Source organism: Bacillus sp. 196mf (assembly GCF_003217275.1).
Classification (GTDB): domain Bacteria; phylum Bacillota; class Bacilli; order Bacillales; family Bacillaceae_G; genus Bacillus_A; species Bacillus_A thuringiensis_S.
This window is the reverse complement of sequence record NZ_QJTG01000010.1, coordinates 1-115,343: the sequence shown is the minus strand read 5'-3', so window position 1 is coordinate 115,343 and position 115,343 is coordinate 1. Positions and strand designations below refer to the sequence as shown.

Genomic DNA, 115,343 nt, shown 5'->3' with positions numbered 1-115,343 from the left:
TTATCGTACGGTGTATTTGCAACAATTGTGACAGAAGCGACAAATCGCGTTATTCGTGCGCAAAAGAAAAGCGATTTAATTGTTGAAAACTTAACAATTTATTTCGTAAAGCCGGTTCAAATTGATAATGTTGTATCCGTTCATCCGAAAGTATTAGAAATTGGGCGTAAATTTGGTAAGGTTGATGTAGAGGTGCATCATGAAGGTAATGTCGTTGGAAAAGCATTACTTATGGTTCAGTTAATTGATAAATAAAAAGATGGAACAAATCGTTTTGATTTGTTCCATTTTTTTTGTTGTTTTAAATTTGAAAGGCATGATTTTAGATGAGAGTTTTAGTGAAATATGTATGGGGTGGAGTGGAAAAGTAACGCAAGAAAAGACAGAATAGTAATTCAATTTGGTTGTATATTGTGTTATGATTATATTGTAAGAAAATGGATTTATGAAAGGTGGTATACATTATGTCGTCAGCCGTACTCTTTTTTGGTAGTATCGCACTATTTTACTTTCTTGTAATGATACCGATCCAATATTTATATTTACAAGGTTTACATGAAAAAAAGGAAAAGACAGGATTATCTCAGCGAGAGCTATATGAAAAAATGTCTTTTGGAGAAGAACAATTACATTTTCACGTACAAGGTAACCCATTTAATATACCATCTGCGTTTGTCGCATATATGATTTTAAAAGTTAGAGGACGTAAAAAAGCATCACAATTTTGATGCTTTTTTACGTTGTTTCATAGACTTCTGCTTCTTTAACTGCTAATGGTAAGAAATGTGTGTATTGGCGAAATCCATTAAATACACTTGCACTACCAAATAGAACGAATAAGATACCAACGATAATACGAGCGGTTGAAAGTTCTAAAAAGAATTGGTTTATCCCGAAGAATAAGACGAATGAACCGAGTGCCATTGCGGATTTTCCAGAGAGCCAACCTTTCTCCATTGGGCGGTTTGTACGAAAGTATTTTGTTTTGTAGAAGAGATACAACATAAATGAGATGATAATACAGAAGACTAATACTGGCATAATGAACACTCCCATCGTTTTATGAAAAAAATAGTGGAGAAAAAAGAAATATCTAAACTTTCTAACTTTTATTATAAAGCAATTGTTCGCATGTATGAAATACTTTCCGTTATAATGAGAGATAAAGTGAAGAAGTTGATTAAAAAGGAGATTATACATATGCATGAGCAAATTTTAGGAGCAATTAAAGAGTTTGATACAATTATTATTCATCGCCACGTGCGTCCGGATCCAGATGCATTAGGTTCACAGGGTGGCCTTGGTACAATTCTAAAAGAATCGTTTCCAGAGAAAAATATTTATACGGTTGGGTACAATGAACCGTCGTTAGCATACTTACGAGTAATGAATGATATTGAAGATAGTGTATACGAAAATGCGCTTGTTATTGTTTGTGATACTGCGAATCAAGAACGTGTTGACGATCAACGCTATACAAAAGGGAAGATGTTAATTAAAATTGATCATCATCCAAATGAAGATCCATATGGAGATATTACGTGGGTAGATACGACAGCGAGTTCGACAAGTGAAATGATTTATGAGTTTTATAACTATGGAAAAGATAAAGGATTAAAAATAACAAAAGAAGCAGCCCGCCTTATTTTAGCAGGAATTGTTGGAGATACAGGTCGTTTCTTATTCCCAAATACGACAGCAAAAACACTTCGTTACGTAAGTGAGCTTGTTGACATGGGTGTGAAATTCACAGATTTATACAATGAAATGTATAAGACAAAAGAAAAAATTGCTCGTTTAAACGGTTATATTTTACAAAACTTTACGATGGTAGAAGAAGGAGCAGCTTACATTAAATTAACGAAAGAAGTATTAGAAGAATTTGATGTACTTCCTTCTGAAGCATCTGGTGTTGTTGGAGCGCTTGGCAATATTGATGGATTAAAGGCGTGGGTTCTATTTTTAGAGGAAGACGACGTAATTCGTGTTCGTCTTCGTTCAAAAGGACCAGTTATAAACAAATTGGCAATGCAATATAACGGCGGAGGACATCCGATGGCTTCTGGTGCCAAGGCATCTTCTTGGGAAGAAGCGGATCGTCTTTTTGCTGATTTACGTGAGATTTGTAAATAAGGGACTATATGTTAGAACGAAAAGAAGGAGCGGCGCTAAAGCCCTCCTTCTTTATTTTTCCTTTTCTATAGTAATGCTAATTTCAAGCACTGTATCAAAAGATATTGTATCGACTTTAAAACGGTATAGTCGATCGTAATGTTTGTACGTTTTGTTTTCGATTACCTTTTTGAGTAGGTCTTTATTTTTTGCGATACTTTGAATGTTTTTCGTTAAAAGATGCTGGAGATCATTATGGATAGATGTAGTCATATTTTCGAGTGTAAGATTGTCTAAATCGTATTTTTCTCGATTGATAAGTTTTATTTTAATCTCTTGAATGGTTAAGAGCCGTTTGTTTTCAGTGTTCAATTTTTCTTGATCTTCGAGAAGGACGTGGAGCTTTGCTTCTTGTTTTTCTATAATTTCTCTTTGTTCTGCTATTTTACTAGCTTGTTCTTCTTGAAAAACACCGTATATGTACAAAAAAATAAACCAGCTCAACACGCCTCCGACAGCAGCACCAGCTAATACTAAGTACCATCTTTTTGCTGTATTGGCACTTGGTACTCTCATACATGTTCCTGCGTTAGCCATTTAATAATAATGAGACCTGTTTGCATACCACCAGTTGCGAAAAAAATAAGGAGAATTTGTTTTACGATATCTTTCATATCTCCGCCAAAGAAACTTCTTTCAAAGCTATAAAAGGTATCGAATGTTCCACCAATTGCTGCAACGAGTGCCCAAATTCTTAAATTTTGGGCGAATTGATTAATGTAAGTTAGAGCTGGTTTTCCGATAAGAAACGCACCAAATCCACCAATTAATGAACCGCCAAGTATAACCCCAAAGGCAATAAAATAACTAATAATAAGCAGAGAGAAAAAAGTATGTTCTCTTACATCCATCGTCATTCCCCTTTCTTCTTCATATATATGGACAAAGTATAAGAAGTATGTTTTGATTTCCGCTTTCCTCATCACCTATAATAAAAGTAGTCAAATAGGTAAAGAGAGGGTACAACAGTGAAGTTTGTGCATTTACAATGTCAAACCGTTTTTAGTTTATTAAAAAGTGCTTGTAAAATTGATGAGCTTGTAGTCAGGGCGAAAGAACTTGGTTTTTCATCGCTGGCTATTACGGATGAAAATGTTATGTATGGCGTTATTCCGTTTTATAAAGCATGTAAGAAACATGGTATACAGCCTGTTATTGGATTAACCGCTTCTATTTTTAGTGAAGAAGAAGAAAGGTCTTATCCACTTGTATTACTTGCTAAGAATGAAATAGGCTACCAAAATTTATTAAAGATTTCTAGCAGTATTATGACAAAATCCAAAGAAGGTATTCCTAAGAAGTGGCTTGCGCATTATGCGAAAGGATTAATTGCTATTTCACCAGGTAAAGATGGCGAAATTGAGCAATTATTACTAGAAGACAATGAGAGTCAGGCTGAAGAAGTAGCTCGCACATATCAAAATATGTTCGGCCATTTTTATATGAGTTTGCAGCATCATGCGATTCAAGATGAGTTGCTTTTACAAGAGAAACTACCTGAATTTATTAGTAGGGTTAATATTCCAGTCGTTGCAACAAACGATGTGCGCTATATCAATCAAAGTGACGCACTTGTTCACGAATGTTTACTATCTGTTGAAAGTGGAACGAAAATGACTGATCCAGATAGGCCGAGGCTGAAAACAGATCAATATTATTTAAAGTCATCGGATGAAATGGAAGCACTATTTTCCCATGCGCCGGAAGCAATCCAAAATACAATGAAAATTGCAGAGCGTTGCCAAGTAGAAATACCGTTCCATGTAAATCAACTTCCGAAGTTTCCTGTTTCGTCTAATGAAACGAGTGATATATACTTGCGTCGTGTTTGTGAAGAAGGTTTACGGAAACGATATGGTGCGCCGAAAGAAGTGCATATAAAGCGTTTAAATCATGAATTAAATGTTATTTCTCGTATGGGATTTAGTGATTATTTCCTCATCGTATGGGATTTTATGAAGTATGCACATGAAAATCATATTTTAACAGGACCAGGTCGTGGATCGGCAGCTGGTTCACTCGTCTCATACGTATTAGAAATTACAGATATTGATCCGATTGAATACGATCTATTATTTGAAAGGTTTTTAAATCCTGAACGTGTGACGCTTCCCGATATTGATATTGATTTTCCAGACGTAAGACGTGATGAGATGATTCGCTATGTGAAAGATAAATACGGTCAGCTCCGTGTTGCGCAAATTGTAACGTTTGGTACGCTTGCAGCAAAAGCGGCAATTAGAGACATTGCCCGCGTAATGGGGCTTCCGCCGCGAGATATTGATATATTTTCAAAACTTATCCCATCAAAGCTTGGTATAACGTTAAAAGATGCATATGAAGAATCACAATCACTTCGTGAGTTTATACAAGGAAATCTTCTGCATGAGCGTGTGTTTGAAATCGCAAAACGTGTAGAAGGTTTACCACGTCATACGTCTATTCATGCGGCTGGCGTTATTATAAGTCAAGAACCGCTAACAGGCAGTGTAGCAATTCAAGAAGGACATAACGATGTTTATGTTACGCAATATCCAGCCGATGCGCTAGAAGAACTTGGGTTGCTTAAGATGGACTTTTTAGGATTACGTAATTTAACGTTACTTGAAAATATTATAAAATTTATCGCGAACAAAACAGGGAAAGAAATCGATATAAGAAACTTACCTCTTCAAGATGAAAAGACGTTCCAATTATTAGGAAGAGGGGATACAACAGGTGTATTCCAGCTTGAGTCAGGTGGTATGCGAAATGTACTTCGCGGTTTAAAACCGAATGAGTTTGAAGATATCGTAGCTGTTAACTCATTATACAGACCGGGACCGATGGAACAGATACCGACCTTTATTGAATCGAAACATGGAAAAAGAAAAATTGAATATTTACATCCGGATTTAAAGCCAATTTTAGAAAGAACATACGGCGTCATTGTATACCAAGAACAAATTATGCAAATTGCATCGAAGTTAGCAGGGTTTTCGCTTGGTGAAGCAGATTTACTGCGCCGTGCAGTGAGTAAAAAGAATCGTGATATTTTAGATCAGGAACGTAAGCATTTTGTCCAAGGTTGTTTGCAAAATGGTTACGATGAGACGTCTGCTGAGAAAATTTATGATTTAATTGTAAGATTTGCGAATTACGGTTTTAACCGAAGTCACGCTGTAGCTTACAGTATGATCGGATATCAGCTTGCCTACTTAAAAGCGAACTATACGTTGGAATTTATGACGGCACTATTATCAAGTGCAATTGGAAATGAAGATAAAATTGTACAGTATATACGAGAAACGAAGCGAAAGGGTTTTCATGTTTTGCCGCCGTCTCTTCAAAAAAGTGGTTACAACTTCCAAATAGAGGGGAATGCGATACGTTACAGTTTACTTTCGATTCGAAATATTGGAATGGCTACAGTGACGGCATTATTAGAAGAACGAGAGAAAAAAATGTTCGAAGATTTATTTGAATTTTGTCTCCGTATGCCGTCAAAGTTTGTAACAGAGCGCAATTTAGAAGCTTTCGTCTGGTCGGGATGTTTTGATGATTTTGGTGTTTCGAGAACGAATTTATGGAAAAGTCTTAAAGGGGCGTTGGAGTACGCAAATCTCGCGCGTGATTTAGGGGATGCTGTTCCAAAATCAAAATACGTACAAGGAGAAGAGCTATCTTTTATTGAACAACTAAATAAAGAGAAAGAAGCACTTGGCTTTTATTTATCAAGTTATCCGACTGCGCAGTATGTAAAGTTAGCAAAAGAATTAGAAATTCCATCTCTCGCTCAGGCGATGCGACACAAGAAAAAAGTACAAAGAGCTATTGTGTATATAACAAGTGTGAGAGTGATTCGTACGAAAAAGTTTCAAAAGATGGCATTTATTACATTCTGTGATCAAAATGATGAAATGGAAGCGGTCCTCTTCCCGGAAACGTATATACATTTCTCGGATAAGTTACAAGAAGGAGCAATTGTTTTAGTTGACGGCATGATTGAGCTAAGAAATCATAAGCTGCAATGGATTGTAAATGGACTATATCCGCTAGAGGAAATGGATGTTTATGAAGAAAAGAAAGATGCATCTGTTTACGTGAAATTGCCGTCTCAGTATGAGAAAAAGCTTTTAAATCAGGTTACGAAAATATTGTTCGACTATTCAGGTTTTGCGAAAGTACTAATTTATTATGAAAAGGAACATAAAATGGTACAATTATCTCGAAGTTTATCGATTCATCCAAGTGAAGAATGTTTAGGAGCACTTCGTAAAATTGTCGGGGAAGAAAATGTAGTTGTGAAAATATAATGGACAATTTCCCTACACTTCGATTATTATAGTAGTAGTGTTCGTGGTCAGACCACTTGGAGAAATTGATATCAGCAAGAATAATTTGAGGAGAGTGGATAGTTTGTCAACACTTCGTGAAGAAGCACTTCACATGCATAAAGTGCATCAAGGAAAATTAGAAACTGTATCAAAAGTAAAAGTAGAAAATGCAAAAGATTTAAGTCTTGCATATTCTCCAGGGGTTGCAGAACCTTGTAAAGAAATTTATGACGATAAAAGTAAGGTATATGAATATACGATGAAGGGAAATATGGTAGCAGTTGTGACAGATGGAACAGCTGTACTTGGTCTTGGTAACATTGGACCTGAAGCATCTCTTCCAGTAATGGAAGGTAAAGCTGTATTATTCAAGAGCTTTGCTGGTGTAGATGCATTCCCGATTGCCTTAAATACAAACGATGTAGATAAAATTGTTGAAACTGTAAAATTAATGGAGCCAACTTTTGGCGGCGTTAACTTAGAAGATATCGCAGCACCAAACTGCTTCATTATTGAAGAGCGTTTGAAAAAAGAAACAAATATTCCTATCTTCCATGATGATCAACACGGAACAGCTATCGTAACAGTAGCAGGTCTTGTAAATGCACTGAAATTAGTTGGAAAGAAAATGTCTGACATTAAAGTTGTCGCAAATGGCGCAGGTGCAGCAGGTATTGCAATTATTAAACTTTTATATCGCTATGGTGTACGCGACATTATTATGTGTGACCGTAAAGGGGCAATCTATGATGGTCGTCCTACAGGTATGAATCCGGTGAAGGATGAAGTTGCAAAATATACAAATAAGAATCGTATAGAAGGTTCTTTAGCTGATGTTGTACAAGGTGCGGACGTATTCATTGGTGTATCTGCAGAAGGTGCATTAACAGAAGAGATGGTTCGTACAATGAATGACAATGCGATTATTTTTGCAATGGCAAATCCAGTTCCAGAAATTATGCCAGAATTGGCAAAAGCAGCGGGCGCAGCTGTTGTTGGAACAGGTCGTTCTGACTTCCCGAACCAAGTAAATAATGTACTGGCGTTCCCTGGTATTTTCCGCGGTGCACTTGACGTACATGCGACACAAATTAACGAAGAAATGAAGATGGCAGCTGTACAGGCTATTGCTGAGCTTGTAGCAGAAGACGAGTTAAATGCAGACTATATTATTCCGGCACCATTTGACGCGCGTGTAGCGCCTCAAGTAGCGGCTTACGTTGCAAAAGCAGCAATGGAGACAGGAGTAGCTCGTCGTCAAGTAGATCCAAATGAGATCGCTGAAAAAACAAAACAATTAGCGCTGATTGGTAAAGAATAAGCGAGGAATTTCCATTGACATCATCAAATACAAAAGTATATCTCGAAATTGTAAAAAAAATTCGTTCCATTATGGAAGAGGATGGATTGGTAGCGGGGGATCGTTTGCCGTCTGAGCGCGAGTTAAGTTCACGTTTAAACGTAGGACGTTCCTCTGTAAGAGAAGCATTGCGTGCTTTAGAACTGGTAGGATTGATTGAAACGAGACGTGGTGAAGGGACGTTTATTCGAAACTTTTATGATAACGGTCTTGTACAATTAATTGCTCCGTTCTTACTGCAAGATGAGAAAACAATTCGTGATTTATTACAAACAAAACGATTGCTTGAGAAAGATATGATTCGAATTGTATGTAATTTACCGAAAGAAACGTTTTCTAAAGTACTAAGTAGATTACACCAAGTACTTGAAGAAAATGAAAGCTCAATCCCAACGCTTCATCAAACGTTCTTTAAAACACTTATTGAACAAGTCGATAATTATTTACTATATCGCATTTGGATGATCGTAAATGATTACGTAGCAACTCTTTCTTGTAAAGTTTCAAGAGATTCTATCGATATGTATAGAAAGCTTTATGCTACTTTGGAAGAAAAACAAGAAAATGATGCACTAAAAATTTACGATGAATTAGTAGAGAATATACAGTTTCACTCGTAATGTATAAAATTTGTCGAAATGACCATGACACGTTATGACAAACATTCTACCGCGTAGCGGTTAAAGTTAAACGTAAAGAGTGAGGTTATTAGACAGATTGAGAAGATAAGGCTAACATCAAACTTTGGTGTTAGCCCCATTTTCTTCTTACGCTAACCTTAGCTCTCAACGAAGGGGGTCAAATTGTGCTAAGAGATTTATTCGTGAAAAAGAAAAAGTACGCTGCAATACCTTCAGAACAAGTACGAAAAGATGTGCCAGATGGCGTTATGACAAAATGTCCGGAATGTAAAAAAATCATGTATACGAAAGAACTTCTAAAAAATTTAAAAGTATGTGTGAATTGTGGATATCATCATCCTATGAATGCATGGGAACGTCTTGATAGTATATTGGACGAAGGGTCATTCCGTGAGTATGACAAAGAAATGGTTTCATTAAATCCACTCGAGTTTCCAGGTTATGAAGAGAAACTAGAGAGCGATCGTAAGAAGACTGAATTGAACGAAGCGGTTGTAACTGGTGAAGGAACAATTGATGACATGCTTGTTGTTGTTGCAGTAATGGATTCTCGTTTTCGAATGGGGAGCATGGGCTCTGTAGTAGGAGAAAAAATCGCCCGTGCGGTTGAAAAGGCGTACGACTTACAAGTTCCATTTATTATCTTTACTGCTTCGGGTGGTGCCCGTATGCAAGAAGGGATATTAAGTTTAATGCAAATGGCAAAAACAAGCGTAGCTTTGAAAAAGCATAGTAATGCAGGAGGGTTATTTATTTCTGTTATGACTCACCCAACGACGGGCGGGGTTTCAGCGAGTTTCGCTTCACTTGGTGATTATAATCTTGCAGAACCAGGTGCACTTATCGGATTTGCTGGTAGACGTGTAATTGAACAAACGGTGCGTGAGAAACTACCGGAAGATTTCCAAACGGCAGAATTCTTACTAGATCATGGTCAATTAGATGCGGTGGTGCATCGTGATGATATGAGAGAATCGCTTCGCAAGATTTTAGAAGTTCATCAAGGAGGGGAAATGGCTGTATGGCAGAGCTAGAATTTGAAAAACCAGTTGTTGAGCTAAGAAATAAGATTCGTGAACTGAAAGACTATACGAAAAACAGCCAGATGGACTTCAGTGAGGAGATTCGTATTTTGGAAGAAAAGCTAGAAAATTTAGAGGAAGATATATACGGCAATCTAAAAGTATGGGACCGTGTTCAAATTGCTCGTCATGCAGAACGACCGACAACGCTCGATTATATTGAGCACTTATTTACTGATTTTTTCGAATGTCATGGAGATCGTCTATTTGGCGATGATGCAGCGATTGTCGGTGGCATTGCGAAATATAAAGGGATGCCTGTAACTGTAATTGGGCATCAGCGCGGAAAAGATACGAAAGAAAATATTCGCCGTAACTTTGGAATGCCTCATCCAGAAGGATATCGAAAAGCACTGCGTCTCATGAAACAAGCGGAAAAGTTTAATCGTCCTATTATTTGTTTCATCGATACGAAGGGAGCTTATCCTGGTAAAGCAGCTGAAGAACGTGGACAAAGTGAAGCTATTGCCCGCAACCTATTTGAGATGGCAGGTTTAACGGTACCAGTTATTTGTATCGTTATCGGTGAAGGCGGTAGTGGTGGTGCGCTAGGTCTTGGAGTAGGAGATTACATTCATATGCTAGAAAATTCCACTTATTCTGTTATTACACCAGAGGGTGCAGCGGCAATTCTTTGGAAAGATGCAGGAAAAGCAAAGGAAGCTGCAGAAGCAATGAAAATTACAGCAGCAGATTTGAAAGAATTAGGTGTAATTGATGAAATTATTCCAGAGGCAAAAGGTGGAGCTCACCGTAATCTTTTAAAACAGTCAGAAAATATAGACTTAATGATTAGAAAAACTTTTGAACAATTAAACGGAATTTCGAAAGATGAATTAATCGAAAAACGTTATGAAAAATATATGAAAATTGGGCAAGTTTCGTTTTCAAACGCTTCCATTGGGATAAAATAAGAAAAGCGTGCGTTCCTCTTCGCGAATGCACGTTTTTATTATGAAAAGACACATCTTCTCCATTGTGTTTTTATATTTTTTCGTGTTATTTTATTATAAGGCAAATAATCTTTATGAGGTGAGTACAAATGAAACGTATTGGTGTATTAACAAGTGGTGGAGATTCACCTGGTATGAATGCTGCCATTCGTGCAGTTGTTCGTAAAGCGATTTTCCATGATATTGAAGTATATGGTATTTACCATGGATACGCTGGATTAATTTCTGGTCACATTGAAAAATTAGAACTTGGTTCTGTTGGCGATATTATCCACCGCGGTGGTACGAAATTATATACAGCAAGATGTCCTGAGTTTAAAGACCCAGAAGTACGACTAAAAGGTATCGAGCAATTAAAGAAACATGGTATCGAAGGACTTGTTGTTATTGGTGGAGATGGTTCTTACCAAGGCGCTAAAAAATTAACTGAACAAGGATTCCCATGTGTTGGTGTACCAGGTACAATCGACAATGATATCCCTGGAACAGACTTCACAATTGGTTTCGATACAGCTTTAAACACTGTTATTGATGCAATTGATAAAATCCGTGACACAGCTACATCTCATGAACGTACATATGTTATCGAAGTAATGGGACGTCACGCTGGTGATATTGCATTATGGGCTGGTTTAGCTGATGGTGCAGAAACAATCTTAATTCCAGAAGAAGAGTATGACATGGATGATGTTATCGCTCGTCTGAAGCGCGGTAGTGAACGTGGTAAAAAACACAGTATTATCGTTGTAGCTGAAGGTGTTGGAAGTGCAATTGACATCGGTAAGCACATTGAAGAAGCAACAAACTTTGATACTCGTGTAACTGTATTAGGTCACGTACAACGTGGCGGATCACCAAGTGCACAAGACCGTGTATTAGCAAGTCGTCTTGGCGCAAGAGCAGTTGAATTATTAATTGCTGGTAGAGGTGGACGTTGTGTAGGTATTCAAGATAACAAACTTGTTGATCATGATATTATCGAAGCGTTAGCTCAAAAGCATACAATCGATAAAGATATGTATCAATTATCTAAAGAATTATCCATCTAATCGGCGTAATGTCAGATATTTGGGAACGGTTTCATAATTTTCGGAGGTGCAATATGCGTAAAACTAAAATTGTATGTACTATAGGTCCTGCTAGTGAAAGTATTGAAAAATTAGAGCAATTAATCGAAGCAGGTATGAACGTTGCTCGTTTAAACTTCTCTCATGGTAGCCATGAAGAGCACGGAGCTCGTATTAAAAACATTCGTGAAGCTTCAAAGAAAACTGGTAAAACAGTTGGTATCTTACTTGATACAAAAGGTCCAGAAATCCGTACTCACGACTTCGTAGACGGACAAGCTGAGCTTGTAACAGGTGCAGAAGTAGTTCTTTCTACTGAGCAAGTATTAGGTACTGCAGAGAAGTTCTCTGTATCTTATGCTGGTCTTTATGACGATGTAGACCCAGGTTCTCGCATTCTAATCGATGACGGTCTTATCGAACTAGAAGTAATCGAAAAAGCTGATGGAAACATCCGTACAAAAGTTCTTAACAGCGGAACTGTAAAAAATAAAAAAGGTGTTAACGTACCAAACGTAAGCATTAAGCTTCCTGGTATCACTGAAAAAGACGTAAAAGATATCATCTTCGGTATCGAGCAAAAAGTTGATTTCATCGCAGCTTCATTCGTACGTAAAGCGTCTGACGTATTAGAAATCCGTGAATTATTAGAAGAGCATGGCGCTCAATACATCCAAATCGTACCGAAAATCGAAAACCAAGAAGGTATCGACAACATCGATTCAATCTTAGAAGTTTCTGACGGTTTAATGGTAGCTCGTGGTGATATGGGTGTAGAAATTCCACCAGAAGAAGTACCATTAGTACAAAAACGTCTAATCAAAAAATGTAACGTGTTAGGTAAACCAGTTATTACTGCGACACAAATGTTAGACTCTATGCAACGTAACCCACGTCCAACTCGTGCTGAAGCAAGTGACGTAGCTAACGCAATCTTCGATGGTACAGATGCAATCATGCTTTCAGGTGAAACAGCTGCTGGTCAATATCCGGTAGAAGCAGTAACAATGATGGCTAACATTGCAGTACGTGTTGAAAAATCATTACAATACGAAGATATGTTCAAAAAACGTATTAAAGAGTTCACTCCAACAATTACAGATGCAATTAGCCAATCTGTTGCGCATACAGCACTTGCTCTTGATGTAGCTGCAATCGTAGCTCCAACAGAAAGTGGACATACTGCGAAAATGATCTCTAAATACCGTCCAAAATCTCCAATCGTAGCTGTAACATCTGACGAGCAAGTAGGACGTCGTCTTGCACTTGTTTGGGGTGTACAAGCATTTATGGCTGAGAAGCGCGCAGCTTCAACTGACGAAATGTTAGATACAGCAATTCAAACAGGTATGGATGCAGGTCTAATCGGCCTTGGAGATACTGTAGTAATTACTGCTGGTGTTCCAGTTGCTGAAACTGGTACAACAAACTTAATGAAAATCCACGTTGTTGGTGAAGAAGTTGCTAAAGGACAAGGAATCGGTCGTAAAGCTGCAAAAGGTAAAGTAGTTGTAGCAAAAACAGCTGCTGAAGCTGTAGCGAACGTAAACGAAGGTGATATCCTTGTTACAACAAGCACTGATAAAGATATGATTCCTGCAATCGAAAAAGCTGCTGCTTTAGTTGTAGAAGAAGGTGGCTTAACAAGCCATGCTGCTGTTGTAGGCGTATCAATCGGTATTCCTGTTATCGTTGGTGTAAACGGCGTAACAGCAACTTTAAAAAATGGCCAAGAAGTAACAGTTGATGCAGCACGCGGAATTGTTTATAATGGACATGCGGAAGTGCTATAAGTAATACGGAGAGAAGGATCGGAGTCCTTCTCTTTTTTTTACACAAAAACGAGATAGAGTTAGCTTAAAACGCCTAGAATTGCTTTTAAAAGCTGTTTGTTATGGGTTTTAATATGAAAGGGTATTATATTTCATATGATGTATATAGGCGTTGTGAGGGCGTTAAAAGTGAGTTGTGAGAGAGGTGTAGAACTATGAAGTGGTTACTATTCTTGTTTATTTTAATACCGGCGATTGAGATTACGGTCTTAATCGGATCAAGTCATGTAATAGGTTTATGGTCTACGTTCGCTATGATTGTATTTACAGGTGTAGTAGGTGTGTATTTGGCGAAAAGACAAGGATTTAAAGTGCTTGGAGAGATTCAATCTAAGTTGAATAGAGGGGAAATGCCAGGTGAGGCAGTACTAGATGGTATTTTTGTATTTGTAGGAGGTATTCTCTTAGTGCTTCCTGGTTATGTGACAGATGTGCTAGGGTTTATCTGCGTGATCCCTATTACGAGAGCTTTATTGAAGCCGCTTGTTATGAAGTGGATGGAATGGAAGTTTAGAAAGAACTCTACTATTATCATTCAGAAGTAGCGCTTAGATTATAACGATCTAAGTGCTATTTTTTTGTCTTGTAAGAGGAGGGGAGCTTTCTGATTGAGGCTTTGCTTTACCGCACTATTTGTGGGGGGATGATGAGTGGGGATGAACAAAATGTCCGCTTATTATATTTGCTATATAATTTTCGTTTGAACTCTTGTTGTGCTTCGATTAAACGTGTGATTTTTTAGTGCTATTAATTTGGATGAATAAGATGGTGCGAAATGCAGCCAAATTAAAGTTTTGCTTTTGTATATAAAGGAGCGATTGGTGTAAAGAATTCATATAAAAGGTGGTGATTGTTAGTTGAAGCCTTATTTTATGCCATTTTGTATATTTATTCATTTACATAAAAAGTAATAAATGTAAGTAATAATTATAGATAAAATAGAATGAAAATGTATTTTTAGCTAGAATATGTGTTTTTTTTTATGCAAAAAAACAAGAGGATTATCCTGTTTCTGGGTAATGCTCTTGTTGCGTGTGAGTAGTGTGAAAAATAGGTAAAAGGAATAATCAGTGGGAATTTCCCACTGATTATAGCGTGATTTTTTGTATGAATTAGAAACTGTTATTTTGAAGGTGAACCTTTAATATATTTCCACAAGTCATGGAAGACATTAGCTTTGTGTAATGTATTAAGTAGTACTAAGGTGACTGGACCGATGATTAATCCTAAAAAGCCAAAAAGTTTAAAGCCGACAAATAGAGCGACGAGTGTTGCTAATGGATCGAGACCGATGTTAGATGAAAGTACTTTCGGTTCCATAATTTGTCTTTGGACAATCACGACGATGTATAAAATGAGAAGACCAATGGCGAATGCGGTATCGCCAGTGAAAAATACGTATATAACCCATGGAACGAAGACTGCGCCTGTTCCTAAATATGGTAGTAAATCTACAACTCCTGTAATAATCGCAATAGTAATGGCGTATGGTACGCGTAATATTAAAAGTCCGATCAGTACAATAACGGTTGTCATAGATACGAGTGTAAGTTGTGCTTTCACAAAACCGAATAAAGCTTTTTTTAAGTCGACAAAAATAGTTTTTCCGTAGCCATGTACACGATTTGGTAGTAATTTTCTTGCTTTTTGAGCAAGACGGTGCCAATCGTAACTAATGAAGAAAGTGGCTAATAAAATGAATACAAGGACAGTTAAAGTTGTTGGCAGTGCACTAATGAAATTCGTTAACCCGCTTATAATGGCGGTTAAAAGTTCTTTCATTTGTGTTGTTGCCTCTGTTCCTAAGTTTTGAATGTTTTGTGTAATTGTATAGCGCTGTGGTTCTCCAAGATGATTAAATTTAGAGATTAAATCATCGTAGAGAGGCATAATATGATTAAGTGCAAATTGCTGGGCGAATGTAACGATATCTGGAAACTTTACTGTAACAATTTGTAGTAAGTATGTTGTGGCAGATATTGCTTCAGTCACAAGATATGTAACAAGTCCAACGATAGCTCCAAATACGAGAATTAAGCTAACGAGTACTGCTAGTGCGCGAGGAAATTGTAGTTTTTGATTAAGGAAATTGACGACAGGATTAATCAAATAAGCAAATGCAAAAGCGATAATAAAAGGATAGATAAGCCCTGACATGTATAGTAATACATAGAACCCAGCTACCGTTGCTACAATGACAAATATGAGTCGCAATATCATATATAGTAAGTTTCGGTTCAAAGATGTATACCTCCCATTCCAATTTGGATTATCCTAATTCGTTCAACTTATAACGAGTGTGCCCCACTGATTAAAGTTTCACTTTACCCCGCATTAACGGGCAGTAAATCTCCTACCCGAAGTGCGGCTGGATCAAAGGAGTTAGATGGAGATAAACTGCCCGTAAAAGCCCGATTGGTTCAACTAATAATCAGTGGAAAATGCCCCACTGATTAAAGTTTCACTTTATGTTATAGTGGAATGATGGATTTTTCTTGCTTTTTCAGTATGTGAGTGACTGTGAAAGCTTGGTGTTGATGCTTCTACTATATGGTAAAAACTTCATTTTCTCTTCTTTTTATTTTACCTGTTTCTAATTAGAAAAGAAAGAAGAGACGCCTGTTTTTTAAAATGTATACATGCTTAAATTTTTATGGTGAAAGTCTCAATTTATCATTTTAAAATACATAAAAAATGAAGTGATTCATGTTGAATAGGCATCGATATATCATGTATAACGATAGGTTTAAAGGTATTTTTGTTTGGAAATGAGTTCATTATTTTCAGAAAGGAAGTGCAAACATGATTAGTCAGTCAACGTTATTTTTATTCATACTACTTATTATAGGACTTATTGCGAAAAACCAATCGCTTACTGTGGCTATTGGTGTATTATTTTTATTGAAGTTTACGTTTTTAGGAGATAAGGTCTTTCCTTATCTACAAACGAAAGGAATTAACCTAGGTGTAACGGTCATTACAATAGCGGTGCTCGTACCGATTGCGACGGGGGAAATAGGTTTTAAACAACTTGGAGAAGCGGCAAAATCTTATTATGCGTGGATTGCTTTAGCTTCAGGTGTAGCGGTCGCTTTGTTAGCGAAAGGCGGCGTACAATTGTTGACAACGGATCCTCACATTACAACTGCGCTTGTTTTTGGGACAATTATAGCGGTTGCGCTATTTAATGGGGTTGCTGTTGGTCCGTTAATTGGGGCTGGAATTGCCTATGCGGTTATGAGTATTATACAAATGTTTAAATAAGGAATTTTATAGTAATATAAAATTTTTGAATTCTTTCTGTTCACAAAAGTCAGATAATTGTTTATAATAGGATTAGAAACTTTGAAAAGTTACATAACAGCAGAGACTTTACACCAGATAAAATAAAAACAACATAAAACAATTTTATAATGATATTGTTTTATGTTGTTTTTATCATAAAACTCTTCGGAATGTATTTTCCTCACTAACTTGTTGTTTTGAGCGTGAGGATTCGGGGAGACATTCACGCTCATGCTTTCCATGTAAACAATGGACAATAAGAGGGGAACATCGCAACAAATTTGCATGATCGTGCATTTTGCTTGCCTAAAGAGTGAACGGGCGTTCATAATTCATAAGGGGAGCAAATAGATATAAGGAGCAAGGTTGGGAGAATTTTCAGGAAAAGGAGAGAATGTCATGACTGTTATTCGAGGTTTAGAAGGGGTAGTAGCAACAACATCATCTGTGAGCTCTATTATTGATGATACATTAACTTATGTTGGGTATAATATTGATGATTTAGCTGAGAATGCTACGTTTGAAGAAGTAGTGTACTTATTATGGCACCGCAAGCTTCCTAATGAAAAAGAACTAGCGGAATTTAATGAAATTGTATCTGAATACTATAAAGTTCCAGGTGAGATTTTAACATATTTGAAACAAGTAGATTTAAAAATTGCACATCCGATGTCTGTTTTACGAACTGCAATTTCCATGCTATCATTATACGATGAGAGCGCTGAAATTATGGATGAAAAGTCCAATTATTTGAAAGCGGTTAAATTACAGGCTCAAGTGGGAACTTTAGTTGCTGCTTACGCGAGAATCCGTAAAGGTTTAGATATTGTTGAGCCAAGAAAAGATTTATCATTAGCTGCAAACTTCTTGTACATGTTAAATGATCGCGAGCCAAATGAAGTTGAAATTGAAGCTTTTGATAAGGCACTTGTACTTCATGCAGATCATGAGTTAAACGCTTCTACATTTACTGCACGTGTTTGCGTAGCTACACTGTCAGATGTATATTCTGGTATTACAGCAGCAATCGGTGCATTAAAAGGTCCTCTTCACGGTGGGGCAAATGAAAATGTAATGAAGATGTTAACTGAAATTGGCGAAGAAGAAAATGTAGAGTCATATATTCATAATGCTCTTCAAAATAAAGTGAAAATCATGGGCTTTGGCCACCGTGTGTATGAGCAAGGTGATCCACGTGCAAAACACTTACGTGAAATGTCTAAGAGATTATGCGTGCTTTTAGGAGAAGAGAAATGGTATAATATGTCTATCAGAATTGAAGACATTGTAACAAAAGAAAAAGGTCTTCCACCAAATGTTGATTTCTATTCAGCTTCTGTATACCATTGTTTAGGAATTGACCATGACTTATTTACACCTATTTTTGCAATTAGCCGTATGTCAGGCTGGTTAGCTCATATTCTAGAACAATATGAAAACAACCGTTTAATTCGTCCGCGTGCTGATTATAATGGACCAACGCATCAAGTGTATGTTCCAATTGCACAACGATAAGCGAATAACACTATTTTGATAGTGAAAATACGCTTTCAAAAGTCTGATTTTTTCGGAAAGATGTAATGATTAGAATATTTTAATTTGACTAACGGTTTGAACTGAGGGGTTATTCCCTCGGTTTCATACATATGAAATTTCAAACATGGGGGTTATCACATTGACGACAGGTGAAAAAATTACTGTAACTAATGGTGTTATGAATGTACCAAACAATCCGATTATTCCATTTATCGAGGGAGATGGAATTGGTCCTGATATTTGGGCAGCTGCATCTCGCGTACTAGAAGCAGCAGTTGAAAAAGCTTATGATGGTGAGAAGAAAATCGTTTGGAAAGAAGTGCTTGCAGGGGAAAAAGCATTCAACCAAACAGGCGAGTGGTTACCAGAAGAAACTTTAAACTTAATTCGTGAATATTTAATCGCGATTAAAGGTCCACTTACAACTCCAGTTGGCGGTGGTATTCGTTCTCTAAACGTAGCACTTCGTCAAGAATTAGATTTATATGTATGTCTACGTCCAGTTCGTTATTTTGAAGGTGTTCCTTCACCTGTAAAACGTCCGGAAGATACTGATATGGTTATTTTCCGTGAAAATACAGAAGACATTTATGCTGGAATTGAATATGCACAAGGATCTCCAGAAGCAGAAAAAGTTCTTGCTTTCTTAAAAGAAGCAATGGGTGTTAATAAAATCCGCTTCCCAGAAACATCTGGTATTGGTATTAAGCCGATTTCAGAAGAAGGGACAAAGCGTCTTGTTCGTGCTGCAATTCAATATGCAATTAACGAAAAACGCTCTTCTGTTACATTAGTTCATAAAGGAAACATTATGAAATTTACAGAAGGTGCTTTCAAAAACTGGGGTTACGAAGTAGCGGAACAAGAATTCGGCGACAAAGTATTTACTTGGGCTGAATACGATCGTATCGTTGAAAAAGATGGTAAAGATGCAGCGAATAAAGCGATGGCAGACGCTGAAGTGGCTGGAAAAATCATCGTAAAAGATTCTATTGCAGACATCTTCTTACAACAAATTTTAACTCGTCCACGTGAGTTCGATGTTGTTGCAACAATGAACTTAAATGGTGACTATATTTCTGATGCACTTGCTGCACAAGTAGGTGGAATTGGTATTGCACCTGGTGCAAACATTAACTATGTGACTGGACATGCTATCTTTGAAGCTACACACGGTACAGCTCCAAAATATGCAGGTTTAGATAAAGTAAACCCATCTTCAGTTCTTCTTTCAGGTGTATTATTATTAGAACACTTAGGATGGAATGAAGCAGCGAAATTAGTAACAGATTCAGTTGAGAAAACAATTGCATCAAAAGTAGTAACATATGACTTCGCTCGCCTAATGGAAGGCGCAACAGAAGTGAAGTGTTCTGAGTTTGCTAATGAGCTTATTAAAAACATGGATGTAGCGATAATCAAAAACGCATAATTAAAGCGGGGGGTAAATTATGACAATCAAACGCAAGAAAGTTTCAGTCATCGGTGCAGGATTTACAGGAGCAACAACGGCATTCTTATTAGCACAAAAAGAACTTGCAGATGTTGTATTAGTGGACATTCCACAACTGGAAAATCCAACAAAAGGGAAAGCGTTAGATATGTTAGAAGCGAGCCCAGTACAAGGTTTTGATGCTAACATTATTGGAACATCTGATTACGCAGATACTGCTGATTCTGACGTTGTCGTTATTACAGCAGGTATTGCACGTAAGCCTGGTATGAGCCGTGATGACTTAGTAGCAACGAACTCTAAAATTATGAAAAGTATTACGCGCGACATTGCAAAACATTCACCAAATGCAATTATTGTTGTGTTAACAAATCCAGTTGATGCAATGACATATTCTGTATTTAAAGAAGCAGGATTCCCGAAAGAGCGTGTAATTGGCCAATCGGGCGTATTAGATACAGCTCGTTTCCGTACATTCATCGCACAAGAATTAAATCTTTCTGTGAAAGACATTACAGGATTTGTTCTTGGTGGACACGGTGACGACATGGTACCTCTTGTGCGTTATTCTTATGCAGGCGGTATTCCGTTAGAAACGTTAATTCCGAAAGAGCGTTTAGAAGCAATCGTAGAACGTACACGTAAAGGTGGCGGTGAGATTGTAGGCTTATTAGGAAACGGTAGTGCATATTACGCACCAGCAGCTTCTTTAGTTGAAATGACAGAAGCAATCTTAAAAGATCAACGCCGTGTATTACCAGCTATTGCGTACCTTGAAGGTGAGTATGGTTATAGTGACCTTTACTTAGGGGTACCAGTAATTCTAGGTGGTAACGGAATTGAAAAAATTATTGAATTAGAACTTCTTGCAGATGAAAAAGAAGCGTTAGATCGCTCTGTAGAATCTGTACGTAACGTAATGAAAGTTCTTGTTTAATAATTGAATAGTAGTGAAAAAGATTCGGGATTCCGAATCTTTTTCTACTATTTACCGAATTGTTTTTTTGAAATAATATGAAAACGCTATCATTTGTAGTATCCTATAATGAAACTATAGATTTATACTATACATTGCCCTCATCATAGTAAATTTCGGATAAGGTATCGCTTTTAGTAGGATAATAAGGTGAAAAAATCGGAGGGGGTTGTAACATGTTAAAGAAAAAAGTTCAAATTGGTCGTAAAATGGATGAAATTACAGTAGGAGAGAAATTATCTATCACTGAAAAAATTGAGGATAAAGATTTGTTATTGTACTTAGGGTTAACGAATGATGCCAATCCATTATATATTCAGCATGATTACGCATCCCAAACTCCGTATGAAAAGCCGATTGTACCAAGCATTATGCTAACGGGAATGATTACAACGGCGGTTACGAAATATTTACCGGGTCCAGGAAGTCATATTACGAGAAAGGACCTTACGTTCGTGAAGCATGTTCACCATTATGAAACGTTACAAATCCACTTTGAAGTTGTGGCTGTTTCTGAGGAGGAACATACAATTGATATGCTTGTATCTGCTCATGATGAAAAAGGAGAAACTGTTGTAAAAGGTTCATTAACAGTCACGCCGCCTTTTAAATCTGTTTCCATTATGGAAAAAGCATTAGATAATTTTTAAAAGATGAAAATATGAATAGCGCTAGCATACCTTGAATAAGGATGCTAGCGCTATTTTTAGTTGAAAAATCCTTCTTTGAACCCTTCAGCAAATTCTGAGCACCCCGTTTTAATCGTATCCCAGCTCGGTACGTTAAAAGTAAGGAAACATGTTACTACTAAAGTTAAAATAGGTAGTAATAGTCGCATAATAGACCCCTTTTTATATTCAGATTATTGGATTAACAATATTTACTATATTATAATTTAATAATTTAAGTCAATGGAAGGAGTGATTCTTTAAGATGAGGTGGAAAGGAGAAAACGTTATCTTTGAAACGGTAAGAGAAGCTGAAGTGTGGGCAGACGGGGTTGCGAATGAAATGTACGGGAGAGTATTTGATGGATATGAAACACCGGATTATAAAATAGCGTATGCTCTTTCGTTTTTCCTAGCACAAAATCAAGATTTTATAGTTCATACGGAAGTGAGCTTTAAAGAAGAGAGAGTAATCTATAAAGTTTGGCAAAATCCTGTATAGTTGCAGGTGAATCGTAATTACTTCTATTTTCTCAATTCTACACAAACGATCTCCATGAATAGACAATTATATTGAGAGGGACCTTGTTTTCTAGTATGATGAGAATAACGGGGAAAATACTAGGATGAAGAAGGTTTCAAGTCTATAACTTGGAGGAAAAGAATGAACAATCGTATTTTAGTAGTTGATGATGAGGAATTTATCTTAACTTTAATCGAATTTAATTTACAACAAGCTGGGTTTGAAGTTATAACAGCGATGGATGGAGAAATGGCGCTTCAAAAAGCGACAACAGAACGCCCAGATTTAATTATATTAGATTTAATGCTTCCGAAAATGGATGGTATGGAAGTGTGTAAAGAATTACGATTGCAGCGCGTTATGACGCCGATTTTAATGTTAACGGCAAAAGATGATGAGTTTGATAAGGTGCTAGGCCTTGAACTTGGGGCAGATGATTATATGACGAAGCCATTTAGTCCAAGGGAAGTTGTTGCTCGTGTGAAGGCGATTTTGCGCCGCACGAAATTACAACAAGAAGAACAAGTTGCAGAAGCGCCAGATGAAGATAGCATCACAATTGCAGAACTTAAAATTTTACCGGAGTTTTATGAGGCTTATTTCCAAGGAAGAAAGCTTGAATTAACACCAAAAGAATTTGAACTACTTGTGTATCTTGCGAAAAATAAAAGTCGCGTGTTGACGCGTGATCAATTATTAAGTGCTGTATGGAATTACGATTTTGCTGGTGATACACGAATTGTTGATGTTCATATTAGCCATTTGCGCGATAAAATTGAACAAAATACGAAAAAACCGACGTACATTAAAACGATACGTGGTTTAGGATATAAATTAGAGGAGCCAAAAGGGAATGAATAAATTTCGTTCCAGGCTTCTTTTTACATTTGTTTCTCTTATTGTATTTATTTTAGTTGGACTAGGTTTATTGCTAGAAACTGTGTTTGAAAACTACTATATAGATCATGCTAAAGAGAGAATGGTAAAAGAGACGGAGTATGTTGCGGCGTTAGCAGAAGAGCAAGGTTTTGATAATGTCTTAAAAAATCCATACGTATTTGAAAAGTTAGAAGAAAAAATACCAGCTTCTATCGTATTTGTGGATGAAAAAAAGAAAGTTCAATATAGAAAAGGACAAGAATTGGCATTTAGTCCAGAGACGATTAAAGAACTTACTTCGGAATTGGCAAAACAACGAAGTAAAGTGATTACGAAAGAGACAGATCGAAAGAATGAATTTTATCATGCGGTGTTCGTTCAAGATGTAGAAGGAAAACAAGGATACGTTTTGGTGAAAAGTACAATCGATCCTTTAAAAGACGTACATCAAAAAACGTGGGGATTATTAATTATCGGATTTGTTATTGCTTGTCTCGTAGTTGTATTTTTAGGTATGAAAATTACAGGGCAATATATTAGGCCGATTGAATCGGTTACAAAAGTTGCAATTGAATTGGCAAAGGGTAATTATAAAGCACGTGCATACGAAAGTCATTCGGATGAAACAGGAATGCTGAGTAAAGCGATTAATATTTTAGCTCGTAACTTACAAGAGATGACACTTGAACAAGAAATGCAGCAAGATCGTCTGCATACGTTAATTGAAAATATGGGAAGCGGAATGATTTTAATTGATAGCCGCGGGTATATAAACCTTGTAAACCGCTCTTATAAGGAAACTTTCCACGTAACAGATGAAGAATATTTAGATCGCTTATATTATGAATCGTTTCATCATACAGAAATTATTGAGCTTGTAGAAGAAATCTTTATGACAGAAGTGAAAGTGCGTAAACAAATGTTATTGCCACTTGGAATTGAGCGGAAGCATTTCGAAGTATATGGAGCGCCGATTATCGGGACAAACCATGAATGGAAAGGGATTGTTCTCGTATTCCATGACATAACAGAGTTAAAGAAATTAGAACAAATGAGAAAAGACTTTTTAGCGAATGTTTCTCATGAATTAAAGACACCGATTACTTCTATTAAAGGTTTTTCAGAAACACTCTTAGACGGAGCGATGGATAATAAAAAATTCTGCGAACATTTCTTGCACATTATTTTAAAAGAAAGTGAGCGCATGCAAGGATTAATTGAAGATTTATTAGATTTGTCAAAGATCGAACAACAAGGATTTAAATTAAATATGGGAACCGTTGACATGAAGGGGCTGCTTGAAGATATTCATATGGTGCTTGATAATAAAGCAGGAGAAAAAGAAATCTCTTTACAAGTGAATGTATTAAAACGTGCTTCTGTTATTGGAGATCCAAGTCGTTTGAAACAAATCTTTATTAATTTAATAAATAACGCGATCGTATATACACCGGCTGGAGGCGTTGTTTCAGTAGAGTTAGCGGAAGATAAGTATAATGCTTATATAAAAGTATCGGATACTGGAATTGGTATTAGTAAAGAGGAAATTCCGCGTATTTTTGAACGCTTTTACCGAGTGGATAAAGCGAGAAGTAGAAATACTGGTGGTACAGGCCTCGGATTATCAATTGTAAAGCATTTAGTAGAGGCGCATCACGGTACAATTACAGTGGATAGTGAAGTTGGGGAAGGGACAACATTTACAGTTGTTTTACCAAAATCAGCAACTGAAAAATAGGATGAAGGATGTTTACAATATATTAACAATGGCTTAATTAAATATTAATAAAGCTCTGTTAATATAATACATGAAAACCCCTTCATCCAAGGAGTAATTTTGGACGAGAATAGTTAAGCTGTTCTCGTCACTTCCCTTTATGCCAATATAAGTCTGTTTTATATATGAAAGAAAATAACCGTTATTTTTCTTCTCTCTATTAGTCATGTTAATATAGAGAGAGGAAAGGAACGGTTTTTTTCTGTGAAAAAAATCATTTCAAATTTGTATGGGGAGGTTTCAATTTTGGAAAAAAAGGTCGTATTAGTAGATGGTAATAATATCGCGTATCGTGCTTTCTTTGCACTACCGCTTTTAAATAACGACAAAGGTATACATACGAACGCAATTTACGGTTTTACAATGATGTTAATGAGGATATTAGAGGAAGAAAAGCCAACTCATATGTTAGTGGCGTTTGATGCAGGCAAAACAACCTTCCGTCATAAAACGTATAGTGAGTATAAAGGAGGACGTCAAAAGACTCCACCTGAATTATCAGAGCAGTTCCCGTTTATTCGTGAGATGCTGGATGCATTCAACGTACCGCGTTATGAATTAGAAAATTATGAAGCGGATGATATTATGGGAACGCTAGCAAAAGAAGCGAGTGAACAAGGAGCAAGTGTAAAAGTTATTTCAGGAGATAAAGATTTACTTCAACTTGTTTCTGATAACACGCTTGTATGTATTCCGCGAAAAGGGATTACGGAAGTAGATGAATATACGAAAGAAGCTTTATTTGAAAAATATAGCTTATCACCAAAGCAAATTATCGATATGAAAGGTTTAATGGGAGACCAATCAGATAATATTCCGGGTGTACCAGGAGTTGGTGAAAAAACGGCGATTAAATTGTTAACACAGTTTGGAACGGTTGAAGAAGTGTATGAAAATCTAGATCAAGTAAGCGGGAAGAAATTAAAAGAAAAACTAGAAGAAAATAAAGAACAAGCTCTTATGAGTAAAGATCTTGCGACTATTATTACAGATGCGCCGATTACAGTTCATGTGGATGATATGGCGTATAAAGGATATGAAGCAAGTGATGTGATTCCAATGTTCGAGAGTTTAGGATTTACATCTCTTTTAAATAAATTAGGCGTTACGCCAGAAGAAACAGCTCCAGCTGAATTAGATGATATTACATTTGATATTGTGGAAGAAGTTACAGAAGAAATGCTTCAGCAAGATAGTGCGCTTATCGTAGAAGTGCAAGAAGATAATTATCATAAGGCGGACATTCAAGGCTTTGGTATTCAAAATGAAAATGGTTGCTACTTTATTCAGAAGGATATTGCTCTTGCATCGGATGCATTTAAAGCATGGCTTGCAAATGGAGAAATGAGAAAGCATACATTTGATGCGAAGCGAGCAATCGTTGCACTGAAATGGAATGGGATAGATATGCAAGGGATTGACTTTGATCTATTAATCGCTGCTTATTTACTTGACCCGGCTGATACAGATAAAGATTTCCGTACTGTAGCGAAAATGAAAGAAACGCATGCTGTGAAATCAGATGAAGAAGTTTACGGAAAAGGTGCGAAGCGTGCTGTTCCAGAGTTAGAAGTAGTAGCGGAGCATGTGGCTCGTAAAGTGCATGTATTATATGATGTAAAGCAAACATTCGTTGAAGAGTTAAAGAAGAATGAGCAATATGAACTGTTTACAGAGTTAGAACTGCCACTTGCGCGTGTATTAGCTGATATGGAAGTAAAAGGTGTAAAAGTTGATACGGAGCGTCTTCGTAATATGGGAGAAGAACTCGCAGGTAGATTAAAGGAAATGGAACAGGAAATTTATAAGCTTGCGGGAACAGAATTTAATATTAATTCACCGAAGCAGCTTGGTGTAATTCTGTTTGAGAACTTAAACTTACCGGTTATTAAAAAGACGAAAACAGGTTATTCTACGTCAGCTGATGTATTAGACAAGCTTATGGATCGCCATGAAATTATTCCAAACATTTTACATTATCGTCAATTAGGGAAGCTAAATTCAACTTATATTGAAGGTTTACTGAAAGTTGTACATGAAGATTCATCTAAAATTCATACTCGCTTTAATCAAGTGTTAACGCAAACAGGTCGATTAAGTTCAACGGATCCGAACTTGCAAAATATCCCGATTCGATTAGAAGAAGGAAGAAAGATTCGTCAGGCATTTGTTCCATCAGAAGAAGGTTGGATTATGTATGCGGCTGACTATTCACAAATCGAACTGCGTGTATTAGCTCATATTGCAAATGATAAAGGGCTAGTTGAAGCATTCCAGCATGACATGGATATTCATACGAAAACAGCTATGGATGTATTTGGCGTTGAAAAAGATGAAGTCACTTCAAATATGAGACGACAAGCGAAAGCTGTTAACTTCGGAATTGTGTATGGTATTAGTGATTATGGTCTTTCACAAAACTTAGGAATTACAAGAAAAGCAGCAGCGGAATTTATTGAAAAGTATTTAGAAAGTTTCCCTGGTGTACAAGAATATATGGAGGACATCGTAAAAGATGCGAAACAAAAAGGATATGTGGCTACATTATTAAATCGTCGCCGTTATATTCCAGAAATTACGAGTCGTAATTTCAATTTACGTAGCTTCGCTGAGCGTACAGCGATGAATACACCAATTCAAGGTACTGCAGCAGATATAATTAAAAAAGCGATGATTATTATGGCAGATCGTTTAGAAGAAGAAGGATTACAAGCGCGTCTTCTTCTGCAAGTACACGATGAATTAATATTTGAAGCACCAAAAGAAGAAATTGAAAAATTAGAGCAGCTTGTACCTGAAGTAATGGAGCATGCAATTGAACTCGCAGTTCCGCTGAAAGTTGATTATTCTTACGGTCCAACTTGGTACGACGCAAAATAAGGAAGTGATGAAATGCCTGAATTACCAGAGGTTGAAAACGTCAGACGGACACTTGAAAATCTTGTAACAGGAAAAACGATTGAAGATGTTATTGTTACTTATCCAAAAATAGTGAAACGACCGGATGATGCAGAAATCTTTAAAGAAATGCTAAAAGGCGAGAAGATTGAAAATATAAAGCGAAGAGGAAAGTTTTTGCTTCTATATGTAACAAATTATGTTATTGTTTCACATTTGCGTATGGAAGGTAAGTTTTTACTACATCAAGAGGACGAGCCGATTGATAAACATACGCACGTCCGTTTCTTATTTACAGATGGAACTGAATTACATTATAAAGATGTGAGAAAGTTTGGTACGATGCATCTCTTTAAGAAAGGTGAAGAGATGAACCAAATGCCTCTTGCTGACTTAGGTCCGGAGCCGTTTGATGCTGAAATGACACCACAGTATTTACAAGAAAGATTGCAAAAGACAAATCGTAAAATAAAAGTTGTGCTATTGGACCAGCGTCTTTTAGTAGGGCTTGGAAATATATATGTAGATGAAGTTTTATTCCGTTCTCAAATTCATCCGGAACGAGAAGCTTCGTCTTTGACAATAGAAGAAATTGAGCGAATTTATGAGGCTACCGTTACAACGCTAGGCGAAGCAGTGAAGCGTGGCGGAAGTACAATTCGAACGTATATCAACTCACAAGGGCAAATTGGTTCGTTCCAAGAACTCCTAAATGTATACGGAAAAAAAGGAGAACCGTGTGTAACTTGCGGTACGATATTAGAAAAAACAGTTGTTGGCGGAAGAGGAACGCATTACTGCCCAATTTGTCAGCCAAGAATATAGAAAAGAGATAACATCGGATAGGCATTTGTCATATACATACAGCAGAGCTATGTATAAGGGAGGAGCTTACCGATGTACCTTTATTTATCTCTTATTTTATTAGCTTTTACATTAAGCTTAGATAGCTGTAGTGTAGGGCTAACATATGGTTTAAGAAGCGTAAGAATTCCACTAAGATCAATTATAATTATCGGAATGTGTTCAGCGGCTGTTATGCTTGTTTCAATGGGAATTGGACATATGATCGCGAAAGTATTTTCACCTGTTATCGCAACGCGTATCGGTGGGCTTGTTCTTATTGGAATAGGGATTTGGGTATTGTATCAATTTTTTCGAAGTGAAAAAAAAGAAGAACCGAAGCAAGAGGAGAAGGTCTGGAAATTAGAGATTGCCTCGCTAGGGCTAGTGATTCAAATTTTACGGAAACCGACTGTAGCAGATTTTGATAAATCAGGCACCATTTCTGCAGGAGAGGCATTGCTTCTTGGTATCGCTCTTTCTGTAGACTCATTTGGTGCCGGAATTGGTGCATCTTTATTAGGGTATGCACCCGCTATGATGGCGATATTAGTTGCGATTATGAGTTCTTTGTTTTTATTTATTGGAATGAAACTTGGAACGGTTTTATCGAATATGAAGTGGTTACAAAAATTTACATTCCTGCCTGGGGTATTACTCATTATAATTGGAATTTGGAAAATGTAAGTATGGGCGTGGAACATTAGTTTCGCGCCTTTTATTATGAGGAGGCTTATTATGACAGTAGTAATTGGATTAACAGGAGGCATTGCAAGTGGAAAAAGTACAGTATCTCAAATGTTTCGTGAACTAAGCATACCGGTTATTGATGCAGATATTATTGCACGAGAAGTTGTAGAGCAAGGAAAACCAGCATATAACAAAATAGTAGAAGTATTTGGAACGGAAGTGTTACAAGAAGATGGAGAACTAGATCGTCCAAAACTGGGAAGTGTCGTTTTCTATAATGAAGAAAAACGATTGCAGTTAAATAAAATTGTTCATCCTGCAGTGCGTGAGGAAATGAATAGGCAAAAGGAGATGTACATAAAAGAAGATATGCAAGCGGTTGTGTTAGATATTCCTCTCTTATTTGAAAGCAAATTAACAAGTCTTGTTGACCGCGTTTTAGTTGTAGCAGTTAAGCCGCATACGCAATTAGAGCGTTTAATGAAACGAAATAACTTTTCAGAAGAAGAAGCAACAGCTCGTATTCAATCTCAAATGCCGTTAGAAGAAAAAGTGAAAAATGCAGATGAAGTGATAAATAATGATGGCACAATTATGGGAACGAAAACACAATTGCAGGTAATTTTAAAGAAGTGGAACATTATTGACTAAAAAATTGTGAAATTAATGAAAATGCTTAGTGACATATCTTCTTTTTGTGTTATACTATTATTGGGATTGGAGATAAATAGTATAACGCATTCAAGGGGGATAACATATTATGACTCGTGTGGCAATTAATGGATTTGGACGTATTGGGAGAATGGTATTTCGTCAAGCAATAAAAGAAAGCGCATTCGAAATTGTAGCAATCAATGCAAGCTATCCATCTGAAACGTTAGCACACTTAATTAAATATGATACAGTTCATGGCAAGTTTGACGGAACAGTAGAAGCATTTGAAGATCACTTATTAGTTGATGGAAAAATGATTCGCCTTTTAAACAACCGCGATCCAAAGGAATTGCCTTGGACAGATTTAGGTGTTGAAGTTGTAATTGAAGCAACTGGTAAATTTAATTCGAAAGAAAAAGCAATTCTTCACGTTGAAGCTGGAGCGAAAAAAGTTATTTTAACAGCGCCTGGTAAAAATGAAGATGTAACAATTGTAGTTGGTGTGAATGAAGACCAATTAGATATTACAAAACATACTGTTATTTCAAATGCATCTTGTACAACAAACTGTTTAGCGCCTGTTGTGAAGGTGTTAGATGAGCAGTTTGGAATTGAAAACGGTTTAATGACGACAGTTCACGCTTATACAAATGACCAAAAAAATATTGATAACCCACATAAAGATTTAAGAAGAGCACGTGCTTGCGGACAATCAATCATTCCGACAACGACAGGTGCTGCGAAAGCGCTAGCAAAAGTTCTTCCGCACTTAAACGGAAAACTTCATGGTATGGCACTTCGTGTACCAACACCAAACGTGTCTCTTGTTGACTTAGTAGTAGATGTAAAACGCGATGTGACAGTTGAAGCTATTAATGATGCATTCAAAACTGTTGCAAACGGTGCGTTAAAAGGTATTGTAGAATTCAGCGAAGAGCCTTTAGTATCTATCGACTTTAATACAAATACACATTCAGCTATTATCGATGGTTTATCTACAATGGTAATGGGTGATCGTAAAGTGAAAGTACTTGCTTGGTATGATAACGAGTGGGGCTACTCTCGTCGTGTTGTAGATCTTGTAACGTTAGTTGTTGAAGAGTTAGCGAAACAAGAAAATGTGCAACACATTTAAGTGAATAAGGGAGGAGAGGGCAAGGCAATATTTGCCCTCTTTTTTTATTTTTTTCTGAAAAGGAAAAAAATTATATAAGTATATTTTAAAAAGTGGACATACCACGAAACGTTGTGATTACTGCATTTGTGAATCGTTTATTTTTTTTAGGGAAAAGTAAAGAGGAAAATATGACAGAAAATCGAAAAAACTGTTGTTGCAAAATGAAAATAAACAAAGTATACTAACACTCGTAAACTTAAGAGCTGAGGTACGTAGTCACTACTTAAAGGGTTAGGACCTCTCTGGACTAACTTTCCCCCGTGGTAGTGGAGCAAGCCAAATTGCAAATTAGTTTTCAATTCGAACAGTTAGAATAAATTTACAAGGGGGAACTGTAGAATGGATACTATGGATACGATGGGTCGTCACGTGATCGCTGAACTTTGGGATTGCGATTTCGACAAGCTTAATGACATGCCGTATATTGAACAATTATTTGTGGATGCAGCACTAAGAGCTGGTGCTGAAGTGCGTGAGGTTGCTTTCCATAAATTTGCACCACAAGGTGTAAGTGGAGTAGTAATTATCTCAGAATCACATTTAACAATTCATAGCTTTCCGGAGCACGGTTACGCAAGTATTGATGTTTATACTTGTGGGGATCGTATTGATCCAAATGTTGCTGCAGAATATATTGCAGAAGGTTTAAACGCGAAAACGCGTGAGAGCATCGAGCTTCCTCGAGGCACTGGTAGCTTCGAAATTAAGCAGAGAGAAACAAAAGCTCTTTAAAAAAGAACATAATTGATTTAAAATGTAAAGAGGTGTATAATGCACCTCTTTTTTAGTTTATAAAAAAGGAAAAATATAACGTACTCGTTAGTTGAATACATTGGACTCTTGCAAATGAGGTAGTGCCCTATATACCATCTTATTTTTAAGTATGAGATGATAAAGTGATGCGCTGAAACTTAAAGTGGTAAGAGAGTTAGAATGAGTTATATAATATTGTATATATATTTTAGGTGAATTGAGTAGAGAAAAATAAAGAGTATAGTGTAAAGGAGTGAATGAATTGCGTTGTCCATCCTGTTCTCATAATGGTACAAGAGTGTTAGATTCGCGTCCGGTAGACGAGGGGCGCTCTATTCGAAGAAGAAGAGAGTGTGAAAGTTGTTTAAGTCGCTTTACGACCTTTGAAAGGGTAGAAGAGTCACCTCTTATCGTTGTTAAAAAAGAAGGCACACGAGAAGAGTTTAATAAAGAAAAGATTTTACGCGGTTTAATTAAAGCGTGTGAAAAAAGACCAGTATCTTTAAGACAATTAGAAGAAGTAACACAAAGCGTGGAACGTGAACTGCGTAATTTAGGTATATCAGAAGTGAAAAGTGATATGATTGGTGAAATTGTTATGGAAGAACTTCGCGATATTGATGATGTTGCTTATGTACGTTTTGCTTCTGTATATCGTCAATTTAAAGATTTAAATGTATTTATTGAAGAATTAAAAGATATACTGCAAAAAGAAAGAGAGTAGAAGTTGTATTTTATTCTCTTTACATACCGTAAGTAATAGGATAAGAGAGCTAGAAGCGAAAGCTAATAGCTCTTTTTCACTAAGAATTTATATAATGAAGATAGAAGGAATGAAGTAGAGGATAGATTGGATGAGAGAAAGGAAAAGCAAGAATGGAAAAACAGTCATGGATGGAGCTATTGCCGATTGATCGTTATAAAGTAAGTGCGAAAGGGCTACTGCATAATTACGACCGAAAAGTATTGACGATGTTGTATCAGCCGTTAATAGGTAGTAGAGCTTTTAGCTTATACATGACACTATGGGGGGAGCTAGAGCAAGATCGTGTATTTGGAAAAGAGAATACACATCATTCCCTTATGGTGACTATGCAAATGCAACTTCCTGAAATATATGAGGAACGAGTAAAGTTAGAGGCAATTGGGCTTTTGAAGGTATATATTAAGAAAGAAAAAGATATTCGAATGTTCATATATGAGTTGCAACCACCTTTATCTCCGAAGCAGTTTTTTGATGATATTGTTTTAAGTATCTTTTTATACAATCGATTGAGTCGGACAAAATATAATCAAGTAAAGCAATATTTCTTAGAAGAAGAATTTGATTTTGCTTCTTATGAAAATGTTACGCGCTCTTTCAATGATGTGTTTGGTTCGTTTAATCCAGGACAGCTTGAGCATGCGCAAGAAGACCTTCGTATTCCAAAAACGACAACTATGCCAAGTAACGAGAAGGGAGACGCTCCGAAAGTTTGGAATGATTTCTTTGATTTCTCTTTATTTGTAGATGGATTGTCCGCTCTTGTTCCTAAAAAGGCGATTACAGATCAAGTAAGAGACTGCGTTATAACACTTGCTTACGTGTATGGTGTAGATGTGTTATCGATGCAAAATATCGTTCTTGGTGCGGTGACGGAGATGCAAACAATTGATATGGAAAGGCTTAGAAAAGGAGCGCGCGATTGGTATCAATTTGAAAATGGTCAAGCATTACCGGTACTAAGTGAAAGAGTACAGCCTCATGCTGCACGTACGATGAAAGAGAAAGAGCCTTCATCACAAGAGGAGATGTTAATAAAGCAGCTAGAGGAAATCTCGCCAAAACAACTATTGAAAGAGATTTCTGGTGGTGCAGAGGCAACGAAAGCGGACTTGCAAATCGTTGAAGATGTCATGATTAATCAAAAATTGACACCAGGAGTTGTGAATGTACTTATTTATTACGTTATGCTACGCTCAGATATGAAACTTGCGAAAACGTATGTCGAGAAGATTGCTGGGCATTGGGCACGTAAAAAGGTCGGTACAGTAGCGGACGCGATGGCGTTAGCGAAAGAAGAGAACCGTCAATATCAAGAGTGGGCTGAGACGAAGAAAAAAGGCCGTACGGCGAAGAAAACGGTACGAAAAGAAATGGTGCCAGATTGGCTTAAGGAAGAAGAGCTGAAAGAACAAGAGAAAGAAACGGCGAAGAAAGATGTAAGTGTAGAAAAAGATGCAAGTACGCTAGAAGATGAACGAAAACGATTAGAAGAAGTGTTAAAAAAATATAAGCGTGATTAATAGAAGAGAATGAACGCTCTTTGAGGTGAGAAAATGGAGCATATTCAAAATTCATTTACAAAATTAATGGAAAATGAAAACTTTAAAAATAGATATGAAGTATTAAAGGCAGAAGTAATGGCGCACCCGCGTGTGAAAGAATTTATAGACGAACATAAAGGTGAAGTAACGACTTCTATGATTGAGCGCAGTCTTGTGAAGTTATATGAATATATTGGACAAAGTGTAGGTTGCGTGGATTGTCCGGATTTAGGTGCATGTAAAAATATGCTGCAAGGATACGAGCCAAAGCTTGTTATTCAAGGGAAGATGATTGATATTCAATACGATCGTTGCGTTAGAAAAGTAGCATATGACGAGAGAAAGAAATATGAAAAACTCGTTCAAAGTGTATATATGCCAACGGATATTTTACAGGCAACTATGGAAAACTTAGACCCTTCTGACTTAAATGCACGTATCGATGCAATTGGCGCAGCGAATGAATTTTTAAGTACATATGAACCAGGTAAAAAAGCACAAGGTTTATATTTGTACGGTAAATTTGGTGTAGGAAAAACGTACCTTTTAGGAGCAATTGCGAACGAGCTTGCTCGAAAGAAAATAAGTTCGATGCTCGTATACTTCCCGGAATTTTTACGTGAAATTAAAAGTTCGATTCAAGATAATTCGATTGGCGAAAAGATTGATGCGGTTAAACGCGTGCAAGTTTTAATGTTAGATGATATCGGGGCAGAAGCGATGTCGAGCTTTGTGCGTGATGATGTGCTTGGTGCAATCTTGCAATTCCGTATGTTAGAAAACTTACCGACGTTCTTTACGTCTAATTTTGATTTTAAACAATTGGAACATCATTTAACGTATACACAACGTGGTGAGGCTGAAGAAATGAAGGCAGCACGTATTATGGAACGAATTAAATATTTAGCGAAACCAATTCCAATTGGTGGGAAAAACCGTCGTCATAAGTAAAAGAGCAAGCTGAGAAGCTTGCTCTTTTGTATTATAGTGATATTTTCTTTTCAAATATGAGATCGAAATATTCAGGTTGTCCAGAACTGCCAATCGTAGGGGCAACAATCTGTACGAACCTCCAGTCATCTCTAGCATGTTCTTGAATAATTTCTTGGTAGTCTTCAGCTAGTTTTGAGCGAGTGAGCCCCCAATGAAATTCGACTTTTACGAATTTATATTCAAACATTCAGATACCTCCCTTTAGTAATAAGTAAAGTATACAATAAAAAAATTCATAGTAGCTTGTATCATTTTTTTCTCCCTCCCTTAATATATATAAAATTAGCAAGCCATATTGAGTGGATTTTCTAACGATAGGAAATGTAATTCTACTAAGAGTGAACTTCACGCGGGACGGACTCTTATAGGATTTGTAACGTATAGATACAGTCCTTTAGAGCAGGGATAAAAGGGGGGACAAAAGTGATTGAAATTTGCTTCGAAGAAAAAAATGATGCTATGCACGTATATAGACAATTGCTGAAAAGAGCGGAAGTATTATATAAGGAAACGAGTGTGTATTTACAGGAACAAAAAGTGGTGATTCACATACCAGTACGTGAATCAAATTATATTGAAAAGATCTTATTGCCGGTAATGGTGTATTTTATTGTGAATGTGAAACAAAATGAGTGGATTTATACGATCTTAAAAGAAAAGTTTTTTTATGAAGAACAAGAAGAGTGTCATCAAATATTGCACATGGCACATGAGATTTTAAAGGGAAGAAGAAAAGGGGTAGCTCAGGATTTAACGCGTAACGCATTTGAGTCATATATTAAGTCTTCTTTAAATAATTGGCTTTGTGATCCGCTCTCATTCTCGTTTTCATCATATATCCGTTTTCGTCTTCGTACATATAGGGAAATGGTGGCTAAACTTGCGGAAGTGGCAATTGATGAATATAAGATGGAGCAAGAATACCAAATGTTCATTGAGACGCTTCGGCAACAAGTAAGTAGCCGTAAATCACGCTTGTCCTGCGTGCATCTTATTTTTGATGAAAGCTTTATCTTTTATGATGATAAAGGTAGACGTTTAAAACAGGAGAAGTTGGTCCAATATATAGATGAGGAATTGTTAAAGCAAAATGATGTATATATTGATACGAAAGTAATTGCGCCGCTTCTTTCTATTTCGCCCAAAAAGATTTATTTATATACGAAAGAACAAGACCATAATATGATTATTACTTTGCGAAATGTGTTTCAAGAACGGGTCCAATTACATGGATTACATGATTTTGAGCGCAATGTGAAAAATTTAAAAAATAAAGGTAACGCCCTTGATTTTCTAAGTTTTTGAGCATATAATTACCTACATAAATGAAATATATCGAAATGTTATGATGAGGACATGAGTAGTTTTCTACGATTTTCAGAGAGGGAAGCCTTAGGGTGTGAGCTTCCTAGTACGGGATTATTACTTACCACCTCTAAACTTTAGCAGTGAACGGTTTTTCTAGTAATTGCTAACGGACAACACCGTTATGTTGAACTTGAGCAATTAACAATTATGTTAATTGGAACAAGGGTGGAACCACGAATTCAACACTCGTCCCTTTTTACGGGATGAGTGTTTTTTATTTTGAGAAAAAGAGGAGTGACCAGTGATGGCAGATGTAGTTAAAATTACTTTCCCTGATGGAGCTGTGAAGGAGTTTCCAAAAGGCGTAACAACTGAAGAAATCGCAGCTTCTATTAGCCCAGGCTTAAAGAAAAAAGCTGTAGCTGGAAAATTAAACGATGAGATGATCGATCTTGTTACACCAATCGAAGAAGATGGTGCAGTTTCTATTATTACATTAGATTCTGAAGATGGCTTATATATTTTACGCCATTCAACAGCCCACCTTTTAGCACAAGCGTTAAAACGTTTATATAAAGATGTTAAGCTTGAGCTTGGCATTGGTCCAGTAATTGAAAATGGCTTCTATTACGATATCGATATGGAAGAAGCAATTACAGTTGAAGACTTCAAGAAAATCGAAAAAGAAATGCAAAAAATCGTGAACGAAAACTTAGAAATCGTTCGTCATGAAGTACCACGTGCAGAAGCACTTCGTCGCTTTGAAGAAATTGGTGATGAGTTAAAATTAGATTTAATTAACGATCTTCCAGAGGATGCAGTTATTTCAATCTATGAGCAAGGCGAATTCTTCGACCTTTGCCGTGGTGTTCACCTTCCATCTACAGGGAAAATTAAAGTGTTTAAATTATTAAGCGTTGCAGGTGCTTACTGGCGCGGCGATAGCAATAATAAAATGTTACAACGTATTTACGGTACTGCATTCGTTAAGAAAGCAGAATTAGATGAGTATTTACGTATGCTTGAAGAAGCGAAAGAGCGCGATCACCGTAAATTAGGTAAAGAATTAAAACTATTTACTAATAGCCAAAAAGTAGGACAAGGTTTACCACTTTGGTTACCAAAGGGTGCAACAATTCGTCGTATTATCGAGCGTTACATCGTTGATAAAGAAGCAAGCTTAGGCTATGATCACGTATACACTCCAGTATTAGGAAGTAGAGAGTTATATGAAACTTCTGGTCACTGGAATCACTACCGTGATGGCATGTTCCCATCAATGGAAATGGATAATGAAGAATTAGTTCTTCGTCCAATGAACTGTCCTCACCATATGATGGTTTATAAAAATGATATTCACAGCTACCGTGAATTACCAATCCGTATTGCGGAACTTGGAACAATGCACCGTTATGAAATGTCAGGTGCGTTATCTGGGTTACAACGTGTACGCGGAATGACTTTAAACGATGCGCACATTTTCGTTCGTCCAGATCAAATTAAAGAAGAGTTAAAACGTGTTGTAAACTTAACTCTAGAAGTGTACAAAGATTTCGGTTTAGAGAACTACTCATTCCGTCTATCTTATCGTGATCCAGCAGATACTAAAAAGTATTATGCGGATGATGAGATGTGGGAAAAAGCACAAGGTATGTTAAAAGAAGCTATGGATGAAATGGGTCTTGATTACTATGAAGCTGAAGGTGAAGCAGCATTCTACGGTCCAAAACTTGATGTTCAAGTTCGTACTGCTCTTGGAAAAGACGAAACACTTTCAACTGTACAATTAGACTTCTTACTTCCAGAACGCTTTGAATTAACTTATGTTGGCGAAGACGGTAAGCAACATCGTCCAGTTGTAATTCACCGTGGTGTTGTATCAACTATGGAACGCTTCGTAGCCTTCTTAATTGAAGAATACAAAGGTGCATTCCCAACTTGGTTAGCTCCAGTTCAAGTACAAGTAATTCCAGTTTCTCCGCAAGTACATTTAGACTATGCGAAGAAAGTACAAGACGAATTGCGTCGTGCTGGTATCCGTGTTGAATTAGACACTCGTGAAGAGAAGATCGGTTACAAAATCCGTGAAGCACAAATGCAAAAAATTCCGTACATGCTTGTAGTAGGTGATAATGAAGTAACTGAAAACGGCGTAAACGTACGTAAATATGGTGAACAAAAATCAGAAACAATCGCATTAGATGCTTTTGTTGATATGATTAAAGTAGAAGGAAAACGATAAGAAAAAGCCGCGGTATACCGCGGCTTTTCTTTGTAATATAAAAGAGAAAAACTAGAAAAAATAACCATGTAACACTTATCATAAAAAAGTATTGCAAGTATGTTAGTTGTTTGTTACAATATTTCTTGTTGTTAGTAAAACACATCGCGTCTTCTTGACAGACGTCATGTCCTATGATAAACTCATCAAGGATAATAGAATATTGTTTTGTGGAACAAGTAGAAGCACCCGCTTCTCACCTGATGGACGCATTCGCAGTTAGCAGGTAAATGTATTTCTTACTTAAGATTTTACAAGTGTGGGTGTCGTATGCCCGCACTTTTTTTGTCGGGTTCTATGACTACAAAATATGTTCTGAGAAAACCTTGGAGGTGGCTTACTATTAGCAAGGATATGATGATTAACGAGCAAATTCGTGCACGTGAAGTACGTTTAGTTGGCGCAAATGGCGATCAACTTGGAATCAAGTCTCGTAATGACGCTTTAGACTTAGCTGCAAATCTTAATCTTGATTTAGTATTAGTTGCTCCAAATGCGAAACCGCCAGTATGCCGCATTATGGACTACGGTAAATTCCGCTTTGAGCAACAGAAGAAAGAAAAAGAGCAGCGCAAAAATCAAAAAGTAATTAGCATGAAAGAAGTTCGTTTAAGTCCAACAATTGATGAACACGACTTTAACACAAAACTTCGTAATGCTATCAAGTTTTTAGAGAAAGGCGACAAGGTTAAAGCGTCAATTCGCTTTAAAGGACGTGCCATTACTCATAAAGAAATCGGTCAACGTGTTTTAGATCGCTTCTCAGAAGCTTGTGCTGAAGTTAGTACAGTTGAATCTAAGCCTAAAATGGAAGGACGCAGTATGTTCTTAGTTTTAGCACCGAAAAACGATAAGTAATAGATAGAGGAGGAAATACCTATGCCTAAACAAAAAACTCATCGCGGCGCTGCAAAGCGTTTCAAAAAGACTGGATCAGGTAAACTGAAACGTTCTCACGCTTACACAAGCCATTTATTCGCTAACAAATCTACAAAAGCTAAACGTAAACTACGTAAAGCTGGTGTAGTAAGCGCTGGTGACTTCAAACGCATTCGTCAAATGCTTGACAACTTAAAATAAGTTCGGCTGATATATAGAACAATTAGGAGGTAATATTATGCCAAGAGTAAAAGGTGGTACAGTTACTCGTCAACGTCGTAAAAAAGTAATTAAATTAGCAAAAGGTTACTACGGTTCAAAAAATACATTATTCAAGGTTGCTAACCAACAGGTTATGAAATCTCTAATGTATGCATTCCGTGACCGCCGTCAAAAGAAACGTGACTTCCGTAAATTATGGATTACACGTATCAACGCAGCAGCTCGTATGAATGGTCTTTCTTACAGCCGCTTAATGCACGGTCTTAAAAATGCTGGCATCGAAGTTAACCGCAAGATGCTTGCTGACTTAGCTGTTCATGACGAAAAAGCTTTCGCTGAATTAGCAACAGTTGCAAAAAACAACATTAACTAATTAATTAGTTGAAACCTTAGAAGAATTTTCTTCTAAGGTTTTTTGTTTGTGTTCAGAGAGAAGTTTGAAGTTCTAAAGATTAACGGATGTGTTGTTATCGATATGACAAAATCAACATAAAAACTATAGTGATATAGAAGAATATACATATGAAGTCAGGAGAATCCTCCTGGCTTTTTTTAATTATGCACGTTTGGAAAGAAGAGTATCTTTCCTAGCCGAAACGACACTGCTATAATGGAAAGATGATATGGAACTTTCATCAGATGAACAATTTAAGAGTGATGACTGAAACGTATTTGCAAATTAAGGACAAGCTATTTTATAAAGAGGTAGATAGCTGACTTATTCATAAGAACTGAAACATAATAATGAACTTTGAGATGAAACAACATTGTTGCGTAAAATGCGATGTTGGAGGAGGACAATAGAATGGACTTACTACAACTATTTAAATTACAAAAAGAATTAGATGACCGTATTGCAAAAGAACATGACTTACAACCGAAAAAATTGTTAAAAGAAAAAATGTTAGCTCTTCTTGTAGAAATTGGTGAACTTGCAAATGAAACACGTTGTTTTAAATATTGGAGCAACAAACCAGCTTCGGAACGTGAAGTAATATTAGAAGAATACGTAGATGGTTTGCATTTTATTTTATCAATCGGAATTGATTTAGGTATTGATAAAAACTTCTTATTCTATAAATGTGCACAAACGAATAAAACACAAGTGGAAATTTTCTTAGACACATATGCGAAAGTAATTCGTTTTACAGATCAACCATCTATTACAAACTATATTGAATTATTTACGAGCTATCTTCGACTTGGACAAGCACTTGAATTTGAGCAAGAAGAGATTGAAAAAGCATATTTAGATAAAAATGAGGTAAATCATCAGCGTCAAACACAAGGATACTAATTTAATTTTTGAATATTTCAATTTAATTATTGTATAATGAATTGACTGAAGAAAAAGGAGGGTGTTGGCAATGACAAAATTAGACGCGACATTGACAATGCTAAAAGAATTAACGGATGCACGTGGTATTGCTGGTAACGAACGTGAACCACGTGAAGTAATGAAGAAATATATCGAGCCGTTTGCGGACGAACTTTCTACTGATAATTTAGGGAGTTTAGTTGCGAAAAAAGTAGGGGAAGAAAACGGTCCGAAAATTATGGTTGCAGGTCATTTAGATGAAGTTGGATTTATGATTACACAAATCGATGACAAAGGTTTCCTTCGCTTCCAAACGGTTGGTGGCTGGTGGTCACAAGTTATGCTTGCACAGCGCGTGACGATTGTAACGCGTAAAGGAGATGTAACAGGTGTAATTGGTTCAAAACCACCGCACATTTTACCTCCAGAAGCTCGTAAAAAGCCAGTTGAAATTAAAGATATGTTCATCGATATCGGTGCTTCTAGCCAAGAAGAAGCGATGGAGTGGGGCGTACGACCAGGAGATCAAGTTGTACCGTACTTTGAATTCCAAGTGATGAAGAATGAAAAAATGTTACTTGCAAAAGCGTGGGATAACCGAATCGGTTGTGCAATTGCAATTGACGTATTAAAACAACTAAAAGATGAAAAGCATCCAAACGTTGTATACGGCGTTGGAACTGTACAAGAAGAAGTTGGTCTTCGTGGCGCAAAAACATCTGCGAATTATATTAAACCAGATATCGCGTTCGCAGTAGATGTTGGTATCGCTGGAGATACACCGGGTGTAACGTCAAAAGAAGCACAAAGTAAAATGGGCGATGGACCACAAATCATTTTATATGATGCTTCTGTTATTGGACATACAGGTTTACGTGATTTCGTAGTTGATGTTGCTGATGAATTACAAATCCCTTATCAATATGATTCAGTAGCGGGCGGAGGAACGGATGCGGGTGCGATTCACATTGCTGTAAATGGTATTCCTTCTATGGCAATTACAATTGCGACGCGCTATATCCATTCTCATGCGGCAATGTTACACCGTGATGATTATGAAAATGCAGTGAAGTTAATTGTAGAAGTTATTAAACGTCTTGATAAAGAGGCTGTACATAACATTACATTTAATTAATAGAAAAAGCGAAGGAGATTCTCCTTCGCTTTTTTATGTTTTAAAAAGGCCGTTCTAATCCTGCTGCAGTATGAGCGCCTAAAATAATTAAACGAGTTAATTGCATCGCCATAAAATGCGGAGTATATATCATTCCTCTTTTTAACCATGACATAATCATTCCGATGTGAGCCCCTGTCACATAACTAATCAAAATATCACGAGGAACCATAAGATCTTCATCATCTGGTTGTGAAATAGACAAGCTTAATGTTAAATGCACTTGTATTGTTTTCATCATTTTATAAGAGTAGTTTCCGGCAGCTTTATCCCCAAGCATAACGTTATAAAAGTTTACATTTTCTGCGATATGTTCGAATAAAGCCAAAAAAGTAGGGTGAGGTGAATCAAATGTAAGTTGAAAATCTTCTTTATTTCTATTTTTCGGTTTAATTACTTCTGCTAGCTTCTCTAACATTTCTTCAATACTTTTGTCTAATAGGTCATATTTATCATGGTAATGGCTATAAAATGTAGCGCGATTTACAGGAGCGCGTTCTGCGATATGTTGCACAGTTACATTTTCAAAGCCTTTTTCGCCTACTAAAGCGACAAAAGCATCCTGAATGAGTTGTCTCGTTCGCTTTACACGTGGATCATTTGTATTTTTAATAGACATTTTTCTTCTCCTCGTTTAATTTTCTATACTTAAACAACATATTGGTATTATATTGTTGTTTAAGCGACATTTCATACGTAAATTGTCGGTTGTAGATTCAAAATAATTATTTATAATTATAAACGATAGTCCTTCAGAAATCAGCACCGCTCGCAGGTAGATAAATTTCGATTTACGCTGCAGATGGTGTGATTTTTTTGTTAAAAGGTTAATATAATTAACAATTAAACAATCTAAACAATAAGGACATAAATAGTTTAGAAAAAATTATATGCGATATAAGGAGAGGAATGCAATGAATCAGTTTCGAAGAATGGTAATTATCAACATTATCACATTAATTGTACTAGTTGGCGGCGGTATTGGCGGTTATTACTATTACAACCAAACGGAAAATTACTTAAAAACAGACAATGCAAAGATTGATGGAAAGGTAATTCCGGTTGCTTCACCAGTAGCAGGTAAACTAACTGACTGGAAAGCTGAAGTAGGAAAAAATTATAATGAGAACGATAAACTAGGTACTGTTACTGTAGCGGCAGCTAATGGAGAACAAACAGTAGATGTAACAATTCCACAAAATGCAACGGTTGTACAATCAAACGCAACAACAAATGCTTTCGTTGGAGCTGGTAGCCCGATTGCTTACGCATTCGATATGAACAATTTATGGGTAACAGCAAACATTGAAGAAACAGATGTTGATGATGTTCAAAAAGGTCAAGATGTAGATGTGTATGTAGATGCATACCCAGATACAACGTTAACAGGAAAAGTAGAACAAGTTGGCTTAACAACAGCGAATACATTCTCTATGTTGCCATCAAGCAACGCAACAGCGAACTATACGAAAGTAACACAAGTAGTACCAGTTAAAATTTCTTTAGATCATAGCAAATCAGTAAATATTGTTCCTGGCATGAATGTGACAGTTCGTATTCATAAGTAAGGGGGAGATGAGATGTCCTCAATTGTAATTGCAGGATATGCACTATTTTGTATAATCGTCTTCTTCCTTGTAAATCGTCTTTTACGAAAGAAAAAAACGAAAATGGGAGAAGAACAAGTCCCAGCCGTAAGTAAAATAGAAGTAAGTAAAGTTGAAACAGAAGAGAAAGAAATTGAACGAAAGCAAGAATCGGAAATTTCTAATGTAGTTGAGTTAGAAACAGGAAAGCAAGAAGAAGTAAAACAAGAAAAAGAAGTGCCGAAAAAACAAATGTCTATGCCTGTAGAGAATGTGAACGTAAAAGCAGTTGTAGCTGTATTAATTCTCGGTATGTTCGTTTCTATTTTAAACCAAACAATCATTAACGTTGCATTACCTCCGTTAATGAATGAATTTAATGTATCAACTTCAACAGCACAATGGTTAATTACAGGCTTCATGCTTGTAAATGGTATTTTAGTACCGATTAGTGCCTTTTTAGTTTCACGATTTACGTATCGTAAATTATTCGTAGCAGCAATGTTATTCTTCACGGTAGGATCTATCATTTGTGCTACTTCAGGAAACTTTACAATGATGATGACAGGTCGCGTAATTCAAGCAGTTGGTGCGGGTATTTTAATGCCGGTTGGTATGAATATCTTTATGACGTTATTCCCGCCTCATAAACGCGGAGCGGCGATGGGATTACTAGGTGTAGCGATGATTTTAGCGCCAGCTATCGGACCAACTGTAACAGGTTGGGTGATTGAAAACTATAGCTGGAACTTAATGTTCTATGCGATGTTTATTATTGGTTTAATTATTACGTTCCTATCTTTAAAATTCTTTACACTAGCTCAGCCAGTGTCTAAAACGAAATTAGATATATTCGGTGTGGTTAGTTCAAGTATTGGACTAGGAAGCTTATTGTACGGATTTAGTGAAGCTGGAAATAATAGTTGGACTAGTGCAGAAGTCATTATTTCACTTGTTATCGGTGTAATTGGTTTAGCGTTATTTATTTGGAGAGAGTTAACAACGGACAATAAAATGCTTGATTTACAAGTATTTAAATATCCAGTATTTACTTTTACTTTAGTAATTAACGCAATCGTTACGATGGCATTATTCGGAGGTATGTTATTGCTTCCAGTATATCTGCAAAACATTCGTGGCTTTACGCCAATTGAATCTGGTTTACTACTTCTTCCAGGATCATTAATTATGGGGATCATGGGACCAGTAGCGGGTAAATTATTCGATAAATATGGCATTCGTCCATTAGCGATAATTGGATTGGCAATTACGACGTATGCGACATATGAATTTACAACATTATCGATGGATACACCGTATAGCGTTATTATGACGGATTATATTATACGTTCAATTGGTATGTCATTCATTATGATGCCAATTATGACAGCTGGTATGAACGCGCTACCGATGAAATTAATTTCTCACGGTACAGCAACGCAAAATACGTCAAGACAAGTAGCTGGTTCAATCGGAACAGCGATTTTAATCACACTTATGACGCAACAAACGACTGCTCACGTAGCAGATTACGGCAACATGTTAACAACATCAAACCCAATTTTAGTTGATAAAGTACACGGCATGGGTCAAAGCTTAGCGGCCTTAGCTGGATCAGCTCAAGCAGGAGACGCGATGAGCACACAACTATTATATGGACAAATTTCAAAGCTATCTGCAATTAACGGTATTAACGATGCCTTCTTAATTGCAACGATACTTGCAGGGATTGCTTGGGTGTTATCGTTCTTCTTACCATCAGGCAATAAACCAAATAGAAAAGCAGGGAATTAATTTCCCTGCTTTTTTGCCTTTTTAAAGAGTGAGATATAAAAAATGATAACCAGTTACGGAGCACAGCCCTGTTATAAACAAAATTGTCCCCATAGAACAAATACTCGATATTTGCCTGCCGCTTATAATAGCTAATAGTCCAGCTAAAGAGAAGAAGCACCAATATAAAGTTCCCGAAATTGGAACCATCCCCTCTAAATCTATTCCAGAACCTATACAAACAATAGGAACAACGATGAGTAATATGCTAGTGAAACCAGCTATAATGGTAAGTAATTTACGATGTTTCATGCCAGCAATAATTAAAAAAATACCAACGATAAATACGCATAACATTAAAGTAAGAGCTAAAATCATCCAAGTTAATATTCCAAACACTTCTGTATTACCTCCGATTTGTAGGTTGCTAAAAAATATTATATATAGAATGAATCACCTACAGACATGAGCTCCCAGAAGATAACACCTAATATTCCAATGGTAAAAATAATGAATCCCATATTACGTATACTTTTAATTTTGGCTTGTACTCCACTTACCCCTGCTAATAATCCAGTTAAAGAAAATAGGGTCCAGTAAAGAGCAGTTGGAATCGGGAAAATTGTATCGATATGAATCCCTACACTTAAAAGAACAAAAGGTAGTGTGACAAAGGATAGGCTAAGTAGCCCCATTAAACCAACGAGTAATTTCCGATATTTAATCCCTGTTACTATTAAAAAAATACCACCAGCAATCCCGCATAGTAAGAGAAGTGGCGTGAAAAGCATCCAAATAATACTGAACATATGTAAACTCCTTTATGTGAATTAAGTTATATTTTACTACATGAGGTTTATTTTGGATATTATTAATGAGTATATATAAATTGAAGGAAATGGGTAATAACGATACGGATTATCAAAAACGCTAACCGCAGAAGAGTTTGAAGTTATGATAAAAGAGTAAAGAGAGGTATCGCGATGATACCTCTTTTTAACTCAAGAATGCCAACATGTTATTCATAATATGAAATAACATAGCTGGAATAATGGACTTTGTTTTTTTACATAAAATGGCCATTAATAATCCCATAAAGAAAGTAATTACCATTACCCCAAGTGAGTATGTATGAGCGATACCGAAGAAGAAACTTGTTACGATGGCTGCAATCCAAAATGGAAAGCGTTCTGAGAAGAAGCGAAGTATAAAACCACGGAAAATAAGTTCTTCAAAAATGGGTGTGAGTATTGCAAAGCTGAGAAGTAATAATATTTGATATTGCTTAAAGACGTCTAAGCTTAGTGCGGAAGATTGCTGCTTTGTTGCGTCTTGGAACACATAATTTAACAAGATGTAATTGAGTATGATGTTGATAACGAAGAAAAGAAGTAAGTATACGTATGTGCGCCATTCTTTCAGTGTTTTAAAGTTAAAAGATTTTAGTAGTAATTTTTTTGCGGGTTCGAATTTAAAAATGAAGAATAACAATACAGCTAGTTGTAATACGGTACTTGCAGTATTTGCAATAGATTCATACAGGGCAACTTGTTTTTTATCTGTAAGACCTGCTGTATAAATTGTTAATGGCATTGCGAGGAACACAGTAATAAGTCCAGTTCCAAAAAAGGCGAATAAAACAGAGCTAATAAATTGTCCCCATGACATCGAGTGTTTTTGTTCATTAGAAAGCTGTGTAGCGGGTTGCATTTGTAAAATCACCTCTTTTATATTTGTATATTTAATTATAAAGTAAAATGTTTTTGAATGTAACATTTAAATATTACATATAAAGTGAAACTTTAATCATTGGGGAGGTTCATCCCCCACTGATTATCAGCCCTCACCAATCGGGCTTTTACGGGCAGTTGATTCTCCACCTAACTTCCTCGTCTTTGCTGAATTTCGAGGTGGGGGTCTTACTGCCCGTTAATGCGGGATAAAGGTTTATTTTCCATAAAATAATAAAAGAGGTATCACCCTGTAGTGATGCCTCTTTCTCATTGATAACTATGTTTTGTCTTGTTATTCAATTTTGCTTGCTCTATTTGCAATTCACGCTCTACCAATCGATCTAATTGCTGAATAGCTTTAAGTGCTTTTTCATAAGAAATCGTTCTATAATGATGAGCTCCGCCTGGTTCTTCATCTGCTTCGTCTGCCCATTTAATAATGTTTTGAAGAGATGTTCTTTCAATTTCTTGTTCTACTAAGAAAGAATCTGTATGAAGAAGAATTGCGATAGAAATTTCTTTTGCTAGTTTTGGATGTTCTCCTAATCTAATAAGCAATTTATGTGCTCTTTCAGCACCTTTAATTGCATGGATATCATTCTTTTTATATAAGTCATAGTCCCATTCGCCGCCTGTATACCACGTATGATGTCCGATATCATGAAGGAAACCGGCTTTTGTCGCAGCATCGACTGAGGCGTGATGCTTTTTGGCTAGGTGAAACGCATGGTAAGCGACAGCGATCGCGTGGACCATTCCAGAACGGTTTACGTATTTTTGTGTAATGTGATGTTTAAAAACTTGTTCAAGCGTAATACGGTGCATAAAACATTCACTCCTTTTATCTAATGATGTATACGAAGAAAAATCGATCGGTTTAAATGTATTTTGAACATTGTACTCCATCATAGTTCGTTAGTAAAGTAGAAATGTTTAGGAGAAGAAAAATTTTTTTCGTAAAAAAATCACCTTAGCTTATGCGAAGGTGATTTTCAAATTGCTTATTTTTTTAATCCTTGCTCTAGTGTTTCTAACATTTCGTGCTTTTCATTTTCATCAGCGTTTTTCCAAATGACTTCAAATAAAACGCCAAGACCTGGAAGCATTTTTTCTTCACCGCTTTGAATTGCATCGACAATTGTTTCTTGTAATTGATCTTGTGAATTACCAGATACATTCGCTAATACGGCACCGCGTAAATTAAAACTCATTGCTTTCACCTCTTCTTCAGAATTGAAACTGACGTTAGTTTTTGTTCTTTTTTATGTAAATATGTATGAAAAATAGGCTATAATGATAAGACAAGAAGAGAGGGAAATACATATTATGAAAAACATTGATTCAGTACAAAATCCGCGTGTAAAGCAGTGGAAAAAACTGCAAACGAAAAAAGAACGCGATAAAAAAGGTTTATTTTTTGTAGAAGGATTTCACTTAGTCGAGGAAGCTCTGAAGGCAGGAATTGTAACAGAACTTATCGTTTCAGATCAGACAGACCTTCCGAAAGATTGGACAGTTAATGATGTGGAAATGTATATCGTGCCTGAGGCGATTGTAAAAATACTTCGTGAAACAGAAACGACGCAAGGTGTATTTGCTGTTTGTGAGAAGCATGAGAAAGAAGTAGCTCTTACTGATGGGAAATTCCTTTTATTAGATGGCCTGCAAGACCCAGGTAATTTAGGAACAATTATTCGTACAGCTGATGCAGCTGGTATTCACGCCGTTGTGCTTGGAGAAGGTTGTGTTGATGTTTACAATAGTAAAGTACTCCGCTCTACACAAGGTTCTATTTTCCACTTGCCAATTGTAAAAGGGAACTTAGAAGAATGGGTAGACAAGTTAAAAGAAAATAACGTTCCTGTATATGGAACAGCTCTTGAAAATGGAGTTCCGTATGGTGAAGTAACTCCAGCCGGAAGTTTTGCATTAATTGTTGGAAATGAAGGGAATGGCGTACGCCAAGAAATTCTTGCAAAAACGGATCAAAACTTGTATATTCCGATTTACGGTAGGGCAGAATCATTAAATGTTGCGGTTGCAGCAGGGATTTTAACGTATTATTTGCAAAGCCCGGTTGCGAACAAATAAAAAACTTCTTATAATAAGTTGAAGTACATTATATTAAAAGTTAAATAACGAAAAACGTTGATAGAGAAGAGTAGCTTACAAAATCGCCATATAGGGAGAGAATGCCGTAGACTGAAAGCATTCTTATGGTAGACGGAAGTGAATTCACCTCTGGAGTTGACGCCAGGACCATGTATATGTAAAGGCGTTCCGGTCAGAATTGATCGTTATAACTAATGAGTGGGCAGACTTGTTCTGTCAATTTAGGGTGGTACCGCGAATTTACCTCGTCCCTTTTTGGGAGCGAGGTTTTTTTATTTTTAAAATTAGGAGGGTTCCAAAATGGAAGCACGTTTAAAAGAGCTAAAGCAAAAAGCGTTAGAGCTTATTGAAGAAGCGAAAGAGCTAAAGGGCTTAAACGACGTACGCGTAGCGTATTTAGGAAAAAAAGGTCCAATTACAGAAGTATTACGCGGCATGGGAAAATTATCAGCAGAAGAGCGTCCACGTATGGGAGCATTAGTAAATGAAGTACGTGAAGCGATTCAAACGCGTCTAGAAGACAAAATTGGTAACTTAGAAAAAGCAGTAATTGAAGCGAAATTGGCTACGGAAACAATTGATGTTACATTACCAGGTCGTCCTGTTGAAACAGGTTGTCACCATCCGTTAACAGCTGTTGTTGAACAAATTGAAGATGTATTCATCGGTATGGGTTATGAAGTAGCTGAAGGAACAGAAGTAGAAAAAGACTACTACAACTTCGAAGCACTAAACTTACCGAAAGATCACCCAGCACGTGACATGCAAGATACATTCTACATTACAGAAGAAACGTTACTACGTACACATACATCTTCTGTGCAAGCACGTACGATGGAAAATAATAAAGAAAAAGGCCCAATCAAAATTATCTGTCCTGGTAAAGTGTATCGCCGCGATGATGATGATGCGACGCATTCACATCAGTTCATGCAAATTGAAGGTCTTGTAATTGATAAAAACATTCGTATGAGTGACTTAAAAGGTACACTGCAAGTATTCGTGAAAAAGATGTTCGGTGAAGATCGTGAAATCCGTCTTCGTCCAAGTTTCTTCCCATTCACAGAGCCATCTGTAGAGATGGATATTTCTTGTATGATGTGTCATGGCAAAGGTTGCGGCACTTGTAAAGGAACTGGCTGGATTGAAATTTTAGGCGCAGGTATGGTTCACCCGAACGTACTTGAAATGGCTGGTTATGATTCAAAAGAATATCAAGGTTTCGCATTCGGTATGGGCGCAGAGCGTATCGCAATGTTGAAATACGGCGTAGATGACATTCGTCATTTCTATACAAATGATGTACGTTTCTTACAACAATTCAAACGAGCGTAAGGGAAGGAGAGGATAAATATGTTCGTATCATATCGTTGGTTACAAGAGTATGTAGATATTAAAGATGTAACAGCACAAGAACTAGCAGACAAAATCACGAAAAGTGGTATTGAAGTAGAAGGCGTTGAAGTATTAAATAAAGGTGTAAAAGGTGTTGTAGTTGGTCACGTATTAGAATGTGAAAAACACCCAGAAGCTGATAAATTAAGCAAATGCTTAATCGATATCGGTGAAGAAGAGCCAGTTCAAATTATTTGTGGAGCTGCTAATATTGCAAAAGGTTTAAAAGTACCAGTTGCAAAAGTTGGTGCTGTACTTCCTGGTAACTTCAAAATTAAAAAAGCAAAACTACGTGGTGAAGCTTCTCACGGTATGGTTTGTGCTCTTCAAGAGCTTGGCATTGATGGAAAGTTAGTTTCAAAAGAATATGCAGATGGTATCTTCATCTTCCCAAGTGACGCTGAAGTTGGTGCAGATGCACTTGAAATTTTAAACTTACACGATGAAGTACTTGAGCTTGGTTTAACACCAAACCGTGCAGATTGCTTAAACATGTTAGGTGTTGCATATGAAGTGGCTGCTATTTACGGGCGAGAAGTAAAACTTCCAGCTATCGAATTACAAGAAACAGCAGAAAAAACTTCTAATTATATTTCTGTAAATGTAGAAGCGAAAGAAGAAAACCCATTATACATTGCAAAAATGGTTAAAAACGTAAAGATTGGTCCATCACCAATGTGGATGCAAACTCGCCTTATGGCAGCTGGCATTCGTCCAATTAGCAACGTAGTTGATATTACAAACTACATTTTAATGGAATACGGTCAACCGTTACATGCATTCGATTACGATAAATTAGGTTCAAAAGAAATCGTTGTTCGTCTTGCAAAAGAAGGCGAAAAAATTGAAACGTTAGATGATCAAGAGCGTACATTACAAAGCCACCACCTTGTAATTACAAACGGAACAAAAGCTTTAGCTGTTGCTGGTGTAATGGGCGGAGCGGATTCTGAAGTTACAAATGAGACAGTAAACGTTCTAATTGAGTCTGCATACTTTGCAGGTCAAACAGTGCGTCGTACATCAAAAGACTTAGGTCTTCGTAGTGAATCAAGTGCACGTTTCGAAAAAGGAATCGACCCAACACGTACATTTGAAGCAATTCAACACGCAGCTGCTTTAATGGCGAAATATGCTGGCGGTGAAGCGCTTGAAGGTGTAGTAGAAGCTGACAACTTACAAGTACAAGAGCGTACAGTATCTGTTACTGCTGAAAAAGTAAACCGTGTATTAGGTACAAATATTTCTGCGAGTGAGATGGGTACAATGTTCACAAACTTGAAATTCCCATTCACAGAAGTAGAAGGAACATTCCATGTAAATGTACCAGCACGTCGTCCTGATATTACAATTTCCGAAGACTTAGTAGAAGAAGTGGGCCGTCTATACGGTTATGACCACATTCCAGTTACATTACCTTCTGGAACGATGACTCGTGGTAAATTAACATCAGCACAAACGAAACGTCGTAAAGTACGTCGCTTCTTAGAGGGTACTGGTTTATATGAAGCAATTACGTATTCATTAACAAGCGCTGACAAAGCGAAACAATACATGGTTGAGCCAAACGAAAAAGCACCTGTAAACCTTGCGCTTCCAATGAGCGAAGAGCGTAGCCAACTTCGTTTAAGCTTAGTGCCGCAATTGCTAGAAGCAGTTTCATACAATGTTGCTCGTAAAAACGACAGCGTTGCTTTATACGAAGTAGGTTCTATCTTCTTACCAACAGAAGCAGGAGAACTTCCGAAAGAAGAACAACACCTTGCAGGTGTTATGACAGGTCTTGCTCTTCACCATGCATGGCAAGGTGAGAAGAAAGTAGTAGACTTCTTCGTTATGAAAGGTGTACTAGAAGGACTATTCGACGTACTTGGCGTTTCAAACCAAATCACATATGCACCAGCAAAACGTGAAGGTATGCATCCAGGCCGTACAGCTGATATCGTATTAGATGGCGAAGTAATTGGTTTCATCGGTCAATTGCACCCAGAAGCAGAAAAACAATTAGATGTGAAAAATACATTCGTATTTGAACTATCTCTTGTAAAAGTATTCGGTGCAGACGCTGAAGAAACTTACTACTCATCAATTCCACGTTTCCCATCTATGACACGTGACATGGCTGTTGTGGTAACAAAAGAAACAAAAGCTGGTGAAATGAAGCAAGTCATTGCTGAAGCTGGCGGAGAACTTCTGAAAGACGTAACACTATTCGACTTATACGAAGGTGAAAAAATGGAAGAAGGCAAGAAATCACTTGCATTCTCTATGACTTACTTCGATGCAGAACGTACGTTAACAGATGAAGAAGTAACAGAAGCGCATAACCGTGTATTAACAACGGTAGAAGAGAAATTTGGTGCGGAGTTACGTAAGTAATTAGAAAATTGCCGGATTCATTCCGGCAATTTTTTTTATTGCACAATCGTCGAAAGATGTCGGTAAGTCGATATATTACAAAAATCGCTTATATATTTTCTGGCATCTTGCATCTTTCTCTCGAATGTAGTACATTAATTTTAGTTTAACAAAATGAAAGACGATGATAAGGAAAAGTAGTATATACTATAATCCAAAGCGAGTCAGGGGCGGTGAGAGCCTGATGAGGCGGTATATGTGAAGAACACCTTGGAGTTGCTAACCGAAATTGAATTTTGTATTCAAGAGTAGACTTAGACGGGAATCCGGCCTGTTACAAACCGGGAAGTATGTATTACATACGAGTTAAAGTTGGTCTTTATGACAAATTGGGTGGTACCGCGAAGTTTAACCTTTCGTCCCTTTATGGATGAAAGGTTTTTTTGTATTTAAATATATCAGCAAAGGAGAATTTTACTATGGAAAACACATTAGTAAAAAGTCTGTATAGAGATACAGAAAAGTATGCAGGTCAAACAGTACAAGTATCAGGGTGGATTCGTAACTTACGTGATTCAAAAGCATTTGGTTTCATCGAATTAAACGACGGTAGCTTCTTCAAAAGCGTTCAAATCGTTTTCGATACAGAATTAGAGAACTTTAAAGAAATTGCAAAGCTTCCACTTAGCTCTTCAGTGAAAGTAGAAGGTAAAGTAATTGCAACGCCTGGGGCGAAGCAACCATTTGAAATTAAAGCAGAAAAAATTGATATCGAGGGCTTATCAGATTCTGATTACCCACTTCAAAAGAAGCGTCATACGTTTGAATACTTACGTACAATCGCTCACTTACGTCCAAGAACAAATGCATTCTCTGCAACGTTCCGCGTACGTTCTATCGCAGCATTTGCGATTCACCAGTTCTTCCAAGAGCGTGGATTTGTACATGTTCACACACCAATCATCACTGGTAGTGATACAGAAGGTGCTGGCGAAATGTTCCGCGTAACAACACAAGATTTAAACAACGTACCAAAAGGTGAAGACGGACAAGTTGATGAATCAAAAGACTTCTTCGGTAAAGAAACAAACTTAACAGTAAGTGGACAGCTGAACGCTGAAGCGTATGCATTAGCATTCCGTGATGTATATACATTCGGACCTACATTCCGTGCGGAAAACTCAAACACAACTCGCCACGCTGCTGAGTTCTGGATGGTTGAGCCTGAGATTGCATTCGCTGAGTTAGGCGATGTAATGGATCTTACAGAAGATATGCTGAAATATGCAATGAAATATGTATTAGAGCATGCACCAGAAGAAATGGACTTCTTCAACAGTTTCGTTGATAAAACAGTTCTAGAGCGTATGAACAACGTGATTAACTCTGACTTCGGTCGCATCACATATACAGAAGCAATTAAAGTACTTCAAGAATCAGGTGCTGACTTCAAATACCCAGTAGAATGGGGTATTGACTTACAAACAGAGCATGAAAGATACTTATCAGAAGAGATCTTCAAACGCCCTGTATTCGTAACTGACTACCCGAAAGACATTAAAGCGTTCTACATGCGTATGAATGAAGATGGAAAAACAGTAGCTGCTACTGACCTTCTAGTTCCTGGCATCGGCGAATTAATCGGCGGAAGTCAACGTGAAGAAAGAATGGACGTTTTAGTAGACAGAATTAAAGAATTAGGTATGAACGAAGAGGACTACTGGTGGTACTTAGAACTTAGAAAATACGGCGGTACAAAACACGCTGGATTCGGTCTAGGTTTCGAGCGCTTCCTAATGTACATCACTGGTATGGCTAACATCCGTGACGTAATTCCATTCCCAAGAACTCCAGGTTCTTCTGAGTTCTAAAATGTGAAAAAAGCGAGAGGATTTCCTCTCGCTTTTTATTTTGCATAGTTTATTACCCTGTAGCAAAAAGTAACGCGAAGGGGTGAATATAAATGAGTAAAAAAGTAAAAAAAGATCATTCAAGATCGGGCCTAGGTTCTCCAGAAGTAGAAGGACAAGGAACGACGACACATGAAACAGGTTCTCATAAAGTACCTTCATCTAATAAGAAGCAGAAACGAAGCTAATATAACAAAGGAGAGTCTTAAGGGCTCTCCTTTGTTATGTGTTACATCATATTATCGTTAATTTCTTTTGTAATCTTATTTATGTCTTTGTCTAATCGATCGAAATAGAAAAACCAAAGTAAACTTATGAATACGTAATAGATGGCCATAACGCTAAGGCTATCAGATATGTTTTCGAATGTGGATTTAGTAGTGAAGAAAGTGCCCCAAACAGTAGAAATAATGAAGTAAGAAAGTGGACCTACGAGGTGTATGAAAACATATAATAATTTTTTAACTTTCACAGCGTCCATATGAATTCCCTCCTTATGTAAACAATCCTTTTCTTCTAATCATGAATTCAAATTCCTCACAGAAGTGTTGTAGCTTGTTGTGCATCGTGTTTCACGATAAATTTTCGAATCCGAAAATTTAATAGGAATGATCTACCATATCTTTCGATTAAATTTTGGAACTCCTGTTGCTCACTTAATAGTTGGATATTCTCCCTAATTTTGAATTGTCTTTCATGGGATTACCTAGTAAGATGTTTAGAATCATTTATAGAAATAGTAATAGGAATTATCTTCTTTAATTTTAATAATATGTATAATTATGTTGTGACATAATTACAAGGACAATAGTAGGGTGAAACAAAAAACAGGAGTTTGTAGGCTCCTGTTTTTGTCGATACTATTTTAATAAGCGAAACGCCTTCTCTGTATTAGCAAAATGCAGTTTCACAAACTCAGGTAATCGTTCTTTACCAAGCTTTTGAATTAATTTAGCAGCGGCGATATCAACTTGTTTACCAGCACCTTTTGGAAGTGGCATACCAGCTTTTTTACTTAGTTCGTCAAACTGTTTTACGAATGAGTAGCGAGCTAAAATAGAAGCAGCGGCTACTGCTAAATGGACGCTTTCACCTTTCGTAGCGAAATAAACATTTTCACGCTGTACCTGTTTTTGTTTTGCTAAATATTTATAGTATGTATCAGGTTGTGTGAATTGATCGATTAAGACGCCTTCAGGTTTTGTAGGTGCCATTTTAGCTAATAAGTTTGTAATAGCTTTATTGTGTAGTAAAGCTTTTAACTTACCTTGATTGTTTCCTTTATCAAATAGCTCGTTATATTTTTCATTATGAAGGACAAGAGAGCTGTAAGGAACAACGTGTAGAAGTTGTTTCGCAATGGCAGTAATTTGATCGTCATTTAAGTTTTTAGAGTCTTTTACACCAAGTTCTTTTAGCAGTGGGATTTGCTTTGCATCCACATATACAGCAACGACTGTCATCGGTCCAAAGAAATCTCCCGTACCAACTTCATCAGACCCTACAATAGACATTGTACCGATGGAAGCGGGCGGCGCATAAAGATGGGAATCGACAGATTTTTTTACAGCTGTTTTCGGTGTTTGAGAGACAGTTTGCCAACGAGAAGCTTCTGCTTCAGCGCGGCCTCCTTGGAACATTACTTTTCCAGATTTATACGCTGTAATTGTGCAAGATGGTACCTTTGCCATGAAGATTCCGCCTTGTGGAATTTTTGGGCTAAGCGAATGTTTATATTGTTGTTTCATGTCTTCAATTACTGTAGAATTTGTTTGAATTACGATAGAATTTGACATAATGGTCGCCCCTTTTTTTATATTGTTATTTTTATCATATCGGATTGTTCTTTCTGTTTCCATATTATGAAGGTTCATGGTATGATAAACTTTAGGATTCTGTACGTGATTGGAGGCCGGTGAGTTGTCACAACAAAAGGGAAAGAAAAGTCGAATTAATGTAGAAATCTATGGTCAGCAATATTCAGTTGTTGGCGATGAAAGTACAAGTCATATCCGCATGGTAGCAGCGATTGTGGATGATAAAATGCGCGAACTCAATGCCAAGAATCCTTCGCTTGACACGAGTAGACTAGCGGTATTGACGGCGGTAAACGTCATACACGATTACATAAAATTAAAAGAAGAACATGAGAAATTGAAAGAAAGTATGACAAAAAAAGGAATGGAATAACATGATTGATATTATTATCATTTTACTGCTTGTTATGGGATTTTTCCTCGGCTTACGCAGAGGGTTTATTCTGCAACTTGTAAAGTTAACAAGCTTTATTATCGCATACCTTGTTGCATACTGGTACTGTAAAGATTTAGCGCCAGCACTTGCGAAATTTATTCCGTATCCATTTGATAAAAACGTATCTGTTCCAGAATGGATTGATGCAAATAATATTGAGACAGTATTTTATCAAGCGCTTGCGTTTATCATATTGTTTATTATCACTAAAATTGCACTTTCATTACTTGGTAATTTGTTAAATATGTTTGCAGAAATACCGGTTTTAAAGCAAGTAAATGCGTTTGCGGGGGCAATCCTCGGATTTTTAGAAGTATATATTATTTTGTTTGTCTTAATTATCATTGGAAATATTCTTCCGATTGAACAAGTACAAACACCATTACAAAAATCATCAATTAGCAAAATAATTGTAGACGATACACCGATTCTATCTGAAAAGGTGAAGGAACTATGGCAGACAGGTAGCAGAGTATAACTTCTCTTTTTTCGGAAAGAGAAGTTTTTTTCTATGAAAGAAAGGCGGGGCAATGATGAAAGTAAATAAAAAACAAGTTATCAAATTATTAGAGACAATCGGGCTTTTTATGGAACTAAAGGGTGCGAATCCATTTAAAATATCTGCATTTCGTAAAGCGGCAGCAGCATTAGAAAGTGACGATCGTAGTCTTTCTGAAATTGAAGATTTCACAAAGATTCCAGGAATCGGAAAAGGAACAGCAGCCGTTATTCAAGAATATATAGAATCGGGAACATCTGAAGTATTGCAAGAACTTGAGAAAGAAGTACCAAGTAGCTTATTGCCGTTATTAAAACTACCAGGACTTGGTGGTAAAAAGGTGGCTAAGTTATATAAAGAACTTGGTGTTGTTGATATGGAATCGCTAAAAGCTGTTTGTGAGGAAAATAAAGTACAGGCTTTAGCAGGTTTCGGTAAGAAGACAGAAGAGAAAATATTAGAAGCAATCGATCAAGTAGGCTCTCGTCCAGAGCGTTTACCAATTGCGATGGTATTGCCTATTGCCGGGGAAATAGAGGAGAAATTGTCGAATATTGCTGAAGTAATTCGTTTCTCTCGCGCTGGTAGCTTACGCCGTGTTCGTGAGACAGTGAAAGATTTAGATTTTATCATTGCAACGACAGAACCAGCAGCGGTACGTGAGCATTTACTACAATTCGATAACATGATTGAAGTAATCGCGAGTGGAGATACGAAAGTTTCTGTCCGTCTTCAATATGAATATGATATTTCAATTGATTTTCGTTTAGTAAAACCAGAAGAGTTTATTACAACTCTTCACCATTTCACAGGATCAAAGGACCATAACGTAAAAATGCGTCAAATCGCAAAAGATAAAGGCGAGAAAATTAGTGAGTACGGTGTAGAGAACTTGGAAACAGGTGAAGTGAAAACATTTGAGACTGAAGAAGACTTCTTCGCTCATTTCGGTCTGCCATTTATTCCGCCAGAAGTGCGTGAAGATGGAAAAGAAATTGAATTAATTAAAGAGTATCCAAACTTAATTCAGTTTTCCGATATACAAGGTGATTTACATATGCATACAACTTGGAGTGACGGTGCTTTTTCTATTGAAGAAATGGTACAAGCGTGCCGTGCTCGTGGATACAAGTTTATGGCGATTACTGATCACTCGCAATACTTGAAAGTAGCGAATGGTTTAACGAAAGAGCGTCTTCGTGAGCAAGCGAAAGAAATTGAACGTATGAATGAAAAGTATCCAGACATTACAATTTTACGCGGAATTGAAATGGACATTTTACCAGATGCCTCGCTTGATTTTGATGATGAAGTATTAGAAGAATTAGACTATGTCATTGGAGCGATTCACTCTAGCTTCTCACAAGACCGTGAAACGATTATGAAACGTCTGCGTACTGCACTTGAGAATAAACATGTCACAATGATTGCCCATCCGACAGGACGTCTTCTCGGGCGCCGTGAGGGTTATGATGTAGATACAGATTTATTAATTGAACTCGCAAAAGAGACAAATACAGTTTTAGAATTAAATGCGAATCCGAACCGTCTAGATTTAAGCGCGAAATTATTAAAACAAGCACAAGATGCTGGTGTAAAAGTAGCGATTAATACGGATGCTCATACACTTGAAATGTTAGAAGATATGGAAACAGGTGTAGCTGCAGCACGTAAAGGTTGGATTCAAAAAGATAACGTGATTAACACATGGGATATTGAACGTTTATTAGACTATATTAAACGTAATAAGTAACACAAGGGGGACCTGCAACATGTTAGAAAGAACGTTGCGTGTATTAGAATACAATAAAGTAAAAGAACAATTACTTGAACATACAGCCTCTTCACTTGGCCGTGATAAAGTGAAGAATTTAGTGCCGAGCACTGATTTTGAAGAAATTGTAGAAATGCAAGATACAACGGATGAAGCAGCGAAAGTCATTCGTTTAAAAGGTAGTGCACCATTAGGTGGCATTACGGATATTCGCTCAAATGTGAAGCGTGCAAAGATTGGAAGTATGTTAAGCCCTAATGAACTACTTGATATTGCGAATACGATGTATGGTAGTCGTAATATGAAACGTTTCATTGAAGATATGGCTGATAACGGTGTCGAGCTTCCGATTTTAGAAACTCACGTCGCTCAAATTGTATCTTTATATGATTTAGAAAAGAAAATTACAAATTGCATCGGTGATGGCGGTGAAGTAGTCGATAGCGCGAGTGATAAACTGCGTGGTATTCGTACTCAAATTCGTACTGCGGAAAGCCGTATTCGTGAAAAGTTAGAAAATATGACGCGTTCTTCAAACGCACAAAAGATGCTGTCTGACTCGATTGTAACGATTCGTAACGAACGTTACGTAATCCCAGTAAAGCAAGAATACCGCGGCGTATATGGCGGTATTGTTCACGATCAATCTGCTTCTGGACAAACGTTATTTATTGAACCACAAGTAATTGTAGAATTAAATAATGCACTACAAGAAGCACGAGTGAAAGAAAAACAAGAAATTGAACGCATCTTATTAATGTTAACAGAAGAAGTGGCAGTAGAAGCCGATATCGTTTTATCAAACGTAGAAGTAGTTGCAAATCTTGATTTCATCTTTGCGAAAGCTTTTTATGCGAAACGAATTAAAGCAACGAAACCAATTGTAAATAACGAGCGTTATATGGATTTAAGACAAGCTCGTCATCCGCTAATCGATCCAGAAATTATTGTGCCAAATAACATTATGCTAGGTAAAGATTTCACAACAATTGTTATTACAGGACCGAATACAGGTGGTAAAACAGTTACGCTGAAAACAGTTGGTATTTGTGTATTAATGGCGCAATCTGGTCTTCACATTCCAGTAATGGATGAGTCAGAGATTTGTGTATTTAAAAATATCTTTGCTGATATCGGTGATGAGCAGTCGATTGAACAAAGCTTAAGTACGTTCTCCTCACATATGGTGAACATTGTAGATATTTTAGAAAAAGCTGATTTTGAAAGCTTAGTTTTATTTGATGAATTAGGTGCTGGAACAGACCCGCAAGAAGGTGCTGCACTAGCAATTTCGATTTTAGATGAGGTATGTAACCGCGGTGCTCGCGTTGTTGCTACGACGCATTACCCAGAATTAAAAGCGTACGGATATAACCGTGAGCAAGTTATTAATGCGAGTGTTGAGTTTGATGTAAATACATTAAGTCCAACTTATAAGTTATTAATCGGTGTACCAGGTCGCAGTAACGCCTTTGAAATTTCGAAGCGCCTTGGATTATCTGATCGCGTTATTGACCAAGCACGTAACCACATTAGTACAGATACAAATAAAATTGAAAATATGATTGCGAAGTTAGAAGAAAGCCAGAAGAACGCAGAGCGTGACTGGAACGAAGCAGAGGCACTTCGCAAACAATCTGAGAAACTTCATCGTGAGTTGCAACGTCAAATTATTGAGTTTAACGATGAGCGTGATGAAAAATTATTAAAAGCGCAAAAAGAAGGGGAAGAAAAAGTCGAAGCTGCGAAGAAAGAAGCAGAAGGTATTATTCAAGAACTTCGTCAATTGCGTAAAGCACAGCTTGTAAATGTGAAAGACCATGAGCTTATTGAAGCGAAGAGCCGTCTAGAAGGAACAGCGCCAGAGCTTGTGAAGAAACAAAAAGTAAACGTGAAAAACACTGCGCCGAAACAACAGTTACGCGCAGGTGATGAAGTAAAAGTATTAACGTTCGGTCAAAAGGGTCAATTACTTGAAAAAGTAAGTGATACAGAGTGGAGCGTACAAATCGGTATTCTGAAGATGAAAGTAAAAGAATCTAACATGGAATACATTAACACACCGAAGCAAACAGAGAAAAAAGCAGTCGCAAGTGTGAAGGGTAGAGATTACCACGTTTCATTGGAACTTGATCTTCGCGGTGAACGTTATGAAGATGCAATGATGCGCGTTGAAAAATATTTAGACGATGCCCAGCTTGCAAGTTATCCTCGTGTATCAATCATTCACGGTAAAGGAACAGGAGCGCTTCGCCAAGGTGTACAAGATTACTTGAAGAAGCATCGCGGCGTGAAGAATTACCGTTACGGTGACATGGGCGAGGGAGGCCTAGGCGTAACAGTTGTCGAATTAAAATAGCAAACAACGAAACAAAGGGGAAACCATTATATGTTTATGGACAAACTTGCAAAAGTATTGTTAGCTTGTTGTGGAATATTTTTGGTGATTGGGGTTATTTATTTAGTTGTTTTTGCGAAGTGAAAAAGCGTCAATCGTGGCATAATGATATTGCCATAGATTGACGTTTTTATTATATATGAAAAGGAATAAAACATGAAAATCAACCAATACATAAGCGAAGCAAAATCATGCTCAAGACGTGAAACAGACCGCCTTATTAAAGCTGGACGCGTGGCTATTAATGGCGAAATATGTACGCACGGTGCACTTGTGAGCGATGGTGATGTTGTAACGATTGATGGACAGGTTATTGCGAAAGAAGAGAAAGAAAAGGTGTATATCGCATTCCATAAACCAGTCGGAATTACTTGTACAGCAGCTGATCATATTGAAGATAATATTATTGATTATATCAATTACCCAGAGCGAATCTTTCCAGTTGGGCGATTAGATAAAGCATCAGAAGGACTTATTTTATTAACGAATGATGGCGCGATTGCCAATCAAATTTTACACGGTGATCACGAACACGAGAAAGAATATGTTGTCACAGTCGATAAACCTTTTACGGACTGGTTTATTGATGAGATGTCCAGCGGTGTAAAGATTAAAGATGGTATGACGAAGCCGTGCAAAGTGACGAGAGTCGATCAATCAACATTTCGTATCGTTTTAACGCAAGGAATGAACAGGCAAATTCGTAGAATGAGTCGTGCTTTCGGATTTACTGTAATAAAGCTAAAGCGAGTGCGCATTATGAATATAGAGCTAAATGAGCTTGGAGTAGGAAAATGGCGGAACATTGCAACTGAGGAATTAGAGATATTAAGAGGGCAGTTATAGGGAGGAAAAATTTTCTCCCTATATTTTTTTGTCAGAAAAAATAAAACTATTGATTTTTTAAAAAATAGCCCATATAATAAAAAACAACAAGTTTCGACAAGATATTTTATAAAAGTAATGATGAGGACATGAGTTGTATTTTACGATTCTCAGAGAGGGGAGCCTTAGGCTGTGAGCTTCCTAATACGAAAAGACAAGCTTACCACCTCTAAACTTCAAGAGTGAACTGCATACATGATGCATTGTAATTCTTGACGGATAAAACCGTTATCAATTTACACGAGCTATAAAATGAGCTTATTTTGCTATAAATTCATTTTATTAGAATAAGGGTGGAACCACGATTTCAACACTCGTCCCTTTGTTAGGGACGGGTGTTTTTTGCGTTCTTTTACGGGGAAGTATGCTTGAAAGAGGATATGTGACGGATTTAAAATCAGAATATTTTGTCAATTAATTATTTTAGGAGGTTAGTAGAAATGAAATCATCTTTAAAGTTTTCAGAGATGTTTGCAATAAGTTTAATGTTATTTGCACTGTTTTTTGGTGCAGGCAATATGATTTTTCCACCAGCGTTAGGGCAAGGTGCTGGAACGGACGTATGGATCGCGCTGTTTGGTTTTATCGTAACAGGGGTTGGACTACCTTTATTAGGAGTAATTGTTATAGCTTTAAAGGGAGATATTAATGAGCTAGCAGGACGTGTACATCCTATATTCGCACTTGTTTTTATCACTGCAATTTATTTATGTTTAGGCGTATTCGTAAGTGTGCCGCGTACAGGAACAGTAGCTTATGAGATGAGTGTTGCACCGTTTTTACCAAGTGAGATAGCTGGTCAGTCATATCCACTTGTTATCTTTACACTTATTTTCTTTGCAGTCACTTTCTATTTAGCTTTAAATCCTTCGAAATTAGTGGGGCGTATTGGTAAAGTACTAACTCCAATATTATTAGCAGTTATTGCAATTATCGTAGGTAAAGCACTTATTACACCAATTGGAGAATTTGGTGCACCGACAGAAGCGTATAGTGCTCCTCTCTTCAAAGGATTTATTGATGGATATTTAACTTTAGATGGACTTGCAGCACTTGTTTTCGGAAATGTTGTAATTCATGCGTTAAAAGAAAAAGGCATTACAAATAAAAATAGTATTGCAAAAGTAACAATCTTTGCAGGATTTATTGCAGCACTTGGTTTACTACTTGTATATTTAGCGCTTGCGTATCTTGGAGCTTCTAGTGTATCGCTTGGAATGGGCGCAAACGGAGGAATTATTTTAACAAATGTCGTGAATCATTTATTTGGTAGCTACGGAACTTTATTACTAGGGATCGCAATTACAGCAGCATGTTTAACAACTTCTGTAGGTATTGTTGCAGCTTGTGGTGATTACTTCTCTTCCTTATTACCAAAGCTTTCTTATCAAAAAGTCGTTTTCATTTTCTGTGTATTAGCATTTATGGTAGCAAACCTTGGGTTAACTCAGTTAAATGCATTAGCATTACCAATCTTAATCGCCATTTATCCAATTGGAATCGTACTTATCGTATTATCACTTGTTGAAAACTACGTTCGTCTTCCATTAGCGATGTATGTGGGCGGGATTGTAGGAGCATTTGCAATAAGTTTCTTTGATGGGTTACACAATGCAAACCTTCAAATTGCAGCGCTAGCACCTATTTTAGATAAGATTCCATTATATAGTGTAGGAATTGGTTGGTTAGTTCCAGGCATAATCGGTATAGGATTTGGTTATATAGTTTCTAAGTTTCAAAAACAGGAAATTGCTGTAGAAAAATAGAGAAAAGAGGCTTTCTATAATAGAAAGTCTCTTTTTTTGTAGAAAAAGCCACATATAGAGAAATTCAGATATTAAAAATTTTATACGTAATATAGTTGACAAAAAATTTATGAGTAGGCTAAGATTGACTTAGTTGTGGAAATATTGGAAGGGAAGTGAGGGAAAAGGGTTTTCTATAACTAAAGTGTTGTTAGGGGGAAGAGGTGAAAGAAGAGGAGAAGAGATAGTTTATTTTTTTTGATTTATATTGAGAATGATAATCAATAAAAAAGTTTTGAAATTTTTTCTCAGTTTCTATGCCTTCATATAAGGAATAGGGTGAGATATTATTTTTAACATTCAATGAGAATGATAATCAATAATACTTATATTACATAAAAGAATGCTAATTAAATAATAGGTAGAAGAGATTATTTTTTTCTTATAAATTGAGAATAATTATCATTTTCAAAAAGTGAAGTGAAAGATAACAAAGGAGGAAACAAGAAAAATGAAAAAGGTTTCTGTATTACCCGCTTTTATTATAACGTTCGTATGTATGCTAGCTTTTCTTGTAATGCCATACGGGAATGCTTCAGCAAAACTAGCTGATGGTACTTACGATATTAATTACGTAATTCAAAAAGCGGAAAATGATTCAGCTTCAATGGCAAATGACTATTTTGAAAAGCCAGCAAAATTAATAGTGAAAAACGGTGAGATGAGAGTACAAGTTCCGATGAATCATAGTGCTTGGATTACAGAATTTAAAGCACCAGAGAACGGGAATTTTGTTGATGCGAAAGTTGTTAGTAAAGATGAATCGGCAGATAAAAGAACAGTAGAGTTTAAAGTAGATGATTTATCCAAACCAGCAGCTGTAAAAATTCATGTTGTTGTACCAAATGCAAACTATGACCACCACTACACAATTCGTTTTGCTTTTGATGCAAATGTAAAAGCTGTAGGTGGCGATAACGGCGTAGCTGCTACAACAAAAAATAATGATCAAGCGAAAACAGATACACAAGTAAAAGAAGAGAAAACAAAAGTAGAGAGTAAGGAAACAGCTAAAGAAGCGAACAAAGAAACAAAAAATGAAAATGGAAAAGCTGAAAAAACAGATAACCCAAAAACAGGCGATGAAGCACGTATTGGATTGTTTACAGCGTTAATTCTTATTTCAGGTGCTTTCTTAATTCGTAAAGTGAAATTGAGTAAATAAATCTTTTGAAGGGTGATGAATATATGTTTAAACAATTTAAAATGATTATTGCCGTATTTGCTGTTTTATTTACGTTTATCGCAACACTAGGTTTACAAGATGCAAAGGCTGCTACAAAACTAGCTGATGGAAAATATAATATTGCTTTTACTGTATGGAAAGGCGATAAAGATGAATCGTCTAGAATGAATAGTTATTTTGAAAGCCCAGCAACATTAACAGTTAAAAATGGAAAACAATATGTTTCATTTAAAGTGAAAGATAGTGCTTCTATTAAAAGTTTCCAAGTAGAAAAAGATGGTCAATTTGTAGAAACAACCGTGTTAAGTGAAAACAAAAAAGATAATACTAGAGTTGTAGAATTTGAAGTTGCTGACTTGTCAAAAAAACTAAATGGCAAGGTGAAAATTAATATTCCAATTATTAATTATAATGCTTCGTATGATATTCGCTTTGTATTTGATGGGAACAGTATTAAATAATTTTCAAAAGGGAGAGTCGTTCCATTGAACAGGTATACAAAAATTATTGTTGCTATGTTTTTAATGATATTTACATTCGTATCAACATTACAACCACTTGCAGTTCAAGCAGCTACCAAGTTGGCTGACGGTGAATATTCAATTGGCTTCAAAGTTTTAAAAGATACATCAGATGAAGAATCGATGATGAATCAATATTCAGTAAGCCCGGGAACTTTAAAAGTGAAGGATGGGAAAAAGAAAGTATCCTTTACATTAACGAATAGTTCATGGATTACGAAGTTTGAAACAGAAAAAGCAGGTAAGCTAGTTGCGACAAATGTAATTAGTGAAGATAAAGAAAAAGACACAAGAGTAGTAGAATTTGATGTAGAAGATGTAGAGAAGGTATTAAATGCAAAAGTAAAAGTAGATATTGATTTTTTAAATTATCATCATGAGTACGACGTTCGTATTGCATTTGATCAAAATAGCATTATACCAATTCATGTAGAAAAACCAAATGAAAAAGAGGACCCAGCTAATAAGCCAGATCCAAATGAAACTACCGATCCAGGTCAGAAGCCCGACCAAAAGCTTGACCCAGATCAACAACCAAATTCTAACACAATTACAGATGGTGCGTACAGCATTCCATTTAAAGTATTAAAAGATCAAACAGATGAAGAATCTAAGATGAATACTTACATGGTAAATCCAGGAGTATTAAAAGTAGAAAACGGTAAGAAAAAAGCAATTGTAACACTAAAAAGTAGCTCATTAATTAAAAATTTCCAAACGGAAAAAGATGGCGCATTTGTTGATGCAAAAGTAGTGAGTGAGGATAAGGAAAAAGATACAAGAGTAGTAGAGTTTGAAGTAAACGATTTATCTAAAAAACTAAATACAAAAGTATTTATCGAAATGGCATCAAGAAATTATAAGCAAACGCATGATGTACAACTTTTATTTGAACAAGATAAACTTGAACAAATTAAAAATGAAGAGAAACAACCAGAAGTAGAAAAACCAGAAGTAGAAAAACCGGAAGTAGAAAAACCAGATGAAAATAAAAAACCAGATGCTGAAACAATTAAAGATGGTGAATACAGCATCAATTTTAAAGCATTAAAAGATCAAACAGACGAAATTTCAATGATGAACACATATACAAAAAGTCCAGGTGTGCTAAAAGTAAAAGATGGTAAGAAGTATGTATCATTTACGTTAACGAACAGTTCTTGGATTACAAAATTTGAATTTGAGAAAAATGGTTCGTTTGTTGATGCACATGTAATAAGTGAAGATAAAAAAGCTGATACACGCGTAGTGGAAGTAGAAGTACCAGATTTATCAAAAAAGTTAAATGCAAAAGTAAAAGTAGATATCGATTCAATGAATTATCACCATTTTTACGATATTCAATTTGCATTTGATAAAGGTAGCATTAAGCCGTTAGATAGCCAAGGCGGAAACAACAACCAAGGCGGAAACAACAACCAAGGCGGAAACGACAACCAAGGCGGAAACAACAACCAAGGCGGAAACAACAACCAAGGCGGAAACGACAACCAAGGCGGAAACGACAACCAAGGAGGAAACGACAACCAAGATAATAACACAACAATTGATCCAAAAGCTCTTAAAGATGGTGAATACAGCATTGGCTTTAAAGTGTTAAAAGATCAAACAGATGAAATCTCAATGATGAACACATACACAAAAAGCCCAGGTGTATTAAAAGTAAAAGATGGTAAGAAATACGTATCGTTTACATTAACAAATAGTACATGGATTACGAAATTTGAATTTGAGAAGAATGGTTCTTTCGTTAATGCAAAAGTGTTAAGTGAAAATAAAGAACAAAATACAAGAGTAGTAGAAGTAGAAGTAAACGATTTGTCTAAAAAATTAAATGCAAAAGTAAAAGTAGATATTGATTCAATGAATTATCACCATTTCTACGATGTTCAATTTGTATTTGATCAAGACAGTATTAAAGCTTTAGGGAACCAAGGTGGAAACGACAACCAAGGAGGAAACGACAACCAAGGCGGGAATGGAAACCAAGGTGGAAATGACAACCAAGGTGGAAATAATAACCCGAAAGTAATAGTTGATCCGAAAAATTTAGTAGATGGCCAATATGATATTACATTTAAAGTATTAAAAGATAAAACAGATGAGATTTCAAAGATGAATGACTATGTTGTAAATCCAGCGAAATTAATCGTAAAAGATGGTAAAAAATACATTGAGATGACGCTGAAAAATAGTGCGTGGATTACGAAATTCCAAACGGAAAACAAGGAACTATTCGCTGATGCGAAAGTAGTAAGCGAAGATAAAAATGCAAATACGCGAGTAGTACAGTTTGAAGTAGAAGATCTATTTAAAAAATTAAACGCAAAAGTAAAGGTAGATATCGATGAGATGAACTACCATCATTTCTACGATGTACAAATTCAATTTGATACAAATAATATCGGCGCGTTAGGAACTATTAAAGAGGAACCGAAAAATGAACCGAAAAATCCAGTGACTACACCGAAAGTAGATAATGTAAAAACAGTAGGTACTCCTGATTTTAACCGAAATGCAGATGATCAGAAGAAAAAAGAAGATACAAAAAATGATTCAAAAAAAGAGAAAAACTCAAAAACTGCAGATACAGCACAACTTGGTTTATACATGGTGTTACTGCTAGGTTCACTTGCTTTACTAGTTCGTAAATATAGAGCAGGTAGATTGTAATTTTTGGAGTCTTGATGCATGTTCGCGTGCATCAAGACTTGTTTCATATTGTATGGAAGGGAGTGGTGATTGAGAGTGAAGAAAATCGTAAGTGTACTAATGGCTATCATTTTGTTAATGAGTATAGCCGGGTGCTCATCACCAAAAAAAGAAACAGCAAAGCAGGTAAAGAGTGAGAGTAAAGAGCGCGTTGTTGCAACAACAGTGGCTGTTACTGAAATTATGGATGCGTTAGAAGTAGATTTAGTCGGCGTTCCAACAAGTTCTAAAACTTTACCGAAGCGATATAAAGGTTTACCTGAAGTTGGGAATCCAATGAGTCCAGATATGGAAAAGGTAAAGTCATTAAAGCCTTCAGAAGTGTTATCTGTGACAACACTTGAATATGAATTAAAGCCAGTTATTGATGGTGTGGGTATGAAAGCAAACTTTTTAGATTTAACGAGTTTAAAAAATATGCAAAGTTCTATTAGCGATTTAGGTAAGAAATATGGACGTGAAAAGCAGGCTGAAGCAGTAGTAACTAAGTTAGATAAAAAGGTTGCTAGCATTCAAAAGGAAGTAAAAGGAAAGAAAGAACCGACAGTGCTTATATTATTAGGTGTGCCGGGCAGTTATTTAGTAGCAACAGAGCATTCTTATATTGGAGATTTAGTGAAACAACTAGGTGGTAAAAATATTGTACAAGGTGAACAAGTAGAATATTTAGCTTCTAATACAGAGTATTTAAAGAAAGCTGATCCAGATATTATTTTACGAGCAGCTCATGGTATGCCTGATGAAGTTGTAAAAATGTTTGATAAAGAATTTAAAACAAATGACATTTGGAAATACTTTGCTGCGGTTAAAAATAACCGTGTTTACGATTTAGAAGAGCGTTTATTTGGAACGACAGGCAATTTAGCAGCAATTGAAGCGTTAGATGAATTGAAAAAAATGATGTATCCGTGATGCATTTTAATATAAAGGAAGAGCAGAATGAATAAAAAAACTTGGAGTTTCCTCATTGTTACTGCATTGCTCATTGTTATGACATCATTGTCAGCGATGAAAGGGAGTTTAGAAGTAGGTATTGTTGAACTTGTGCAAGGGATATTTACAGGTGGGAATGAAGATGTTGAAGTCATTAAAGATTTACGTTTCCCGCGTATTATTATTGCGCTGTTCACTGGAGCGGCTCTTGCTGTTTCAGGGGTGCTTTTTCAAGCTGTTATGAAGAATCCACTCGCTGATGCTGGGGTAATCGGTATATCTTCAGGAGCTAGTTTTATGACACTCGTTATTATTACATTGTTCCCGCAATTCTTTTTCTGGACACCCGTATTCGCCTTTTTAGGTGGTGCGTTTGCGTGTTATCTCGTTTATTCGTTTTCATGGAAGTCAGGGTTAAGCCCGCTTCGCATTATTTTAATTGGTATTGCCATTAATGCGATGTTTACTGGATTAAATGAATCATTCGTTACGATTTGTGGGTATTTTATTAAGAGTATTAAGCAAACGACGACTTCTAACATAACAATGAAGACGTGGGGCGATGTAGAAATAATGGTGACTTATGGAACGATTGGTCTTATTCTTGCTCTGTTCGTAGGAGCTTGGTGTAACTTATTATCGCTACAAGATAAGACTGCGAAAAACTTAGGCTTGCACGTGACGAGAGTTCGTCTTATTATTTCTGCCATTGCAGTACTCTTAGCGGCAGTATCAACAGCGATTGCAGGTGTTATTGCTTTTGTAGGATTACTAGTTCCGCATATTTCAAGACAATTAGTCGGTTCAGACCATAAAGTATTAATTCCATTTTCTGCTCTTGCAGGCGCGTTATTAATTTTGACGGCGGATACGATTGGAAGGTTAATTGTGCCACCTAACGAAATTCCAGCAGCAACAATTATGGCGGTTATTGGTGGTCCATTCTTAATATTCTTGCTTAGAAAGAGTGATAAAGTTCATGGAAATTAAAAATGTAACCTTTTCATACGATAACGTAACAAATCGTTTAAAGTCTGTTAGTAGTGAAATAGAAATTGGGAAAATTACAACAATCATCGGCCCGAATGGATGCGGGAAATCAACATTACTTAGTGTCATGTCTAGAAATCACGTTCCTAGCAGTGGAGAAGTAATAGTTGATGGGAAAGCGATTAGTGAATATAAACCGAAAGAGTTTGCTAGAAAGCTAGCAGTTGTCCATCAACAAAATGAGGCTCCAGCAGATATTACAGTGGAAAAGCTAATAAGCTTTGGGCGTATGCCATATAAAAATATTTTCTCTCCACAAACAGATGAAGATAGAGAAGCGATAGAGCGCGCACTAGTATGTACGAATTTACAAAGTAAGCGTGATAAGCCAATCTATGCTTTATCTGGTGGAGAGAGGCAGCGAGTTTGGATCGCAATGACATTAGCTCAAAATACACCAATGCTTTTCTTAGATGAACCGACAACATATTTAGATATTTACTATCAGCTAGAAATATTAGAGTTAGTGAAAGAGTTAAATGAAGTGTATGGGCTAACGATTGTAATGGTATTACATGATATTAATCAAGCCATTCGTTATAGCGACCATATTATCGTTATGAAAGATGGAGAGATCATTACGAAAGGTAATCCTAATGATGTAATAACAGAAGAAATGGTTAAAGCAATATATGGTGTAGATGTCATTGTAAAGCAGGATGAAGATACCGGATTGTACATGGTACCTATGGGAATCTAAAGGCTGAGCATAATCCGTTTTGAGGTGATAATTTGAATAGCAAGAAAGGACGGAAAAAGAATTCTTTTTTTCAACGCATACTTACAATTGCGTTTTTAGGAATCTTTTTCTATTCAATGTATGAGTTGGGCGGGATTTTCATGGATTATTATGAAAATCGTAAAGTAATGGCTGAGGCACAACATATTTATAAAAGAAGTCCAATGGAAGAAAAATCGGAAGACGGAGAGGTACGTAAACAGTTTCAGGATCTCCAGAAAATTAATCCAGAGATAGTCGGATGGATTACGATGGATGATACACAAATTAATTATCCAATCGTTCAAGCAAAAGATAATGAGTACTATTTATTTCGTAATTATAAAGGTGAAGATATGAGAGCGGGCAGCATTTTTATGGACCATCGTAATGATGTGAAATCTCGAAATCGCAATACGATTTTATATGGTCATCGTATGAAAGACGGTTCTATGTTTGGTAGTTTAAAAAAGATGTTGGACGAAGACTTTTTCATGTCCCATCGTAAATTATATTACGATACATTATTTGAAGGATACGACGTTGAAGTTTTTTCAGTATACACGACAACAACGGACTTTTATTACATTGAAACGGATTTTGAAAATGATGCAGCATATACATCGTTCTTAAAGGAAATTCAAGAAAAATCACTGTACAAAACGGATACGGAATTGACGGCTAATGATGAAATTGTAACACTTTCTACTTGTGACTATGCGCTTGATCCAGAGGCTGGAAGGCTAGTTGTACACGCAAAATTAGTAAAAAGAAATTAAAGAAAAAAGTATAGAATATGAGAAGTGATAGATAACGCTTCTCATATTCTATACTTTAAAAAAGAACTGTATTTACTGTGCTGCAGCCATTGGCATACGTACAACTTTTACATCATAGTAAGCAATTTTATTATCAAGAATATATTCTGGCATCCCGCCTTGATGTGAGTGAGCATCTTTAAATGCGGCGCTCTTTGTCCAACCTTGGAAATCTTCTTTTGCATTCCAGCGAGTGCTAATTGTTACTTCATCATAATCAACGGTATTTTGCGTTAAAAGAACTTCTAGACCTAAAAAGCCTGGCATCGTTTCAACTTTACCTACTTTATTAAAACGCTCAATTAATTTATGTCCATTTCCCTTTGTAATTTTAGCTGTATTTGTAACAATAATCATGTTTATTCCTCCTATAAATGTAGCTATATTTTCAAGAACTCATATACATTAAATGATAATGAAAATCATTATCAATGTCAATGGTAAATGTGAAATATATAATTTTTTTCTATTATTTTGGACAGTGAGAATTCCATTTCAAAACGTAGTAAATATGTGGCGGTTAAGTACGAGAATGAGCGAGTTGTACTAGCAAAGCAATAATATGGTATAGTGAAACGAGGCTGTTTTTTCAGGCTCGTTTTTTAAATGCTTCCTATAGAGAAAGCATGCAAATGGAAAGGAAGTTATTATATGCGATCAGAAGTAACTATAAAAATAAAACCGAAATTTATAAAAGAAATTAAAAGTGGATACCCACTTATTTTAAAAGATGCAATTCAAAATTTAAACGATGTTCGTGAAGAAGGGACAATCATCAAAGTAGTAGATGAGAAGAATAACTTTGTCGGAAAAGGTTATTATGGAAAACAAAATAAAGGGTACGGCTGGATTTTAACGAGAAAAGAGAGTGAACAAATTAATCAATCTTTCTTTGAAAGTAAAATCAAATCTGCCTTACATAAACGAAAACAATTTTATAAATCAAGTGATACGACAGCATTCCGTGTGGTGAATGGTGAAGGTGATGGTCTTGGCGGATTAATTATTGATTACTATGACGGCTACTACGTAGTAAGTTGGTATAGTGAAGGGATTTACACTTTCAGAGATGAGATTATAGCAGCTCTTCAAAAAGTAGCAAACTTTAAAGGCATTTATGAGAAAAAGCGTTTTGATACGAAAGGGAAATACATTGAAGGTGATGATTTCGTAGCAGGAGAGCGCGGTGAGTTCCCGCTTATCGTAAAAGAGAATGGTGTGAACTTCGCTGTATATTTAAATGACGGAGCGATGGTTGGTGTATTTTTAGATCAGCGTAACGTGCGAAAACAAATTCGTGATAAATATGCAAAGGGAAGAACAGTGTTAAATATGTTCTCTTATACAGGTGCTTTCTCTGTATTTGCAGCGCTGGGCGGAGCGAGTAAAACGACGAGTGTTGACCTTGCAAATCGTAGTTTAAGTAAAACAATTGAGCAGTTTAGTGTCAATGAAGTTGATTATGAAGCACAAGATATTATTGTAGAAGATGTATTTCTTTACTTCAAATATGCAGCGAAGAAAAAGATGAAATTTGATATGGTCGTACTTGATCCTCCAAGCTTCGCCCGATCAAAAAAATATACATTTAGTGCAGCAAAAGATTATAAAAATTTATTAAAAGAAACAATTGCTATTACAGAAAATAACGGTATTATCGTTGCTTCTACAAATTGTAGCGCATTCGATATGAAAAAGTTTAAAGGCTTTATCGATACAGCCTTTAAAGAAATGAATGGCAAATATAAAATATTAGAAGAACATTCTTTACCAGAAGATTTCCGTACCATTGATCAATTTAAAGAAGGAGACTACTTAAAAGTAGTTTTCATCGAGAAAATTAAAGGTTAATAAAGAAAAGGAGCTCGAGTTTACTTGAGCTCCTTTTCTTATTGAACGATATTTTGTACTCTACCGACTTGCCCGTCCTGCAATCGTACTTTAATGCCATGCGGATGAGAAGGGGATTTTGTTAAAATATCTTTTACAATTCCACGTGTTAATTTGCCTGTTCGTTGATCTTGTTTTAATACAATATCAACTTCAAGACCGGGCGCGATATTAGAACGTTTTTGTCCGTTCATTTACACACCTGTACGTCTACGTTGGTTGTTTGTTTTCTTCGTTTGTTGGTTTTGTAATTTTTTCGTTTCTTGGCTTTGATTTTTTGCATTTTGACCATTTCCATTTCCTTGCTTTTTCTTAGCAAGTTGTTCGCGCATTAAATCAGCTAAGCTTACTTTTTTATTCTCTGACATGATAAGTCTCCTTTATATAAAGTTAATTATGAACAATCGTAGTGAATTTCATCATATCATTGTTAAGGAAGGAAGGGAAGTTGGTTTGAAAATTCATATAATTGTTTCCAGTCTGTAGTAGTTACGATACAATTGGATTGTTAACGTTTGTAAAAAGGGGATAGACATATGTCACATCATATTTTATTAGTTGAAGATGATATCTCAATTCAAGAGATGGTGGAAAAGTATTTAATAAAAGAGGGCTTTCAAGTAACAATTGCGTCTGATGGAGAAGAAGGTGTGAACACATATTTAAAAGGTTCATTTGATTTGATTATCCTTGACATTATGATGCCAAAGCTAGATGGCTTAGAGGTTGTACGAATCATTCGTGAAAAAAGTGCAGTTCCGATTTTAATGATGTCGGCAAAAGATACAGATGTTGATAAAGCTGTTGGATTAGGACTTGGAGCAGATGATTACATTTGTAAGCCGTTTTCTATGATTGAATTGGCTGCACGTGTAAAAGCAGGTATTCGGAGGTCTACGAAATACTCGGCTACAGAAACAATAGAAAAAATGATTCAAATTGGTGATTTAACAATTGATCCAATTAATTTTACAGTTGAAAAAAACGGGAAGCCTCTCAAACTTACTTTAAAAGAATTTGAGATTTTAAAGCTATTCGTAAAGAACCAAAATCGTGTATTTACAAAAGCGCAAATATATACGTTAGTTTGGAATGAAGAGTATTACGGTGATGATAACGTTATTAATGTTCATATGAGAAGATTGCGTGAGAAAATCGAAAGTGATCCATCTAATCCAGAATATATTAAAACGTTATGGGGCATCGGCTATAAGTTGGAAGTGATGTAATATGGTCAATTTGTTAATAGGTATTATTTTTATATTGTTATGTGTTATTTATATGCAATATAGAATGAGAAAAAATAGTAGTAAAAATTTACGATACACATATGAAAAGTTAGAAAGTATTGTAAATGACAAAACAGGCGAGACGTTACTCGTTATGACAGATGATCTAGAATTGCAAAAATTATTAGTGGCAATTAATCAATTATTAGATGCAAAACAGAAAACGAATGCAGATCATGCAAAAGTAGAAATTTCGATGAGAAAAATGCTTTCAAATATTTCGCATGACTTGAAAACACCACTAACAGTTATTCTTGGATATACAGAAATGTTAAATAAGGATAAAACGATAAATAAAGAAGAACAACAAATATTACTTGAAAAAGTGCATACGAAAACACTAGAAGTGATGGAGTTAATTCATAAGTTTTTTGACTTGGCAAAATTAGAATCTGGTGACAAAGCAATTGAAATGACAAAAGTAAATATGAATGAAGTTTGCCGCGAGAAGATTTTATCTTTTTATGATTTAGTGACGACGAAAGGTTTTCAGGTTCATATTGATATACCAGAAAGAAATATATACGCACTTGGAAATGTAGAAGTATTAGGTAGGGTATTGAATAATTTAATATCAAATGCGATTACATATGGAGACGATGGAAAGGCACTTGGTATGACGTTAAGAGATGATGAAACGAGTGTGTATATAGACGTATGGGATAAAGGAAAAGGGATTGATGAATCTCATATTGATAAAGTATTTGAGCGTATGTACACACTTGAAGATTCAAGAAATAGATTGTACCAAGGAAGCGGTCTAGGATTAACGATTACGAAACGGCTTGTGGAAGCGATGGACGGAAAAATTCACCTTTCTAGTAAACCGTATGAAAAAACAATTTTTACAATTGTATTAACAAAGATGCAGTTTTAGCTTGTAGAGCAGTAGATTCTACAAGCTTTTTTTCAGCGTAAGGAATTTGTAAGAAACGGGTAAGAAAAAAGAGATTTCCGTTGTCTATTATAGAAATATAGAGTATTGCGAAAGGGGAAAGTAACATGACATATATATTAAAAACAAACCAGTTAACGAAAGTGTTTAAAGGGAAAGAAGTTATTTCCGGTGTTAACATGCATGTGAAAAAAGGAGAAATTTACGGTTTTTTAGGACCAAACGGTGCTGGTAAAACAACGATTATGAAAATGATTACAAATTTAATAAAACCGACGAGTGGTGATATTGAAATCTTCGGTGAGAAATTAACAGATACATCTTATGAAGTATTAAAAAGAATGGGGACAATTATTGAATACCCAATCTTTTATGATAAATTAACGGCGAAAGAAAACTTAGACCTGCATTGTGAATATATGGGCTACTACGATAAAAATGCAATTGACCATGCTTTACATTTAGTGAAACTACAAGGGATAGATAATAAAAAAGTAAAAGATTTTTCATTAGGAATGAAACAACGACTCGGTATTGCAAGGGCAATCGTGACAAAGCCAGAATTGCTCATTTTAGATGAACCAATTAACGGTTTAGATCCAATTGGTATTAAAGAGTTACGAGAATTATTTAAAATGCTCTGCAAAGAATACGGTATTACATTATTAGTTTCTAGTCATATTTTAGGTGAGATGGAACTAATGGCCGATACAATTGGTGTGATTCAAAATGGAAAACTAATAAAAGAAGTTTCAATGAAGAGTATTAACGGAAAGCAAACAGAGTACATTGAAATCACTGTTCCTGATGTGAAACGTGCAGCTTATATTTTAGAAGATAAACTTGGTATAAAAAACTACAAAATAATGAGTGGAACCATGATTCGTGTGTATGATACGTCAGCGTCTCAGCAGGCCATTTCAAAAGCACTTATTATGAACGATGTGGAAATTGAAAGTATTAATAAGAAACATAGTTCCTTAGAAGAATATTTCTTAAATGTAATGGATGGAGAAGGTATTCATGCTTAATGGACTGTGGCTGAACCTGGTAAGTGGATTTATCGTAATGCTAATAAGTGGAATTTTATATTATAGAAAACCAGAGCGGAAATGGTTGTTAATTCTACTAGTGATAGGAATGTTAAGCTTCGTTACTGCTGGAATTAGAATGTTAGCTGCATAAAGACAGTTATATAAAGAATGGAGGAGTGGTTTGTATGCTTAGATTAATGAAGCTCGAATGGAAGAAACATAAATTATCTAGTTACTTTAAAGGGGTAGCAATTTGTATTATAGCAATTTTCGCTGCAGTAAGCCTTATGGCATTGGGAATGAAAGCCGAGGAAGACATGCTCTTCTCTGACTTCACACAGAATATGGCTTTAGTAAATATTTTTATTAGGATAACATTCATTATTTTTAGTTCGGTCATTTTATCACGTTTAGTAATTGATGAGTATAAGAATAAAACGATACAACTATCATTTATGTATCCGCTTCAAAGGAAAATGCTAATGAGTGCGAAATTAACAATTGTTTTTTGTTTTTGTTTTGTGAGTACCATTATCGCGACTTTCATTATTAGTTTGCTTGTTTATTTTGTGAGTCCAATGATGGGACTGATTGAAACACCAGCTACGATAGGTGAAATAATAGCTATCGTTCCAGGTACTATTATAAGTGCATTTATGATATCTGGTATAAGTTTAATTCCTTTGTTTTTTGGAATGAGAAAGAAATCGACACCGACAACGATTACTTCGGCAGTAATAATTGGTATGCTGATTAGTGGTAACTTTGGACCTGGAAACGGTCAAGTAAGTATGTTTGATTTTATAGCTATCCCAATCGTGCTCTGTTTATTAGGAATTTTCATTAGTTATCTATCGTTTCGTAAAATCGACAAGATCGATGTGGCGTGAAGCAAGCTTAAAACAAAAAACGAACTGGGGTATGAATGGTGAAAAAAATAATAGTAATTGCAATATTATTCATTACAATTGCTAGTGCGGTTTTTGGTTTTAAGGTGTTTCAGGGGAAAGATTTTAAGAAAGAAAAGTCTTTTGAAATCAATAATATAAAAGAAATAGAAGTAGACAATGAAAATTGGAATCTTGAATTTAAAAGTAAAGACGCTAATAAAATAGTAATTTCCGCTCAAGGTGAACAAGTAGATAAAGAGATAGATCCTGTCAAAATAGAAAATGATGAAAATAAAATTATGATTAAACAAAAACAAAAGATGAACAGATTTTTTAATGGTTTCACGTTTAGGAAGAAAAATAGTATATCTATAGCTATTCCGAAGAAAGAAATAGATAAAATTGTAGTAAATAATAAATCGGGTGATGTGAAAATAAGAGATATAGTAGTAAAAAGCATCGTGACAAAAGGAAAATCTGGAGATGGAATGATTACAGGGTTATCGGCAGAGAAGGGTGAATTTACATCCGAAAGCGGAGATTTAATGTTAAAAGATAGTTCATTACAAGAAGTAAATATAACTTCCACTACTGGAGATAATTATGTAAAAAATGTAAAAAATGTAAAAATGTAAAAAATGAAAATATGAACATCAATTCAACATCTGGGGAAGTATTACTGAAAGATATGACAGAAGGAAAATCATTATTTGTAGAAACAGAATCAGGGGATATTGGCGTACGGTATAAAGGTGTCCCTACATCATTGAAGCTTATGGCTAAAAGTAATTCGGCTGACGTAATAGTGGATTTAAAAGGACTTAAGAAAGATAAAAATACAGACAAAATAAAAGTAGGAACGATTGGTGATGCAAAAAATGAAGCGAAGATTTTAAGTGAAACAGGAGTCATTTATATTGATTAAGTCCAAGGAGGAAGGAGGAATATCATGCTACGTCTTATGAAGTTAGAATTGAAGAAATTTAAGTTTGGATGGTATGTGAGGGGAGCAGTTATTGCAAATATTATTATACTGGCATTATTAATCTTTGTTAGTTTCATTGCACAAATAGAAGGAGATCCAGAAATAAGAGATCCGCAGATGATTTTGTTAATGGCTAGTACAGTAGTAAGAGCAACATTTATTATTTTTGGTAGTGTATTAATAGCAAGGTTAATAATTGGCGAATATAAAAATAAAACAATACTACTCATGTTTTCTTATCCCATTAACCGAAAGAAAATGATGGCTAGTAAGTTGGCTATTACAGCGATAGTAACATTTATAACAGTTATTGTATCTAACATTTTAGTAGTAGGAATCTTCTTTGGGATAGATAGTTGTTTTTCAATTCTTCCTAATTCATTCACAGTAGATCAATTGGTGCAAGAAGGAATAAAACTAGTTCCTTTAGCCATTGCAACTGCGGGGATGAGTTTAATCCCATTATATTTCGGAATGCGTAAACGTTCAGTACCAACTACAATTGTTTCATCTCTTATCGTTGTCTCAATTGCAATGAATACCAACCCAGAGTTTCCTACAGCAACTTTACTTCCCCTTCAACTAGTATTGGCGGCAATTGGAGTTGTGATTGCGTATTACGGCATTAAAAATATAGAGAAGGAAGATATAACTGTATGATAAGAATATGTGAAAAAGAGTTGGCGTTACACCAACTCTTTTTTGTATATGTACGCTTCGTTACTACTCTGTAAATTTAGAGTGTGTGCTTAAATACTTTTGCACGTCTGGAGAAATGTTAAAGTTATTAGGACTTTTATATTCGATAGTAAACTCGCCGTCGGTACTTGTTTCAAAGGAGATTGCATAGCTATTCATTTTAGCATCGTAAGAAGTATTTTTGACTTCTGCATCTAGATTAAAATATTTTGTAATATACTCTTTTGAGTCCGTAATTGCTGCTTGTTTTCCCCAAGGGGTACCATAATAGGTGAAATAAAGAGATACACTAATAACTCCAATAAGAGAAGTTAGTAAAATAGTTCCCATAGCTATTTTTTTATTTTTTGTATTCAATTTGGTTACTCCTCTTCGTAATATGTATTCATTTTACCCTATATATTCCATAAAACAACCATTTTAAAAAATAGTTTCACATGAAACAAGTTACAGAAAAAGACAAGATATGTAAACACCTTGTCTTTTTTGTCGTTACATTTTAGGAGCTTCCATTCCAGCCGCAGCCCATTCTTCTTTTGCGGGGCCATATACGCCAGGAACTGTTAAGCCAGCTTGTCGCATTAAAACCGTCATTTGTCCGCGGTGGTGATTTTGATGATTAATGAGTGTCATTAGAAATATAGAATTCGGCATAGGGCGACCAAAGAAGTCATTAATAGTAGCTAAGTCTTTATCAGTCCATTTACTTTGAAGTGTTTCAACAAAAGCCGCGTTTACTTTACGGTATTCATCTGCAATTGTTTTTGCAGAAGTTGGAACAGGATAATCTTTCAATTCTCCTTCAAACTTTAGCCCTGTGCCAGATAGTATAACAGGAATTGCCGTCACGATGTGCCAAGCAACTCTACCTAACGTCCAGTGCCCAGGTGCAATTTCTTGTGATAAAGATGCATCGGTTAATGAATCAAGCATTTTCTGAGTAGACTCTGCTTCGTATGTCCATGATTGCAAGAAGCCTTCAATTGTTTGGTACATAGTTATCCCTCCTATTTTTGTTCATAGATTAAATTCGTGAGAGATAGTATAATCCCTGTTCCATAAGAAATAATTACTTAAGCATTGCTACAATATGAAAACAATTAGAAAATATTTGTAAAAGTGTCAGGAAACGAATGTGCTCATTCGTATATATAATGAATAAAGAATTGGATAAAGAGTGGTGATAAGGGTGAAGGATATAGAAATAGTAGAAGGTCTTCGAAAACAAGATATGTTAGCATTACATACAGCAATTGATCGATATGGAGATTTAATTTATAAGGTAGTTCATAGTGTTTTAGATACGGCACAGAGTAAGGTGTTAGTGGATGAATGTGTTGACGATATTTTATTAATCGTTTGGTACAACATTAGTAGCTATGATGAAAATCGTGGGAAGTTTAGAAACTGGCTTATATCTGTCGCTAAGTTTAGAGCCATTGATTATAAACGAAAAAGTAATAAGGTTTATCAATTACAAGAGTTTCAGCAAGAAATATATGAAGATAGAAAAAATATCAATTTAACAAAAGAAGAGCGAGATTATAATTTTTACGTTTTAATTAAAGAATTGAATGAAGAAGATAAGAAAATTTTTATAAAAAGGTATTTAGATGAATATAGCGTACAAGAAATAGCGCTTGAATTCGGTATGACACGAGATACGGTATATAGTAGGCTTTCAAGAGGGAGAAAGAAATTGAAGAAGCTGCTGGGGGGGGAAAGGAATGAATAAAGAAAAGTTACTTCAGGAATTAAATAACTTACAGTATAGCGATAATTTTGTAGATGATTATAGAAATGATGAGAAAATAGATAAAAAGAAAATAGATCGTACAAAAGAAGTTGTAACAAAAACAATTTTAATGAAACGTTGTTATGAGGTTGTACAAGAAGAGTTACAGGGAAGCGAAGAGATTTTATATAGTATGCTTGCCGAAAATCATCGTGTGAAAAATTGGCAGACAGGCACAGCCATGACATTAGGGATAGGCGTTCTTGCAATGAACTTTGGTATTAATAATGTGTTAATCGTTACAAATAAACGGTTGTATGTGTTTTTTATGGATCGTTATTATAATGAAGTTGATTTAAAAGTATGTGTATTGAATGAAGTAGCTTATATGAAAACAATATTAGACCGTAAAGGTGGAAGTGAGTTTCTGCATATAAAGTATAAAAATGATAACGAATACGTATTATTGGGAAATGCTGATGATTACAGAGAGTTATTTCAAATAGTAGGTAGGTTGAAAATAGCGAATGGAATAGAATTGAGATTACAAGATAAGAAATTAAAGAGAAAGTTAACTTTAAAACGAAGTGTGTTCAATATAATCATGTATTCACTTGTTATATATATTATGTACAAAGCCTATGCTAATTTTATGCCATAATAGGAAAAGACGGCTTCACATATATGAAGCCGTCTTTTAATTAACCTTCTTCCCACTCTTCCTCATCAACCATAAGAAATAAGGCGCTCCAAGTACAGCGACGACAAGGCCAGAAGGGATTTCTTTCGGATATGCGATTGTACGTCCAAGTAAGTCAGCAACAGAAAGAAGGATTGCTCCAAATAGTGCTGAACAAACGAATAGTCTTTGATGGTTCATACCAACAACAATTCTTGCTAAGTGAGGTGCGACAAGGCCTAAAAAGGCAATTGTACCGACAGCAGCGATATTTACTGATGCAAGTAGTGTCGCTAGCACAATTAGAGCAAGACGTGTTTTATTTACTGGTTGCCCAAGTCCAGTTGCTAAATCGTCTCCCAGTACGAGAACGTCAATTTGTTTTATTAAGAAAAAGATAATTAATACAAGAATTAGAGATGGATATAGAATGATATTTTCTAAGTGATTCCACCCTCTTGCATACGTACTGCCAGATAACCATGTTAAAGCAGCGGCAACATTCAAATTGGCTCTAACGATAAAGATTTGAATAATTGCTGAGCCAAGTGCAGAAATACCAATCCCTATTAAAGCAAGAGCTGTGGGGCTAAACCCTGATTTCCATGAGAAGAAGAGGACAATTCCTACTGCAAGTAGTCCACCAATAAATGCACCAATTGGTAGGAAGAAACCAGGAAGTGCAGGAAAGACATACATAACAGTTAAAGCACCGACACCAGCTCCCGATGAAATACCAATAATAGAAGGATCGGCAAGTGGGTTTCGTAATATACCTTGGAAAACAAGCCCACTTATTGCAAGGCATGCACCAGCAATAGCGGCAACGAGCATTCTTGGTAAACGAAGATTCATCATCATATTTTTATCAAATTGTGTTAATTGACCTGATATAACATTAGTAATGCTTTCGATATAAGCGTTACTACCGATTGTAACACCAAGAGCAATCGTCACAATACAAAGTGTGATAGATATAATGATGACCTTTTTATAAGAGTAATAGCGGGAACTAGCTCCAGCTGCATTCGCACCGTTATCATTCATATATTGTTTCGACTTCATCATTCGATAAACTAAGTAAATAAGCCAAGGAGATCCAATCATTGCTGTGACTGCCCCAACAGGAAGTTCTGCACCGGTTGGATCTATTAATCTACCGACAACATCTGCTCCAAGCAATAATACTGCCCCCCATAAGAAAGAAGAGAGAAGAAGAGTAAAGTGTTGACGGTATCCGATAAGGCGCATTAAATGAGGTGCAACTAAGCCGACAAATCCAATTGGTCCAACAACAGTAACAATTACTGCTGTTAAAAAGATTGCAGCAATGAAGGCGATAAGACGTGTTATTGCTGTTTTTTCACCAAGAGAAACAGCAACATCATCACCAAGTAAGAGAATGTTGAGTTTACGAGATATAAATAGTAAAACTAGGAAAGAAATAATGATAAATGGAAAAGCAAATTGAACGCCATCCCAGTTATTTTGAATAAGAGATCCAGCTCCCCATAAAAATAAACCAGCTGTTTCATTTTCATAGAAAAGCTGCATCGTTCCGGTAAAGGCAGAGAGCATTAATGTAACGACCATACCAGCTAATGCCATTCTAAGTGGGGTTCCCTTTTTTCCACCAGAAATACGGTATACAAATAAAGCAGTAATAGCACCGCCGATAAATGTGAACAGAAGCGAATTAATTTGCAAGCCTTTCGGTAAGAAAATTGTAGCCGCTACTAGAAAGAAATATGCGCCAGAGTGAATACCCATTGTACTGGATTCAGCAAGTGGATTTTTCGTTAACGTTTGTAAAATAACCCCTGATGCAGCAAGAGCACCTCCAGCTAAAATGGCAATTACAGCTCTAGGTAATCGAAGCATGATTAAAGTTTGATGTTCTAGCGATTGGTTCGGTGAGATAAGAGCATCAATAATCATACTATAGGAAATGTTTGCTTGACCTTGTCCGATATGAATAAAGAAAAGGAGGAGCAAGAGAGCTGCTCCTCCTCCGAATACAAGACTTGCTCGAAGTGTATGTTGTAAGCTATTCATCGTGTAATCACTTCTTCGCTGTCATTACATCTGCTACTTGTGTTGCTAAAGATGTTGCAGACTCAGGACCACCGAAAATCCAAGTGTCGCCTTTTAATTTATACATTTTGTTTTCTTTTTTGAACTTTAATTCTTCCCAAGCAGGGTTGCCTTTTAGTTGCGTGTCAAAAATGTTATCTTCATCCGCTACAATGTAAATGAAGTTTGAATCTTGTACACTTTGTAATGATTCTACAGTTGTTTGTTTGAAACCATCTGGCTCAGATTTTCCTGCTTCAAAAGTATTTGTTAAACCTAATTTTTTTGTAACTTGTAAAGCTAAAGAATTGTCAGTTAAGATACGGAACGTTGGTACGTTTTTAGCAGTAAATGCTTGTGCCATTGCGATGTTTTTATCTTTTAAGTCTGCTTTCTCAATTTTTGCTTTTGCATCAGCGAATGCTTTATCCATATCAGCTAATACTTTTTTACCTTCTTCTTCTTTTCCAACTGCTTTTGCAATTTGTTTAAATGTTTCTGTCATTTCAGCAAAGTGATCGTTATTGCTTGTTGATGGATCAAACATAACTGTTGGTGCAATTTGCTCTAATTCATTTTTAATTGCTTTACCACGGAATGAAGCTGTGATAATTAAGTCTGGTTTTAAACGGCTAATTTCTTCTAAGTTTGGTTGTTGACGTGTCCCTACATCTACAACATCTTTACTTGGTTTTGTTTTTGTATTTACCCATTTATTATAATTCTTAATGTCTGCCATCCCTACTGGCTGAACACCAAGTGCTAATAAGTCTTCTGAATATACCCACTCAAGTACAACTACTTTTTTCGCTGGTTTATCTAACTTCGTTTCCCCTTCAGCGTGTTTAATTGTTATAGCTTGATTTTTATTGTCCGCTTTTGTTTCTTTTTTCTCCTCTTTTTGCTGTCCGCATCCAACAGCGAATAGAAGAACTACTATGAAAATACTGAGAATTTTCTTCATCTTCTGCCCCCAAATTAAGTGTTTTTTGTAACTGGCACCGTAAGTGAAAATGGTTATCAATTACAACAACCAAATCATACTATGAGGATAATTTAAGTGTCAATATTTTTTTAAAATTTTGACTAAAAACAATAAATTATACGGATTTTTATATGTTATAGTCGCTATTTATGAAGAATAAGCTTCTTTACTAAAAAGATTGGCGAATGTGGAAAGTTTAAATGGGAACTTGGCTGTGTACGAAAGTGTAATGTGTATGGTTAATAATCTGTGGAGATGGGGCGAAAGTACAAGCAAAAAGAGTGAGAATCGCATGTAATAATTACTAGAATGTATGGAATAAATCTGTGTTTATCCCTAATAGGTAAAGTATTTCTTTGTTATTTAGATAGATGTTTTCTAACTCGGTGATTGTACTTAAAAGATTGCATGTAAAGGAAGTGATCAACATGTCTTCATGGAGCAATAACGTAAATGGATATTGTGGGTGTAATAATCAAAATGGTGTACATGTTGATTCATGCTGTTTTAGTTGCGATGGGACAGTTCCTAAGTTTGGTCCAACCGGTCCGACGGGGGCAACAGGTGGCACAGGCCCAACGGGGGCGACAGGAGTAACAGGCGATACAGGGGCAACGGGTCCAACGGGAGCGACAGGAGCAACGGGTCCAACGGGGGCGACAGGAGTAACAGGCGACACAGGTCCAACGGGAGCGACGGGAGTAACAGGCGATACAGGGGCAACGGGTCCAACAGGAGCGACAGGAATAACAGGAGCAACAGGCCCAACGGGAGCGACAGGAATAACAGGAGCAACAGGAGCAACAGGAGCAACAGGCCCAACGGGAGCGACAGGAATAACAGGGGCAACGGGTCCAACGGGGGCGACAGGAGTAACGGGAGCAACAGGCCCAACGGGAGCGACAGGCGATACAGGTCCAACAGGAGCAACAGGCACAAGTATAACGGCAACATACGCATTTGCAAATAATACGTCGGGTACAGCAATATCGGTACTACTAGGTGGAACAAATGTCCCGCTTCCAAACAATCAGAATATTGGTCCAGGTATTACAGTGTCTGGGGGGAACACAGTATTTACGGCTGCAAATGCAGGGAATTATTATATTTCATATTCAATTAATATAACGGCTTCATTATTAGTTAGTTCACGAATTACAATTAATGGGGCACCGCTTGCTGGGACTATTAATTCTCCTGCATTAGCAACGACATCATTTAGTGCGACAATTATTACGACTCTTGCGGCGGGGAGTGCAATTAGTTTGCAATTATTTGGTTTGTTAGCTGTTGCGACATTATCAACAACTACCCCAGGAGCGGTATTAACAATTATAAGATTAAGTTAATGACAAACTCTCTTACTCTTTTAAGATTAAGAGAGTTTCTACATATAATAAGAAGTTAATGAAGTAAAGCATAGTTATACAAAAGTCAGAATATTATGATTGTAACGCTATGGTGACTATAATATAATGAAAATAACCATCATGAATGAACATTCATTTATTTTTTATGTATTTGAAGGGGGAATGAAGGTGGAAAAATCATGGTTGAAAAGTTATCCAGAGGAAATTCCGAGTACGATTTCTTATGATATTCAGCCGCTTCATAGATATGTAGAACAGATGGCTTCTCGCTACCCAGAAAAGAAAGCGCTTCATTTTTTAGGGAAGGATATTACGTTTTCGGACTTCCATGATAAGGTGAAGCGGTTTGCAAATTATCTTCAAAAACTCGGTGTGGAAAAGGGTGATCGAGTTGCTATTATGTTGCCGAATTGTCCGCAAGCTGTAATTGGTTATTACGGTACATTACTTGCGGGAGGTATCGTAGTACAAACCAATCCACTGTATACAGAAAGGGAATTAGAATATCAGCTTCATGACTCGGGAGCAAAAGTAATTCTTTGTCTCGATTTAGTGTTTCCAAGAGTAACGAATGTTCAATCTGCTACAAAAATTGAGCATATTATCGTAACTCGTATTGCAGACTTTTTACCATTCCCTAAAAATCTATTGTATCCATTTGTGCAGAAAAAACAGTCGAATTTAGTTGTGAAAGTATCAGAGAGTGAAACAATTCATCTTTGGAATTCAGTAGAAAAAGAAGTGAATACGAATGTTGAGGTGCCTTGTGATCCTGAAAATGATCTAGCTCTTTTACAGTACACAGGAGGAACAACCGGATTTCCGAAAGGAGTTATGTTAACGCATAAAAACCTCGTCTCTAACACGTTAATGGGAGTTCAATGGTTATATAATTGCAAAGAAGGAGAAGAAGTCGTTCTTGGGGTTCTTCCATTTTTCCATGTTTATGGTATGACAGCTGTTATGAATTTAAGTATTATGCAAGGATACAAAATGGTCCTTATTCCAAAGTTTGATATGAAAATGGTTTTTGAAGCGATTAAGAAGCATAAAGTGACATTGTTTCCAGGGGCACCAACTATTTATATCGCTCTTTTAAATAGTCCGCTTTTAAAAGAATACGATATTTCTTCTATTCGTGCTTGTATTAGTGGATCAGCACCACTGCCAGTAGAAGTACAGGAAAAGTTCGAAAAAGTTACAGGTGGTAAACTAGTAGAGGGATATGGTTTAACAGAATCCTCTCCGGTTACACATAGTAATTTTTTATGGGAAAAGCGAGTGCCAGGTAGCATCGGAGTTCCGTGGCCAGATACAGAAGCAATCATTATGTCGCTTGAAACTGGTGAGGCATTACCGCCAGGAGAAATAGGTGAAATTGTAGTGAAAGGCCCTCAAATTATGAAAGGATATTGGAATAAGCCAGAGGAAACAGCGGCTGTATTGCAAGATGGCTGGCTCCATACAGGTGATGTTGGCTACATGGATGAAGATGGATTCTTCTATGTAAAAGATCGCAAGAAAGATATGATTGTCGCGAGTGGATTTAATGTGTATCCTCGTGAAGTTGAAGAAGTATTATATGAGCATGAAAAAGTGCAAGAAGTAGTGACAATTGGAGTTCCAGATCCGTACCGAGGAGAGACAGTTAAAGCATTTGTTGTGTTAAAAGAAGGTACGGAATGCTCTGAGGAAGAATTAAATCAGTTTGCACGTAAATATTTAGCGGCTTATAAAGTTCCGAAAGTATATGAGTTTAGAGATGAATTGCCGAAAACGACAGTAGGGAAAATTTTGCGCCGTGTTCTAATAGATGAAGAGAAGAGAAAGAATGAGGATGAGCAAACGGGCTAAGGCCCTTTCTTTTTGAAAAAATAGGATTGACACTTTTCTAAATAGTCAGTATTATAAGAATATGAATGACTATTCATTCAGTCATCTTCTTGAAGGGGACAGTAAAGTGAAGAAAAATAGACCGAAATACAATCAAATTATTGATGCGGCAGTCATTGTGATTGCGGAGAATGGGTACCACCAAGCGCAAGTTTCTAAAATCGCAAAGCAAGCTGGGGTAGCTGATGGTACGATTTATTTATATTTTAAAAATAAAGAAGATATATTAATATCCTTATTCCAAGAGAAGATGGGAGAATTTGTCGAAACAATTCGTCAAAAAACAGCAGGAATTGAAAGCGCTGTATCGAAGTTATTCATGTTGGTAGAAACGCACTTCTTGCTGTTGTCGCAAAATGATCCGCTTGCTATCGTTACGCAATTAGAGCTAAGGCAGTCCAATCAAGACTTGCGCCTTAAAATAAATGAAGTATTAAAAGGCTACTTACAAGTTATGGATGAGATTTTAGAGACTGGTATAAAACAAGGTGAATTTCAAGCAGATTTAAATGTTCGCGTGGCAAGACAAATGATCTTTGGAACAGTAGATGAAGTTGTGACCAATTGGGTAATGAGCGATCATAAGTATGATCTGGTCGCACTTTCAAAAACGGTACACGGGCTACTTATTGCAGCTTGTGGTTATCGTCAATAATGGGAGGGATCATGTTGAAATTCCTATCTGTAAGAGTTGAAGATCATATCGCGGTGGCGACGTTAAATCACGCACCAGCAAATGCGATGTCTTCACAAGTTATGCATGACGTTACTGAATTAATTGATCAAGTGGAAAAGGATGATAACATTCGTGTTGTTGTTATTCACGGTGAAGGACGTTTCTTCTCAGCAGGAGCAGATATTAAAGAATTTACATCTGTTACTGAAGCGAAGCAAGCAACAGAATTAGCACAGCTTGGACAAGTTACGTTTGAGCGTGTTGAAAAATGTTCAAAACCAGTTATTGCGGCAATTCATGGAGCGGCACTGGGCGGCGGCCTTGAGTTTGCTATGTCTTGCCACATGCGCTTTGCAACTGAAAGTGCAAAACTTGGTTTACCTGAATTAACACTTGGATTAATTCCTGGCTTTGCAGGTACACAGCGCTTACCACGTTATGTTGGGAAAGCGAAAGCTTGTGAAATGATGTTAACAAGTACACCAATTACTGGTGCAGAAGCATTAAAGTGGGGACTTGTTAACGGATTGTTCTCTGAAGAATCATTTTTAGATGATACGCTTAAAGTTGCAAAACAAATTGCTGGAAAAAGTCCAGCAACAACTCGTGCTGTACTAGAGTTATTGCAAACGACAAAATCGTCTCATTACTATGAAGGTGTACAACGTGAATCACAAATTTTTGGTGAAGTATTTACGAGTGAAGATGGAAGAGAAGGTGTAGCCGCATTTTTAGAAAAGCGTAAACCTTCATTTAGTGGCAGGTAGTTCAATTATTTTTTTAATATAAATTAACAGAAAATTAAAATTGATAGAATCTTTCTGAAAAACAAGGGGGTAAATGGAATGAACATCTACGTACTCATGAAACGAACATTTGATACAGAAGAAAAAATCGTAATTAAAAACGGTGCAATTTACGATGGCGAAGCGGAATTCATCATCAACCCTTACGATGAATATGCAATTGAAGAAGCAATTCAAGTAAGAGACGCACAAGGTGGAGAAGTTACAGTTGTAACAGTCGGTGGCGAAGATAGTGAGAAAGAACTTCGTACTGCATTAGCAATGGGCTGTGATAAAGCGGTATTAATTAATATTGAAGATGATGTAGAAAATGGTGACCAGTTCACGACAGCAAAAGTACTTGCTGAATATTTAAAAGATAAAGATGCAGATTTAATTTTAGGCGGAAACGTTGCAATTGATGGTGCATCTGGACAAGTAGGGCCACGCGTAGCTGAAGCGTTAAATATTCCATATGTAACGACAATTACAAAACTTGAAATTGACGGTACAAATGTGAAGATTGAGCGTGATGTTGAAGGTGATACAGAAGTGATTGCAACTTCATTACCAGTTTTAGTAACAGCACAGCAAGGTTTAAATGAACCTCGTTACCCATCGCTTCCAGGTATTATGAAAGCGAAGAAAAAGCCACTAGAAGAATTAGAATTAGATGATTTAGATTTAGAAGAAGATGATGTGGAAGCAAAGACAAAAACAATTGAAATCTATTTGCCTCCTAAGAAAGATGCAGGAAAAGTGTTACAAGGCGAGCTGCAAGATCAAGTAAAAGAACTTGTATCGTTGCTCCATACAGAAGCGAAAGTAATCTAATAAAATACGAAATTATATATGCAGGAGGGAAAATCTATGGCTCGTAAAGTATTAGTAATGGGTGAAGTTCGTGATGGATCGCTACGTAACGTTTCGTTTGAAGCGGTAGCAGCAGCAAAAACAATTGCAGAAGGCGGTGAAGTAGTAGGTCTTCTAATTGGAGACAGCGTTGCCTCTTTTGCAAATGAATTGATTCATTACGGTGCAGATCGCGTTGTGACAGTTGAAAATGATAAATTAAAATCATATACATCTGATGGTTATGCACAAGCGTTTTTAGCTGTACATGCTGAAGAAAATCCAGAAGGTATTGTCTTTGGACATACGGCACTTGGTAAAGATTTATCACCAAAATTAGCAGCGAAGCTTGAAGCTGGTTTAGTTTCTGACGTAACTGCTTTAGAGGTTGAAGGTGGAAATGTTATCTTCACTCGTCCAATTTACTCTGGTAAAGCATTCGAGAAGAAGATTGTAACAGACGGCATCTTATTTGCGACAGTGCGTCCAAATAACATTGCAACTCTGGAAAAAGATGAGTCTCGCAGCGGTGACGTATCTTCTATTACAGTTGATGTGAAAGATTTACGTACAATTATTCAAGATGTTGTCCGTAAAACAGCAGAAGGTGTGGATCTTTCTGAAGCGAAAGTTATTATCGCTGGCGGACGCGGTGTGAAGAGTGAAGAAGGATTTAAACCATTAAAAGAGTTAGCTGACGTACTAGGCGGCGCTGTTGGGGCATCTCGTGGTGCTTGTGACGCTGAATACTGTGAGTACTCATTACAAATTGGTCAAACTGGTAAAGTTGTTACGCCAGACTTATACATTGCATGTGGTATTTCTGGTGCGATTCAGCATTTAGCAGGTATGTCTAACTCAAAAATAATCGTTGCGATTAATAAAGATCCAGAAGCAAGTATCTTCAAAGTAGCTGACTACGGTATTGTTGGTGACTTGTTCGAAGTTGTACCTCTTTTAACAGAAGAGTTTAAAAAGTTAAAAGTACATTCATGATTTAAGTACCCTTGAGTTCCAAGTGAAGTACCCCTATATATAGAAAAAGGTGAGAGATCCCCTGTCTCTCATCTTTTTAGTATTTAATCCATATTTTTATATAGTATAAAGGAACATTTTTTTGTTACAATACATAACGATACATATTATTCGCCACGTATATAAGTTAATGATATACTCTTGGTAGAATATACTTGAAGGAGGAAATAAAATGGCAATTGTAAACGCAAATGACCAAAGCTTCGCAGCTGAAACTAGCGAAGGTGTTGTATTATTAGATTTCTGGGCACCTTGGTGTGGACCTTGTAAAATGATCGCTCCTGTATTAGAGGAAATCGATGCAGAACTAGGCGAAAAAGTAAAAGTAGTAAAAGTAGATGTTGATGAGAACCAAGAAACTGCTCGTCAATTCGAAGTAATGAGCATTCCAGCTCTTTTCGTATTAAAAGACGGTAAAGTAGTTGATCAAACGTTAGGTTACAAACCGAAAGAAGCGTTAGTAGAATTAGTTTCTAAACATTTCTAAAATAAAAAAGCTACCAGTTGGTAGCTTTTTTTATTTTCTTTTTTACAGTCTTTCCGTTACAATAAAAGAACGTATGTTGGGTGTTTGAGCATAGTATGTTTTCAAGGGAAAATAAAAATGCTAAGTATGTAGAAATGGAGGGAGACGAGTGCACGAACATTTGAAAGAGAAGTTGGCTATTTTACCAGATCAACCTGGTTGTTATTTGATGAAAGATAAGCAAGGAACGGTTATATATGTTGGAAAGGCAAAAGTGCTTAAAAATCGTGTGCGCTCGTACTTTACTGGTTCACATGATGGGAAAACACTGCGGCTTGTAGGAGAAATTGTTGATTTTGAATATATCGTAACCTCTTCGAATTTAGAAGCACTTATTTTAGAGTTAAATCTAATTAAAAAATATGATCCGAAATATAATATTCAATTAAAAGATGATAAAACATATCCTTTTATTAAAATTACGGCGGAGAAGCAACCGCGCTTACTCATTACTCGAAATGTAAAAAAGGATAAAGGAAAGTATTTTGGTCCTTATCCAAATGCACAATCTGCTCATGAAACGAAAAAACTGCTAGATCGTATGTATCCACTTCGGAAATGTACGAATATGCCAGATAAAGTTTGTTTGTATTATCATATGGGTCAATGCTTAGCGCCGTGTGTGAAAGAAGTGACGGAAGAACAAAATAAAGAAATTGTAGATGAAATTATTAAGTTTTTAAATGGTGGACATAAAGAAGTTCGTTCAGAATTAGAAGTAAAAATGTATGAGGCCTCAGAGAAACTAGAGTTTGAACGTGCAAAAGAGTTGCGTGATCAAATTGCTCATATTGATGCGATTATGGAAAAACAAAAGATGATTATGAGTGACTTAGTGGATCGTGATGTGTTTGGATATGCAGTGGATAAAGGATGGATGTGTGTTCAAGTTTTCTTCGTTCGAAAAGGAAAGCTAATTGAACGTGATGTTTCTATGTTTCCAATTTACGATGAACCAGAAGAGGGCTTTTTAACGTTTATCGGCCAATTTTATGAAAACAGTAGTCATTTTAAGCCGAAGGAAATTGTCGTTCCAGGAAGTATAGACTCGGAATTAGTAGAGCGCTTTTTAGAAGTAGAAGCGACACAGCCGAAACGTGGTAAGAAAAAAGACCTTGTAGAATTAGCAAATAAAAACGCGAAAATTGCTCTTGAAGAGAAGTTTTACTTAATTGAACGTGATGAAGAACGAACGATTAAAGCAGTAGATCATTTAGGGAAGCAGCTTGGGATTGAAACGCCGTATCGTATTGAAGCGTTTGATAACTCAAATATTCAAGGAACAAATCCTGTTTCTGCAATGATTGCTTTTATCGATGGGAAACCGGCGAAGAAAGAGTATCGAAAATATAAAATTAAAACGGTTCAAGGACCAGACGATTATGAGTCTATGAGAGAAGTTGTGAGGCGCCGTTATACAAGGGCCCTTAAAGAAAATTCACCTTTACCTGATTTGATTATTATTGATGGAGGAAAAGGCCATCTAGCGGCTGCAAGTGATATTCTAGAGAATGAGCTCGGATTATATATTCCGATGGCAGGTCTTGTGAAAGATGATAAACATAAAACCTCCCATTTAATTATTGGGGACCCACCGGAACCTGTGATGCTTGAGAGAAATAGCCAAGAATTTTATTTATTGCAGCGTATTCAAGATGAGGTGCATCGATTTGCGATTACATTCCATCGTCAATTACATGGGAAATCTGTCATTCAATCAGCATTGGATGACATTCCAGGAATAGGTGATAAACGGAAAAAGGTATTGTTAAAACATTTTGGTTCATTAAAGAAGATGAAAGAAGCTTCTATAGAGGAATTTGTCGAAGCGGGTATGCCGAAAAATGTCGCGGAGACGATTTATACGTATTTAACAGATAAGAAGACGTTGTAGTTTACAACGTCTTCTGTTTTTTGGTATAATTTCTGAAGATTTAAAATAAATGCATCTGAATGAAAATACAAAAAAGTCAACTAAACTGATATGTCTAGTTGACTGTAGGTAATGCTTACACTTCAATGAGATCTTTTATATCCCATTTTACAAGAAATGTAATAGAGTCAGAACGTTTTTTCTTTTCTTCGTATGACTCTGCAACGACGTTCCGTTGCTTTTGAATTTGTTCAGCGATGAATCCAGCTTCTAGTTGATAAGAAGAATGTCGTTTTTGTTTTTGACGTTCTGCAATGAGTGTGCCTTTAAGTTGGAACTGCATTTCACGACGCTTATGTTCAATAATGCTTAAAGTGCCCCAGCCAGCTTTTTCAAAGAACTGAATGACTTCTTCAATTGTTTCTAGCGGATATTTTCTTGCAAGGTTTCTACCAGACCAGTATAAAATACCATCTAAATCGTTGCCGATTAAATCAGGTAGTAATTCTTCACGTAGCAATTCATAAGCGAAGGCGTTCAATGAAACATCTTCTAAAGATGTTATATCGATTGTATTTTTACTCACAATATTCCCCTCTTTCTATAGGGATTATTATATAACATTTTTCATTTATAAAAACAGATTTTTCTTTAGGGAAATCTGAATATCTAAGAAGAAAAAAAGAATTGCCAAATTATATGCAAATTATGTATACGTTTTCTTGACGCTTCGACAAAAATAGGGGTAAAATGAACTTGTTATCAAATTATGCTGAAATATTTCGAATAATTTTTTCAGTTTTTCTTATGCCAATAGTGAAAAAACATTATTGTTATAAATTAATCTGAAAACAGCAGTCAAACATTCAAGGGGGTAATGGGGACATGAAAGGCCGCGAGTATACGTTTCGTAAGTGGCACTCATTAATGGGGGTCATCCCGGTTGGTGTCTTTTTGACGCAACATCTAATTGTAAACAACTTTGCAACAAGAGGAGCAGAGGCTTTTAACAAGGCTGCAGGCTTTATGGAGCTCCTTCCATTCCGGTATGCGCTAGAAATTTTCATCATCTTTTTACCGATACTGTACCATGCTATATATGGCTTATATATTGCATTTACAGCTAAGAACAATGCGGTTTCTTACGGTTATTTCCGTAACTGGATGTTCGTTTTCCAAAGAATTTCAGGTATCGTTACGCTGATTTTCATTTCTTGGCACGTCTGGGAAACTCGTATTCAAGCAATGTTAGGTAAAGAGGTAAACTATGATATGATGGCAGATATTTTAAACAATCCAGCTATGTTTGCATTCTACTTAGTTGGTGTTGTTTCAACAATTTTCCACTTTGCAAATGGACTATGGACATTCTGCATCAGCTGGGGAATTACAGTATCTCCACGTTCACAAAGAATCTCTACTTATGTAACATTAGCTATTTTCTTAGGTCTATCTTATGTAGGTGTGAGTGCATTATTAGCGTTCATCGATCCACAGCTAGCAAATCAGTAAGGAGTGGGAGAGCATGAAAGGGAAACTTATAGTAGTCGGCGGTGGCTTGGCTGGCTTAATGGCAACGATTAAAGCGGCAGAAGCAGGAGTAAATGTTGAACTGTTTTCTTTAGTACCAGTAAAACGTTCACATTCTGTATGTGCTCAGGGCGGAATTAACGGTGCCGTAAATACGAAAGGTGAAGGGGATTCTCCATGGATCCACTTTGACGATACAATTTATGGTGGGGACTTCTTAGCGAACCAACCACCAGTTAAAGCAATGTGTGAAGCAGCACCTGGTATCATTCATTTAATGGACCGTATGGGTGTTATGTTCAACCGTACGGAAGAAGGACTTCTTGATTTCCGTCGATTTGGTGGAACGCAACATCACCGTACAGCATTTGCTGGTGCAACAACTGGACAGCAATTACTTTACGCATTAGATGAGCAAGTACGTCGTCACGAAGTAGCAGGACTTGTAACGAAATATGAAGGCTGGGATTTCTTACGAGCTGTTGTTGATGATGAAGGTGTGTGCCGAGGAATCGTTGCACAAGACTTACAAACTATGGAGATTAAAAGTTTCGGAGCTGATGCCGTGATTATGGCAACAGGGGGCCCTGGTATCATTTTCGGAAAATCAACAAACTCCATTATTAATACAGGTACAGCAGCTTCTGCTGTATATCAACAAGGTGCATATTATGCAAATGGTGAGTTCATTCAAATTCACCCAACGGCAATTCCTGGAGACGATAAATTACGTCTTATGAGTGAATCTGCACGTGGTGAAGGTGGACGTGTTTGGACATATAAAGATGGTAAACCATGGTACTTCTTAGAAGAAAAATATCCGGCTTACGGAAACCTTGTACCTCGTGATATCGCAACGCGTGAAATCTTTGATGTTTGCGTAGAGCAAAAACTAGGTATTAACGGTGAAAACATGGTGTACTTAGATCTTTCTCATAAAGATCCGAAAGAACTAGATATTAAACTTGGTGGAATTATTGAAATCTATGAGAAATTTACAGGGGATGATCCTCGTAAACTACCAATGAAAATCTTCCCAGCTGTTCACTATTCAATGGGTGGACTATGGGTTGACTATAAGCAAATGACTAGTATTCCAGGTTTATTTGCAGCAGGTGAGTGTGATTATTCTATGCACGGTGGTAACCGCCTTGGTGCAAACTCACTATTATCAGCAATTTACGGTGGTATGGTAGCAGGACCAAACGCAATTGAATATATGAAAGGTCTTTCTAAATCATCAGATGCTGTTTCATCTACTGTATATGAGCAAAATGAATTAATCGAAACAGAGAAATTTAACAATATTTTAACGATGGATGGTAATGAAAATGCATATGTTCTTCATAAAGAGCTTGGAGAATGGATGACAGATAACGTTACAGTAGTTCGTGAAAATAAAAAGTTATTAGAAACAGATGCGAAAATTGAAGAGTTAATGGATCGTTACAAACGTATTAACATTAACGATACAGCGAGATGGAGTAACCAAGGTGCTTCATTTACACGTCAACTTGCAAATATGTTTGAGTTAGCACGTGTTATTACAATTGGCGCATATAACCGTAATGAGAGCCGCGGGGCGCATTACAAACCTGAATTCCCAAATCGTGATGATGCAAACTTCTTAAAAACTACTATGGCAAAATTTGAAGGAGAAGGAAATGCACCAGCATTCCATTACGAAGACGTTGATGTTTCATTAATTAAACCACGTAAACGTGATTATTCTTCAAAACATGATGTAGCTGCTAAGGGTGAAGAGAAGGGGGATAAACAACATGTCTGAGAAAACAATCCGCCTCATCATTACGAGACAAGATGGACCAGATGCACAAGAGTTTGACCAAGAGTTTGAAATTCCATATCGTCCTAATATGAATATTATTTCGGCGCTTATGGAAATTCGTCGTAATCCTGTTGATTCAAAAGGAAACCAAACAACTCCGATCGCATGGGATATGAACTGCTTAGAGGAAGTATGCGGTGCATGTTCGATGGTTATTAACGGAAAGCCACGTCAATCATGTACGGCTCTTATTGACCAATTAGAACAGCCAATTCGCTTAAAGCCGATGAAGACATTCCCAGTTGTACGTGATTTACAAGTTGATCGCAGTCGCATGTTTAATGCTCTAAAACGCGTTAAAGCTTGGATTCCAATTGATGGTACGTATGACTTAGGTCCAGGACCAAGAATGCCTGAGAAAAAGCGTCAATGGGCTTATGAGCTTTCAAAATGTATGACATGTGGTGTTTGCTTAGAATCATGTCCAAACGTAAACAGTAAGTCTGACTTTATTGGACCAGCGCCGTTATCACAAGCTCGTTTATTCAACTCACATCCAACGGGTGAAATGCATAAAGCAGATCGCTTACGTGCAATTATGGGAGATGGAGGACTAGCAAACTGTGGTAACTCTCAAAACTGTGTGCAATCATGTCCGAAGGGTATTCCTTTAACAACTTCAATTGCGGCATTAAACCGTGATACAACAATTCAATCGTTCAAAGATTTCTTTGGTAGCGATAATAACTATTAATAAATATTGCCTCTTCATCTTGAAGGGGCAATATTTATAACTTCATTTTTCAGTTTATTCTGTTTTTTTTGGCAGGAAGGGGAGATAGCGTTGAAGAGAATTTCTTATATTGAAGACTTCGAGAAATGGGAAAGTGGTTTTTCATTTTACAATCCTGTAAAGGTTCGTTTTGGTGAAGTAGATATGTTTGGACATGTAAATAATGTCGTTGCTTTTACTTATTTTGAAGAAGCTCGTATCGCGTTGTTTAAAGAACTTGGATTTATGCAAGAGTGGACACATGCATCATCAGAAACGATGATCGTTGTTGCGGATTTACAATGTAATTTTATTAAGCAAATATATTTTGATGAACAGTTGAAGGTGTATGTAAAGGCAGGATCGGTTGGGAACTCTTCTTTAGATCTACATTATATGGTGAAGAATGCAGAAGGAGAGGTTTGTTTAGTAGGTCGTGGAATGATGGTTCAAGCGTCGAAAAAAACAGGAAGAGGCGAACCATGGCCTGAAGAATGGAAGAAGAAATTACTACAATGATAGAGTGAAAGAAAAATAAGAGAGCAATTTGCTCTCTTATTTTTTGTCTTCCATCGCTTCTTCTAATGTTAAGTGATGTTTATATAGGTATGTAGCGTATGGATTACCAACGTAGCGTAAGTGCCATGGTTCATATGCATATTCTGTTGTATCTGTTTTATCTTCTAAGTAACGAATGACAAAGCCGAATTCATGAGCGTGTTCCGCGACCCATTTTCCTTCTGCTGTCTCCCCGAAAATAGGCTCTAATTGAAATTTAGCTGTTTTTGAACTAATATCCATTGCTAAACCCGTTTGGTGTTCACTCGTACCAGGAATTGCGCTTACTGAATTAGCCTCAGCTTTTCCTTGACGCCTAACGTATGTATCATGCAACGATTTTTGGCGTTTGTATGAACGATAACCAGATACAGCTGTAAGATCAAGCCCTTCTTTTTTCGCAGCTTTGAACATGTTTTCAAGTGCCTCTGCAGCATCTTTGCGTAGCAATGTTTTTTCTTTATCTTTTGGACTAGCAAATGGTACGTTTGGTCTCGTTAAGTCTTCAGGAATGTATCCATCTGGTAGTTTTCGATGTTTATTAATTAAGACAAGATTAGATTTTGGATTTGTTACAACTGAAAAGTTATTGTCTATTTTCTTTGCATTATGATCAGCTTTTGGAAAAGCAGGAATCTCTTCTTTTGGGTGGTTAGTATGTTTTTGACTTTCGACAGCTTTCGCTTCATTATGTAGTGGTGATTTAGAACCAAAGTAAGTGAAAGATGTGATACCGATTACAATAGTAGTGGCAGAAATAATTATTATCTTTTTCATAATGCCTTGTAATCACAGTCCCTTCTTAATAAAATGTGTATCGTTTTTTTATTATAAGTCTAGTTTGTTGGAAAAGGAATATAAGAGTCATAACGTAATAGAAATGCAAAGAAAATGTCAGAAAATGTGTGAATTTGTAGTATTTTTTTATATAATTCATTTCTTATCTTTCATGAATTGCATTTTTTATGTAATATATATACATAAGAAGATGTAGCGATTATCGAGAATAAAGAACTTCTTGTATAGACTAGGAGTGAATGGGAATGGATTTTGCAACAATTATTGGACTTGTTTTAGGATTTTTAGCAGTGGTAGTAGGGATGGTCGTCAAGGGCGCTGACGTAACAGCCTTATTAAATCCTGCCGCAGCATTAATTATTTTTATCGGTACATTTGCTGCAGTATGTATTGCATTTCCGATGAATCAACTAAAAAGGGTTCCAAAACTATTTAAAGTTCTTTTTGGTTCAAATAAAAAGGATTTAAGTTATGAACAGTTGCTAGAATTATTTGTTCATTGGACATCTGAAAGTAGAAAATACGGTATTTTGTCTTTAGAGCAACAATTAGACAAAATTCAAGATGAATTTCTTTTGCGCGGTATGAAATTTGTGATTGATGGCGTATCCGCAGAAGATTTAGAGCAGATTTTGGAATCTGAATTAGAGGCAATTGAAGAAAGACATGCAAAGGGAGCTGCTATTTTTTCACAAGCTGGTACGTATGCACCGACATTAGGAGTTTTAGGTGCTGTTATCGGTCTTGTAGCTGCGCTTGGTAACTTAACTGATATTGAAAAGTTAGGTCATGCTATTTCGGGTGCGTTTATTGCAACGATTTTTGGTATTTTTTCAGGTTATGTATTATGGCATCCATTTGCAAATAAGTTAAAGCAAAAATCTTCAGCTGAAATTGAGAAAAAACGTTTAATCATTGATTGTTTATTAATGCTACAAGAAGGTACATATCCGTTTATTATGAAGAACCGCATTTTAGGTGCACTTTCTGCAACTGAGCGTAAAAAGCTAGAAAAAGGAGCAGAAAAAAATGCGGAGTAAGAAAAATAGAAGAGGCAAAAAGAAAAAACATGATGAGCATATCGATGAAACGTGGTTAATTCCATATTCTGATATGTTAACGTTGTTATTTGCATTGTTTATCGTTTTATTCGCAATGAGTAGTATAGATGCTGCGAAGTTTAAACAGATGGCAGTTGCTTTTCGAAGTGAATTAGCTGGGGGAACAGGTAACAAAGAATTTTTAAGTGATCAAAAGCCAAATGAGGAAAAAGAATTATCAGCAAGTAGCCTTGAGGCAGAACAAGCAAAAAAACAAGAAGAAGCTAGAGCTAAAGAAAAAAAAGAGATGGATGAATTGAAAGCATTACAAAAAAAGATTGATCAATATATTAATGAAAAACAATTATCCTCTTCTTTTCAAACTAAATTAACTGAAAAGGGATTAATGGTGACAATATTAGAAAATATACTGTTTGATTCGGGGAAAGCAGATGTGAAATTAGAATCTTTAGGGATTGCGAAAGAGATGTCTAGCTTACTTGTTTCAGCGTCACCTCGTGAAATTACAGTATCGGGTCATACGGATAATGTCCCTATTGCCAATGCGCAGTTTGCGTCGAATTGGGAATTAAGTACGCAGCGGGCAGTTAATTTTATGCAAGTATTACTGCAAAATAAAGAATTACAACCAGAAAAATTTAGTGCGATTGGATACGGAGAATACCGTTCAATTGCTCCAAACGATACACAAGAAGGAAAGGCAAAGAATAGACGTGTGGAAGTGTTTATCTTGCCTTTAACAGAGAAAGTAAAATAAAGAGGATGGCGAATGCCATCCTCTTTTATTTTACTTCAAATGATTTTAAGTTGTCGCGACGGATTTTATCTTTTTCTGCATCTGATTTTTTGAAATCATAATCATATAAAGCGCCTTCCCAATCGCCATACATTGGATTCGGGAAAATAATGAATTTCTCACCAAATTGTGCTTTTGAATCTTCTACTGTTTGGTTACGATCTTTTACAGATTTTCCATCAAAACCTGTGAAATCAGATAAGTTATCACCGAAGAATAAGACAATATCATGGGTTTGAGAAACGAGTTCACGGCGTTTTTCTTTTCCTTTTTCTTTCGGATCTTGTAGTAATATATGTTCTTTCGTTGCTTGAGGAGCACCTACACGCTCAAGATTTTTAATTGTTGCATCTAGTTGGTTCGTTTTACGATTTGAGATGTAGTAAATATCTACACCTTTAGACTCTGTATATTTTAAGAAATCAATTGCGCCTGGAAGGGCTTCAGCCTCAGCTTTATTAATCCAATCATCCCATTTGTAAGGATAGCCTTTGCCTGTTTTTACGCTCATTGCTTGATGAGGACTGTTATCTAAAACAGTTTCGTCTAAATCAAGTACGATAGCAGGTTTTTTCTCTGTCCCTTTTGCAAGAACTGCATCAAGCTTTAATTGACCGATATTGTACCCTTGGTAGTAAAGTGCTTTCGTTTCGCCAGCTGTTTGATACCATAAATCAGCCATTAATTGCTGTTCTGTTAATTTTACTTTCTCTTCTTTCGCCACTGTTTTCTCTGGTGTTCCTGAACATGCTACAAGTGATGTAGATAGAACCGCTACAGATAATAGAGTGGTAATGCCCCTCTTCATCTTCATATGTATCCTCCTTGATGTTAGAAAATCATTTTATATTATATATTAAAATATAATATTTTTATATGAACATTTGCATATTGTCTTTTGTATATATAGTAGTATGTCCTATATTAGAAAGATGAGCAAAATAATAATAGTTATTTTGACAAGTTTTATTGTCGTAATGACAATTATAATTGACAAAAAGGGTTTTGTTATTTACAATTTTAACTAAATAGAACAAATGATGGATTAATGACGGTGTTTACATATAAGAGGATGAAGTGTAGTGCTATATTTTTTCTTGAATAAACATAGTCTTTGAAAGAGAGTACGAATGATACTAAAGGGGAGGCTTTATACTTTGAGTTTACAAATTCAAAACTTAACGAAACAATTTGGGGAATCAAAAGCAGTTAACGGTTTGCAAATTTCGTTACCAAAAGGTGAAGTACTAGGATTACTTGGACGAAATGGTGCAGGGAAAACAACAACAATCAAAATGCTTCTCGGATTATTAACGCCTAATGAAGGTACGATTACGTGGGATGGAAAAGCATTTGGGGATAGTGGCGTAACAATTGGGTATTTACCAGAAGAAAGAGGTTTATATACAAAAAGTAGAGTAATAGATCAGTTGCGATATTTTGGTAGATTAGAAGGAATGTCGAAGAAAGAAGTAGATCAAGCTATTGATCATTGGTTAGAGCGTTTAGCGATACCAGAATATAAATTTAAAACGGCTGGAGAGCTTTCAAAAGGGAATCAGCAAAAAATCCAATTAATTGCTGCTCTTCTTCATAATCCGGAACTTCTCATTTTAGATGAACCATTCAGCGGCCTTGATCCAGTTAACGCCGGGATGTTAGCTAGTATTATTGAAGAACAAGTACAGAGCGGAAAGACGATTATTTTATCAAGTCATCGTATGGAACAAGTAGAGGCTTTTTGCCAACATGTATGTATTTTGAAAAAAGGTGAAGCAGTCGTAAAAGGACAGCTAAGTGATATTAAGAAAGAATACGGTTTCCGTAATTTAACGATTGAAGATACAGTAGAGAATGAAAAGGGATTAGAGGCTATACATGTATCGTATGAAAAACAACAAGGCCTTCTTTATGTGAAAGTACAAGACGATGCGGAAGCTCTCAAGATTTTGCAACAGTTGCAAGAGCAAGGTGTTAGCTTACGACAATTCAAAATGTTAGAGCCGACGTTAAATGAAATCTTTGTAGAGAGGGCGAAATAACGATGCGTAAATTTTCTCACGTATTTTCATTTTATTTTAGGGAAGCATTTTTATCTAAAAAATCATTAATTACGAGTGCCATTTTATTTTTAGTTGTGTTTGGGATTTTTGCATTTAATCATTTTACTTCAGGCGATGATAAAAATAAGGATAAAGATAAAATTGCAGTTGTAGTAGAGAGTTCCACATATAAAGTACAAAAAGATGAGCTAAATAAGCTATTGCCATCAGCAAAAATAACACTTGGTTCAAAGGATGATTTTGATAAACTGCATAAGCAAGTAGAAGAAGGCGATTTAGATGGTCTATTCCATGTGACGGAAAAGGGTGGGGCTCCATCGATTACATATATGTATAATGGATTTCCAAGCCAAGCAACTTCTGCAATTATGGCAGGATATTTAAAGCAACAATATACGATGGTGACAATTGCCAAAAATAATGTTTCACCAGAAATTGCACAGCAATTACAAACAGAAATTCAAGTAAAGCAAGAAGCGATAAAAGATCGTACATCTTCTTTCGGAATTGCCTATTTCTTTACATTTGCTTTATATATGTTTATTGTAGCGTTCGGAAATACAATCGCAATGAATATTGCATCTGAGAAGGCGTCACGTGTAATGGAAGTAATGCTTCCGAAAGTGAAACCTCTTACGATGATGTATGCGAAAATTTTAGCGGTTGTTTCAACGGCTTTATTGCAACTTGTCATATTGGCGTGTGGTTATCTTATTCCATATTTGTTAGGTTGGGTCGATTTAGAAAGTGCCTCACTATTGGGTATTCCAATTGACTTTACGAAATTAGATGCAAAGGTTGTAAGCATGTTTCTTGTTTATTTCATTACGGGATATTTACTTTATGCAATGATGTATGCTGCTGCTGGAGCTGTCGTGTCTAAGACGGAGGATTTACAAGCTGTATCTTTCCCGATAATGATTTTAATTATGGCTGCATTCTTCATTAGTATTAAATCATTAAGTGATCCGAATAGTACTATCGTTGTTGTAAGTTCTTACGTTCCATTTTTTACACCGATGGTTACCTTCTCACGTATTGTAGCTGGTGAAGCAGGTATGCTAGAAATTACGATAACATTAGCAGTCTTATTGGCGACAATTGCGATATTAAATGCTGTTACAAGCCGCATTTACGTAAATGGCGTAATGAATTACTCAGATAAAGTGAAATTTAAAGATTTAGCGAAATTTATAAAGCGTCAATAATGAGAGAAAAGCATGATTTCCTATTGAAATCATGCTTTTTCTTTATGTATAAATTAAAAATAGTATATAATAATAAGAGTCGTCTTTTAATAGAATGAATAAAAAGGAGGGTGTGCAGATGGGGATTAGTAGTCGTTTTACAGTAGGTGTTCATATGCTGACATTACTTGCGATAGATCGAAACTCTCGCTGTACCTCTGAATGGATTGCCGGTAGTGTGAATACAAATCCAGTTGTGATTCGTCGCATTACAGGAATGTTGAAGAGAGCAGGACTTGTTGATGTACAAGCTGGTAAAGGTGGTACGACACTTGCTCGAGATTTAGAAGAAATTACATTACTTGATGTATATAAAGCAGTGGAAGTTGTAGAAGAAGGACAGCTATTTTCCTTCCATGAAAATCCCAACATTGAATGTCCAGTAGGAGCTAATATTCAATCAGTATTAGAAATTATTTTAATGCAAGCGCAAGAAGCGATGGAAAACGTGCTTGCAAATGTAACGGTAGATCAATTAGTTACAAATTTAAAGTCTAAAATGAAAGAATAAAAAAGCGAGCTTCCTCATAATGAGGGCTCGCTTTTTTTTATTCAGAAATATTGAAAATTCTATTTTTCAGTATTTAAAATGAATTTACCTACGATAGCTGCGAAGATACCACCAAGAATTGGTGCTACGATGAATACCCATAGTTGAGAAAGTGCTTCTCCACCAACAAATAAAGCTGGTGCGATACTACGAGCTGGGTTAACAGATGTTCCAGTTAACGGAATTCCTAATAAGTGGATTAAAACTAATGTGAAACCAATTACTAGTCCAGCTAAAGAAGAACTTCCTTTTTTACCTGTTACAGCGACGATAACTAAAATAAATACGAAAGTTAAAATGAACTCAACTAAAAATGCTCCAGATAAACCAAGAGTTCCGAAACCATTTTGTCCTAAATTATCTAAAGGTGTTTTAGCAGATTTTAAAATTGTTACTAACGTTGCAGTTCCTAATAAACCACCTAAAATTTGAGCTAATACATAATAACAAAGTTCCATAGCGTTCATGCGTTTGTTGATGAACATAGCTACTGATACTGCTGGGTTAATGTGACATCCAGAAATTGTTCCGATGCTATATGCCATAGCTACAATAGATAAGCCGAAAGCCATAGCGATTCCTAATGTTCCAATTCCTTCGATTCCGCCGCCAGTGACAGCTACTCCAGTTCCGAATAATACAAGTACAAAGGTACCAATAAATTCAGCGATTGCTTTTTTTAACATAATTTACCTCCTATTAATGCGCATGAAACGTATTATAACATACGTTTTAGTATAAACAGCCAATGAAATACTATTCTGATAAGGCAAAATAGGGGGACAATAAAAAAGAGTATGGTTCATCTCTATAGAACCATACTCTTTTTTTATGCTGGTTTTTTCTGTTTAACGGCTGGAATAGATCGGTTTAAAATACTATTTGCAACCATTCCTAACATAATAATAATCATTCCAAGTAGGGAAAGCCCGCCAGGAAACGAACCATTCAAGAAAACAATTTCTCCAAGTACGGTAAAGACCATCGTTCCAGCTTGTGTTGCTTCAACAGCTCCAAGTAAAGCCAGGTTATCTTTTGCTAAGTCAGTAGCAAAGAAAAATGTCATCGTTGCAATAACGCCGGAACATAATGCTAACAAAAATCCTTGAAGCATTTGGCTAGATGTTGGAATACCCGTAGTAGAAAATCCGTATACACCAAGCAAAATTGTTATAGGAAGACTTCCAATTGCCATTCCTAATACACGTTGGAACGTATCAAGGCGTCCGCCAACAAGCTCCATCATTTTTCGGTTACCGAACGGATATAAGAAAGCGGCTAATACGACAGGTAAAAAACCTGAAATGAACTGAGTCATTGTAATATGGCCTGCGGCAGTTGCTTGCATACAAATTACACCAAGTAAAATAAATAAAGCAACATATAAGCTACGAAGTGGAATTTTTCCACGTACAAGTTTCGTACCTGATTTTGTTTCTATTTTCACAAAAAATAGTGGTGATAGTAGTAAACCAGCTAAAATCGTAACTTGCCAAGTTCCAGCAACGAGCCAAGCTGGAGAAAAGACAGCTGCGAAACTTAATAAAGAATAAAAACCAATACCGGCAACAGAACCCCATCCGATCCACGCCAATGGATGTTTTTTTAACTCTTCCCATAATCCCCTAAAGTTTTTGCGAAATAAAACGATAAGGAATAAAATAGGGAGAGCAAATAAAAAACGGAAGGAAGCTGTCCAAGCCCAGCTCGTTCCAGATACATTCATTGCTCTATTAATAATAAAGGTTGCAGAAAAAAAGGCCGATGATAAAAGACCTAATAAAATTGCGCGCATGAAGTATAGCACTCCTTTCAAAATAAATAATTATGTATAGTATGATATACTTTAATTGAATAAAAGTAAACTATTTTATACTTCGAGGTGGTTTTATATATGAAAGAAAATGAAGATATGCAAACGAAAGAAGTCATTCAACAAGTTGGACAGTTATTGAGACAAATTCGAAATGAACAGAAATTAAGTTTAGAAGAATTAGCTCATAAAACAGGAGTTAGTAAATTAACATTAGGAAAGATCGAAAGAGGGGAAACAAATCCGACGCTAGCTGTCATTTGGAAAATAACGAAAGGGTTATCAATTCCTTTATCTAGATTAATGGTTTTTGGAGAACCAGTAGCCGTTGCGCGCTGTGGAGAAGGATTTGCAGTAGATGTAGGACAAGCATGGCATTTAGAAACGATGTTCCGTTATACGAAAGAAACAGGGATGGAAATGCACCGTGCTTGTTTACGATCAAATAGTATATATGAACCAGAAGCTCATCATGAAGGTGCGATTGAGCTTGTAACGGTAATGAAAGGGAAAGTGTCTATTCAAGTGGAGAATGATGTATATGAATTAAATGAGTTTGATTCCATTCAATTTGAAGCGAATAAGAAGCATATTTATAAAAATGAAGAAGAAGAAGTGGCGGTATTACATTTAACGATGAAATATTCTTCATGAAAAAATCCCCTATAGAAAAATCTATAGGGGATTTTGTATACACTATGCTCAAATATATGAAAGAATGTTATTAGTAAGAGCGTGGCATAAGTAATAAAAAAATAAAATAAACTAAAAACCCCGTCCCAAAACATAAAACTGCAATGACCCAAAGTATGCGAATGAGAGTAGAGCTAATATCAAAATATTCTCCTAAACCACCGCATATACCAAATAGCATTTTATCAGTTTCGGATTTACATAATCTTTTTGACATCTTCCAATACACTCCTTTTTATAGCAAACTCTATACTTCTATTCTATATGGAAATCTATGAGGAGACTATGAGGTTGTATGACATTTTTTTAGGGAACAGTCATATTAATTGTCTTAATTTTCAGTTTATATTAAAGTTATAGTAAGAGGTAACTTTTAATAAAGGGTGGGGAAATAGAGATGACGGTATATTGGTTGACTAATGTAACGCTTGAATCGGGGTATACATATGAAGAGGGGAGAATTTCAAAAACAGAAACAGAGTTATGTAGTTTACTTATTGAAGAGGGACGAATTAAAAAAATTATAGCAGGGACTGTTCAAGAGGAAGGGGTACTCATTCTTGATGCTAATCGTTTATTAATTTTGCCCGCTTTCGAAGAGATGCATATTCACATTGATAAGACATATTATAGTGGTCCTTGGAAAGCTTGTATGCCAGCAGAAAGTATTTTTACACGTTTTAATGAAGAAGAAAAAATTTTACCAAAGCAATTAGCGACTGCCCAAAATAGAGCGGAAAATATGCTAGAGTTACTACTGCAAAATGGTGCAACGAATATTAGAACGCATTGTAATGTTGATCCAATTATTGGGCTTGGTAATTTGGAGGCGACGTTAGCGGCATTAGAAACATATAAAAATCGAGTGTCTAGTAGAATTGTTGCGTTTCCGCAACATGGATTATTGCGCAGTAATTCTGTGCAACTCGTGAAAGATGCGATGCGTATGGGTGCTCATCTAGTCGGAGGCGTAGATCCAGCTACAGTGGATAATGACATTGAAAAATCATTACATACAATTATGGATATCGCAGTAGAATTTAATGCGGATGTTGATATTCATTTGCATGATGCGAATAATCTTGGAACATTTACGATGAAGAGATTGGCAAGTTTAACAGAAGAAGCAGGATGGCAAGGTCGTGTAACAATTAGTCATGCACTTGGACTTGGTGGTGTTACTGATAAAGAGGCTGAAGAAGTGGCAGAAAGACTCGCAAATGTAAATATTGATATTACTTCAACGGTACCAATTGGTAAACAAGTAATCCCAATTCCGTTATTAGATAAAAAAGGTGTTAAGGTTTCATTAGGAAATGATAGTATTACAGATCATTGGTCACCGTTTGGAACAGGTGATATGCTTCAAAAGGCGAATCGATTAGCAGAGCGTTTTGGGTGGAGTGACGAAAGGTCTTTAGGAAAAGCACTTCGCTTTATTACAGGAGGAAAAGAAACGTTAAATAATGAAGGGAAGCGAGTATGGCCGAATGTAGGGGATGAAGCGAGTTTTGTTTTGACAAATGCGACATGCGCTGCTGAAGCAGTAGCGCGTCAAACAGAAAAACGTTTAGTCGTGTATAAAGGAAATATTGTTGTTGGAAGTTTAAATGAGGTGGAATTAAATAATCTTGTGTAGAAGAATCGTTTAAATATTTTGAGGGGGGTTCTAATGGTAAGTCTAGAACTCTTCTTTTTTATTCTTACAGTATATTTTTTATAGGAAAGCTAGAAGGGATGAAAATTTTGGACAATCAACATAACCAAAATCATATTATGGGAACTTTGCAATGGTTTATATTTTTATTAGCAAATTCAATCGCACTACCAATTGTCGTTGGCGGATTATTTCATCTTACGACGGAAGAAATATTTTATTTAATGCAGCGTACGTTTTTTGTAGTTGGTATATCTTCTTTTTTACAAGGCTGGCTTGGGCATAGACTGCCAATTGCGGATGGGCCGGCTGGATCTTGGGTTGGTGTATTTACCGTGCTTGCTTATGCAACGGCCGGACAGGATCAATTACATAGTACACTGCAAATTTTAGAATTAGGAATGATAATCTCCGGTGTTATTTTAATAGGATTAGGAGTAACTGGTTTTATAGGACGTATTTTATTTTTATTTACGCCGCTTGTGACAGGGACGTTTTTACTTTTATTATGTTTACAATTAAGTGGTGTATTTTTAAAAGGAATGTTAGGGATTACAGCTACTATTTCTCAAATTGACGGATTTACAGCAATGATCGCGTTTAGTATATTTTTGTTCGTTATTATACTATCTAATTTCGGAAAAGGCTTTGTCAAAAGTTATGCAGTTTTAATAGGATTAATTAGTGGGTGGATTATTTTTCTCATTGCAGGAAAAGTGACAATCCCATCTCAAGTAACTCATTTTGTGCAACTTCCACATATATTTGCTTGGGGACTTCCGAAATGGAATACAGGTATGGCTGTGTCAAGTTTCGTTATGGTATGTATTTTAGTTTCGAATACGGTGGCAGCTATTATAGCAATTAATCAAGCAACTATTCATAAAGCGACTATTGAACAAAAACAGTTGAAAGATGGAACATGGGTTGGGGGGATTTCACATATCATCTCTTCTGTATTTTCAACTGTAGGTGTCGTTCCGTTACCAGCAACGGCAGGATTTATACGTTTAACAAAACAAAAGTATATACAATCGTTCTTAATGGCATGTGCGTTACTAGTCGTAATGTCTCTTTTTCCAAGTATTATTCGTTACTTAGCATCTTTACCATCTGCTGTCGCATCGGCTGTTTTAATGGCTTCGTTCGTACAGTTAATTGGAATTGGATTTAATAATATAAAACAAGTGCCGATGAGTGAAAGGAATGTAACGATTTTAGGCGTTGCAGTATTATTTGGCAGCGGCGTTATGTTTTTACCGTCTGGAGCACTCCAATCCTTGCCGTCTGTTATGCAATATATATTCGGTAATGGTTTATTTGTAGGTACGGTTGTAAGTATATTGCTAGAACAAATATGGCGCGTTGGAAAGTAAGTGGATAAAAAGAGTGTACGCACTGTATAAAAGTCTAAAATAACATAGGAAATAAAGCCCATTTTCATTCACCACCTGCACATTTCGTTCATACAATATCTTGACTAAATAAACACCCAACTTACACATACACAGCTCTGGCTTAAGCAAGGAGGGTTATACCAGTTGAAGGAAAAAGCGTATCAATCTAAACCTTTACTCACAAAGAGAGAAAGAGAAGTATTTGAATTACTGGTTCAAGATAAAACAACGAAGGAAATTGCAGGTGAACTTTTTATAAGTGAAAAGACAGTTCGCAACCACATCTCAAACGCAATGCAAAAGCTAGGGGTTAAAGGACGTTCACAAGCAGTTGTGGAGCTTCTTCGTATGGGAGAGCTCGAACTATAAGAAAGCAGCCGACTTTTATACAAAGAGTCGGCTATTTTTTTGTTTGCTTCACTTGCTATATGAATGATAAGAACACTCCATACATAAATAGGTAATAAGGAGGGGATATGTTGAAAAGGATACTGTTAGTTTCAACAAGTGCTCATGATATGAATGGACACCCGACGGGTTTGTGGCTTGAAGAGCTCGCAGCTCCTTATCATTTATTTAAAAAGGCTAAGTTTGATGTTGATATTGTGTCAATAAAAGGCGGGAGAGTGCCTATAGATAGAGTGTCTATTCCGAATGGTATACCTCGCGAATTCAAGCATGTAGCTTCTTTATTACAAAATACGAGGCCGATTTCAAATGTTCATTTCTCGGATTATGATGCGGTTTTATTTGGTGGTGGGCACGGGGCGATTGTAGATTTTCCAGGCAATCCATATGTAGCAAATTTGATTGAGAATATGTATAACAATAACCGGATTGTAGCGGCTGTTTGTCACGGAGTAAGCTCCTTAGTCGGTGTGAAAAATAAGGATAGCTCGTTTTTTGTTGCCGGTAAGCGTATAACAGGTTATACAAACGATGAAGAAAAAGCTGTACATTTAGAAAAGCGCGTTCCGTTTTTGTTAGAAAGTAAGTTGAAAGAAGAAGGAGCTTTGTTTTATGTAGCGCCTAATTTTACGCCGCATGTGGTAGTAGATGGGCATTTAATTACAGGGCAAAATCCACAGTCTAGCGTGGAAATAGGTAAGGTTATAAAAAGGGCTGTAAATAAATTATAGAAAAAGTACCCGCTACTAACAAAGGTAGTGGGTATTTTTATCCTAAAATTCCCCCCTCAAAATTGGTTTGTAACTGTCCAGTTGGTGATAATGGATTCTAGTTCTTTATGTATAGTATATGAAAATGTAATAAACTAAAAAAGCATAATGAGTATAATAACTTCATTTATAATCATTCGTGAATTTGCTATACTATTTTGTATGGACAAAAGGGGAGGCTCTTTTAAATGAGAAAAGTCGCATGTGCAAATACTTATATTAATAAAATAAAGCCCGTTATTAGAAAGACGAGTTTTAGCCAATTGAAAATAGATGAAATTGCGAAATATATGGATATTAGTAAAGCTACTTTATATAAACGTTTTTCTTCGAAAGATGAAATTATTGAGGCGGTAGTAGAGGATTTTATAAATTATCTACTCGAAGGTGATGCGGACAATCAAGATGAAAGCATGTCTTTTGCAGAACGTTTCCAAAAGACGTTTATCCACTCTTTAAAATGTGTGACATATATTTCGGATGTTTTTTTGCAAGATTTGAAAGAAGCATATCCGCATTTGTCAGATCAATTAGTCGCTGCACAACAAAATCGTAATCATAATTTGCAAATGTTTTTTGAAGCGGGTATGGAACAAGGTTATTTTAATAAAATGAATGCACAATTATTTATGGTACAAGATGATGTGATGTTACGACGTATTATAGATCATTCTTTTTGTATTCAGTACGATATTACTTTAAAGAAAGCGATATTTGATTTTTATCAATTAAAGAAGTATCAACTTTTTAAACCAGAGTATATAGAAGCAATTGATGATTCTGAAATTGAAAAAGAAGTTATTGCTATTTTGCAAATGATTTCGTAAAAAAGCAGATCTCCCTTAGTAGAGGGAAATCTGCTTTTTTAGTACATATTATTTTTGCAACTGTTTTAATACTAATTCGGCTACTGAACCACCTGAAGCTGGGTTTTGACCAGTGATAACACGATTATCTTCTAGAGCAAAAGCTTCCCAAGGCTGTGCAGCTTTTTCGTAAAGTCCTCCATTTTTAATGAGTTCATCTTCTGTTAAAAATGGAACGAATTGATCTAATTCAGCTAATTTTTCTTCTTCATTTGAAAAGCCTGTTACCTTCTTACCGCTAATTAAACGATCCCCATTACTTAATGTAATATGAAATAAACCAGCTGCTCCATGACAAACGGAAGAAACAATACCGCCGTTTTCATAAATATTGCGGCTAATATTTTGAAGTTCTTTATTTTCTGGGAAGTCCCAAATAACCCCGTGACCACCTGCGTAATAAATAACAGCGTAGTCTTCTGGATTCACTTCACTTGGTTTCATTGTAGAACCGAGGCGATTCATAAACTCTTTCTTTTGGTACCATTCCCAATCGATGCTCTCCGCCATTGCTAAACTATGTGGATCAATTGGTGTATAACCGCCTTGTGGACTGACGTAATCAACTTCGTAACCCGCTTCTTCTACTTTTTTTACGAAATGTACAGCTTCACCGAGCCAAAGTCCGGTAGCCCTACTTAAATTTGGGTATTTTTCTACGCTTGTTAATACAACTAACATTTTTTTCTTCATCATAATCCTCCTATAATGTCTCTTCTATATAAAAGTTCTGTATTCGTTTCATTTTATTAAGTTAAAAAATGCAAATTTGAATAATCATGCCAGTCCTCCTTATATCAGCTTCGAAATTAGTGTATAATAACTTTTGAACAAAGTAAACTAAAAAGACTAAATTAGTTTACTTTGTATGTTTTTCGTTGACAAACTGTAATGCTGAAACTATGATAGTTCCATGAATATCGAACAATATACGTGTTTCGTTTCGAATTCAATTTATCGCGCGATAAATTAGCACCATTTATACATTTAATGAAGTTGTTTAGTGGTGATACAACATTTAAATAACTTCATTTTTTTATCTATAGTTTGACAGTTTTAAAATTGCAATCAGGAGAGTGTTACACATGGGGAAAGATATAAGTAACCATTCGAAATGGTTTGTTTTTACATTATGTTTTATTGTTTTGTTAGGACCGATGAACGCTGTGTTATTTAATGTAGCGCTAGAGGATATTGCTAATGATTTATCAATTAGTCAATCGAAAGTAAGTTGGGTTGTAGTAGGGTATTCTTTAGTCGTCGGTATCGGTTCGATGATATATGGAAAACTGGCTGATCGTTACAGTGTAAAAAGGCTATTAATTATTTCTATTATCATATTTGTAGCTGGTTCTATTGTTGGGTTTGTGAATCAATCTTATGAGATTATCATTTTCGCAAGGCTAGTGCAGGCGAGCGGAGGAGCAGCGTTTATTGCGCTTAGTATGATTGCGGTGGCGAAATTAGTTGCTCCAGCTAAAAAACCGGGTGCGTTAGCAATGATTAGTTCTTCTATTGCATTAGCGGTTGGTATTGGACCTTTAGTTGGTGGGGCAATTACAAATACGTTAGGGTGGCCGTATTTATTTTTATTTATGGTTATTTCAATGGTTGGTATTTTCTTGCTCGTAAAATTGTAACTACTCAGCCACCTTTTGGTGTCTTTTTTTAATTTTACTAGTTTCATATGCCTCCCATTTGTAAATACTGAGTATATCAAACAGGGGGGTGAATAGGATGGTCGATCGAAAAATCATTTTAGATGCATATAAAAAAGGACCTGAAGCTGTTATTTCTTTATTTGAAGAAACATTCTCTAAGTTAGAAAAACGGATTCAAGAACTAGAACATGCTTCAAAAAAAAACTCTACAAATAGTCATAAACCACCTTCTACAGATGGTTTGCGTAAACCTGTTACAAAAAGTTTGCGCAAATCCTCCCAGCGTCCAACCGGTGGCCAGTTGGGCCACAAAG

At 36.2% G+C, this 115,343-nt stretch carries 116 protein-coding genes, 3 pseudogenes and 5 other annotated features (1 of these 124 running past the window's edge); of the genes and pseudogenes, 90 read left to right on the top strand and 29 right to left on the bottom strand.

Features of this window, described 5'->3' with window-relative positions; genetic code table 11:
• A protein-coding gene (locus ATL10_RS16105) for a CBS domain-containing protein (protein WP_000201579.1) crosses the window boundary here: on the top strand, nt 1-255 show its final stretch. Its footprint begins 1,059 nt before the window's first position; the window shows 255 of its 1,314 coding nt (coding positions 1,060-1,314); its start codon lies off the left edge, out of view; the stop codon is at nt 253-255.
• 209 nt (nt 256-464) lie between these two features.
• Nucleotides 465-728: a DUF3949 domain-containing protein gene (locus tag ATL10_RS16100; RefSeq protein ID WP_000093046.1), complete on the top strand. Its 264-nt coding sequence runs from the start codon at nt 465-467 to the stop codon at nt 726-728.
• A 7-nt stretch (nt 729-735) separates the two neighbouring features.
• On the opposite strand, the gene ATL10_RS16095 is transcribed toward ATL10_RS16100, so the two are convergent.
• On the bottom strand, nt 736-1,041 hold the full coding sequence (locus ATL10_RS16095) for a YtpI family protein (protein ID WP_090976923.1): 306 nt from the start codon (nt 1,039-1,041) through the stop codon (nt 736-738).
• 159 nt (nt 1,042-1,200) lie between these two features.
• Here ATL10_RS16095 and ATL10_RS16090 point away from each other — a divergent pair, with 159 nt between their 5' ends.
• Nucleotides 1,201-2,133, top strand: a complete 933-nt coding sequence (locus ATL10_RS16090) for a DHH family phosphoesterase (protein ID WP_090976924.1) — start codon at nt 1,201-1,203, stop codon at nt 2,131-2,133.
• Nucleotides 2,134-2,184: 51 nt separating this feature from the next.
• Here the strand turns inward: ATL10_RS16090 and ytrI are convergent, their stop codons facing one another.
• Complete coding sequence (ytrI, locus tag ATL10_RS16085) at nt 2,185-2,688, bottom strand: sporulation membrane protein YtrI (RefSeq protein ID WP_001265736.1); 504 nt, start codon at nt 2,686-2,688, stop codon at nt 2,185-2,187.
• Nucleotides 2,685-3,098, bottom strand: a complete 414-nt coding sequence (locus ATL10_RS16080) for a YtrH family sporulation protein (protein WP_002005839.1) — start codon at nt 3,096-3,098, stop codon at nt 2,685-2,687. Before ATL10_RS16080 ends, ytrI begins: the two co-directional genes overlap by 4 nt.
• Nucleotides 3,099-3,140: 42 nt before the next feature.
• On the opposite strand from ATL10_RS16080, the gene dnaE reads away from it, so the two are divergent.
• From dnaE to ATL10_RS16040, 8 genes are all read left to right on the top strand, one after another.
• Nucleotides 3,141-6,467: a DNA polymerase III subunit alpha gene (dnaE, locus tag ATL10_RS16075; RefSeq protein WP_110497141.1), complete on the top strand. Its 3,327-nt coding sequence runs from the start codon at nt 3,141-3,143 to the stop codon at nt 6,465-6,467.
• A gap of 133 nt (nt 6,468-6,600) precedes the next feature.
• On the top strand, nt 6,601-7,809 hold the full coding sequence (gene ystJ, locus ATL10_RS16070) for an NADP-dependent malic enzyme (RefSeq protein ID WP_161114790.1): 1,209 nt from the start codon (nt 6,601-6,603) through the stop codon (nt 7,807-7,809).
• A 14-nt stretch (nt 7,810-7,823) separates the two neighbouring features.
• A complete protein-coding gene (locus ATL10_RS16065) occupies nt 7,824-8,468 on the top strand; it encodes a FadR/GntR family transcriptional regulator (RefSeq protein WP_000204444.1) in 645 nt (214 codons plus the stop codon).
• Nucleotides 8,469-8,653: 185 nt separating this feature from the next.
• On the top strand, nt 8,654-9,523 hold the full coding sequence (accD, locus tag ATL10_RS16060; protein ID WP_000942856.1) for an acetyl-CoA carboxylase, carboxyltransferase subunit beta: 870 nt from the start codon (nt 8,654-8,656) through the stop codon (nt 9,521-9,523).
• Entirely contained in the window at nt 9,511-10,485 is a 975-nt protein-coding gene (gene accA / locus ATL10_RS16055) for an acetyl-CoA carboxylase carboxyl transferase subunit alpha (RefSeq protein ID WP_000818801.1), read from the top strand. Before accD ends, accA begins: the two co-directional genes overlap by 13 nt.
• Nucleotides 10,486-10,613: 128 nt before the next feature.
• Nucleotides 10,614-11,573 carry a 6-phosphofructokinase gene (gene pfkA, locus ATL10_RS16050; RefSeq protein ID WP_000821158.1) on the top strand — a complete coding sequence of 320 codons (960 nt, stop codon included), beginning with the start codon at nt 10,614-10,616 and terminating at the stop codon, nt 11,571-11,573.
• Nucleotides 11,574-11,626: 53 nt separating this feature from the next.
• Nucleotides 11,627-13,384 (top strand): pyruvate kinase, encoded by a 1,758-nt coding sequence (gene pyk / locus ATL10_RS16045; RefSeq protein ID WP_001232667.1) that lies wholly within the window; start codon nt 11,627-11,629, stop codon nt 13,382-13,384.
• 194 nt (nt 13,385-13,578) lie between these two features.
• Entirely contained in the window at nt 13,579-13,968 is a 390-nt protein-coding gene (locus ATL10_RS16040) for an FxsA family protein (protein WP_000871631.1), read from the top strand.
• A gap of 577 nt (nt 13,969-14,545) precedes the next feature.
• Here the strand turns inward: ATL10_RS16040 and ytvI are convergent.
• Complete coding sequence (ytvI, locus tag ATL10_RS16035; RefSeq protein ID WP_100910437.1) at nt 14,546-15,664, bottom strand: sporulation integral membrane protein YtvI; 1,119 nt, start codon at nt 15,662-15,664, stop codon at nt 14,546-14,548.
• 561 nt (nt 15,665-16,225) lie between these two features.
• On the opposite strand from ytvI, the gene ATL10_RS16030 reads away from it, so the two are divergent.
• From ATL10_RS16030 to ATL10_RS16005, 5 genes are all read left to right on the top strand, one after another.
• Entirely contained in the window at nt 16,226-16,687 is a 462-nt protein-coding gene (locus ATL10_RS16030) for a DUF441 domain-containing protein (RefSeq protein ID WP_000625507.1), read from the top strand.
• Between the two features lie 387 nt (nt 16,688-17,074).
• Nucleotides 17,075-18,223 (top strand): citrate synthase, encoded by a 1,149-nt coding sequence (gene citZ, locus ATL10_RS16020; protein WP_142669966.1) that lies wholly within the window; start codon nt 17,075-17,077, stop codon nt 18,221-18,223.
• A 160-nt stretch (nt 18,224-18,383) separates the two neighbouring features.
• On the top strand, nt 18,384-19,676 hold the full coding sequence (icd, locus tag ATL10_RS16015) for an NADP-dependent isocitrate dehydrogenase (RefSeq protein WP_139213251.1): 1,293 nt from the start codon (nt 18,384-18,386) through the stop codon (nt 19,674-19,676).
• 19 nt (nt 19,677-19,695) lie between these two features.
• Entirely contained in the window at nt 19,696-20,634 is a 939-nt protein-coding gene (gene mdh, locus ATL10_RS16010; protein ID WP_000153232.1) for a malate dehydrogenase, read from the top strand.
• 215 nt (nt 20,635-20,849) lie between these two features.
• On the top strand, nt 20,850-21,323 hold the full coding sequence (locus ATL10_RS16005) for a MaoC family dehydratase (RefSeq protein ID WP_000914180.1): 474 nt from the start codon (nt 20,850-20,852) through the stop codon (nt 21,321-21,323).
• Nucleotides 21,324-21,379: 56 nt separating this feature from the next.
• Here ATL10_RS16005 and ATL10_RS31890 read toward each other — a convergent pair whose 3' ends face one another.
• Nucleotides 21,380-21,511, bottom strand: a complete 132-nt coding sequence (locus tag ATL10_RS31890) for a hypothetical protein (RefSeq protein ID WP_001238014.1) — start codon at nt 21,509-21,511, stop codon at nt 21,380-21,382.
• A 95-nt stretch (nt 21,512-21,606) separates the two neighbouring features.
• Here ATL10_RS31890 and ATL10_RS15995 point away from each other — a divergent pair, with 95 nt between their 5' ends.
• From ATL10_RS15995 to dnaI, 12 genes are all read left to right on the top strand, one after another.
• The gene (locus ATL10_RS15995) at nt 21,607-21,843 is read left to right on the top strand and encodes a hypothetical protein (RefSeq protein ID WP_053563568.1); all 237 of its coding nucleotides are present in this window, start codon (nt 21,607-21,609) and stop codon (nt 21,841-21,843) included.
• A gap of 162 nt (nt 21,844-22,005) precedes the next feature.
• Entirely contained in the window at nt 22,006-22,725 is a 720-nt protein-coding gene (phoP, locus tag ATL10_RS15990) for a two-component system response regulator PhoP (RefSeq protein ID WP_001065220.1), read from the top strand.
• Nucleotides 22,718-24,481: a sensory box histidine kinase PhoR gene (phoR, locus tag ATL10_RS15985; RefSeq protein ID WP_001032099.1), complete on the top strand. Its 1,764-nt coding sequence runs from the start codon at nt 22,718-22,720 to the stop codon at nt 24,479-24,481. The genes phoP and phoR overlap by 8 nt, the downstream gene beginning before the upstream one ends.
• A 285-nt stretch (nt 24,482-24,766) precedes the next feature.
• Entirely contained in the window at nt 24,767-27,400 is a 2,634-nt protein-coding gene (gene polA / locus ATL10_RS15980; RefSeq protein ID WP_053563570.1) for a DNA polymerase I, read from the top strand.
• Between the two features lie 12 nt (nt 27,401-27,412).
• A complete protein-coding gene (gene mutM / locus ATL10_RS15975) occupies nt 27,413-28,243 on the top strand; it encodes a DNA-formamidopyrimidine glycosylase (RefSeq protein WP_090976929.1) in 831 nt (276 codons plus the stop codon).
• A 72-nt stretch (nt 28,244-28,315) separates the two neighbouring features.
• Complete coding sequence (gene ytaF, locus ATL10_RS15970; RefSeq protein ID WP_000281743.1) at nt 28,316-28,948, top strand: sporulation membrane protein YtaF; 633 nt, start codon at nt 28,316-28,318, stop codon at nt 28,946-28,948.
• A gap of 51 nt (nt 28,949-28,999) precedes the next feature.
• Complete coding sequence (gene coaE, locus ATL10_RS15965; protein ID WP_053563572.1) at nt 29,000-29,602, top strand: dephospho-CoA kinase; 603 nt, start codon at nt 29,000-29,002, stop codon at nt 29,600-29,602.
• A 109-nt stretch (nt 29,603-29,711) separates the two neighbouring features.
• Nucleotides 29,712-30,740, top strand: a complete 1,029-nt coding sequence (locus tag ATL10_RS15960; RefSeq protein ID WP_000198974.1) for a glyceraldehyde-3-phosphate dehydrogenase — start codon at nt 29,712-29,714, stop codon at nt 30,738-30,740.
• 390 nt (nt 30,741-31,130) lie between these two features.
• On the top strand, nt 31,131-31,514 hold the full coding sequence (gene speD / locus ATL10_RS15950) for an adenosylmethionine decarboxylase (RefSeq protein ID WP_002003660.1): 384 nt from the start codon (nt 31,131-31,133) through the stop codon (nt 31,512-31,514).
• 283 nt (nt 31,515-31,797) lie between these two features.
• A complete protein-coding gene (gene nrdR, locus ATL10_RS15945; protein WP_001203687.1) occupies nt 31,798-32,259 on the top strand; it encodes a transcriptional regulator NrdR in 462 nt (153 codons plus the stop codon).
• Between the two features lie 152 nt (nt 32,260-32,411).
• On the top strand, nt 32,412-33,821 hold the full coding sequence (locus ATL10_RS15940; RefSeq protein ID WP_090976935.1) for a replication initiation and membrane attachment family protein: 1,410 nt from the start codon (nt 32,412-32,414) through the stop codon (nt 33,819-33,821).
• Between the two features lie 33 nt (nt 33,822-33,854).
• Nucleotides 33,855-34,793, top strand: coding sequence for a primosomal protein DnaI (gene dnaI / locus ATL10_RS15935; RefSeq protein WP_000400120.1), 939 nt, complete (start codon nt 33,855-33,857; stop codon nt 34,791-34,793).
• 31 nt (nt 34,794-34,824) lie between these two features.
• On the opposite strand, the gene ATL10_RS15930 is transcribed toward dnaI, so the two are convergent.
• Nucleotides 34,825-35,022 (bottom strand): DUF4177 domain-containing protein, encoded by a 198-nt coding sequence (locus tag ATL10_RS15930; RefSeq protein WP_000464454.1) that lies wholly within the window; start codon nt 35,020-35,022, stop codon nt 34,825-34,827.
• A 236-nt stretch (nt 35,023-35,258) separates the two neighbouring features.
• Here ATL10_RS15930 and ytxC point away from each other — a divergent pair, with 236 nt between their 5' ends.
• From ytxC to ATL10_RS15895, 7 genes are all read left to right on the top strand, one after another.
• Entirely contained in the window at nt 35,259-36,140 is an 882-nt protein-coding gene (gene ytxC, locus ATL10_RS15925) for a putative sporulation protein YtxC (protein WP_000569629.1), read from the top strand.
• A gap of 31 nt (nt 36,141-36,171) precedes the next feature.
• Nucleotides 36,172-36,400 (top strand) — a binding site (T-box leader).
• Between the two features lie 47 nt (nt 36,401-36,447).
• On the top strand, nt 36,448-38,385 hold the full coding sequence (gene thrS, locus ATL10_RS15920; RefSeq protein ID WP_090976937.1) for a threonine--tRNA ligase: 1,938 nt from the start codon (nt 36,448-36,450) through the stop codon (nt 38,383-38,385).
• A gap of 210 nt (nt 38,386-38,595) precedes the next feature.
• Nucleotides 38,596-38,716 (top strand) — a sequence feature (ribosomal protein L20 leader region).
• 62 nt (nt 38,717-38,778) lie between these two features.
• Nucleotides 38,779-39,282, top strand: coding sequence for a translation initiation factor IF-3 (infC, locus tag ATL10_RS15915; protein ID WP_000973215.1), 504 nt, complete (start codon nt 38,779-38,781; stop codon nt 39,280-39,282).
• Between the two features lie 21 nt (nt 39,283-39,303).
• Nucleotides 39,304-39,504 (top strand): 50S ribosomal protein L35, encoded by a 201-nt coding sequence (rpmI, locus tag ATL10_RS15910; RefSeq protein ID WP_001125945.1) that lies wholly within the window; start codon nt 39,304-39,306, stop codon nt 39,502-39,504.
• A 37-nt stretch (nt 39,505-39,541) separates the two neighbouring features.
• Nucleotides 39,542-39,898, top strand: a complete 357-nt coding sequence (gene rplT / locus ATL10_RS15905; RefSeq protein ID WP_001138362.1) for a 50S ribosomal protein L20 — start codon at nt 39,542-39,544, stop codon at nt 39,896-39,898.
• A gap of 432 nt (nt 39,899-40,330) precedes the next feature.
• Nucleotides 40,331-40,822, top strand: coding sequence for a dUTP diphosphatase (locus ATL10_RS15900; protein ID WP_000365050.1), 492 nt, complete (start codon nt 40,331-40,333; stop codon nt 40,820-40,822).
• A 70-nt stretch (nt 40,823-40,892) separates the two neighbouring features.
• Nucleotides 40,893-41,978, top strand: a complete 1,086-nt coding sequence (locus ATL10_RS15895; RefSeq protein ID WP_000163555.1) for a M42 family metallopeptidase — start codon at nt 40,893-40,895, stop codon at nt 41,976-41,978.
• Between the two features lie 40 nt (nt 41,979-42,018).
• Here ATL10_RS15895 and ATL10_RS15890 read toward each other — a convergent pair whose 3' ends face one another.
• Nucleotides 42,019-42,636 (bottom strand): TetR/AcrR family transcriptional regulator, encoded by a 618-nt coding sequence (locus ATL10_RS15890; RefSeq protein ID WP_000023661.1) that lies wholly within the window; start codon nt 42,634-42,636, stop codon nt 42,019-42,021.
• Nucleotides 42,637-42,931: 295 nt separating this feature from the next.
• On the opposite strand from ATL10_RS15890, the gene ATL10_RS15885 reads away from it, so the two are divergent.
• Complete coding sequence (locus ATL10_RS15885) at nt 42,932-43,585, top strand: HlyD family secretion protein (RefSeq protein WP_001071419.1); 654 nt, start codon at nt 42,932-42,934, stop codon at nt 43,583-43,585.
• Between the two features lie 12 nt (nt 43,586-43,597).
• Nucleotides 43,598-45,397 carry a DHA2 family efflux MFS transporter permease subunit gene (locus ATL10_RS15880; protein WP_110497137.1) on the top strand — a complete coding sequence of 600 codons (1,800 nt, stop codon included), beginning with the start codon at nt 43,598-43,600 and terminating at the stop codon, nt 45,395-45,397.
• 21 nt (nt 45,398-45,418) lie between these two features.
• Here ATL10_RS15880 and ATL10_RS15875 read toward each other — a convergent pair whose 3' ends face one another.
• The 5 genes from ATL10_RS15875 to sspI form a co-directional block, all read right to left on the bottom strand.
• Nucleotides 45,419-45,775 carry an ammonia permease gene (locus ATL10_RS15875; protein WP_090976939.1) on the bottom strand — a complete coding sequence of 119 codons (357 nt, stop codon included), beginning with the start codon at nt 45,773-45,775 and terminating at the stop codon, nt 45,419-45,421.
• A gap of 38 nt (nt 45,776-45,813) precedes the next feature.
• A complete protein-coding gene (locus ATL10_RS15870; RefSeq protein ID WP_000491395.1) occupies nt 45,814-46,185 on the bottom strand; it encodes a hypothetical protein in 372 nt (123 codons plus the stop codon).
• A 187-nt stretch (nt 46,186-46,372) separates the two neighbouring features.
• On the bottom strand, nt 46,373-47,086 hold the full coding sequence (locus tag ATL10_RS15865) for a CPBP family intramembrane glutamic endopeptidase (protein ID WP_001182112.1): 714 nt from the start codon (nt 47,084-47,086) through the stop codon (nt 46,373-46,375).
• Nucleotides 47,087-47,376: 290 nt separating this feature from the next.
• On the bottom strand, nt 47,377-47,934 hold the full coding sequence (locus ATL10_RS15860) for an HD domain-containing protein (RefSeq protein WP_090976943.1): 558 nt from the start codon (nt 47,932-47,934) through the stop codon (nt 47,377-47,379).
• 176 nt (nt 47,935-48,110) lie between these two features.
• Nucleotides 48,111-48,320 (bottom strand): small acid-soluble spore protein SspI, encoded by a 210-nt coding sequence (sspI, locus tag ATL10_RS15855; protein ID WP_000009509.1) that lies wholly within the window; start codon nt 48,318-48,320, stop codon nt 48,111-48,113.
• Nucleotides 48,321-48,402: 82 nt separating this feature from the next.
• Between sspI and ATL10_RS15850 the strand changes: the two genes are divergently transcribed.
• The 5 genes from ATL10_RS15850 (at nt 48,403) to ATL10_RS15830 (ending at nt 55,072) form a co-directional block, all read left to right on the top strand.
• Complete coding sequence (locus ATL10_RS15850; RefSeq protein ID WP_139213252.1) at nt 48,403-49,200, top strand: TrmH family RNA methyltransferase; 798 nt, start codon at nt 48,403-48,405, stop codon at nt 49,198-49,200.
• A 48-nt stretch (nt 49,201-49,248) separates the two neighbouring features.
• Nucleotides 49,249-49,477: a binding site (T-box leader), on the top strand.
• A gap of 44 nt (nt 49,478-49,521) precedes the next feature.
• Nucleotides 49,522-50,556: a phenylalanine--tRNA ligase subunit alpha gene (gene pheS, locus ATL10_RS15845; RefSeq protein ID WP_000388220.1), complete on the top strand. Its 1,035-nt coding sequence runs from the start codon at nt 49,522-49,524 to the stop codon at nt 50,554-50,556.
• 18 nt (nt 50,557-50,574) lie between these two features.
• Nucleotides 50,575-52,995 (top strand): phenylalanine--tRNA ligase subunit beta, encoded by a 2,421-nt coding sequence (gene pheT, locus ATL10_RS15840; protein ID WP_110497135.1) that lies wholly within the window; start codon nt 50,575-50,577, stop codon nt 52,993-52,995.
• Between the two features lie 154 nt (nt 52,996-53,149).
• Nucleotides 53,150-53,401, top strand: a binding site (T-box leader).
• 52 nt (nt 53,402-53,453) lie between these two features.
• Nucleotides 53,454-54,845, top strand: coding sequence for an asparagine--tRNA ligase (gene asnS, locus ATL10_RS15835; protein WP_000432189.1), 1,392 nt, complete (start codon nt 53,454-53,456; stop codon nt 54,843-54,845).
• A 92-nt stretch (nt 54,846-54,937) separates the two neighbouring features.
• Complete coding sequence (locus ATL10_RS15830; RefSeq protein ID WP_000039588.1) at nt 54,938-55,072, top strand: YuzL family protein; 135 nt, start codon at nt 54,938-54,940, stop codon at nt 55,070-55,072.
• A 41-nt stretch (nt 55,073-55,113) separates the two neighbouring features.
• Here the strand turns inward: ATL10_RS15830 and ATL10_RS15825 are convergent, their stop codons facing one another.
• The 3 genes and pseudogenes from ATL10_RS15825 to rnhC all read right to left on the bottom strand — a co-directional run bounded on the left by ATL10_RS15825 (nt 55,114) and on the right by rnhC (nt 56,680).
• Complete coding sequence (locus tag ATL10_RS15825; RefSeq protein ID WP_000340262.1) at nt 55,114-55,365, bottom strand: hypothetical protein; 252 nt, start codon at nt 55,363-55,365, stop codon at nt 55,114-55,116.
• 13 nt (nt 55,366-55,378) lie between these two features.
• Nucleotides 55,379-55,612, bottom strand: a pseudogene (locus ATL10_RS15820) (hypothetical protein).
• 132 nt (nt 55,613-55,744) lie between these two features.
• Nucleotides 55,745-56,680, bottom strand: coding sequence for a ribonuclease HIII (rnhC, locus tag ATL10_RS15815; protein ID WP_090976954.1), 936 nt, complete (start codon nt 56,678-56,680; stop codon nt 55,745-55,747).
• A 124-nt stretch (nt 56,681-56,804) separates the two neighbouring features.
• Here rnhC and zapA point away from each other — a divergent pair, with 124 nt between their 5' ends.
• The 13 genes from zapA to srtB all read left to right on the top strand — a co-directional run bounded on the left by zapA (nt 56,805) and on the right by srtB (nt 72,397).
• Nucleotides 56,805-57,074, top strand: coding sequence for a cell division protein ZapA (zapA, locus tag ATL10_RS15810; RefSeq protein ID WP_000082701.1), 270 nt, complete (start codon nt 56,805-56,807; stop codon nt 57,072-57,074).
• 1 nt (nt 57,075) lies between these two features.
• Nucleotides 57,076-57,615, top strand: a complete 540-nt coding sequence (locus ATL10_RS15805; protein ID WP_000565409.1) for a CvpA family protein — start codon at nt 57,076-57,078, stop codon at nt 57,613-57,615.
• Between the two features lie 55 nt (nt 57,616-57,670).
• On the top strand, nt 57,671-59,389 hold the full coding sequence (gene polX / locus ATL10_RS15800) for a DNA polymerase/3'-5' exonuclease PolX (RefSeq protein WP_000867533.1): 1,719 nt from the start codon (nt 57,671-57,673) through the stop codon (nt 59,387-59,389).
• Nucleotides 59,390-59,408: 19 nt separating this feature from the next.
• Nucleotides 59,409-61,769: an endonuclease MutS2 gene (locus tag ATL10_RS15795; RefSeq protein WP_016080118.1), complete on the top strand. Its 2,361-nt coding sequence runs from the start codon at nt 59,409-59,411 to the stop codon at nt 61,767-61,769.
• Between the two features lie 195 nt (nt 61,770-61,964).
• A complete protein-coding gene (locus tag ATL10_RS15785) occupies nt 61,965-62,654 on the top strand; it encodes a 23S rRNA pseudouridine(2604) synthase RluF (protein WP_090976956.1) in 690 nt (229 codons plus the stop codon).
• 108 nt (nt 62,655-62,762) lie between these two features.
• Nucleotides 62,763-63,018, top strand: a binding site (T-box leader).
• 115 nt (nt 63,019-63,133) lie between these two features.
• A complete protein-coding gene (gene brnQ6, locus ATL10_RS15780; RefSeq protein WP_000842650.1) occupies nt 63,134-64,459 on the top strand; it encodes a branched-chain amino acid transport system II carrier protein BrnQ6 in 1,326 nt (441 codons plus the stop codon).
• 490 nt (nt 64,460-64,949) lie between these two features.
• Nucleotides 64,950-65,663 (top strand): heme uptake protein IsdC, encoded by a 714-nt coding sequence (gene isdC, locus ATL10_RS15775; RefSeq protein ID WP_053563579.1) that lies wholly within the window; start codon nt 64,950-64,952, stop codon nt 65,661-65,663.
• Between the two features lie 23 nt (nt 65,664-65,686).
• Entirely contained in the window at nt 65,687-66,145 is a 459-nt protein-coding gene (locus tag ATL10_RS15770; RefSeq protein ID WP_000476164.1) for an NEAT domain-containing protein, read from the top strand.
• 24 nt (nt 66,146-66,169) lie between these two features.
• Entirely contained in the window at nt 66,170-68,878 is a 2,709-nt protein-coding gene (locus ATL10_RS15765; protein ID WP_110497133.1) for an NEAT domain-containing protein, read from the top strand.
• A gap of 69 nt (nt 68,879-68,947) precedes the next feature.
• The gene (gene isdE / locus ATL10_RS15760) at nt 68,948-69,829 is read left to right on the top strand and encodes a heme ABC transporter substrate-binding protein IsdE (RefSeq protein WP_142669965.1); all 882 of its coding nucleotides are present in this window, start codon (nt 68,948-68,950) and stop codon (nt 69,827-69,829) included.
• Nucleotides 69,830-69,856: 27 nt separating this feature from the next.
• Entirely contained in the window at nt 69,857-70,840 is a 984-nt protein-coding gene (locus tag ATL10_RS15755; protein WP_001036841.1) for a FecCD family ABC transporter permease, read from the top strand.
• Nucleotides 70,830-71,600, top strand: a complete 771-nt coding sequence (locus ATL10_RS15750; protein ID WP_098236050.1) for an ABC transporter ATP-binding protein — start codon at nt 70,830-70,832, stop codon at nt 71,598-71,600. Before ATL10_RS15755 ends, ATL10_RS15750 begins: the two co-directional genes overlap by 11 nt.
• A 32-nt stretch (nt 71,601-71,632) precedes the next feature.
• A complete protein-coding gene (gene srtB, locus ATL10_RS15745; protein ID WP_090976964.1) occupies nt 71,633-72,397 on the top strand; it encodes a class B sortase in 765 nt (254 codons plus the stop codon).
• A gap of 72 nt (nt 72,398-72,469) precedes the next feature.
• Here srtB and isdG read toward each other — a convergent pair whose 3' ends face one another.
• Nucleotides 72,470-72,793, bottom strand: a complete 324-nt coding sequence (isdG, locus tag ATL10_RS15740) for a heme oxygenase (RefSeq protein ID WP_000587818.1) — start codon at nt 72,791-72,793, stop codon at nt 72,470-72,472.
• 294 nt (nt 72,794-73,087) lie between these two features.
• Here isdG and ATL10_RS15735 point away from each other — a divergent pair, with 294 nt between their 5' ends.
• Nucleotides 73,088-74,287, top strand: coding sequence for a class I SAM-dependent rRNA methyltransferase (locus ATL10_RS15735; RefSeq protein ID WP_053563583.1), 1,200 nt, complete (start codon nt 73,088-73,090; stop codon nt 74,285-74,287).
• Nucleotides 74,288-74,325: 38 nt separating this feature from the next.
• Here ATL10_RS15735 and ATL10_RS15730 read toward each other — a convergent pair whose 3' ends face one another.
• Together ATL10_RS15730 and ATL10_RS31300 are read right to left on the bottom strand one after the other, a co-directional pair.
• A complete protein-coding gene (locus ATL10_RS15730; protein WP_001014307.1) occupies nt 74,326-74,520 on the bottom strand; it encodes a YwbE family protein in 195 nt (64 codons plus the stop codon).
• Nucleotides 74,521-74,694 (bottom strand): hypothetical protein, encoded by a 174-nt coding sequence (locus ATL10_RS31300; protein WP_001293578.1) that lies wholly within the window; start codon nt 74,692-74,694, stop codon nt 74,521-74,523.
• 168 nt (nt 74,695-74,862) lie between these two features.
• On the opposite strand from ATL10_RS31300, the gene ATL10_RS15720 reads away from it, so the two are divergent.
• The 7 genes and pseudogenes from ATL10_RS15720 (at nt 74,863) to ATL10_RS15690 (ending at nt 80,079) form a co-directional block, all read left to right on the top strand.
• Nucleotides 74,863-75,555 (top strand): response regulator transcription factor, encoded by a 693-nt coding sequence (locus ATL10_RS15720; protein WP_000018029.1) that lies wholly within the window; start codon nt 74,863-74,865, stop codon nt 75,553-75,555.
• A gap of 1 nt (nt 75,556) precedes the next feature.
• Nucleotides 75,557-76,492, top strand: coding sequence for a HAMP domain-containing histidine kinase (locus ATL10_RS15715; RefSeq protein WP_061660443.1), 936 nt, complete (start codon nt 75,557-75,559; stop codon nt 76,490-76,492).
• 125 nt (nt 76,493-76,617) lie between these two features.
• On the top strand, nt 76,618-77,541 hold the full coding sequence (locus tag ATL10_RS15710; RefSeq protein WP_000221065.1) for an ABC transporter ATP-binding protein: 924 nt from the start codon (nt 76,618-76,620) through the stop codon (nt 77,539-77,541).
• A complete protein-coding gene (locus ATL10_RS31295) occupies nt 77,534-77,695 on the top strand; it encodes a hypothetical protein (RefSeq protein WP_000931814.1) in 162 nt (53 codons plus the stop codon). Before ATL10_RS15710 ends, ATL10_RS31295 begins: the two co-directional genes overlap by 8 nt.
• 34 nt (nt 77,696-77,729) lie before the next feature.
• Nucleotides 77,730-78,434: an ABC transporter permease gene (locus ATL10_RS15700; RefSeq protein ID WP_000945210.1), complete on the top strand. Its 705-nt coding sequence runs from the start codon at nt 77,730-77,732 to the stop codon at nt 78,432-78,434.
• 38 nt (nt 78,435-78,472) lie between these two features.
• Nucleotides 78,473-79,359, top strand: a pseudogene (locus tag ATL10_RS15695) (DUF4097 family beta strand repeat-containing protein).
• Between the two features lie 24 nt (nt 79,360-79,383).
• The gene (locus ATL10_RS15690; RefSeq protein WP_086422831.1) at nt 79,384-80,079 is read left to right on the top strand and encodes an ABC transporter permease; all 696 of its coding nucleotides are present in this window, start codon (nt 79,384-79,386) and stop codon (nt 80,077-80,079) included.
• Nucleotides 80,080-80,142: 63 nt separating this feature from the next.
• Here the strand turns inward: ATL10_RS15690 and ATL10_RS15685 are convergent, their stop codons facing one another.
• Both ATL10_RS15685 and ATL10_RS15680 read right to left on the bottom strand, forming a co-directional pair.
• A complete protein-coding gene (locus tag ATL10_RS15685; RefSeq protein WP_001093300.1) occupies nt 80,143-80,475 on the bottom strand; it encodes a YfjL-like protein in 333 nt (110 codons plus the stop codon).
• Between the two features lie 135 nt (nt 80,476-80,610).
• Nucleotides 80,611-81,114 (bottom strand): DinB family protein, encoded by a 504-nt coding sequence (locus tag ATL10_RS15680; RefSeq protein WP_000284979.1) that lies wholly within the window; start codon nt 81,112-81,114, stop codon nt 80,611-80,613.
• A gap of 184 nt (nt 81,115-81,298) precedes the next feature.
• On the opposite strand from ATL10_RS15680, the gene ATL10_RS15675 reads away from it, so the two are divergent.
• Together ATL10_RS15675 and ATL10_RS15670 are read left to right on the top strand one after the other, a co-directional pair.
• Complete coding sequence (locus tag ATL10_RS15675) at nt 81,299-81,853, top strand: sigma-70 family RNA polymerase sigma factor (RefSeq protein ID WP_098236049.1); 555 nt, start codon at nt 81,299-81,301, stop codon at nt 81,851-81,853.
• Complete coding sequence (locus tag ATL10_RS15670) at nt 81,846-82,514, top strand: septation ring formation regulator EzrA (RefSeq protein WP_090976972.1); 669 nt, start codon at nt 81,846-81,848, stop codon at nt 82,512-82,514. Before ATL10_RS15675 ends, ATL10_RS15670 begins: the two co-directional genes overlap by 8 nt.
• Nucleotides 82,515-82,550: 36 nt before the next feature.
• Here the strand turns inward: ATL10_RS15670 and fhuB are convergent, their stop codons facing one another.
• Together fhuB and ATL10_RS15660 are read right to left on the bottom strand one after the other, a co-directional pair.
• Entirely contained in the window at nt 82,551-84,587 is a 2,037-nt protein-coding gene (fhuB, locus tag ATL10_RS15665) for a Fe(3+)-hydroxamate ABC transporter permease FhuB (protein ID WP_098236048.1), read from the bottom strand.
• Nucleotides 84,588-84,594: 7 nt separating this feature from the next.
• Entirely contained in the window at nt 84,595-85,569 is a 975-nt protein-coding gene (locus ATL10_RS15660; protein ID WP_000722821.1) for an ABC transporter substrate-binding protein, read from the bottom strand.
• A gap of 449 nt (nt 85,570-86,018) precedes the next feature.
• Here ATL10_RS15660 and ATL10_RS15655 point away from each other — a divergent pair, with 449 nt between their 5' ends.
• From ATL10_RS15655 to uvrC, 8 genes are all read left to right on the top strand, one after another.
• Nucleotides 86,019-86,939, top strand: a complete 921-nt coding sequence (locus tag ATL10_RS15655) for a BclA C-terminal domain-containing protein (RefSeq protein ID WP_142669964.1) — start codon at nt 86,019-86,021, stop codon at nt 86,937-86,939.
• Between the two features lie 189 nt (nt 86,940-87,128).
• The gene (locus tag ATL10_RS15650) at nt 87,129-88,814 is read left to right on the top strand and encodes a long-chain-fatty-acid--CoA ligase (RefSeq protein WP_063548716.1); all 1,686 of its coding nucleotides are present in this window, start codon (nt 87,129-87,131) and stop codon (nt 88,812-88,814) included.
• 106 nt (nt 88,815-88,920) lie between these two features.
• Complete coding sequence (locus ATL10_RS15645; RefSeq protein WP_000742223.1) at nt 88,921-89,508, top strand: TetR/AcrR family transcriptional regulator; 588 nt, start codon at nt 88,921-88,923, stop codon at nt 89,506-89,508.
• An 11-nt stretch (nt 89,509-89,519) separates the two neighbouring features.
• Nucleotides 89,520-90,296 (top strand): enoyl-CoA hydratase, encoded by a 777-nt coding sequence (locus ATL10_RS15640; RefSeq protein ID WP_000911291.1) that lies wholly within the window; start codon nt 89,520-89,522, stop codon nt 90,294-90,296.
• 78 nt (nt 90,297-90,374) lie between these two features.
• On the top strand, nt 90,375-91,148 hold the full coding sequence (etfB, locus tag ATL10_RS15635; RefSeq protein WP_001029028.1) for an electron transfer flavoprotein subunit beta: 774 nt from the start codon (nt 90,375-90,377) through the stop codon (nt 91,146-91,148).
• Nucleotides 91,149-91,184: 36 nt separating this feature from the next.
• The gene (gene etfA / locus ATL10_RS15630; protein ID WP_000101946.1) at nt 91,185-92,162 is read left to right on the top strand and encodes an electron transfer flavoprotein subunit alpha; all 978 of its coding nucleotides are present in this window, start codon (nt 91,185-91,187) and stop codon (nt 92,160-92,162) included.
• A 211-nt stretch (nt 92,163-92,373) separates the two neighbouring features.
• Nucleotides 92,374-92,688, top strand: a complete 315-nt coding sequence (gene trxA / locus ATL10_RS15625) for a thioredoxin (protein ID WP_001018944.1) — start codon at nt 92,374-92,376, stop codon at nt 92,686-92,688.
• A gap of 148 nt (nt 92,689-92,836) precedes the next feature.
• Complete coding sequence (gene uvrC / locus ATL10_RS15620; RefSeq protein WP_000544300.1) at nt 92,837-94,621, top strand: excinuclease ABC subunit C; 1,785 nt, start codon at nt 92,837-92,839, stop codon at nt 94,619-94,621.
• A gap of 115 nt (nt 94,622-94,736) precedes the next feature.
• Here uvrC and ATL10_RS15615 read toward each other — a convergent pair whose 3' ends face one another.
• A complete protein-coding gene (locus ATL10_RS15615; RefSeq protein WP_000042214.1) occupies nt 94,737-95,186 on the bottom strand; it encodes a YslB family protein in 450 nt (149 codons plus the stop codon).
• Between the two features lie 299 nt (nt 95,187-95,485).
• On the opposite strand from ATL10_RS15615, the gene sdhC reads away from it, so the two are divergent.
• The 4 genes from sdhC to ATL10_RS15595 all read left to right on the top strand — a co-directional run bounded on the left by sdhC (nt 95,486) and on the right by ATL10_RS15595 (nt 99,210).
• Nucleotides 95,486-96,112, top strand: a complete 627-nt coding sequence (gene sdhC, locus ATL10_RS15610) for a succinate dehydrogenase cytochrome B558 (RefSeq protein WP_000678354.1) — start codon at nt 95,486-95,488, stop codon at nt 96,110-96,112.
• Between the two features lie 13 nt (nt 96,113-96,125).
• Complete coding sequence (sdhA, locus tag ATL10_RS15605; protein ID WP_000676743.1) at nt 96,126-97,919, top strand: succinate dehydrogenase flavoprotein subunit; 1,794 nt, start codon at nt 96,126-96,128, stop codon at nt 97,917-97,919.
• On the top strand, nt 97,912-98,673 hold the full coding sequence (sdhB, locus tag ATL10_RS15600; RefSeq protein ID WP_001291830.1) for a succinate dehydrogenase iron-sulfur subunit: 762 nt from the start codon (nt 97,912-97,914) through the stop codon (nt 98,671-98,673). The genes sdhA and sdhB overlap by 8 nt, the downstream gene beginning before the upstream one ends.
• Before the next feature lie 90 nt (nt 98,674-98,763).
• Nucleotides 98,764-99,210 (top strand): acyl-CoA thioesterase, encoded by a 447-nt coding sequence (locus tag ATL10_RS15595; protein WP_000822727.1) that lies wholly within the window; start codon nt 98,764-98,766, stop codon nt 99,208-99,210.
• 36 nt (nt 99,211-99,246) lie between these two features.
• Here the strand turns inward: ATL10_RS15595 and ATL10_RS15590 are convergent, their stop codons facing one another.
• Nucleotides 99,247-100,026, bottom strand: a complete 780-nt coding sequence (locus ATL10_RS15590) for a M15 family metallopeptidase (RefSeq protein ID WP_000720211.1) — start codon at nt 100,024-100,026, stop codon at nt 99,247-99,249.
• Between the two features lie 266 nt (nt 100,027-100,292).
• On the opposite strand from ATL10_RS15590, the gene motA reads away from it, so the two are divergent.
• Nucleotides 100,293-101,087 carry a flagellar motor stator protein MotA gene (gene motA, locus ATL10_RS15580; protein WP_000344862.1) on the top strand — a complete coding sequence of 265 codons (795 nt, stop codon included), beginning with the start codon at nt 100,293-100,295 and terminating at the stop codon, nt 101,085-101,087.
• Entirely contained in the window at nt 101,077-101,865 is a 789-nt protein-coding gene (motB, locus tag ATL10_RS15575) for a flagellar motor protein MotB (RefSeq protein WP_001256741.1), read from the top strand. The genes motA and motB overlap by 11 nt, the downstream gene beginning before the upstream one ends.
• A 25-nt stretch (nt 101,866-101,890) precedes the next feature.
• Here motB and ATL10_RS15570 read toward each other — a convergent pair whose 3' ends face one another.
• Nucleotides 101,891-102,718 (bottom strand): 5'-nucleotidase, lipoprotein e(P4) family, encoded by an 828-nt coding sequence (locus ATL10_RS15570; RefSeq protein WP_000782771.1) that lies wholly within the window; start codon nt 102,716-102,718, stop codon nt 101,891-101,893.
• 343 nt (nt 102,719-103,061) lie between these two features.
• Here ATL10_RS15570 and ATL10_RS15565 point away from each other — a divergent pair, with 343 nt between their 5' ends.
• From ATL10_RS15565 to ATL10_RS15555, 3 genes are all read left to right on the top strand, one after another.
• Entirely contained in the window at nt 103,062-103,946 is an 885-nt protein-coding gene (locus tag ATL10_RS15565) for an ABC transporter ATP-binding protein (RefSeq protein WP_000058130.1), read from the top strand.
• 2 nt (nt 103,947-103,948) lie between these two features.
• A complete protein-coding gene (locus tag ATL10_RS15560; protein ID WP_023523128.1) occupies nt 103,949-105,175 on the top strand; it encodes an ABC transporter permease in 1,227 nt (408 codons plus the stop codon).
• A gap of 118 nt (nt 105,176-105,293) precedes the next feature.
• On the top strand, nt 105,294-105,725 hold the full coding sequence (locus ATL10_RS15555) for an Rrf2 family transcriptional regulator (protein ID WP_000512998.1): 432 nt from the start codon (nt 105,294-105,296) through the stop codon (nt 105,723-105,725).
• A 59-nt stretch (nt 105,726-105,784) separates the two neighbouring features.
• Here the strand turns inward: ATL10_RS15555 and ATL10_RS15550 are convergent, their stop codons facing one another.
• Nucleotides 105,785-106,450 (bottom strand): aquaporin, encoded by a 666-nt coding sequence (locus ATL10_RS15550; protein ID WP_000913213.1) that lies wholly within the window; start codon nt 106,448-106,450, stop codon nt 105,785-105,787.
• A 143-nt stretch (nt 106,451-106,593) separates the two neighbouring features.
• Nucleotides 106,594-107,559 (bottom strand): DMT family transporter, encoded by a 966-nt coding sequence (locus ATL10_RS15545; RefSeq protein WP_090976979.1) that lies wholly within the window; start codon nt 107,557-107,559, stop codon nt 106,594-106,596.
• A 99-nt stretch (nt 107,560-107,658) separates the two neighbouring features.
• On the opposite strand from ATL10_RS15545, the gene ATL10_RS15540 reads away from it, so the two are divergent.
• Entirely contained in the window at nt 107,659-108,231 is a 573-nt protein-coding gene (locus ATL10_RS15540) for a helix-turn-helix domain-containing protein (RefSeq protein WP_000661921.1), read from the top strand.
• A 70-nt stretch (nt 108,232-108,301) separates the two neighbouring features.
• Here the strand turns inward: ATL10_RS15540 and ATL10_RS15535 are convergent, their stop codons facing one another.
• Nucleotides 108,302-108,487 carry a PspC domain-containing protein gene (locus ATL10_RS15535; protein WP_097925187.1) on the bottom strand — a complete coding sequence of 62 codons (186 nt, stop codon included), beginning with the start codon at nt 108,485-108,487 and terminating at the stop codon, nt 108,302-108,304.
• Between the two features lie 180 nt (nt 108,488-108,667).
• Here ATL10_RS15535 and ATL10_RS15530 point away from each other — a divergent pair, with 180 nt between their 5' ends.
• From ATL10_RS15530 to ATL10_RS15510, 5 genes are all read left to right on the top strand, one after another.
• On the top strand, nt 108,668-109,909 hold the full coding sequence (locus tag ATL10_RS15530; protein ID WP_000219588.1) for an amidohydrolase family protein: 1,242 nt from the start codon (nt 108,668-108,670) through the stop codon (nt 109,907-109,909).
• Between the two features lie 98 nt (nt 109,910-110,007).
• A complete protein-coding gene (locus tag ATL10_RS15525; RefSeq protein ID WP_098236045.1) occupies nt 110,008-111,303 on the top strand; it encodes a purine/pyrimidine permease in 1,296 nt (431 codons plus the stop codon).
• Between the two features lie 165 nt (nt 111,304-111,468).
• A complete protein-coding gene (gene gerE, locus ATL10_RS15520; protein ID WP_000659484.1) occupies nt 111,469-111,693 on the top strand; it encodes a spore germination transcription factor GerE in 225 nt (74 codons plus the stop codon).
• Between the two features lie 107 nt (nt 111,694-111,800).
• Nucleotides 111,801-112,463: a type 1 glutamine amidotransferase domain-containing protein gene (locus tag ATL10_RS15515; protein WP_086422834.1), complete on the top strand. Its 663-nt coding sequence runs from the start codon at nt 111,801-111,803 to the stop codon at nt 112,461-112,463.
• A 227-nt stretch (nt 112,464-112,690) separates the two neighbouring features.
• The gene (locus ATL10_RS15510) at nt 112,691-113,329 is read left to right on the top strand and encodes a TetR/AcrR family transcriptional regulator (RefSeq protein ID WP_065229399.1); all 639 of its coding nucleotides are present in this window, start codon (nt 112,691-112,693) and stop codon (nt 113,327-113,329) included.
• 48 nt (nt 113,330-113,377) lie between these two features.
• Here ATL10_RS15510 and ATL10_RS15505 read toward each other — a convergent pair whose 3' ends face one another.
• On the bottom strand, nt 113,378-114,061 hold the full coding sequence (locus tag ATL10_RS15505; RefSeq protein WP_000728528.1) for a type 1 glutamine amidotransferase domain-containing protein: 684 nt from the start codon (nt 114,059-114,061) through the stop codon (nt 113,378-113,380).
• A 392-nt stretch (nt 114,062-114,453) separates the two neighbouring features.
• Here ATL10_RS15505 and ATL10_RS15500 point away from each other — a divergent pair.
• Together ATL10_RS15500 and ATL10_RS15495 are read left to right on the top strand one after the other, a co-directional pair.
• Nucleotides 114,454-115,002, top strand: a pseudogene (locus tag ATL10_RS15500) (MFS transporter); the annotation flags it as partial.
• Between the two features lie 103 nt (nt 115,003-115,105).
• Nucleotides 115,106-115,343, top strand: a 238-nt coding sequence (locus ATL10_RS15495; protein WP_258375777.1) for a DUF6444 domain-containing protein, incomplete at its 3' end; no start/stop codon positions are given.

Excerpts from the sequence above, each read along its gene's own strand:
- ATL10_RS16100 (WP_000093046.1), top strand. The coding sequence starts at position 465 with ATGTCGTCAGCCGTACTCTTTTTTGGTAGTATCGCACTATTTTACTTT.
- ATL10_RS16095 (WP_090976923.1), bottom strand. The coding sequence starts at position 1,041 with ATGCCAGTATTAGTCTTCTGTATTATCATCTCATTTATGTTGTATCTC.
- ATL10_RS16090 (WP_090976924.1), top strand. The coding sequence starts at position 1,201 with ATGCATGAGCAAATTTTAGGAGCAATTAAAGAGTTTGATACAATTATT.
- ytrI (WP_001265736.1), bottom strand. The coding sequence starts at position 2,688 with ATGAGAGTACCAAGTGCCAATACAGCAAAAAGATGGTACTTAGTATTA.
- ystJ (WP_161114790.1), top strand. The coding sequence starts at position 6,601 with ATGCATAAAGTGCATCAAGGAAAATTAGAAACTGTATCAAAAGTAAAA.
- accA (WP_000818801.1), top strand. The coding sequence starts at position 9,511 with ATGGCAGAGCTAGAATTTGAAAAACCAGTTGTTGAGCTAAGAAATAAG.
- pfkA (WP_000821158.1), top strand. The coding sequence starts at position 10,614 with ATGAAACGTATTGGTGTATTAACAAGTGGTGGAGATTCACCTGGTATG.
- pyk (WP_001232667.1), top strand. The coding sequence starts at position 11,627 with ATGCGTAAAACTAAAATTGTATGTACTATAGGTCCTGCTAGTGAAAGT.
- ATL10_RS16040 (WP_000871631.1), top strand. The coding sequence starts at position 13,579 with ATGAAGTGGTTACTATTCTTGTTTATTTTAATACCGGCGATTGAGATT.
- ATL10_RS16030 (WP_000625507.1), top strand. The coding sequence starts at position 16,226 with ATGATTAGTCAGTCAACGTTATTTTTATTCATACTACTTATTATAGGA.
- mdh (WP_000153232.1), top strand. The coding sequence starts at position 19,696 with ATGACAATCAAACGCAAGAAAGTTTCAGTCATCGGTGCAGGATTTACA.
- ATL10_RS16005 (WP_000914180.1), top strand. The coding sequence starts at position 20,850 with ATGTTAAAGAAAAAAGTTCAAATTGGTCGTAAAATGGATGAAATTACA.
- ATL10_RS31890 (WP_001238014.1), bottom strand. The coding sequence starts at position 21,511 with ATGCGACTATTACTACCTATTTTAACTTTAGTAGTAACATGTTTCCTT.
- ATL10_RS15995 (WP_053563568.1), top strand. The coding sequence starts at position 21,607 with ATGAGGTGGAAAGGAGAAAACGTTATCTTTGAAACGGTAAGAGAAGCT.
- phoP (WP_001065220.1), top strand. The coding sequence starts at position 22,006 with ATGAACAATCGTATTTTAGTAGTTGATGATGAGGAATTTATCTTAACT.
- phoR (WP_001032099.1), top strand. The coding sequence starts at position 22,718 with ATGAATAAATTTCGTTCCAGGCTTCTTTTTACATTTGTTTCTCTTATT.
- mutM (WP_090976929.1), top strand. The coding sequence starts at position 27,413 with ATGCCTGAATTACCAGAGGTTGAAAACGTCAGACGGACACTTGAAAAT.
- ytaF (WP_000281743.1), top strand. The coding sequence starts at position 28,316 with ATGTACCTTTATTTATCTCTTATTTTATTAGCTTTTACATTAAGCTTA.
- coaE (WP_053563572.1), top strand. The coding sequence starts at position 29,000 with ATGACAGTAGTAATTGGATTAACAGGAGGCATTGCAAGTGGAAAAAGT.
- ATL10_RS15960 (WP_000198974.1), top strand. The coding sequence starts at position 29,712 with ATGACTCGTGTGGCAATTAATGGATTTGGACGTATTGGGAGAATGGTA.
- speD (WP_002003660.1), top strand. The coding sequence starts at position 31,131 with ATGGATACGATGGGTCGTCACGTGATCGCTGAACTTTGGGATTGCGAT.
- ATL10_RS15940 (WP_090976935.1), top strand. The coding sequence starts at position 32,412 with ATGGAAAAACAGTCATGGATGGAGCTATTGCCGATTGATCGTTATAAA.
- dnaI (WP_000400120.1), top strand. The coding sequence starts at position 33,855 with ATGGAGCATATTCAAAATTCATTTACAAAATTAATGGAAAATGAAAAC.
- ATL10_RS15930 (WP_000464454.1), bottom strand. The coding sequence starts at position 35,022 with ATGTTTGAATATAAATTCGTAAAAGTCGAATTTCATTGGGGGCTCACT.
- thrS (WP_090976937.1), top strand. The coding sequence starts at position 36,448 with ATGGCAGATGTAGTTAAAATTACTTTCCCTGATGGAGCTGTGAAGGAG.
- infC (WP_000973215.1), top strand. The coding sequence starts at position 38,779 with ATGATGATTAACGAGCAAATTCGTGCACGTGAAGTACGTTTAGTTGGC.
- rpmI (WP_001125945.1), top strand. The coding sequence starts at position 39,304 with ATGCCTAAACAAAAAACTCATCGCGGCGCTGCAAAGCGTTTCAAAAAG.
- rplT (WP_001138362.1), top strand. The coding sequence starts at position 39,542 with ATGCCAAGAGTAAAAGGTGGTACAGTTACTCGTCAACGTCGTAAAAAA.
- ATL10_RS15900 (WP_000365050.1), top strand. The coding sequence starts at position 40,331 with ATGGACTTACTACAACTATTTAAATTACAAAAAGAATTAGATGACCGT.
- ATL10_RS15895 (WP_000163555.1), top strand. The coding sequence starts at position 40,893 with ATGACAAAATTAGACGCGACATTGACAATGCTAAAAGAATTAACGGAT.
- ATL10_RS15890 (WP_000023661.1), bottom strand. The coding sequence starts at position 42,636 with ATGTCTATTAAAAATACAAATGATCCACGTGTAAAGCGAACGAGACAA.
- ATL10_RS15885 (WP_001071419.1), top strand. The coding sequence starts at position 42,932 with ATGAATCAGTTTCGAAGAATGGTAATTATCAACATTATCACATTAATT.
- ATL10_RS15880 (WP_110497137.1), top strand. The coding sequence starts at position 43,598 with ATGTCCTCAATTGTAATTGCAGGATATGCACTATTTTGTATAATCGTC.
- ATL10_RS15870 (WP_000491395.1), bottom strand. The coding sequence starts at position 46,185 with ATGTTCAGTATTATTTGGATGCTTTTCACGCCACTTCTCTTACTATGC.
- ATL10_RS15865 (WP_001182112.1), bottom strand. The coding sequence starts at position 47,086 with ATGCAACCCGCTACACAGCTTTCTAATGAACAAAAACACTCGATGTCA.
- ATL10_RS15860 (WP_090976943.1), bottom strand. The coding sequence starts at position 47,934 with ATGCACCGTATTACGCTTGAACAAGTTTTTAAACATCACATTACACAA.
- sspI (WP_000009509.1), bottom strand. The coding sequence starts at position 48,320 with ATGAGTTTTAATTTACGCGGTGCCGTATTAGCGAATGTATCTGGTAAT.
- ATL10_RS15850 (WP_139213252.1), top strand. The coding sequence starts at position 48,403 with ATGATAAGACAAGAAGAGAGGGAAATACATATTATGAAAAACATTGAT.
- pheS (WP_000388220.1), top strand. The coding sequence starts at position 49,522 with ATGGAAGCACGTTTAAAAGAGCTAAAGCAAAAAGCGTTAGAGCTTATT.
- pheT (WP_110497135.1), top strand. The coding sequence starts at position 50,575 with ATGTTCGTATCATATCGTTGGTTACAAGAGTATGTAGATATTAAAGAT.
- asnS (WP_000432189.1), top strand. The coding sequence starts at position 53,454 with ATGGAAAACACATTAGTAAAAAGTCTGTATAGAGATACAGAAAAGTAT.
- ATL10_RS15830 (WP_000039588.1), top strand. The coding sequence starts at position 54,938 with ATGAGTAAAAAAGTAAAAAAAGATCATTCAAGATCGGGCCTAGGTTCT.
- ATL10_RS15825 (WP_000340262.1), bottom strand. The coding sequence starts at position 55,365 with ATGGACGCTGTGAAAGTTAAAAAATTATTATATGTTTTCATACACCTC.
- rnhC (WP_090976954.1), bottom strand. The coding sequence starts at position 56,680 with ATGTCAAATTCTATCGTAATTCAAACAAATTCTACAGTAATTGAAGAC.
- ATL10_RS15805 (WP_000565409.1), top strand. The coding sequence starts at position 57,076 with ATGATTGATATTATTATCATTTTACTGCTTGTTATGGGATTTTTCCTC.
- polX (WP_000867533.1), top strand. The coding sequence starts at position 57,671 with ATGAAAGTAAATAAAAAACAAGTTATCAAATTATTAGAGACAATCGGG.
- ATL10_RS15795 (WP_016080118.1), top strand. The coding sequence starts at position 59,409 with ATGTTAGAAAGAACGTTGCGTGTATTAGAATACAATAAAGTAAAAGAA.
- ATL10_RS15785 (WP_090976956.1), top strand. The coding sequence starts at position 61,965 with ATGAAAATCAACCAATACATAAGCGAAGCAAAATCATGCTCAAGACGT.
- brnQ6 (WP_000842650.1), top strand. The coding sequence starts at position 63,134 with ATGAAATCATCTTTAAAGTTTTCAGAGATGTTTGCAATAAGTTTAATG.
- isdC (WP_053563579.1), top strand. The coding sequence starts at position 64,950 with ATGAAAAAGGTTTCTGTATTACCCGCTTTTATTATAACGTTCGTATGT.
- ATL10_RS15770 (WP_000476164.1), top strand. The coding sequence starts at position 65,687 with ATGTTTAAACAATTTAAAATGATTATTGCCGTATTTGCTGTTTTATTT.
- ATL10_RS15755 (WP_001036841.1), top strand. The coding sequence starts at position 69,857 with ATGAATAAAAAAACTTGGAGTTTCCTCATTGTTACTGCATTGCTCATT.
- ATL10_RS15750 (WP_098236050.1), top strand. The coding sequence starts at position 70,830 with ATGGAAATTAAAAATGTAACCTTTTCATACGATAACGTAACAAATCGT.
- isdG (WP_000587818.1), bottom strand. The coding sequence starts at position 72,793 with ATGATTATTGTTACAAATACAGCTAAAATTACAAAGGGAAATGGACAT.
- ATL10_RS15735 (WP_053563583.1), top strand. The coding sequence starts at position 73,088 with ATGCGATCAGAAGTAACTATAAAAATAAAACCGAAATTTATAAAAGAA.
- ATL10_RS15730 (WP_001014307.1), bottom strand. The coding sequence starts at position 74,520 with ATGAACGGACAAAAACGTTCTAATATCGCGCCCGGTCTTGAAGTTGAT.
- ATL10_RS31300 (WP_001293578.1), bottom strand. The coding sequence starts at position 74,694 with ATGTCAGAGAATAAAAAAGTAAGCTTAGCTGATTTAATGCGCGAACAA.
- ATL10_RS15720 (WP_000018029.1), top strand. The coding sequence starts at position 74,863 with ATGTCACATCATATTTTATTAGTTGAAGATGATATCTCAATTCAAGAG.
- ATL10_RS15715 (WP_061660443.1), top strand. The coding sequence starts at position 75,557 with ATGGTCAATTTGTTAATAGGTATTATTTTTATATTGTTATGTGTTATT.
- ATL10_RS15710 (WP_000221065.1), top strand. The coding sequence starts at position 76,618 with ATGACATATATATTAAAAACAAACCAGTTAACGAAAGTGTTTAAAGGG.
- ATL10_RS31295 (WP_000931814.1), top strand. The coding sequence starts at position 77,534 with ATGCTTAATGGACTGTGGCTGAACCTGGTAAGTGGATTTATCGTAATG.
- ATL10_RS15700 (WP_000945210.1), top strand. The coding sequence starts at position 77,730 with ATGCTTAGATTAATGAAGCTCGAATGGAAGAAACATAAATTATCTAGT.
- ATL10_RS15690 (WP_086422831.1), top strand. The coding sequence starts at position 79,384 with ATGCTACGTCTTATGAAGTTAGAATTGAAGAAATTTAAGTTTGGATGG.
- ATL10_RS15680 (WP_000284979.1), bottom strand. The coding sequence starts at position 81,114 with ATGTACCAAACAATTGAAGGCTTCTTGCAATCATGGACATACGAAGCA.
- ATL10_RS15670 (WP_090976972.1), top strand. The coding sequence starts at position 81,846 with ATGAATAAAGAAAAGTTACTTCAGGAATTAAATAACTTACAGTATAGC.
- fhuB (WP_098236048.1), bottom strand. The coding sequence starts at position 84,587 with ATGAATAGCTTACAACATACACTTCGAGCAAGTCTTGTATTCGGAGGA.
- ATL10_RS15660 (WP_000722821.1), bottom strand. The coding sequence starts at position 85,569 with ATGAAGAAAATTCTCAGTATTTTCATAGTAGTTCTTCTATTCGCTGTT.
- ATL10_RS15655 (WP_142669964.1), top strand. The coding sequence starts at position 86,019 with ATGTCTTCATGGAGCAATAACGTAAATGGATATTGTGGGTGTAATAAT.
- ATL10_RS15640 (WP_000911291.1), top strand. The coding sequence starts at position 89,520 with ATGTTGAAATTCCTATCTGTAAGAGTTGAAGATCATATCGCGGTGGCG.
- etfB (WP_001029028.1), top strand. The coding sequence starts at position 90,375 with ATGAACATCTACGTACTCATGAAACGAACATTTGATACAGAAGAAAAA.
- etfA (WP_000101946.1), top strand. The coding sequence starts at position 91,185 with ATGGCTCGTAAAGTATTAGTAATGGGTGAAGTTCGTGATGGATCGCTA.
- trxA (WP_001018944.1), top strand. The coding sequence starts at position 92,374 with ATGGCAATTGTAAACGCAAATGACCAAAGCTTCGCAGCTGAAACTAGC.
- sdhC (WP_000678354.1), top strand. The coding sequence starts at position 95,486 with ATGAAAGGCCGCGAGTATACGTTTCGTAAGTGGCACTCATTAATGGGG.
- sdhA (WP_000676743.1), top strand. The coding sequence starts at position 96,126 with ATGAAAGGGAAACTTATAGTAGTCGGCGGTGGCTTGGCTGGCTTAATG.
- sdhB (WP_001291830.1), top strand. The coding sequence starts at position 97,912 with ATGTCTGAGAAAACAATCCGCCTCATCATTACGAGACAAGATGGACCA.
- ATL10_RS15590 (WP_000720211.1), bottom strand. The coding sequence starts at position 100,026 with ATGAAAAAGATAATAATTATTTCTGCCACTACTATTGTAATCGGTATC.
- motA (WP_000344862.1), top strand. The coding sequence starts at position 100,293 with ATGGATTTTGCAACAATTATTGGACTTGTTTTAGGATTTTTAGCAGTG.
- motB (WP_001256741.1), top strand. The coding sequence starts at position 101,077 with ATGCGGAGTAAGAAAAATAGAAGAGGCAAAAAGAAAAAACATGATGAG.
- ATL10_RS15570 (WP_000782771.1), bottom strand. The coding sequence starts at position 102,718 with ATGAAGATGAAGAGGGGCATTACCACTCTATTATCTGTAGCGGTTCTA.
- ATL10_RS15560 (WP_023523128.1), top strand. The coding sequence starts at position 103,949 with ATGCGTAAATTTTCTCACGTATTTTCATTTTATTTTAGGGAAGCATTT.
- ATL10_RS15555 (WP_000512998.1), top strand. The coding sequence starts at position 105,294 with ATGGGGATTAGTAGTCGTTTTACAGTAGGTGTTCATATGCTGACATTA.
- ATL10_RS15550 (WP_000913213.1), bottom strand. The coding sequence starts at position 106,450 with ATGTTAAAAAAAGCAATCGCTGAATTTATTGGTACCTTTGTACTTGTA.
- ATL10_RS15545 (WP_090976979.1), bottom strand. The coding sequence starts at position 107,559 with ATGCGCGCAATTTTATTAGGTCTTTTATCATCGGCCTTTTTTTCTGCA.
- ATL10_RS15540 (WP_000661921.1), top strand. The coding sequence starts at position 107,659 with ATGAAAGAAAATGAAGATATGCAAACGAAAGAAGTCATTCAACAAGTT.
- ATL10_RS15535 (WP_097925187.1), bottom strand. The coding sequence starts at position 108,487 with ATGTCAAAAAGATTATGTAAATCCGAAACTGATAAAATGCTATTTGGT.
- ATL10_RS15530 (WP_000219588.1), top strand. The coding sequence starts at position 108,668 with ATGACGGTATATTGGTTGACTAATGTAACGCTTGAATCGGGGTATACA.
- ATL10_RS15525 (WP_098236045.1), top strand. The coding sequence starts at position 110,008 with ATGAAAATTTTGGACAATCAACATAACCAAAATCATATTATGGGAACT.
- ATL10_RS15515 (WP_086422834.1), top strand. The coding sequence starts at position 111,801 with ATGTTGAAAAGGATACTGTTAGTTTCAACAAGTGCTCATGATATGAAT.
- ATL10_RS15510 (WP_065229399.1), top strand. The coding sequence starts at position 112,691 with ATGAGAAAAGTCGCATGTGCAAATACTTATATTAATAAAATAAAGCCC.
- ATL10_RS15505 (WP_000728528.1), bottom strand. The coding sequence starts at position 114,061 with ATGAAGAAAAAAATGTTAGTTGTATTAACAAGCGTAGAAAAATACCCA.